The organism is Flavobacterium sp. NPDC079362, from assembly GCF_050267765.1.
GTDB lineage: Bacteria > Bacteroidota > Bacteroidia > Flavobacteriales > Flavobacteriaceae > Flavobacterium > Flavobacterium azizsancarii.
On sequence record NZ_JBNNFM010000009.1, the window covers coordinates 57,672 to 158,416 of the forward strand.

General features: G+C 35.3%; 78 protein-coding genes and 4 tRNA genes (1 of these 82 only partly in view). 25 read left to right on the top strand and 57 right to left on the bottom strand.

All coding sequences use genetic code 11. From position 1 onward, the window contains the following. The 22 genes from ACQKCJ_RS10370 to ACQKCJ_RS10475 form a co-directional block, all read right to left on the bottom strand. Positions 1–500: the 5' end (the start) of a family 2A encapsulin nanocompartment cargo protein cysteine desulfurase gene (locus tag ACQKCJ_RS10370; RefSeq protein WP_427401983.1), read on the bottom strand. The gene continues 1,435 nt to the left of window position 1, outside the view; only the first 500 of its 1,935 coding nucleotides appear in the window; its start codon is at positions 498–500; the stop codon falls past the left edge of the window. After that, the gene (locus tag ACQKCJ_RS10375; RefSeq protein ID WP_072960213.1) at positions 484–1,404 is read right to left on the bottom strand and encodes a family 2A encapsulin nanocompartment shell protein; all 921 of its coding nucleotides are present in this window, start codon (positions 1,402–1,404) and stop codon (positions 484–486) included. The genes ACQKCJ_RS10370 and ACQKCJ_RS10375 overlap by 17 nt, the downstream gene beginning before the upstream one ends. A 167-nt stretch (positions 1,405–1,571) precedes the next feature. After that, positions 1,572–2,492, bottom strand: a complete 921-nt coding sequence (gene cysK, locus ACQKCJ_RS10380) for a cysteine synthase A (RefSeq protein ID WP_427401984.1) — start codon at positions 2,490–2,492, stop codon at positions 1,572–1,574. A 532-nt stretch (positions 2,493–3,024) separates the two neighbouring features. After that, positions 3,025–3,849 carry a serine O-acetyltransferase gene (locus ACQKCJ_RS10385; RefSeq protein WP_271335690.1) on the bottom strand — a complete coding sequence of 275 codons (825 nt, stop codon included), beginning with the start codon at positions 3,847–3,849 and terminating at the stop codon, positions 3,025–3,027. 262 nt (positions 3,850–4,111) lie between these two features. Next, complete coding sequence (locus tag ACQKCJ_RS10390) at positions 4,112–5,545, bottom strand: APC family permease (RefSeq protein ID WP_427401985.1); 1,434 nt, start codon at positions 5,543–5,545, stop codon at positions 4,112–4,114. 21 nt (positions 5,546–5,566) lie between these two features. After that, positions 5,567–6,733, bottom strand: coding sequence for an LLM class flavin-dependent oxidoreductase (locus ACQKCJ_RS10395; protein ID WP_271335693.1), 1,167 nt, complete (start codon positions 6,731–6,733; stop codon positions 5,567–5,569). Next, positions 6,726–6,875, bottom strand: a complete 150-nt coding sequence (locus tag ACQKCJ_RS10400; protein WP_271335694.1) for a hypothetical protein — start codon at positions 6,873–6,875, stop codon at positions 6,726–6,728. Before ACQKCJ_RS10400 ends, ACQKCJ_RS10395 begins: the two co-directional genes overlap by 8 nt. A gap of 19 nt (positions 6,876–6,894) precedes the next feature. Continuing rightward, positions 6,895–8,595: an amidohydrolase gene (locus ACQKCJ_RS10405; RefSeq protein ID WP_271335695.1), complete on the bottom strand. Its 1,701-nt coding sequence runs from the start codon at positions 8,593–8,595 to the stop codon at positions 6,895–6,897. A gap of 215 nt (positions 8,596–8,810) precedes the next feature. Continuing rightward, positions 8,811–10,274 (bottom strand): RagB/SusD family nutrient uptake outer membrane protein, encoded by a 1,464-nt coding sequence (locus ACQKCJ_RS10410; protein WP_271335696.1) that lies wholly within the window; start codon positions 10,272–10,274, stop codon positions 8,811–8,813. A 30-nt stretch (positions 10,275–10,304) separates the two neighbouring features. Further along, positions 10,305–13,490 carry a SusC/RagA family TonB-linked outer membrane protein gene (locus ACQKCJ_RS10415; RefSeq protein ID WP_427401986.1) on the bottom strand — a complete coding sequence of 1,062 codons (3,186 nt, stop codon included), beginning with the start codon at positions 13,488–13,490 and terminating at the stop codon, positions 10,305–10,307. Between the two features lie 840 nt (positions 13,491–14,330). Beyond that, on the bottom strand, positions 14,331–15,977 hold the full coding sequence (locus ACQKCJ_RS10420; protein ID WP_271335698.1) for an arylsulfatase: 1,647 nt from the start codon (positions 15,975–15,977) through the stop codon (positions 14,331–14,333). 207 nt (positions 15,978–16,184) lie between these two features. Further along, positions 16,185–17,447 carry a YeiH family protein gene (locus ACQKCJ_RS10425; RefSeq protein WP_271335699.1) on the bottom strand — a complete coding sequence of 421 codons (1,263 nt, stop codon included), beginning with the start codon at positions 17,445–17,447 and terminating at the stop codon, positions 16,185–16,187. Between the two features lie 233 nt (positions 17,448–17,680). After that, positions 17,681–19,297, bottom strand: a complete 1,617-nt coding sequence (locus ACQKCJ_RS10430; protein WP_427401987.1) for a sulfatase-like hydrolase/transferase — start codon at positions 19,295–19,297, stop codon at positions 17,681–17,683. 185 nt (positions 19,298–19,482) lie between these two features. Then, positions 19,483–20,199 (bottom strand): thioredoxin domain-containing protein, encoded by a 717-nt coding sequence (locus ACQKCJ_RS10435; protein ID WP_271335701.1) that lies wholly within the window; start codon positions 20,197–20,199, stop codon positions 19,483–19,485. Positions 20,200–20,210: 11 nt separating this feature from the next. Continuing rightward, positions 20,211–22,163, bottom strand: a complete 1,953-nt coding sequence (locus ACQKCJ_RS10440; protein WP_427401988.1) for an alkyl/aryl-sulfatase — start codon at positions 22,161–22,163, stop codon at positions 20,211–20,213. Between the two features lie 7 nt (positions 22,164–22,170). Further along, entirely contained in the window at positions 22,171–23,232 is a 1,062-nt protein-coding gene (locus ACQKCJ_RS10445) for a sterol desaturase family protein (protein WP_427401989.1), read from the bottom strand. A 273-nt stretch (positions 23,233–23,505) separates the two neighbouring features. After that, entirely contained in the window at positions 23,506–24,102 is a 597-nt protein-coding gene (locus ACQKCJ_RS10450; RefSeq protein ID WP_427401990.1) for a DUF1214 domain-containing protein, read from the bottom strand. Positions 24,103–24,407: 305 nt separating this feature from the next. Further along, positions 24,408–24,959, bottom strand: a complete 552-nt coding sequence (locus ACQKCJ_RS10455; RefSeq protein ID WP_427401991.1) for a DUF1254 domain-containing protein — start codon at positions 24,957–24,959, stop codon at positions 24,408–24,410. Between the two features lie 69 nt (positions 24,960–25,028). Next, positions 25,029–26,954, bottom strand: coding sequence for an arylsulfatase (locus ACQKCJ_RS10460; RefSeq protein ID WP_427401992.1), 1,926 nt, complete (start codon positions 26,952–26,954; stop codon positions 25,029–25,031). Positions 26,955–27,015: 61 nt separating this feature from the next. Then, a complete protein-coding gene (locus ACQKCJ_RS10465) occupies positions 27,016–28,584 on the bottom strand; it encodes an arylsulfatase (protein WP_427401993.1) in 1,569 nt (522 codons plus the stop codon). 27 nt (positions 28,585–28,611) lie between these two features. After that, the gene (locus tag ACQKCJ_RS10470; RefSeq protein WP_427401994.1) at positions 28,612–30,084 is read right to left on the bottom strand and encodes a RagB/SusD family nutrient uptake outer membrane protein; all 1,473 of its coding nucleotides are present in this window, start codon (positions 30,082–30,084) and stop codon (positions 28,612–28,614) included. A gap of 16 nt (positions 30,085–30,100) precedes the next feature. Continuing rightward, positions 30,101–33,232 carry a SusC/RagA family TonB-linked outer membrane protein gene (locus ACQKCJ_RS10475; RefSeq protein WP_427401995.1) on the bottom strand — a complete coding sequence of 1,044 codons (3,132 nt, stop codon included), beginning with the start codon at positions 33,230–33,232 and terminating at the stop codon, positions 30,101–30,103. A 1,158-nt stretch (positions 33,233–34,390) separates the two neighbouring features. Between ACQKCJ_RS10475 and ACQKCJ_RS10480 the strand changes: the two genes are divergently transcribed. The 3 genes from ACQKCJ_RS10480 (at position 34,391) to cobA (ending at position 37,101) form a co-directional block, all read left to right on the top strand. Beyond that, on the top strand, positions 34,391–35,563 hold the full coding sequence (locus tag ACQKCJ_RS10480; RefSeq protein WP_427401996.1) for a molybdopterin molybdotransferase MoeA: 1,173 nt from the start codon (positions 34,391–34,393) through the stop codon (positions 35,561–35,563). Positions 35,564–35,750: 187 nt separating this feature from the next. Further along, the gene (locus tag ACQKCJ_RS10485) at positions 35,751–36,323 is read left to right on the top strand and encodes a molybdenum cofactor guanylyltransferase (RefSeq protein ID WP_271335712.1); all 573 of its coding nucleotides are present in this window, start codon (positions 35,751–35,753) and stop codon (positions 36,321–36,323) included. Between the two features lie 4 nt (positions 36,324–36,327). Further along, positions 36,328–37,101 (top strand): uroporphyrinogen-III C-methyltransferase, encoded by a 774-nt coding sequence (cobA, locus tag ACQKCJ_RS10490; protein ID WP_271335713.1) that lies wholly within the window; start codon positions 36,328–36,330, stop codon positions 37,099–37,101. Positions 37,102–37,226: 125 nt separating this feature from the next. On the opposite strand, the gene ACQKCJ_RS10495 is transcribed toward cobA, so the two are convergent. The 4 genes from ACQKCJ_RS10495 to ACQKCJ_RS10510 all read right to left on the bottom strand — a co-directional run bounded on the left by ACQKCJ_RS10495 (position 37,227) and on the right by ACQKCJ_RS10510 (position 40,688). Further along, positions 37,227–37,895: a hypothetical protein gene (locus ACQKCJ_RS10495; protein ID WP_427401997.1), complete on the bottom strand. Its 669-nt coding sequence runs from the start codon at positions 37,893–37,895 to the stop codon at positions 37,227–37,229. A gap of 334 nt (positions 37,896–38,229) precedes the next feature. After that, positions 38,230–38,853, bottom strand: a complete 624-nt coding sequence (locus ACQKCJ_RS10500) for a class I SAM-dependent methyltransferase (protein WP_427401998.1) — start codon at positions 38,851–38,853, stop codon at positions 38,230–38,232. A gap of 450 nt (positions 38,854–39,303) precedes the next feature. Further along, positions 39,304–39,963 (bottom strand): response regulator, encoded by a 660-nt coding sequence (locus ACQKCJ_RS10505; protein ID WP_271335716.1) that lies wholly within the window; start codon positions 39,961–39,963, stop codon positions 39,304–39,306. Positions 39,964–40,103: 140 nt separating this feature from the next. Continuing rightward, entirely contained in the window at positions 40,104–40,688 is a 585-nt protein-coding gene (locus ACQKCJ_RS10510) for a DUF4202 domain-containing protein (RefSeq protein ID WP_271335717.1), read from the bottom strand. Between the two features lie 252 nt (positions 40,689–40,940). Here ACQKCJ_RS10510 and ACQKCJ_RS10515 point away from each other — a divergent pair, with 252 nt between their 5' ends. Beyond that, positions 40,941–41,723, top strand: a complete 783-nt coding sequence (locus tag ACQKCJ_RS10515) for an META domain-containing protein (protein WP_427401999.1) — start codon at positions 40,941–40,943, stop codon at positions 41,721–41,723. 132 nt (positions 41,724–41,855) lie between these two features. On the opposite strand, the gene ACQKCJ_RS10520 is transcribed toward ACQKCJ_RS10515, so the two are convergent. Both ACQKCJ_RS10520 and ACQKCJ_RS10525 read right to left on the bottom strand, forming a co-directional pair. Then, entirely contained in the window at positions 41,856–43,133 is a 1,278-nt protein-coding gene (locus ACQKCJ_RS10520; RefSeq protein ID WP_271335719.1) for a DUF2130 domain-containing protein, read from the bottom strand. Positions 43,134–43,530: 397 nt separating this feature from the next. Beyond that, positions 43,531–44,415: a LysR family transcriptional regulator gene (locus ACQKCJ_RS10525; protein WP_271335720.1), complete on the bottom strand. Its 885-nt coding sequence runs from the start codon at positions 44,413–44,415 to the stop codon at positions 43,531–43,533. 289 nt (positions 44,416–44,704) lie between these two features. Here ACQKCJ_RS10525 and ACQKCJ_RS10530 point away from each other — a divergent pair, with 289 nt between their 5' ends. Next, on the top strand, positions 44,705–45,430 hold the full coding sequence (locus tag ACQKCJ_RS10530; protein WP_427402000.1) for a class I SAM-dependent methyltransferase: 726 nt from the start codon (positions 44,705–44,707) through the stop codon (positions 45,428–45,430). Positions 45,431–45,541: 111 nt separating this feature from the next. Here ACQKCJ_RS10530 and ACQKCJ_RS10535 read toward each other — a convergent pair whose 3' ends face one another. From ACQKCJ_RS10535 to ACQKCJ_RS10545, 3 genes are all read right to left on the bottom strand, one after another. Further along, positions 45,542–45,820, bottom strand: a complete 279-nt coding sequence (locus tag ACQKCJ_RS10535; protein ID WP_271335722.1) for a putative quinol monooxygenase — start codon at positions 45,818–45,820, stop codon at positions 45,542–45,544. 2 nt (positions 45,821–45,822) lie between these two features. Beyond that, entirely contained in the window at positions 45,823–46,428 is a 606-nt protein-coding gene (locus ACQKCJ_RS10540) for an NAD(P)H-dependent oxidoreductase (RefSeq protein WP_271335723.1), read from the bottom strand. 314 nt (positions 46,429–46,742) lie between these two features. Further along, positions 46,743–47,729, bottom strand: coding sequence for an aldo/keto reductase (locus ACQKCJ_RS10545; RefSeq protein ID WP_427402001.1), 987 nt, complete (start codon positions 47,727–47,729; stop codon positions 46,743–46,745). 118 nt (positions 47,730–47,847) lie between these two features. On the opposite strand from ACQKCJ_RS10545, the gene ACQKCJ_RS10550 reads away from it, so the two are divergent. Then, positions 47,848–48,693: an AraC family transcriptional regulator gene (locus tag ACQKCJ_RS10550; protein ID WP_427402002.1), complete on the top strand. Its 846-nt coding sequence runs from the start codon at positions 47,848–47,850 to the stop codon at positions 48,691–48,693. A gap of 208 nt (positions 48,694–48,901) precedes the next feature. Here ACQKCJ_RS10550 and ACQKCJ_RS10555 read toward each other — a convergent pair whose 3' ends face one another. Both ACQKCJ_RS10555 and ACQKCJ_RS10560 read right to left on the bottom strand, forming a co-directional pair. After that, positions 48,902–49,663, bottom strand: coding sequence for a C40 family peptidase (locus tag ACQKCJ_RS10555; RefSeq protein ID WP_271335726.1), 762 nt, complete (start codon positions 49,661–49,663; stop codon positions 48,902–48,904). Between the two features lie 70 nt (positions 49,664–49,733). After that, positions 49,734–50,912 (bottom strand): acetyl-CoA C-acyltransferase, encoded by a 1,179-nt coding sequence (locus ACQKCJ_RS10560; protein ID WP_271335727.1) that lies wholly within the window; start codon positions 50,910–50,912, stop codon positions 49,734–49,736. Between the two features lie 239 nt (positions 50,913–51,151). Here ACQKCJ_RS10560 and ACQKCJ_RS10565 point away from each other — a divergent pair. From ACQKCJ_RS10565 to ACQKCJ_RS10585, 5 genes are all read left to right on the top strand, one after another. Beyond that, positions 51,152–51,238: transfer RNA gene (locus ACQKCJ_RS10565), tRNA-Ser, on the top strand. Positions 51,239–51,331: 93 nt separating this feature from the next. After that, a tRNA-Pro gene (locus ACQKCJ_RS10570) sits at positions 51,332–51,406 on the top strand. Positions 51,407–51,438: 32 nt separating this feature from the next. Continuing rightward, a tRNA-Arg gene (locus ACQKCJ_RS10575) sits at positions 51,439–51,512 on the top strand. Positions 51,513–51,581: 69 nt separating this feature from the next. Beyond that, positions 51,582–51,655: transfer RNA gene (locus ACQKCJ_RS10580), tRNA-Arg, on the top strand. Positions 51,656–51,718: 63 nt separating this feature from the next. Beyond that, positions 51,719–51,955 carry a GIY-YIG nuclease family protein gene (locus ACQKCJ_RS10585; protein WP_271335777.1) on the top strand — a complete coding sequence of 79 codons (237 nt, stop codon included), beginning with the start codon at positions 51,719–51,721 and terminating at the stop codon, positions 51,953–51,955. Between the two features lie 105 nt (positions 51,956–52,060). Here the strand turns inward: ACQKCJ_RS10585 and ACQKCJ_RS10590 are convergent, their stop codons facing one another. From ACQKCJ_RS10590 to ACQKCJ_RS10600, 3 genes are all read right to left on the bottom strand, one after another. Next, positions 52,061–53,182 (bottom strand): FAD-dependent monooxygenase, encoded by a 1,122-nt coding sequence (locus ACQKCJ_RS10590; protein ID WP_271335728.1) that lies wholly within the window; start codon positions 53,180–53,182, stop codon positions 52,061–52,063. A gap of 79 nt (positions 53,183–53,261) precedes the next feature. Continuing rightward, positions 53,262–54,134: an AraC family transcriptional regulator gene (locus tag ACQKCJ_RS10595; RefSeq protein WP_271335729.1), complete on the bottom strand. Its 873-nt coding sequence runs from the start codon at positions 54,132–54,134 to the stop codon at positions 53,262–53,264. Positions 54,135–54,158: 24 nt separating this feature from the next. Beyond that, positions 54,159–58,109: a hybrid sensor histidine kinase/response regulator transcription factor gene (locus ACQKCJ_RS10600; protein WP_427402003.1), complete on the bottom strand. Its 3,951-nt coding sequence runs from the start codon at positions 58,107–58,109 to the stop codon at positions 54,159–54,161. A gap of 389 nt (positions 58,110–58,498) precedes the next feature. Between ACQKCJ_RS10600 and ACQKCJ_RS10605 the strand changes: the two genes are divergently transcribed. The 8 genes from ACQKCJ_RS10605 (at position 58,499) to ACQKCJ_RS10640 (ending at position 71,691) form a co-directional block, all read left to right on the top strand. Further along, positions 58,499–61,507 (top strand): SusC/RagA family TonB-linked outer membrane protein, encoded by a 3,009-nt coding sequence (locus ACQKCJ_RS10605; RefSeq protein ID WP_271335731.1) that lies wholly within the window; start codon positions 58,499–58,501, stop codon positions 61,505–61,507. Positions 61,508–61,525: 18 nt separating this feature from the next. Then, positions 61,526–63,052 (top strand): RagB/SusD family nutrient uptake outer membrane protein, encoded by a 1,527-nt coding sequence (locus ACQKCJ_RS10610; RefSeq protein WP_271335732.1) that lies wholly within the window; start codon positions 61,526–61,528, stop codon positions 63,050–63,052. A 79-nt stretch (positions 63,053–63,131) separates the two neighbouring features. After that, complete coding sequence (locus ACQKCJ_RS10615; protein ID WP_271335733.1) at positions 63,132–64,307, top strand: cellulase family glycosylhydrolase; 1,176 nt, start codon at positions 63,132–63,134, stop codon at positions 64,305–64,307. Positions 64,308–64,616: 309 nt separating this feature from the next. Next, entirely contained in the window at positions 64,617–65,654 is a 1,038-nt protein-coding gene (locus ACQKCJ_RS10620; protein WP_271335734.1) for a glycoside hydrolase family 43 protein, read from the top strand. Between the two features lie 221 nt (positions 65,655–65,875). Further along, positions 65,876–67,690: a glycoside hydrolase family 2 protein gene (locus ACQKCJ_RS10625; protein WP_271335735.1), complete on the top strand. Its 1,815-nt coding sequence runs from the start codon at positions 65,876–65,878 to the stop codon at positions 67,688–67,690. 578 nt (positions 67,691–68,268) lie between these two features. Next, positions 68,269–69,297 (top strand): glycoside hydrolase family 43 protein, encoded by a 1,029-nt coding sequence (locus ACQKCJ_RS10630; protein ID WP_271335736.1) that lies wholly within the window; start codon positions 68,269–68,271, stop codon positions 69,295–69,297. A gap of 28 nt (positions 69,298–69,325) precedes the next feature. Further along, entirely contained in the window at positions 69,326–70,501 is a 1,176-nt protein-coding gene (locus ACQKCJ_RS10635) for an aldose epimerase family protein (protein ID WP_271335737.1), read from the top strand. A 215-nt stretch (positions 70,502–70,716) separates the two neighbouring features. Next, a complete protein-coding gene (locus ACQKCJ_RS10640; RefSeq protein ID WP_271335738.1) occupies positions 70,717–71,691 on the top strand; it encodes a glycoside hydrolase family 43 protein in 975 nt (324 codons plus the stop codon). Positions 71,692–71,803: 112 nt separating this feature from the next. Here ACQKCJ_RS10640 and ACQKCJ_RS10645 read toward each other — a convergent pair whose 3' ends face one another. From ACQKCJ_RS10645 to ACQKCJ_RS10655, 3 genes are read right to left on the bottom strand one after another with little or no spacing between them, the layout of a single operon-like run. Further along, the gene (locus tag ACQKCJ_RS10645) at positions 71,804–72,229 is read right to left on the bottom strand and encodes a hypothetical protein (RefSeq protein ID WP_271335739.1); all 426 of its coding nucleotides are present in this window, start codon (positions 72,227–72,229) and stop codon (positions 71,804–71,806) included. A 19-nt stretch (positions 72,230–72,248) separates the two neighbouring features. Next, on the bottom strand, positions 72,249–72,947 hold the full coding sequence (locus ACQKCJ_RS10650) for a response regulator transcription factor (RefSeq protein WP_271335741.1): 699 nt from the start codon (positions 72,945–72,947) through the stop codon (positions 72,249–72,251). Beyond that, positions 72,944–74,269: a sensor histidine kinase gene (locus ACQKCJ_RS10655; protein ID WP_271335742.1), complete on the bottom strand. Its 1,326-nt coding sequence runs from the start codon at positions 74,267–74,269 to the stop codon at positions 72,944–72,946. The genes ACQKCJ_RS10650 and ACQKCJ_RS10655 overlap by 4 nt, the downstream gene beginning before the upstream one ends. A 285-nt stretch (positions 74,270–74,554) precedes the next feature. Here ACQKCJ_RS10655 and ACQKCJ_RS10660 point away from each other — a divergent pair, with 285 nt between their 5' ends. Continuing rightward, positions 74,555–76,951, top strand: a complete 2,397-nt coding sequence (locus tag ACQKCJ_RS10660; RefSeq protein ID WP_271335743.1) for an outer membrane beta-barrel family protein — start codon at positions 74,555–74,557, stop codon at positions 76,949–76,951. A gap of 261 nt (positions 76,952–77,212) precedes the next feature. Beyond that, entirely contained in the window at positions 77,213–78,190 is a 978-nt protein-coding gene (locus tag ACQKCJ_RS10665) for a YheT family hydrolase (protein WP_271335744.1), read from the top strand. 45 nt (positions 78,191–78,235) lie between these two features. On the opposite strand, the gene ACQKCJ_RS10670 is transcribed toward ACQKCJ_RS10665, so the two are convergent. The 8 genes from ACQKCJ_RS10670 to ACQKCJ_RS10705 form a co-directional block, all read right to left on the bottom strand. Further along, positions 78,236–78,718 (bottom strand): hypothetical protein, encoded by a 483-nt coding sequence (locus tag ACQKCJ_RS10670; protein ID WP_271335745.1) that lies wholly within the window; start codon positions 78,716–78,718, stop codon positions 78,236–78,238. A 298-nt stretch (positions 78,719–79,016) separates the two neighbouring features. Continuing rightward, the gene (locus tag ACQKCJ_RS10675; RefSeq protein WP_271335746.1) at positions 79,017–79,835 is read right to left on the bottom strand and encodes an alpha/beta fold hydrolase; all 819 of its coding nucleotides are present in this window, start codon (positions 79,833–79,835) and stop codon (positions 79,017–79,019) included. 343 nt (positions 79,836–80,178) lie between these two features. Then, positions 80,179–80,580 (bottom strand): lipocalin family protein, encoded by a 402-nt coding sequence (locus ACQKCJ_RS10680; RefSeq protein WP_427402004.1) that lies wholly within the window; start codon positions 80,578–80,580, stop codon positions 80,179–80,181. Between the two features lie 222 nt (positions 80,581–80,802). After that, positions 80,803–81,969: an iron-containing alcohol dehydrogenase gene (locus ACQKCJ_RS10685; protein ID WP_271335748.1), complete on the bottom strand. Its 1,167-nt coding sequence runs from the start codon at positions 81,967–81,969 to the stop codon at positions 80,803–80,805. Positions 81,970–82,039: 70 nt separating this feature from the next. Next, entirely contained in the window at positions 82,040–82,918 is an 879-nt protein-coding gene (locus ACQKCJ_RS10690) for an AraC family transcriptional regulator (protein WP_271335749.1), read from the bottom strand. Between the two features lie 244 nt (positions 82,919–83,162). Beyond that, on the bottom strand, positions 83,163–83,303 hold the full coding sequence (locus tag ACQKCJ_RS10695; RefSeq protein WP_271335750.1) for a hypothetical protein: 141 nt from the start codon (positions 83,301–83,303) through the stop codon (positions 83,163–83,165). A gap of 375 nt (positions 83,304–83,678) precedes the next feature. Then, positions 83,679–86,957: a CheR family methyltransferase gene (locus ACQKCJ_RS10700; protein ID WP_427402005.1), complete on the bottom strand. Its 3,279-nt coding sequence runs from the start codon at positions 86,955–86,957 to the stop codon at positions 83,679–83,681. Between the two features lie 368 nt (positions 86,958–87,325). After that, positions 87,326–87,700 carry a response regulator gene (locus tag ACQKCJ_RS10705; RefSeq protein ID WP_271335752.1) on the bottom strand — a complete coding sequence of 125 codons (375 nt, stop codon included), beginning with the start codon at positions 87,698–87,700 and terminating at the stop codon, positions 87,326–87,328. A gap of 632 nt (positions 87,701–88,332) precedes the next feature. Here ACQKCJ_RS10705 and ACQKCJ_RS10710 point away from each other — a divergent pair. Then, entirely contained in the window at positions 88,333–88,770 is a 438-nt protein-coding gene (locus tag ACQKCJ_RS10710; protein ID WP_271335753.1) for a hypothetical protein, read from the top strand. A 305-nt stretch (positions 88,771–89,075) separates the two neighbouring features. On the opposite strand, the gene ACQKCJ_RS10715 is transcribed toward ACQKCJ_RS10710, so the two are convergent. The 4 genes from ACQKCJ_RS10715 to ACQKCJ_RS10730 all read right to left on the bottom strand — a co-directional run bounded on the left by ACQKCJ_RS10715 (position 89,076) and on the right by ACQKCJ_RS10730 (position 91,218). Continuing rightward, complete coding sequence (locus ACQKCJ_RS10715) at positions 89,076–89,357, bottom strand: hypothetical protein (RefSeq protein ID WP_271335754.1); 282 nt, start codon at positions 89,355–89,357, stop codon at positions 89,076–89,078. 157 nt (positions 89,358–89,514) lie between these two features. Beyond that, a complete protein-coding gene (locus ACQKCJ_RS10720; protein ID WP_271335755.1) occupies positions 89,515–89,766 on the bottom strand; it encodes a DUF7218 family protein in 252 nt (83 codons plus the stop codon). Between the two features lie 115 nt (positions 89,767–89,881). Continuing rightward, positions 89,882–90,445 carry a hypothetical protein gene (locus tag ACQKCJ_RS10725; protein ID WP_271335756.1) on the bottom strand — a complete coding sequence of 188 codons (564 nt, stop codon included), beginning with the start codon at positions 90,443–90,445 and terminating at the stop codon, positions 89,882–89,884. A gap of 95 nt (positions 90,446–90,540) precedes the next feature. Then, positions 90,541–91,218 (bottom strand): SRPBCC family protein, encoded by a 678-nt coding sequence (locus ACQKCJ_RS10730; RefSeq protein WP_271335757.1) that lies wholly within the window; start codon positions 91,216–91,218, stop codon positions 90,541–90,543. A 703-nt stretch (positions 91,219–91,921) separates the two neighbouring features. Between ACQKCJ_RS10730 and ACQKCJ_RS10735 the strand changes: the two genes are divergently transcribed. Continuing rightward, entirely contained in the window at positions 91,922–92,929 is a 1,008-nt protein-coding gene (locus ACQKCJ_RS10735; RefSeq protein ID WP_271335758.1) for a chemotaxis protein CheB, read from the top strand. Positions 92,930–93,115: 186 nt separating this feature from the next. Here the strand turns inward: ACQKCJ_RS10735 and ACQKCJ_RS10740 are convergent, their stop codons facing one another. The 6 genes from ACQKCJ_RS10740 to ACQKCJ_RS10765 all read right to left on the bottom strand — a co-directional run bounded on the left by ACQKCJ_RS10740 (position 93,116) and on the right by ACQKCJ_RS10765 (position 98,390). Continuing rightward, complete coding sequence (locus tag ACQKCJ_RS10740) at positions 93,116–94,120, bottom strand: SDR family oxidoreductase (protein WP_427402006.1); 1,005 nt, start codon at positions 94,118–94,120, stop codon at positions 93,116–93,118. 53 nt (positions 94,121–94,173) lie between these two features. Further along, entirely contained in the window at positions 94,174–94,398 is a 225-nt protein-coding gene (locus tag ACQKCJ_RS10745) for a hypothetical protein (protein WP_271335760.1), read from the bottom strand. Between the two features lie 321 nt (positions 94,399–94,719). Further along, a complete protein-coding gene (locus ACQKCJ_RS10750; RefSeq protein ID WP_427402007.1) occupies positions 94,720–95,529 on the bottom strand; it encodes a mechanosensitive ion channel family protein in 810 nt (269 codons plus the stop codon). 180 nt (positions 95,530–95,709) lie between these two features. Continuing rightward, on the bottom strand, positions 95,710–96,099 hold the full coding sequence (locus ACQKCJ_RS10755) for a YidH family protein (RefSeq protein WP_271335763.1): 390 nt from the start codon (positions 96,097–96,099) through the stop codon (positions 95,710–95,712). A gap of 276 nt (positions 96,100–96,375) precedes the next feature. After that, positions 96,376–96,744, bottom strand: coding sequence for an STAS/SEC14 domain-containing protein (locus tag ACQKCJ_RS10760; protein ID WP_427402008.1), 369 nt, complete (start codon positions 96,742–96,744; stop codon positions 96,376–96,378). Between the two features lie 65 nt (positions 96,745–96,809). Further along, complete coding sequence (locus tag ACQKCJ_RS10765; protein ID WP_271335765.1) at positions 96,810–98,390, bottom strand: FAD-dependent oxidoreductase; 1,581 nt, start codon at positions 98,388–98,390, stop codon at positions 96,810–96,812. 214 nt (positions 98,391–98,604) lie between these two features. Between ACQKCJ_RS10765 and ACQKCJ_RS10770 the strand changes: the two genes are divergently transcribed. Both ACQKCJ_RS10770 and ACQKCJ_RS10775 read left to right on the top strand, forming a co-directional pair. Beyond that, positions 98,605–99,774, top strand: coding sequence for a zinc-dependent alcohol dehydrogenase (locus ACQKCJ_RS10770; protein ID WP_271335766.1), 1,170 nt, complete (start codon positions 98,605–98,607; stop codon positions 99,772–99,774). 197 nt (positions 99,775–99,971) lie between these two features. Continuing rightward, on the top strand, positions 99,972–100,574 hold the full coding sequence (locus tag ACQKCJ_RS10775) for a ferritin-like domain-containing protein (protein ID WP_271335767.1): 603 nt from the start codon (positions 99,972–99,974) through the stop codon (positions 100,572–100,574). Positions 100,575–100,745: the final 171 nt, after the last annotated feature.

Here is a 100,745-nt window from a genome sequence, read left to right on the forward strand (position 1 = left end):
TGAAAAGGCAGATAATCATGGTTCAAAAGCAATTTCGAAAAAGACAATTCTTCATTTGATTGCGCCGTTCCGCTATTCTTGAAATTAGCATCCTGAAAACCCGTTTGCGGATTGTTGACATTTACATTATTTCCGTGTGGAATCCCCGATGGAGAAACGCCACTTTGAGGATCAAATCCGGCTCCGGCGTTTGGATACAAAGCCGAAGCTCCTGAACCATAATTGGCAACAGTTGGCGAAACTCCAAAACCACTAAATGCAGGCGCACCAGAAGGTGGCGTTGCTACATCTTGTAATGGAAGAGTTGCATTATTACCGCGTAAGTTCCCTGAATTCAACAAAGTCTCTGCAATTTTTGTAGCACGAGGATGTTCACTACGATCAGGGCTCAACGAAATTTCCTTAGGAAACTCATTAGGCAATGACTTGAACAATTCGTTCGCTAAAAGCTGCAAATCCTCAATGTTGGGTAAACCGTCGTGGTTAGTATTTATACTCATGATACTTACCTATTTCTACATCTTCAAGAACTGCGATTGCATCGTCTACCAAAATTGCCAATGAGCAATAAAGAGATACCAAATACGAAGCAATTGCTTTTTCATTGATTCCCATAAAGCGAACCGATAATCCAGGTGATTGCTCGCCTTGTAATCCAGGTTGAATCAATCCGATAACGCCCTGACGGCTTTCGCCTGTACGCAATAAAATGATTTTAGATTTTCCGTTTACGATAGGTAATTTATCTGATGGAATAAGCGGAATGCCTCTCCATGTTAAAAATTGAGATCCAAACAAAGATGTAGTAGGAGGCGGAACACCACGACGAGTACATTCACGGCCAAAAGCAGCAATTGCTAAAGGGTGCAACAAGAAAAATCCCGGTTCTTTCCATACTTTTGTCAATAATTCGTCTAAATCGTCCGGAGTTGGTGCGCCGGTTCTGGTTTTGATAATTTGCGATTTTGCAACATTGCTTAACAAACCATAATCTTTGTTGTTGATTAATTCGCTTTCCTGACGTTCTTTGATCGTTTCAATTGCCAAACGAAGCTGCTCAGAAATTTGATTGTATGGTTTGCTGTACAAGTCAGAAACTCTTGTGTGCACATCTACAATCGTTTGTACTGCCGCTAGATTGTATTCTCTTGGATTATCGATATAATCGACAAAAGTGTTAGGTAAAACTCTTTCGTCACGTGCAGAACAATCGACTTCGATATGACTTCCGTCTTTTACTTTATTCAAACGAAAAACGCCTGATTCTACTGGTGTCCAATGCAAAAGATGCGTTAACCAGCGTGGCGAAATTGTCCCAATTTGGGGAACCGTACGTGTTGCAATTGCTAATTGTCTTGCTGCAACATCTCCTAATGCCGTCTGTTGTTGTTTTTGTTCAGCCATGGTGTAATGGTTTAAAGATTAATTTTATTTTTAATGTTTTTGTGAAATCTTCGCATAGAAAAACACATTTTTGTTCTATCAGTAAATTTATGTTAAAAACAGTAGCCTTTGATTTTATTACTGTTTAATTTACGGTATAATAACATGTAATTTGTTGTATCACAGAATTATGAAAGCGGGTCGAATAACTCGTCAACTGAAAGATATCGTTCTCCCGTATCATAATTAAAAGTCAGTACAACCGCATCTTTCGGGATTTTATTTATTTGTTTTGAAATTGCCGCCAAAGAAGCTCCCGTCGATATTCCGGCAAAAATTCCTTCTTCTTTTGATAATTTTTTAGCAAAATAAAAAGCATCTTCTTTTTCTACCGGAATAATCAAATCGACATAATCCCGATTAAAAACTTCCGGAATAAATCCTGGTCCAATTCCCTGAATAGGATGTGGGGCAGGAGAACCACCGCTTAAAACCGGTGATAAGGCAGGTTCTACAGCATAAGTTTTAAGATTAGGAAAATGTTGTTTCAAAATTTTAGAAACTCCCGTAATATGTCCGCCCGTTCCAACTCCCGTGATGAGGTAATCAATTCCATCAGGGAAATCTTGTAGAATTTCCTGTGCCGTAGTTTTCTCATGAATTTCGACATCTGCAGGATTTGTAAACTGAAAAGGCAAAAACGAATTGGGAGTTGATAATGCTAGTTCCTTAGCTTTTTCTACCGCGCCCGAAGTTCCTTTTTCTCGTGGAGTCAGAACAAATTCCGCACCATAAGCATTCATGATTTTACGCCTTTCGATACTCATTGATTCCGGCATCACCAGAATAACGTTGTATCCTTTTACCGCAGCCACCAGCGAAAGCCCTATTCCGGTATTTCCTGAAGTGGGTTCTATAATGATCGAATCAGGATTTAAAAGCCCTTTTTCCTCTGCATCTTCAATCATTGCCAATGCAATCCTGTCTTTGATACTCGCACCCGGATTCGACTTTTCAATCTTAATCCAGACCTGATGCTCTGGAAAAATCTTGTTGAGTTTTACGTGAGGCGTGTTTCCTATGGTTTCTAGTATATTTTGATATTTCATGATGTTTTGTTTTTAAACCATATAAGTGATTATAAGTTCATTTTAGTTTAAATGCGTTGCGTTTTTTATTGACAACTTTTTCAAAGATTTATGCTCAATATTATTATGTTCATTTTTGTCATCCCAATTTCTAGGATAAAACCAAATCTTTTTTTCAGGAGCTAATCCCGCTATCCGTTTCAATCTTTTGTGGCGAACCCCGCCACAAAAGGATTTCCACTTCTATCGGGGCTATGGCGGTCATTTTCATAAGAATGTTTTCGTTTAGTATTTCATTTCTTACGCTCATTTTTTGTTCATTCCGAGGAACGAGGAATCTCCGCAAGAAACTCCGCATGCAAAATTGTCAATCTTTGTCGAGCTACTAACGGAGATTCCTCGTTCCTCGGGATGACAAGATTGCGGTTAGAGATTGTGTGGCTAAACACTTTGTCAAAGTTTCGAACTTTGACAAAGTTTGCAAGACCTTTTTTATATGCTCTTATATTCCTTATATGGTTCAAATATTACTTACATGGTTCAAAAAAACATTTTAAATCGAATAAAAAATAGGCTCCGGAAACGGATTATTGTCCTTCACTTTAATCTCATTTTTATGATACACAACTGAATTTGACGGAACCGTATACGTCAGCCAGACATTTCCTCCAATGATCGAATCTCTTCCTACCACGGTTTGTCCGCCCAGAATCGTACTATTCGAATAAATAATGACATTGTTCTCAATCGTGGGATGTCTTTTTATAAAGGCTTCCTCTTTTTTTACACTCAAAGCGCCTAACGTAACACCTTGATATATTTGTACATTATCGCCAATAATAGTCGTTTCGCCTATTACAATTCCGGTGCCGTGATCGATGGCAAAATCATTGCCGATTTGAGCGCCAGGATGAATTTCGATACTGGTTTTGATGTGTGCATATTCTGAAAAAGTTCTGGCTAAAAGCTTTAAATCCTGTTCCCAGATTTGATGCGAAAACCGATAAACGGCTATGGCGAAAAAACCGGGATAAGCGTATAAAACTTCTTCTATAGATTTAGCTGCAGGATCTTTCCTGAAAATGGTATCGGCATCATTTAGTGTTTTCTTGTACAGATGAGGCAATGCTTCAAAAAATATCTTAGTTTGCTCGAAACTGTCGTCTTTTTTGGATGCATAATCAATTACGATTTCATTAAATTGCTTTTCTAGAACTTCAAATTTGTTTTTGATAATGGATAAATCTCCAAAACGCTTTGAAGTATTCGAAAATAAAACAGAGAATAAATCCTCAATAAATTGATGGATTACCTTTTTTTGAGGAAGGATCAATAAACTCTGATGGTTGTTGGCTATTTCTTGATAAAATGAATTCATAATAAATTGTTTTTTGGTTCGTACTAACATCTTTATGCGAAATCAACTAGTCTAACGAGGTATTCTAAAGCAACTTTTTGGATTCATAAATATTATTAAACCCATAGAAACATAGATTTTATGTTTCGAAAAGGAGACAAAAAGAAATACATTTCTCTCACATAGTCCAGAAGCTTCGGGATGATTTATTCTAAAGTGAAACCCCTTTTTTTAAGCAACCAATAAGCTATGTTTCTATGTGTTAAAGAATTACCCCAACCGCTTAAATGTCTTCGGTTTTGGGTTTTGAAAACTTCTCCCTGATATAAAAAACAGGTATTCCTATTCCTGCGATGATTAATCCCGGCCAGGTATAGGTGGGTTTGTAAATGATTAATAATATACAGAACGCTGATCCCATAATGATATAAATGGCAGGTAAAAATGGATATCCAAAGGCTTTATAAGGTCTTTCATGTTCCGGTTTTTTACTTCTCAAAACAAAAATTCCAGTAATAGTGATAACGTAAAACAGAACAACTACAAATGAAATCATGTCTAATAAATTCCCGTAACGACCGCTTAAACTCAAAACAACCGCCATAAAAAATTGAATCCAAAGTGCATTTGCCGGAACCGAATGTTTGTTTAAAATCGCTGTCTTTTTGAAAAATAAACCATCTTTTGCCATACTCTGATACACTCTCGCGCCTGATAGAATCATTCCGTTGGCACAACCAAAAGAAGCAATCAAAATCATTAACGCGATAATCGAAGTTCCGCTTGAGCCAAAAATCGCTTGTGCAGCGGCAATTCCAACTCGGTCTTTTTCAGGTGTTCCAATGGCTTCAACGGGTAAAACGGCAGTAAACATGATGTTTAAAGAAACGTATATAATCGTTACCACGGCAGTTCCTAAAAGCAGACTCAAACCGATATTTCGTTTTGGATTTTTTATTTCATCCGAAACAAACGTCACATTATTCCAGGCATCATAACTAATAACTGTTCCCACCAAAGCAGAAGCGATTGCGCCCCAAAAAGCAGGCGTATTCATGTATTGCAAAAACGAACCATCCGGATTTAGTTTTTGCAAATGAAACGGATTCGTCCAGTTTGCCTGCCATACTTCGGGTTTAAAAAATATAAACCCGAAGACAATAAGAACTAGTAAGCTTATCAGTTTGGTTCCGGTGAAAAACTTCTGAATTATTTTTCCGAGTTTTACGCCTTTGGTATTGATATAGGTTAAGATGAATAACAAGACAATAGAGGAGAGCTGTGCCGGCGAAATGGTAAAGGATTCTCCGATTCTAAAAGCAACCAAATCTTCACTAAATAAAGGAAAAAAGTACGCCAGAAATTTAAAGAACGATACACAAACCGCAGCAATTGTTCCCGTTTGAATTACGGTAAACAAACTCCATCCATACACAAATGCCACAAGCGGATTATAAGCTTCTTTAAGATAAACATACTGACCTCCTGATTTTGGGAACATTCCGCTTAATTCTCCGTAACTCACAGCTGCAATCAACGTCATGAATCCGCCAATTAACCAAACCAAAATTAGCCAGCCTGCTGATCCTACATTACGGGTAACATCGGCACTCACAATAAAAATTCCCGAACCAATCATTCCGCTGGCAACCAATAAAGCTGCATCGGCAAGACCGAGTTCTCTTTTATATTCTTGTTTTTTTTCTATTTCTGACATTCTGATTTTTTGTTTTTATAACTAAACCAATTCGGCATTGGTCAAAGGTGTTGTAGGTGTTTCTTTTGGAATTCTTCCTTGCAGATGCGGTAACGATGCATTTGGCAAACGTGGCAGCACCAATTTGGCAAAATAGTTCGCTTCTTCAATCAAAGGGAAACCGGAGAAAATAAAAGAGCGGAAACCCATATCCATATAGCGATTCAGTTTTTCTATAATTTGATCGGCACTTCCTACCAAACCACTTCCGCAGCCAGAGAAAACTTTACCAATATCGGTCCATAAGATATCTTCTACATAACCATCCTCATCCGAAGTTTCTCTTAATTCATCTTGTTTTAAAACTCCTAACGAACGCGAATCTTCGCCACGGCTTCTGATTTCCAAACCTCTTTTCTCATCAAACTTCGAGATTAGCTTTTTCGCGTAAGCTCTGGCTTCTTCCTGTGTTTCACGAACAATGACATGAATTCTTAACCCGAAATCTATCGTTCTTCCTTCTGCAGCAGCACGTTCGCTCATTTCTTTCAGAGTCGCATACATCGATTCTTCAGATTCCGGCCAGGTCAAAAACACGTCGCAATGTTTCGCACAAACGGCTCTGGAACCAGGGGAAGTTCCTCCAAAATACAATAATGGACCGCCGTTTTGCTGATAGGATTTTACCGGATCAGATGGCAAATCAAACTGATAAATTTGTCCTTTATGCGAGATTCTGTCTTGTGTCCAGCCTTGCTGCAAAATCTGAATCACCTCAGAACATCGTTGGTATCTTAGATTAGGATCTTCACGGGTTCCCGGTAAATCTGAGTTGATGATGTTTAAAATCAATCTTCCTTTCAAGATGTGATCTAATGAAGAAATCGCTCTTGCCAACATGGGCGGATGTACTTCTCCGGTACGGATCGCCAACAAAAATGTAATGTTATTCGTTTCCGGCGCAACACTTGCCGCAAAAGCCAGTCCGTCTTGTCCTACGGTATAGGCAGATGGATATAAGATGTTGCTAAAACCTAGTTTTTCTGCTTCTAATGTTATTTCACGACAATGTTCGTAACTGCTTCGGCGATCATTATCTAATACGCCTAAATATGCTGTATCTCCACCAATAATGTCATTGAACCAGGAAATTTCTGCTACTCTTTCCGGGGTTCTAATGGCTACTGTTTCAATTTTACCTTCAATCATTTTCTTTCTTCTTTTTTAAGCTCTTTTTCAATTTTTTATTTTTATCCTGCGCATTTTTTCCAGCTTCACTCAACCAGGAAATTTCAGTATTTTTAATTCTCATTGATACAACAGGTGCGGGATTTAGGTTGGTCTGATTCATATTTTTTGAGTTTTAGTTATTATTTTTTAAAGACTGTTTTTCCTTCTTTAATGGTTTCCAGAACAGTAATGTCTTTTATTTTAGAAGGATCTATTTTGGTTAAATCGTCTGAAAGTACCACTAGATCCGCCAGTTTTCCGGTTTCGATAGAACCTTTGCTATTTTCTTCAAAATATTCGTAAGCGCCGTTTATCGTGATGGCACGAAGTCCTTCGATAGGCGTTAATCTTTCATCCGGACCAATAACCTGACCTGAACGTGATTTTCTTTCTACAGAGGTCCACAATAAAAACAATTGGTTTAATGGTGTAACCGGATAATCTGTATGGTTCGTGGCGACAACACCTTTTTTGATGGCTGTTTTTAATGGGCTTAAAAAATTAGCTCTTTCCGGACCTAAGTTGCGAAGGTGTACATCGCCCCAAAAGAAGGCGTGATTACTAAAGAAAGCGGCAATGATGCCCAGTTTTTTATAAGTATCCAACTGATCAGGCCTTACAAACTGAGAGTGAATCGTTACCGGTCTGCGATCGTTACTATTGGTATTTAATGTTTTATTGGCATTTTCTATCGCTTTCAGGTACATATCGATCGTGGCATCTCCGTTGCAATGCACAAATGGGCGAACATTATTTTGGAAAGCCTTAATAACTAAATCATTAAACTGATCTTGGGTAATGTTGGCGAAACCGGTACATTCGTCGTGGTTACAACCCGGAACTTCTACCAAATATGATTTACTGAAAAAAGCCGTTTTACCTTGTGGAGAACCATCGGCAATCATTTTTGTTCCGGCCAGTTTTAAGTGGTTTCTTAGTACACCAAATTTAAAATCAGGATTTTGCAATACTTTTTCTAAAGTTGGATATCCCGGCAAAGCTTCAATATCAATAAACAATTCATTTCTTTCTGCGGCTTTGTGCAATAATTCAACAGATTCATAACTTGAATATCCGTCCTGAGCCGTTGTAATACCATTACTGGCATAAAATAATTGCTGCTCTTTTAAATCTTTTATCTGCTGGTCTAAAGTTGGAGCAGGTTTCGCAGGTCTTTTCAATAATCGGCTTGCATTTTCTTGTAATAATCCTGTTGGTTCGTTAGTTCCTTTTTTTCTTTCGATGGCACCACCGGGAGGATTTGCTGTATTGGCATCAATTCCTGAGAGTTTTAAAGCATACGAATTAGAAACCGACATATGCCCGTTGATGTTCGTAATCGTTACTGGATTGTTGGGAAAAGCAGCATCAAGATCTTCTTTGCTTGGATGTCTTTTTTCTTCAAGTTGATCCTGATCATATCCAAAAGCATCGATCCATTCGCCTGGAGCGACATTGTTTTTCTTTTGAAAATCCTGAATACGGCTTACCAAATCGGCAATGTTTTTAACATCTCCCATTGGCGGAGATCCCACATTTACTGTTGTAGATCTCGATAAACCCATAAAATGGCTGTGACCGTCAATAAATCCGGGAACTACCGTTTTTCCTTTTAAGTCGACAACAATCGTGTTTTTGTCTTTTAGTTTTTCGATTTTGCTATTCGTTCCCACAGCCAGAATTTTACCGTTACTTACGGCAACAGCTTGCGCTGTACTGTTTTTGGCATCAACGGTAATAATATTTCCGTTGATAAAAATTTTCTCAGCTGTATTTTTTTGCTGTGCATGGATAACCGTCGCAGCGAAGAGTATAGCCAGGCATTTTAAATTAGTTCTCATTTTGTTGTTTTTTTGTTTATATAATTATTTTTAAACACATAGAAACATACATTTACTTTATGAAAAGAGGCTTTTCACTTAGAATAAATCACATAGCTATATGAGCTATGTTAAAGAAATTTATTTCTTTTTGTTCCCTTATCTAAAATCTAGAACCTATGTTTCTATGTGTTAAATATTTTTTTTTCCACTTGCATCTAATGGGTTGTAGTATTCTATCTCGGAGCCAGTTTGTTATAAGCTAATTCATTACTTGGGATTGCCCAAACATAATTCGCCGCTGTTGGCAAGACTTCAGGTGCAGCACCAGCATTTCCTGTTTTGGCAGGAAGCGCCTGAACTCTTCTCAATAAATCCGGCGTACGAAATCCTTCGCCCACCAATTCTATTCTTCTTTCGTTTAGAATTGTATTGACCAATTCGTCTTTTGTCGCAACTCCTGTTGTAAAAACATAAGCAGCATCAGAACGATTGCGAACTGCCGATAATAGCGTTCTGGCCAAAGGCAAATTGTCGCTTTGTGCCGCAGCTTCGGTATAATTCAAAAGGACTTCTGCGTATCGAATTACAGGAACATAATCAGTAAAAGGGGCACCATTTTTCTTGAATTTGTTCAGTAATTTTTGTCCGGTGGCATTAGTGATCACCAAACCTTTTCTGGCATCTGCAGAAGTTGGAGAAGCATAAACAGGATCTGCAATAATTCCTGCGGTATTAAAATAAATAACCGGAGTTAAGTAGTTTGCGCCAAGTGCACTTTGCAAGGCTGGAGCTTCTGCCGCAGTAGTAAACGGAATTGAAAATATAGCTTCGTTACCTACATACGAACCTCCAAAAACGTTAGCAACATTAGGTTCTAAACGATGTGTCAAACTTCCTGAAACGTATTGAAAAGGAGCTGTTGCAGGAACCAGTTTACTAGCTTCGGAAATTACTTTTGCATAATCGCCTTTGCTTAAATAAACTCTGGTTTTTAAAGCTATTGCTGATGCTTTATGCGCTCTTGAAACTGTAAGGATTCCTGTTGCATAACTTTCTGGTAAATCGACCTCGGCTTCGTCAAGATCTTTTAAAATTTGACTATAAACATCTGCAACGCTGCTAAAGGCTAAGTCGTTAAGTCCGCCCGATGTATTTCCTTTTAAGCGTAACGGAAGCGCCAGTGCAGCACTATTTTGCGCATAAGGTTTTGCATAGGTTTGCACTAAACTTAGATACGAAATCGCTCTTACAAACTTAGCTTCGGCGATATAATTCTTGCGTAAATCCTCTGTTACAACAGTAGATGTTGCCAGATTATCGATCAGAATATTCGAAAAGTTAATAGTCGTGTAAGCAACGCTCCAAACTGAGTTTACAAAATCTCCTGATGAAGTTATCGTCTGATTCCAAACATTGGCTCCGGTTGAATTGTTACCATCATTCTGACTGAATTCGTTTCCTCTTTGTTCATTAAAAATAATGAAGCGGCCACCGTAAAAAGACGGATTGCTAAACTGACCGTATAGTCCGTTTACCTGACCTAAAATTTTGGCTGGTGTGCTGAAAGCCGTTTCTGTAGAAATGCTCGTTTCAGGAACAGTATCTAAAGCATTATCGCTACATCCGGCCAATAATAAAGCTAGAAATGGTGTGATAATAAAGGCTTTTTGTATGCTTTTTTTATAATTGAAAATCATGATGTTTTTATTTTTAATTAAGATGAATGCCTAGAAACCTACATTAAGTCCTAAAGTGAATACTACTGAATTGGCCGGCACGTTTTGATCTTTTCCGGAATTGATGGAGTTCCCGTTGATTGAAATCTCAGGATCTGAACCGCGGTATTTTGTCCAGGTGTATAAATTAGAGCCCTGAGCATATACTTTTGCTGTTGAAATGTATTTGTTGACCAACTCGTTTTTTACCGGAATTCTATAGCTTAAAATGATGTTTTTTACTTTCAGGTAAGATCCGTCTTCTACATAAGCAGAGTTGCTTGACGAGAAACCTCCTGAAAAACTGTCTCCGTAAATTAACTTAGGAACATCTGTAACCCGACCCGGAGTTGTCCAGCGATCTTTGATGAAAGTTCCGTTGTTGAAGAAACGCTGATCAGATAAAGTAGATCTTGTACCGTTGTACAATTTGTTTCCTCCGGAGAAAGTCAGACCAATCGACAAATCGAAATTTTTATACGATAAATTGTTGTTCAAACCTCCGTAATAAGTGGGTAACGAGGGTCCCTGAATACGACCGTCACGATAGTTGTCGATTGCCGGAGCAGTACCACCATTGAGATAGGTAAAAGCTTTTGTAAGTGCATTGTATTGTACTTCTTCGTTATTGGCGTTGACATAAACACGGTTTCCGTTTTCAGGATTTACTCCCGTTGTTGGTACGGCAAAAATAGATCCTACAGAATAACCTTCTCTGGTAATATTCTGTATTCCGAAAGTGCTTAGAACCGTTGGATAAATATCTCCGTAACCGCCTAATGAAGTTACTTTGTTTTTAATTGTTGATAAATTAAAACTTGCATTCCACTGAAAATCATTGCCATTTATAATGTTTGCATTAATCGAAAGTTCAAATCCTTTGTTGTATAAAGATCCAACGTTTGCTGCAATAGAATTGTTTGGGATTCCTTGTGATAAGGATTGAGGCGCATTCAAAATCAAATCGTTGATGTTATTTTTGTAATAATCTGCTTCAACTGTAATGCGGTTGTCAAACAATCCAAAATTGATCCCGAAGTCAAACTTTTTGCTTGTTTCCCATTTTAAATCCGGATTGCCTGATTGCCCAAAACTAAGCGTTGGAACTCCTGCATAAGTACCTGCGTTATATTGCGATAAAGCGGCATAATCGTTTAATTCGCTGTTGCCCACAATTCCGTAACTTGCTCTTACTTTAAAAGCATTTAAGACATTTTTTATAGAAGAACTTTTAAAGAAATCTTCTTCAGATACATTCCATCCTACAGAAGCCCCGCCAAAATTTCCCCATTTATTTCCAGATGCCAATGCTGATAATCCGTCTCTTCTGAAGTTAAGATTCAGCAGGTATTTTTTGTCATAATCATAAGCAATACTGCTAAAATATGAAAGCAAAACATTTTCTGTCTGAACCGAAGGACCAGGGGCAATGCTTGTAAATCCGCCTTGGTAACTCGTGAAGAAAGGATCAGTCAAACCGGTTTTTATTGCTCCCCAACCATCAATTTCGCGAACATTTTTCTCTTGTCCTAAAAGTACTTTCAAACTATGTTTTTGATCAAATACAGTCGAGTAGGTAAGGGTATTGGTCCAGTTTGATCTGGAATATTTGGTATTAGAGTTTGTTGCAGCTCCTTTAGTAGAGAAACCATCTCCACTAAACGGATTTCTAAATTCTTTGTTTTCTACTACAAAATTATTGATACCGTAAACCGTTTTGAATTTCAGGTTTTTGATGATTTCAAGTTCGGCATAAATACTTCCAATAAAAGTGTTGTTTTCAGAAGTGTTTTTATCCAGATCTAAAATCGTCTGTAAGTTATAAGCATTAAAAACTCCTAGTGAAGGACTGTTTGCTCCGTAGCCAATATTTCCGTTACTCGGATTAATGTTGTAAGATCCATCAGGATTATAAACCGAAACGTTTGACGGTAAAATATAAGTAAGTCGGCCCAAAGGTTGTAAACCAATATATTGTGTGTTCACTGCATTTCCAGCCGAAGATCCAATCGAGTTAGGCGTTGATGATCCTGAGTTTGGTCCTGAATTTAGTGAATTGTTATACGAGAAATTAGTTCCTAAAGTTAGCGAGTTGTTCAATTTATGTTCGAAATTCAATCGGATTCCTTTTCTAACAAATTCATTCGTTCTTAGAATTCCTTCCTGATTAGAATAATTGGTAGAAATAAAATAACTAGTAGAATTTGTTGCGCCGGAGAAACTTAAATTATGATTTTGCGAAACCCCTGTGTGATATGCTACATCATACCAATTGGTTCCTATTGTCGATCCGTCAGCATTTTGTCCTAATGCAAAACCAGGTGTAAGTCCCGCATTGGTTCTCGCTTCATTTTTGATGCTTACATAATCTTCGGCATTCAAAAGTTTTGGTAAATTCGTTGCTTTATTCCAGCTTACCCAAACATCATAATTAACGTTTACTTTTCCTTTTTTTCCTTTTTTGGTCGTAATCACAATCACACCATTTGCTGCACGAGAGCCGTAAACTGCTGCCGCCGAAGCATCTTTTAAAACGTCGATCGATTCAATATCATTTGGGTTAATGTCTGATAACGGGTTGTTGCCAATTGCTCCTCCGGCAGTTCCGGTAAAAACGGTAACACCATCGACAATTACTAAAGGATAAAGCGAACTTGTGATAGAGTTGATTCCTCGAATTCTAATAACAGGCGTACTGTTTAAAGATCCGCTGGGCTGAACAATGTTTAATCCTGCTGCCTGACCGCCTAACAATTGATCAAAACTTTGTGCCGGACGATTGGCAATTTGTTTCGCATCAATTTTTGAGGTTGCTCCTGTAAAGGTTTTCTTGGCCGATGTTCCGTAACCTACAACCACGATTTCGTCTAGTTTTTCAACCTGTTCCGTTAGTTTGATGACCACCGGACTTCCGTCAACTATAACTTCTTTAGAATTGTACCCTATGTAACTAATGACTAAAGTGTAAGGGAATTTTTGTCCCGTTTGAAAGTAAAATTTCCCATCAATATCAGTTTCAACGCCATGTGTAGTTCCTTTGATATTTACCGAAGCGCCAATAATAGGCTGATTCGATATTTGATCTACTATTGTTCCGTTAAGTTTCGATTGAATATTTGGTTCCGTATTTTGAGCATTTATTCCGATGGAGATGAACAAAATGCTAATCCATAAAATAAGTTTTGTATTTTTTTTCATTCTTGGTTATTGATTTTTTGTAATTAAAATGCCGGGAGATTGGATTTCTGGTGCATTCTTTATTGAGTGATAAATGTTCTTTAAGCCTTGCCATTTCTATTGCCGTAGAAATATTTAGGTTCGGTTTTGTAGTGGTATTTGTGTCATGTTTGTTCGTATTTAGTTGTTGTTTTTGGATGATTTATAGTTATGCGTGATACTTCTTCCTGATGAAAAAAAGCATCAAAATGATTGTATAATATTCAATAAGAAACCGTTGAGGTTTAAGAATTTTCGTTTTTTTAATTCTGATTCTTTGGATAAAAATCACTTATAAACGAAAAGGAGGTGAGGGAATTAACAACAGAAGCACATATAACAAAAAGTGTTATAAGTATATTTTTTGGGAAGAATGTAAAATGCTATGCTTTCGGTTGTTTTCAAAATGTAGTTCTTTTGGTTTTAAACTCTACTAATTCTATAGACAAAGTTAAATTTAATATAATAAAAACCAAATATTTTTTTTAACAAGTTGCAGGTTATTAGTGATTTAATTTAATGGTTTGGGTTTAATGTGTTGTATTATAGTGGTTTGTGTTTATTCTGTGTGAAATAAAAAAGACAGAAAAAAAAGTATAAGGTTTATTTTTATACTTATTTTTCTGTCTTTAAGTGTTTTAGGTAAATATTATTTAAAGCTCCGGAGGAGTGATATATTTATAGCAATTATATATTTCCCCGTATTAAAGCTCCGGAGGAGCGACATATATACCACCCCGCTGGGGTTCGGATTCTTCTTGTCAAATTAAATTTCTATAAATATATCGTCCCGCTGGGACTTGGTTTAGGATTAATTACAAATTACTTTTTCAAAGTTGCACCGCCAGGCATAACCTCTGTTTTCAGTTTGAACTTACTGTATTCAACCACTCCCGTTTTATCAGCCCAGTCAAAATAAGAAGCCGAAAGCTTGTTCACAATTCCTGGGTTTTGTTGTGCGACATTTGTAGTTTCGCCACGATCTGTTTCGATATTGTAAAGTTCCCATTCGTACGACGGATAGGTCGAAACCAATTTCCATTTGCCATCTCTCACGGCTCTGTTTCCGGCTCTTTCCCAAAATAATGGTGCGCCTCTATCGACCTGCGAAACATTATTAAATAAAACAGGCAACAAACTGCTTCCAACCAAAGGGTTTGTCGTCACACCATTATATTCTTTGGGATATTCAATTCCGGCCAATTCGTAAAAAGTAGGGGCAAGGTCAATAATATGTCCTGTTCCTTTGTCGATTCTGCCCGCTTTTATTTTTGATGGAAACCACGCAATAAACGGAGAACTGAATCCGCCTTCGTGCATATTATTTTTGTATTGTTGTAATGGAGTATTAGACAAATACGCCCAGTTTTGTTCCTGGTAATCAAACGATTCTGAAGTTCCAACGGGTCCGTCATTTCGAACCAAACCTCTTCCTAACGGATTATACGAATTGAAACCACCTTGTGCTCCATTATCTGAAATGAAAATAATCAGCGTATTTTTATCTTTCTTCAACGCTTTTAATTTCTCTAAAACTTTGCCCACGTTCTGATCCATATTATCGAGCATTGCGGCATAAACTTCCATTTTGGCTTTCCAGAATTGTTTCTCGTCATAGGTTAGTTTACTCCATTCCGGTACTTCCGGATCTCGTGGAGAAACGGTTTGATTCGCGGGTAAAATGCCGTTTGCTTTTAGTTTTTCGATTCTTTTTTCTCTGAGAACATCCCAGCCTTCATCAAATTTCCCTCTATATTTAGCAATGTCAATCGGTTTTGCCTGCAACGGCCAATGCGGAGCTGTAAATGCCAAATACAAAAAGAAGGGTTTGTTTTCTTTATTTTGTTCGTCTAAGAAAGTCATGGCATTATTCCCGATCTCATCTGTAAAATAATACGAATCATCTTTGGGATGCAGTTCTTCATTATTACGAATCAATTTTACAGGATAAGGCGTTTTTCCAAATGGCAAAGGTTTGGTATCAAAATAGTTTGATGCTCCTTTTAAGATCCCATAGAATTTATCAAATCCTCTTTGATTTGGCCATTGCGCCTGATCTTCAGAACCTACGTGCCATTTTCCGGATAATAAAGTGCTGTAACCGCCAGAACGGAAAACTTCTCCCAATGTCAAAGATTCTTTGTTTAGATATCCCTGATATGCCGGTAATCCCAAATTGACATCAAAAAATCCCATTCCGGCTTTGTGCTGATATTGTCCCGTTAGCAAAGAGCCGCGGGTTGGCGCACAAATTGAGTTATTGTAAAATTCGCGTAAGCGTAAACCTTCGCTGGCTAATTTATCTAAGTTGGGTGTTTTAATTTCGGAACCGTAATTTCCTAAATCAGAATAGCCCATATCATCGACCATGATTAAAATGATGTTGGGTTTTTCAGCAGTTGTTTTATTTTGTGCATTTAAAGCCACTACAGAGAGTAGAAGATTTAGGGAAAGAATTGTTTTTTTCATTATAGTTGATATTTTAATTTTTTGGAAATTGGAGGAGTTTCACTTTGTCAAAGTTTAAAACGTGAAAAACAGGAGAGACATAGCCCGAGGTTTCAACCTTGGGAATACGGATTTTGTCAATTTATTGCGCTCCAACGGTTAAAACCGTTGGCTATGTTTATAAAATGTTTTCTGTATGAAACAATATTTTTTTAAGTTTGAAGTAGTTTATTTACCAAACAACAAAAAAGCAATAATCAGCGTAATAATCACATTGAATAACTGCGCGATTAAAAAAGCATACAAAGGTTTTCGGCTATTATTACTCAGTAAATCTTTAAAGTTCGTTTCTAAACCAATACTCGTGAAAGCCAATGCAAACCAAATGCCTTGTAAGTTCTTCAAACTATCTTTTACGCCCTCTCTGGTTTCAGCAGTAAGCAGGAAAGAGAAGAGTAGGGAAGCGGCAATAAAACCGATAACAAATTTTGGAAAACGTTCCCAAATGACACCCAAAGTAGGTTTTGATTCAACAGCTTCGGCTGAATTGTTGTGTGTGTAGGTCCAATAAAAGGAGATCGCAAAAGCAGCGATTCCTAATAATACATTTTGGGAGAATTTTACGATCGTGCTAATTTTCAAAGCGGTTTCGCCTACCAAAGAACCAGAAGCGACAACAGCGCCGGATGTGTCGATACTTCCGCCTAACCAGGCTCCGGTAACTTCTTCGGGAAAATTGAAATATTTGGCAATTATAGGCATGAAAATCATCATTGGGATTGCGGTTACTAATACAATCGAAATTACATAAGACAGTTTTTTGGAATCTCCTTTGATGGCTCCGGATGTGGCAATAGCGGCAGAAACGCCACAAATAGAAACGGCACTTGAAATCATCATGGTCAATTCGTCATCGACTTTTAATTTTTTACACAACCAAAAAGCAAAATACCAAACGGATAAAACTACCACCAAAGCCTGAATTAATCCTAAAGAACCAGCTTTTAGAATGTCTGAGAAAATAACACTGGTTCCCAATAATACCAATCCTATTTTGACAAATACTTCTGTCGAAAGTGCTGACCGAAACCAATCCGGAAGTTGGAAGAAATTGCCAATTGCTAAACCAATTGCCAAACTGAAAATGACAGCTTCAAGATTCAGTCCTTTTACGGCTGTATTTCCTGCAATAATTAGCGCAATAACAGTCAGGATATAAACAACCGGGAAACCCAATAAAAAGTATTTTACCGATTTGCCAATTAAAAAAGCGCCTAAAGTTCCGATAGAAATGAGATATAAAAATTGTAATCCGATTATTTTTAGGTTTCCGAAATCAAATACATCGTGGAATAAATCTGATCCGGTAGACCATTTGAAAACAGGAACTTCGGGAAGAAAAATAAAAAGGGAAATTCCGATGATTATAAATCCGAGAATTACGACGGTCCAGTCTTCGTGAATGGTAAATGTTTTGGTTGGGGTTGACATTTTAAATTTATTGTTGGTTATCCTAACAGGTTTTTAAAACCTGTTAGGTATTATTATTTATGGTTGAGTTTTTTTAAAGTTTTCTTGAATAGCCTCCTGCTTTAGCTGGAGGTTATTATTATGAGGTTGACATTGGCTTTAGCCGAATATTTGTATTGTTTATTTTTAAAATTAAATACCTAACAGGTTTTGAAAACCTGTTAGGATAGATAAATGTTGGTTTTGTGTATAGATTACAAATCGACAAAGTATTTTTGTTTGCCAAAATCAAATTCATAATGAGTTAAATTTGGCCATAAAGGTTTTACTAAACCCTTTTCCCAATTTTTCAATGCAAGATGTAATTCTTTTACTTTTGCCGGATTTTTTTGAGCAAGATCTGTAGTTTCAGATTTGTCTGAAGCTAAGTTATAAAGCCATTCTTCATGGGTTTTTCCGCTTATGATTAATTTCCAGTCACCGCTTCTTATGGCTTTTGCATCGCCGGAACGCCAGTACAAAGTTTTGTGTGCTTCTTTATTTTCGTTGACTGTACTTACAAGATCAACACCATCATAAACTCGGTCTTTTGGTAAATCAGAATGAATAGCAGCAGCAATTGTAGCAAAAATATCCAATGTACTTACCGGAGTTTTATAGATTGTATGAGGTTTGATTTTTCCTTTCCACGAAAGTGCAAACGGAACATTTACGCCACCTTCAAAATGAGAAAACTTTCCTGCTTTCAGAGGTGCGTTTGTCGTAGCAAAAGTATAATCGGCACCACCGTTGTCGCTGGCAAAAATGATTAAGGTGTTATCTTCCAGACCTTCTTTTTTGACTTTTGCCCTGATTCTTCCCACGGCATCGTCTAAGGCGCTGATCATGGCAAAATAGACACGTTTGTTCTCGTCTTTTACATTCGGGAAACGATCGTAGTATTTTTTGCGAACCTGAAAAGGTGTATGTGGCGCATTAAACGGCACGTACAATAAGAAAGGTTTGTTTTTATTTCGATCAATAAAAGCTTCTGCTTCATCAGCAAATGTTTCGGTTAGATAGGCTTTATTGTGTATAATGTTGGTATCACGACGAATTTGTCCGATTCCAACGCGTCCATTTCCCCAAATCATTTTATCTGTAAAATCTTTGTGATGATGGTTGATAATATCCGGATTATCATCTTCAGGAGTATAAAGCGAAAACGCCTGATAAAACCCATAATGATAATCGAAACCTCTGTCTAAAGGAAAAAAGCCTTTGTTGTGTCCCAAATGCCATTTTCCGATAATTCCTGTGCTGTAACCTTCTCTTTTGGCCAAATCGGCAAACGTAATTTCAGATTGTGGCAAACCTTGTGTGGCTATCGAAGCTTCGTTTGGATAATTGATTTTATCATTCAATCTCCAATTATTGGTATTGATCAGATACTTGAAACCATAATATTCAAGATTGTTTTTTGGATACCGATCCCCAGGCTGATATTCATGTCCAAAACGTTCCTGATAACGCCCGGTTAAAATTCCTGCACGAGAAGGTGAACAAATCGAAGCCGAAACATAACCATCCTGAAAAGTAACTCCTGACGCTGCCAGAGAATCTATTTGCGGAGTTGGGGTTGATTTTCCTCCGTATAACGAAATATCATATTTTCCTAAATCATCGGCAAGAAGAATAATGATATTTGGTTTTTTAAAAGAACTATCTACAGGAATTTTTTCAGCCAGAAATTCCTTTTTTCCTTCAAGTAATTTTGGGTCTGGTTTTATTAAGGTTCCATCTGTATTGATGGGCCAGAATAAAAATATAGCCAGAATAGCAATTATAATCAGGATTGGAAAAACAATCTTTTTTGTTTTTGATAATGCCATGTTTTTTTGTTTTAGAAATAATGGACTTAGTGATAATCTTTGTCAAAGTTTTTATGCGCATTTTTGTCATCCGGAGGAACGAGGGATCTCCGCTAGTAGCTCGACATGCTGCATAAACTTTGCGTTAGTTTCTTGCGGAGATCCCTCGTTCCTCGGGATGACAAAAATGGTGATTATGATTGCGTTTATTTTACAGCCAAAGCCACATCAACATCATTTTTCAAATCGCCTAAACCTTCTTTTTTGAACACAATTTTTCCATCTTTGTATAAAATCAACGTAGGGAAAACTTTTACGGTTTTTAAATCGGCAATTACTTGCGGGCTGTCTTCCAGATCAATTTCTACGATTTTTAAATTAGAACCGTATTGTGCTTTTATGGTTTCTAAAACCGGTTTTACTTTTTTGCAGGCGCCACAATAGATTGAGCCAATATCTACTAATACATCTTTGTTTTCAGCGATAATTTTTTTGTATTCGGCTAGTGTTAATTTGCTTTTTGAGCTCGCATAAAAAGGTTTTCCGTTTCCAATCCAGTTGGCGATTCCACCTTCAAGACTATACGCTTCTTTGAAACCTTTTTTTAATAAATCATCAGCGAGCCAAACACTTCTTCCTGCACCAATCGAATAGGTAAATACAGGTTTTGATTTGTCTAAAGCGGCAATGCGTTTCTCATAATCTTTTGATTCCAGATTAAAATTCTGTGCGCCATTGATATGGTTGAGTGCAAATTCTTCAGCTCCCCTGGCGTCAATTATTTGTGGATTTTTTTGGCTTTGAATTTTTGAATAAAAGACCTCTAATGAAACTGTATTTGAACTTTTATTTTGTGAAAAACCTACGACTGTAAAAAGTAAAATTGCGGTTGCAATACTCTTTTTGAATATTTTATTTTTCATGATTTTTTAGATTAGGGTGTAACAATATTCCAATACGGATTTGCGGGTTCGAATGTGCCTGCCAATTCTCTGAATTTAAACGGATCACCTTCAAAACTCACACCGTCAGAAGTTAGAATATTTCTTGCTTCTTCAGGATTGGATAGTAAGGCTACGAACTTGGCTTTTGGAATGGTTAATGTAAATTCGGCTTTATCATTTGCTCGGGTTTGACTTTGATGTAAAACACCGTTTTTAAGATAAACGAGAATATTTTTATTGAGTTCAGGGAAAATGAAACGCAATTTTACGTCTTTTCCAGCCGCTTTATTTCCGTCAACAGTTACAGACAAATAATCGAAAATTGCTTCGGGAGTTAGTGTCGACAAAAATCCGGCAGCACGATTCACAGGGTTTTTAGGAACAATTACACCTTCGCGAAGTTCTTTGGCTCCTGATAAATATAAATCTCTCCAAATTCCGGATTCACTCTGATACGCAATTTGTTCAAAAGCATCAGCTTGTAAATTTTTGGCCGCAACATTCTCAGGATTCGCAAAGATCACATGTTTCAGTACTTCGGCAACCCAACGATATTCGCCTTTTTGGTAGCTTTCATTTGCTTTTTTCAAAGCTATTTCTTCGCCGCCAAACCATTCTACATATTTTTTAGCCGATTCTACTTGTGGCAGTTTATCATAATCAGCAGGATTTCCGTCCCACCAGCCCAGATAGAATTGGTATGTTGCTTTGGCATTGTGTTTTACTGTTCCGTAAAAATCACGATTGTACCATTCTTTGCCTAATTCGGCAGGAAGTTTTATTTCTTCGGCAATTTCATCTTTATTTAAACCTTTATTGGCCAGATGAACGGTTTGATCATGCACGTATTTGTATAAATCTCGTTGTTTTTCCAGAAAAGTAATTCCTTTATCATGTCCGTAAACCGGCCAGGTATGCGACGGAACGATGAATTCGGTTTTATCGCCAAACAAATCAATCGCTTCATCCAGATATCCTGCCCATGCTTTTGCATCTCTGGTTTTTGCACCACGAGGCGTAAGGACATTATGATACGTATGACTGGCAATTTCGGCAGAAAAGAAAACTTTTTGAGCAGGAGCAAAGACCGTTAATTCGGCTGGAGCTTCAGAATTTGGCGTAAGCTGAAAAACCAGATCTAAACCATCAATCGTGATTTTTTGTCCTGTTTTTTCGACTTCAAAATTGGGCTGTAAAAGGGAGGACGAACCTCCGCTTAAAAACGGTTTTCCTAATCCCACATCGACCTGACCAGTTGCATTTCTTTCTAAACCTAACCCAAATTGATATCCGGCTCTTCGACGCATTACATTTCCTAAAAGTACATTTTCGCTCACCGCTTCTTCGTAGAAACCTTTTGGCGTTATAAATTTTACTTTACCGGATTTGATATCTTCTGCAGAAACTAATCCTTCGATACCACCATAATGATCACCGTGACTGTGCGTGACAATTACGGCCAATATAGGTTTATTAGCAACGTGTTTTTTGACCAGTTCATAAGCAGCAGTCGACGCTTCGCCAATCGTCAAAGCATCAATAACTACATAGCCATTTTTGGTTTCTATAAACGAAATATTCGCAATATCAAGAGAACGAACCTGATAAACACCATCGGTAATTTTAAACAAGCCATTGATGTTGTTGAGTTGTGCCTGACGCCATAAAGCGGGATTTACTGTTGCCGGAGATTTGCCTTTTATAAAAGCAAAATCATTGAGGTTTACAGCAACATTTCCTGTTTTAGAAAGAATTTTACCGTCGGCAAGAGTGGCGATAAAACCTCTCTTGGCGTCGGTAAAATCGGCAGTATCATCAAAGTTTAACTTTGAATATACTGCCTCATTTGATTTTTGGGTATAAGTTGACGCCTGTTTTGGCGCTTGTGCATTTGCAGCAATGCTGAAACCGATTAACAGTGTCGTTATTTTATTTTTTTTCATGGTATTTTTAAGATTGAGCCTGCTCGTAATACACCGGACTCGGAGAAATAGTTTCTGCTTTTGCTTTTATAGGAACTGATAAAACGCCTTCTGCCAAAGCACTTCCTTCTTTTTTAGATTTGAATATTGGCCATAAAAATTGTGCGTACCATTCTTCTTGTTTGTAGGACTTCATTCCGTAAGACGTTGGGTATTTACGGGTGATCAAAGCGGTTCCGAAAATCATGTCCCAGATAAAAAACATATTCCCAAAGTTTCCTTTAAAATGCCCAACACCATCTCCGCTTGTATCGGCGTGATGTGCGTGATGCGTTGCAGGAGTCGAAATTAAGCGTTCAAGAACCCATGCAATTGGGTGTAATATTCTGTATTTATAAAAAGGTTTGTCCCATTTGATGCTTGAATGTGCGCCAAGAGTGATGAAACTTTTAATCACCAAAACAAACAATGCAGGCAATCCTAAACCTAAAAAAGTTAAGGTTGCTGTCAAGTAAATTTGAGAAAAGAAAACCGTATAGATAAAGTTTTGTCTCGATGCCATCGCCATGCCCATATACGGAGCTGAATGGTGCGTTCTATGAAATCTCCATAAAAACGGAACTTGGTGGTGCAAACGGTGGTACCAGTATTGCGTTAAATCATCAGCAATTGCGATTAGAAAAAATCCTCCCCAAAACGGAACCCATGAAAGCGAGTTGGCCAAATTTGGGATTAAATAAGGTAATGCTGTTAAGCTAAAAAATGCGATTACCGGAGGTAAAAGTAATTTTGGCGCCAAGAAACAAATGATATCGACTTTGCGTTCTTCGCCCGTCCATTCGTCATCGTATAAACCTGCGGTGAATTCTATAACTCCCAAAACCAGCATGAAAACGGTTAATCCCCAGGTACGAATGTTTTCGAAAGCGGGTTTTGTAAATTCTAAAAACGAGGGTAAAGTAAGGTGTGATTCTGTTATAACTCCGTTTGTGAGTTTAAAATAAAGGAAAATTGCCAGTACAGGCAAACTGTATATTAAAAGACTGATGCTTAAATCTCTTGTTAGTTTTTCTTTTTGAACTATTGCCATGATTTCTTATTTTAAAAAATTACTAATTAATGCTAAACCTCCCGCCAAAACAGCTAGCGGAACTAAAAAAACGATCGCTCCCACGACAATTTTTTTTCCTATAATTTCAAAGTCTACTCTTTTCATGATTTCTATTTTTTTATGTTTTATAACTATATTGAAAATCAGTACGTTTTAGATAATGTAAAAATAAATAAATTATTATTCTAATTCTATGGATTTAGTAGAGTTTTATTTATTATTTTTTTCAAAATTTGTTATAATATGTATTGATTATTGTTTTACTTTTTGAATCGTTGGAAGCGTTTCAAGCGTTAAATTGTCTCTTAGTTTTTCAGAAGGCAAATACAAACGAATGATCAAACTCGCTTTTTTAACGTCATTGATAGGCAGCCAGTTTTCTTTTTTCTCCGTTCCCGAAAGATTAATTTTATACGAAGTACTATCCGCTTCATATTTTACATCCTCAAGATTGTAGCTGTATTTGTTGATTGTGTTTTTAATTAAAAAACCGTTTTCGTCATACGCCGTGATACTCCAGTATTTAGCGTCTAGTTTTTTTCCGCTAATTACGTAATCAGCTTTCGGGTCTAATGCGTTTCCTTCGCTATCTGTACTTGTACTTAAGTAGATAACTTCTTTTTTTGTCAAAGCATAAGGACCGTAAACAGCCACTTGAGCAATGGTCAGCAAATCAGCCGAGTTGAGGTCTTTGTCTTTATCGACCGTTTGCCAATTGCCAATGATGCGTTGAGAATCGCTTTTGCCTGATTTGATGTTATAAACACCAACGGCACTCCCAAATACAATAGCCAAAATGATCAGTGCTACTGCAAGTCCTATCTTTTTAATTTTTTGATTTAAAGCCATTTTTACTTTTTTTTTAGTTGAATGTTGTGTTTTTTTAGGAGCTAATCCCGCTATCCGTTCCAATCTTTTGTTCCGAACCCCGCCACAAAAGGATTTCCACTTCTATCGGGGCTGGGACAATCTTTGCAGAGTTACATTGTGTGCTCTGTGATAAAGTTATTATGCACATTTTTGTCATTTCGACCGAAGGGAAAAATCACACTCGAAACTCCGCAAACAATGTCGACAATCTTTGACGATAAACGAGTGGGATTCCTCGTTCCTTGGAATGACAAAGACTGGGGTTACTTTGACAAAGGTTATACTTACTTCCCTAATTTCTCTACCGTAACACCATGTTGCAATTCCGCCAATGTTTTTACCGGATATGCTTGTGAAACTAAATAGCGAAACAAAATCAATCCTTTAGTTGTAGGACTGTAAATGATTTTCTCTTTCGGAATATTTTTCAATGCTTCAGCGGTACTTCCTTCAGGCGCTAAATAATATTCGAATTTAGCTTTTACTTTTTCTTCGTTTTCTACAAAAAAGTTAGTGGTGTTTTCCTGATAAGCCGAGATTGACCAATACGTCGAATCAGGAACAATCCCTGAAATTTTCAACACATTTTCTTTCAAATCATAACTGATGGTTGAATACAAAAAGTCAGGATTTGGTAATGGGATTACCCTGCTGTTGTCAGCATTGGGCTGATCTCCAAATCGGGGAGTGTTGACAATGCCCAGACTTTTTTCTGCAAACTTTTTTTGCACGTAATATGGAGTGACCCAGATCGTGAGGTAGTAAAAACTTACTGCAATTACTACAAGAATCAAGGCGAAGATGCCTTTTTTCAAAATTGGTTTTGTTGCTGACATAATTTACTTGTTTTAATATCAGTACTATTAATCATTCTTTGCAGGATGATTAATAGTACCGAGGGGTTTTTATTTATTTTTCTTGTGAACGCGTTGTTTCAAAACATCCTGCCAATCGATAAAAGGGTAGATGTTGTTTTTCTTCGCCTGATCGTCAAAAGCAGCCTGAAGTTCTTTTAATTTTTCAGGATTTTTTTTGGCTAAATCGACTCTTTCGTTAAAGTCAGTATTTAGATTGTATAATTCCCAAACATCATTGTCGTAGGTACTTGGTCCTGTATTTTTAGCCAAAGCGCCATTATCAACGATATCAATAAAATCAGGATGATGAGGTGCTGCAGCTTTCCATCCGTCTTTGTACAAAGCTCTTGATCCAAAAATATAATAGTATTGAATTTTATGTCTTGAAGGTGCTTTTGCATCAGCGTAAGAATACGCTAGTGAAGTTCCCTGAATCGAATCCTGAGCAATTCCGCGTATTTCTTTTGGGGTTGTAATACCAACAGTTTCCAGAGTGGTTGGTAAAATATCAATTACATGACCGTATTGATTACGAATTCCGGGAGTTTTTATTCCTTTTGGATAATACACAATCAACGGATTACGTGTTCCGCCTTCAGAATGTGCATCTTGTTTCAGATTTCTAAACGGTGTATTTGCCGCCAATGCCCATCCGTAAGGATAATTTCCTTCAACAGCTTCAGGAGTTCCCATAAGATCAATTTTCGCAAGATTTTCTTTTACAGCATCTTCTTTTGTACCATTTCCGAATAATTTTTTCAATAAAGGCTGATCGATAGTTCCAGATCCTGTTCCTTCTTTACTAGCTCCGTTATCTCCTAAAACAATGTAGAAAACAGTATTATCTAACTGATTTATTTCTTTCAGATGATTTACGATTCGGCTTACTTCGTAATCGGTATATTCAAGATATCCAGCGTAGATTTCCATAAAACGGGCATATAATTTCTTTTCATCCGGAGACAAAGTGTTCCATGCTTTTACGTATGAATCGCGCGTTGGCAATTTGGCATCAGCCGGAATTAAACCTAATTTCTTTTGGTTGGCAATTACTTTATCGCGGTAAACATCCCAGCCTTCATCAAATTTACCTTTGTATTTGTCGCTCCATTCTTTAGCCACCTGATGCGGAGAATGTGTTGCTCCCGGCGCATAGTACAAAAAGAAAGGTTTGTTTGGCGCTGCAGTTTTTTGGCGATCGATATAAGTAATGGCTTTATCAGTGATTAATTCACTTAAGTGTTTTCCTTTTAAATCAGCTGTAAATTGATTTTTAGATTTATCATTTCCTGCATTATTTAGTCTCGTATTTCCGTTAAGCCAAGTTTGATCTTCAACCAAATCGGGATTATACTGATCGGTTTCTGAACCTAAGAATCCGTAGAAATGGTCGAAACCTTTTCCGGTTGGCCATCTGTCAAACGGTCCGGCATCTGTAGCATCTTCGTCTGGCGTGACCCCATATTTTCCAACGGCAAAAGTGTTGTATCCATTGTCGCGTAAAATCTCAGCAATTGTTCCTGCCGAAGACGGGATTCTACCATCGTATCCGGGAAATCCAGCCGACATAGCCGTATGCGAAAATCCACCTACGTGAACGGCGTGTGCATTACGACCTGTTAATAATCCTGCACGGGTTGGTGCACAAATTGCAGTGGTGTGAAAGTTGGTATAACGTAAACCATTATTGGCTAAATTCTCAAAAGTGGGCGTATTGATCAAACCTCCAAAAGCACTTGTAGCTCCGTAACCAACATCATCCAGTAAAATCCAGACAACGTTTGGCGCACCTTCGGGAGCTTTTACAGGATCTGGCCAATATTCTTTAGAATCTGCAAGGGTTTTGCCAATTACACCTTTGTAATTGGGATCTGGTTTTGATTGCCCAAAACTTAATTGGGCGACTATTAATGCCGTAATCAAAAGCCCTTTATTAGGACTTTTGATTGCAATATTATTTTTAAACTTTTTCATTTTATATATTTTTATGTTTATTACTATTCTTTAGAAAATTTCTGTTAGGCTACACTGATGATTATTTTATTTTATTCCAATCTTCGACACCTACTTTTACGGACCATTGCTGATGTAATTCAATCAGGGTTTGGAGTAATTTTGGTTCGGATTTTGCCAGGTTTTTGGTTTCTGTCCGGTCGGTGACAAGATTGTACAATTCCCAAGGCTGATTGTTTTCGGCTATAGCTTTCCAATCACCTTTTCGTACTGCTTTACTGCCTTCATGTTCCCAAAACAAAGCTTCATGAGCATCAGATTGTTGTCCTTCAAATTCTTTTTTTAAGCTAATACCTTCTAAAGCTGTCAGACTTTTTCCTTGAAAAGAATCGGGATATTGAATACCGGCATACTCCAAAAGAGTTGGAAAAATATCGATCAAATGACTTACTCTGTTGCTTTGTGTTCCAGCCTTAATGTGTTTTGGATAATAAGCAATAAAAGGTGTCGCAATTCCGCCTTCGTGGGTGTTCTTTTTGAATAATTGAAAAGGCGTATTGCTCACATTTCCCCACGGACTTTCGTAACTGTCAATCGAAGCAACTGATCCTGGTGTTCCATTTTTTTGTGTAACATAATTCCAGTTTTTCACATCATCGGCACTTCCGCCATTATCCGAAAGGAAGAGAACAAGCGTATTATCTTCTTCACCCAAAGATTTCACTTTCGCTAGGATTTCTCCAATTCCGGCATCCATTCGGTCGACCATAGCGGCGTAAATTGCCATTCGCGTATCCCATTTGTCTTTTTCTTCGGCACTTAGTTTTTCCCAATCGGGTACTTTTTCACAACGATTTGATAAGTCCCAGTTTTTATCAATGATTCCCAGTTCTTTTAATTTCTTAAAACGACTTGCTCTCAATTGATCCCAGCCTTCTAAATATTTGCCTTTGTATTTTGCAATATCTTCGGGCAATGCCTGAATGGGCCAATGTGGAGCATTATAAGCCACATATAGAAAAAAAGGCTGTTGCTGATTGCGCTGTTTTTCTAAAGAATTAAGCGCGAAATTGGTAATTTCCTGGGTGAGATAGGTAGAAGTATCGGTGCGGATAATTTCTTTATCTCCTTTCATAAAAGTGACTTTTCTTCCGTCGTTATACAAAGGCTGTGAGTTAAAATAACTACTTCCATTGTTTTGTAAAGTAAATGAATCATCAAACCCCCGATTCAGCGCCCAGGCCGATGGTACAAGACCAACGTGCCATTTTCCAGAAACAATAGTATTGTATCCTGCCTGTTTTAGTGCTTGCCCAATTGTGATACAATGCTCGTTTAAATATCCCTGATAGGCAGGAAATCCTTTGTCCTGAACCATATCTCCAATACCTGCCTGATGCGGATACAATCCCGTGAGCAATGACGCACGGGAAGGACAGCAACGTCCGGCATTGTAAAACTGCTTGATAATAAGTCCGTTTTTAGCGAGCTTATTCAGGTTTGGAGTTTTAATTTCTGAGCCAAAAGCACCAATATCTGAGAAACCTAAATCATCTGCCAAAATGACGATGATGTTAGGTTGTTTCTTCTGTGCAAATAGCTGAAATTGTACAACAACCAATAGGGCGAGAATGAACAGTTTTTTAATCATTTTATTTATTGATAATTAGAGCTTTGATTAATATCCAGGGTTTTGTGGCAATCCTACGGGATCAAAACTTCTTTCGCTTTGCGGAATCGGATATAGGTTATTTCTTTCTGTAACAGAGTTTTTAGCCGTTACTTTTTTCACTTCGGTAACAAGGGTTCCCCAACGAACCAGGTCAAACCATCTTTGTCCTTCCTGAACAAATTCTTTTTTGCGTTCTTCCTGAATAGCAGCCCTAAAAGTCGTTTGGTTTAATCCTGACAAATCTGTGGCTGGGTTTGGTGTAGCAATTGGTTTTCCAAAAGCTCTTCGTCGTATCTGATTGATCAATTCATAAGCTTCGGGCGTTGGTATTCCCTGTTCGTTTATGGCTTCTGCCAGAGACAAAAGGATATCAGCATAGCGAATAATTGGAAAATTGATAGCGACATTTCCCGGTGTTGCCAAATTGCTAAAATCAATGTATTTTTTGAAAATTGGTTTCGGGAAAGTATATGTATTTGCTGTACCGGTAATAGGTAATGTTTTAGCATAACTTACATCTCTTCTTGTATCTCCCGGAGCATATATGTCATAAAACAAAGCTACATCTGAGACAATATCTGCCGGTTCTGTTGCTGTGTAACCAATGAATGATGTGGCTTGAAAATTATTTCCGCTTGATCCGTTTCCTGCCTGATTTGCTTCGAACTGAACAGAGAATATATGCTCTTTTCCGTTCTTTTTGGTTTTATTAAAGATATCAGCAAAACTTTCGAAAAGCGCATATCCGTAACCGCCATTGATTACTTCTCTGGCTTTTAATATAGCGTTTGGATAATCTTTTTTTGTCAGGTATACTTTGGTCAAAATCGCTTTTGCAGCTCCTGATGTTGCGCGTCCTGCATCACTTGCAGGATAAGTTGCCGGTAAAGTTTCAGCGGCATTTAAGTCTGAAATAATTTGTGTGTATACTGCGTCTACAGTTTCTCTTCTTGATTTCAAGCTTTCTAATTGTATCGAAGTTGGCTCATGCAAAACAATTGGAACTCCGCCCCAAAGACGAACTGCCTGAAAATACAACAAGGCTCTGATGAATTTTGCTTCATTGATTAATCTTGTTTTTACAGCTTCTGTACCCGCTACTTTAGGTATATTATCGATAGAAACATTAGCTCTGTTTATTCCGTTATAGATTTGTCGCCAGGCAACCTGAACACGATCATTGGTAGCATCATGAGTCAGATTACTCATCGCTCTTACCTGAGGATTCGTTGCAGAAACTCCCGCTGCTGCATAATCAGATCCCATATCTGTTAAGAAATAAAGGTTTCGACCAAATAAGCTTTGTTCTCCCGGATCAAGACTTAATGAGGCATAGGCAGCAGTTACGCTGGCAATAGCATCATCTTGTGTTTTAAAGTAATTGTCTTCGGTTACAAAAGAGGTTGGTGTTACCTCTAAATCTGTGCATGATGCAAATAAACCGGCACTTAATAGTATTGTTAGTATGATCTTTTTCATTATGTATATTTTTTACTTAGAAAGTTACGTTCAGGCCGGAAATGAATGTTTTAGAATTTGGATAAGAGCCAAAGTCAATTCCAGGATATAAGTTGTTTTGTTCGTATGAACTTACCTCCGGATCATAACCGGTATATTTTGTCCATGTAATTAAATTTTCGGCAGAGATATAGAATTTAATACTCTTTGTTCCTAATTTTTGAGAAAGGCTTTTAGGCAATGTGTACCCTAAAGTGATTAATTTTAATCTTAAAAAAGAAGCATCTTCTACATAACGTTCTGATACGATTCCCAGAGGAGAACTTGTTGCTCTTGGAATTTCATTGCTTGGATTCGTTGGAGTCCAGCGGTCATCTAGTGTAACATTAGCATTTGTTCCCAGTGTAGAAATTTCTAATTGTTGGTTTAATGCATTAAAGACCTTTCCGCCATAAGAACCCTGAAAAGAGAAATTAAGATCAAAATCGTGATAAGAAATCGTGTTGCTGAAACTTCCAACAAATTTAGGCTGTGAGCTTCCAAGATTTCCTTTGTCAGCAGCTGTAATCACGCCATCGCCATTTGTATCAACATATTTTCTGTCACCTACTTTTGTGTTGGCTAAACTGTTAATCTTAGGCTGCGTATTTACTTCTTCCTGAGTCTGGAAAATTCCGTTGGTTTTATATCCCCAGAAAGTTCCAAGAGGCAATCCTACTTTTACAGTAACGGGTTGTTGTTGCAATAAAGAACCATTTGGTACAACCGGAAAAAACTGATCTACACCGTTTCCTATAGAAACTACTTTATTTTTGTTGGCAGAGAAGACAAAATTAGAATTCCAGGAGAAATTCTCTGTTTTGATGTTTTCTGTGATCAAACCAACTTCAACACCTTTATTTTCAACACCACCAATATTTTGAAGAACTGTAGCATATCCTGAAGTTAATGGCACTGGGACATTAATAAGCAAATCATTTGTTTTTTTGTAGTAAACATCAAACACAAAGTTTATTTTTCTGTCTAATAAAGACAAATCTAAACCCACGTTGTATTGATTTGTTTTTTCCCATTTCAAATCCGGATTTGCCAGTCGGGTAGGAGCTAGTCCCGTGTATAAAGTACCTCCAAAAGAATAATTTACAGAACCCATTGCAGGAAGAGAAAGGTAGTTGCCAATCTCTTGATTTCCTGTTGTTCCGGCTGTTATTCTAAGTTTAGCTTCAGTTACACCTTTTATGTTTTTGGCAAAATCTTCATCCATAATATTCCATGAAAATCCTGCTGATGGGAAATATCCCCATAGCGATTCAGAACCAAATCTTGACGAACCATCTGCACGGGCAGAAAGCGTTAAATTATATTTTCCTCTATAAGAATAATTTATTCTGGTCAACCATGATTTTAATACACTTTCGAATGCATCGCTGTATGGTTTTACCGCAACACCATCCTGAAGTGCATTATAAGTGTTGGCATCATTTACAAAAGTATTGGCGCCGGCATTTACAACTTCACCCTGAGTGTATTGAAGTGTATATCCTCCTAAAACTGAGAACTTATGGTTTTCGCCAAAAGTGGTATTGTAGTTCAGAGTATTTTCATTTAGTACAGAACTTACCAATCTGTCTCCAACAGATGCTAACCCTTTTGTTCCAGCACCTGTTGTAGTAGTTGCCGGAGCATAATAATTTTGTTTTGTATTAATTACGTCACCACTCACGGCAACCTTTGCAACCAGTTTTTTGGTTATTTTATATTCACCAAATAAGCTGGTCAAAATTCTATTAATTTTAGTTTCATTGGTCGTACTTACCAAATCGTTTATAGGGTTTGGTATTATACCATTAACCGCTGTTGCGTAAGGATTGTTTGTTAAATTATAACTTCCGTCAGCATTTTTAATTGGTACTACTGGCGGTTGATATAAAGCAACAACTAAAGGACTTGGTGATCTTCCGGCTGTAGCTCCTCCATTGGTTCCTACACCATTTGAAACTGAATTACTGTAGTTGGCATTGACACCAAATTTAAAATTCTGGGAATAATTTCTTTCGTAGTTAACACGTAGAGAAATTCTTTTGAAATCAGAAGCAATCACAATTCCATCCTGTTGAAAGTAACCTGCCGAAACTGCGTATCTTGATTTTTCATCTCCTCCTGAAAATGATAATTGATGATTTTGAACCGGTGCAGCAGTTCTAAAAAGAGCATCTTGCCAGTCATAACTTCCGGATGTTTTAAAAGCTTCTATTTGTGCAGCCGAAAAAGACGGAGCCTGTCCAATACTTGCCTGAACGTCATTGCGTAAGCTTGCCCATTGGCTGGCATTCATTAAATGTAATTTTTTCGAAACATTCTGAAACCCAAAATAACCCTGATACGAAATATTATCCTGTCCTTTTGTACCTTTTTTGGTAGTGATGATTACAACACCATTTGCACCACGAGATCCATATATTGCAGTTGCAGACGCATCTTTTAATACTTCGATAGATTCAATATCGCCGGGATTTATAGTAGACAATACATTGATTGATGAACCGGCGTTTGAAACTCCCGCTGTACCATTATTATTGTCATTATAAATCAATATTCCGTCTACTACATAAAGTGGTTCATTACCCGCAGTAATCGAATTTCCTCCTCTAATACGTACACTTGAAGAAGCTCCGGGACGTCCTGAACTTTGCGTAACTACCACTCCGGCAATTGCGCCCCGTAATAAATTATCTGCAGATGAGGTAACCTGAGCTAAATTTGCTTTAGGTACTGAAGCTACAGATCCTGTAATGTCTTTACGTTTTTGAGCACCGTAACCCACAACTACTAACTCATCTAATTCCTGACGTTCTTCTTTTAGATGAATTGTAACAGGATTTTTGTTTACAACTATTTCCGCTTTTTTGTATCCAATGTAAGAGACAATCAATGTATAAGGAAATTTTTGACCGGTCTGAAAATAAAATTTTCCTTCTGCATCCGTCTGAACACCGTGAGTTGTTCCTTTTATATTTATTGAAGCTCCTATAATAGGTTGATTTGTAATATCATCGACTACAGTTCCGTCAAGCTTAGATTGAATAAGTGGGGTTGTATTTTGGGCATTAATTCCGGCTGATAACAACAGGATAAAAAGCAATGAGTATATTTTTAATTTTTTTTTCATTTCTTTGTATTGGTTTAAGTAATTAACAAGGCACCTTGAAAGTTGAATTTTCAACTCTCTAATGGGATTCTTGATTTAGTGATAAATGTTCTTTAAGCCTTGCCATTTCTGTTGCCGCAGAAATGGCTTTTTTTATTTACAGCAACAATTTTGTATCTTTTTCATTTTAGTTTTTATTAGTTATTAGTCGTTTTTCTTTTTATTATATAAGTATAGTTTCAAGAATCCTTTCGACACAAATTATGTGTTAAACAGACTTTTGTAATTTCAGTAAATAATCTTGAGGTGTTTTTTTATAAGTTCGTTTTTAAATCGATTCGATAGGAGAGAGGAATCGAATGCAAACGAAAAAATTGCCAGGAATTAGCAACAGAAGCACATATAACAAAATGTGTTATAAGTATTTTTTTTAGAAAAAATGTGATACAATATGCTTTCGGTTGTTTTCAAAATATAATTCTTTAGGTTTTTAAATATTTTTATACTCTACTAATCCTATAGACAAAGTTAATTTTATTGTAATAATATCCAAAAAATAGTTTAGTTTTTTTTAAAAATAGTTAATTTTACTTTTTTTTAAGTGTAATTATTTTTATTTAAATTATTGAAAATCAATTATTTGTAATGTTTTTATTTTGTGTTGTATATGTTAAATAAGTCTTTTGAAAAGGATTCAAAATGTAGTATTTTACACTTAATTTTCTAATTTTTAAATCCTTAGCTATTCTAAAAACAGAACAAAAACGTCGAGCATATGCCATTTAGTCATCTGAAACGAGTTTTTTTAACAAAATATTGATTTTCAAAAAAACATAAAAATGGAATAAAATTAAATGCTCATCAATCACAAAATTTTTTATAATTGAGGAAAGACAATTTTATAATTTGTTTTTTAAATTAATTGGTAACTAGTTATTTACTATTATTGTTTTTTTTACTTTTATCACGTTAATGGTTTTATTATCAGTTGTATATATGTAATATTGAAAAATATGAACTGAGGATAAGAGAACTTCAGTACGTTATTCTGGAAGTATATGAGTAATTAAGCTTAAATTTATATTCTTTAAAAAATTTTAGATTATTAATGAATTCAATTAAGTAAAAATACTAGTATTTGTAATACGTATTTTTTGCTTGTATATAAAATAGCAAACCATGATTCAAGTCGAAGAAGCCTTATCAATTATTGCAGAGAATAGCACTAGAATACTGGTCCAGAAAATCCAGATGCATAAAGCGCTGGGATATATTTTGGCTGAAACGGTTTATTCTCCAATTGCAATGCCACCCTTTCGGCAATCATCGATGGATGGGTATGCTTTTATTCATAGCGAAAAACATCAATATGATATTGTAGGTACTATACAGGCTGGTGATCATTCAAAAATAAAGCTTAAAGAAAACGAAGCAGTGCGAATTTTCACAGGCGCTTTTGTACCTAATAATGCTGATACTGTAGTGACGCAGGAACATGTAATGGCTAATGAAAATTCTATTTTGATTACCATAATGCCGGAGCAACATACAAATGTTCGCAATAAAGGAGAACAAATTGGTGAAGAAGAAGTTGTTCTTAAAGTAAATACGCTGATTACTCCTGCAGCAATTGGTTTTTTAGCCTGTTTAGGTATTACTGAAATTTCAGTTTATAAAAAACCTACGGTTGCCATTTTGGTAACTGGAAATGAATTGGTAGAAGCCGGTAAGAAATTGCCAAAAGGAAAAATTTACGAAAGCAATTCGGTAATGTTGCAAGCTGCGCTTCAAACGATTGGAATCAAAAAAGAGAAAGTTTATAAAGTAAAGGATGATCTAAAAGCGGCAAAAAAAGCCCTGAAAGAAATTCTGAATAAATATGATATTGTTTTAGTCTCAGGAGGAATTTCTGTTGGAGATTATGATTTTGTCAAAGAAGCTTTATTGGAAAATGGCGTTCAGGAACTTTTTTATAAAATCAATCAAAAACCTGGAAAACCAATGTTTTTTGGGTCTAAAAATGAAACCTTAGTTTTTGCTTTGCCTGGAAATCCTGCTTCATCGCTAACTAATTTTTATATTTATGTTTATCCGGCGATCAAAAACAGAATGGGTTTTTCAGACATTCATTTAAAGAAAATAGTTCGAAAATTACAAGATGACATTCTAAATACAACAGGAAAAACATTGTTTTTAAAAGCCTTATATGATGAAACTCAGGTTAGGGTTTTAGAAGGCCAGAGTTCAGCAATGCTAAATACTTTTGCTATTGCCAACAGTTTATTAATTGTTCCGCATGATGTAGAATCGATCAAAAAAGGAGAGTTGGTGACTTTATTGCCGATAGGGTAGATTTTAGAGAATAGAGTAAAGAGAATAGAATAAAGAGAATAGAGGATAGAGGATAGAATAAAGAAGAAAAAGTGTAGAATGCGGTATGTAAATTTAAACATATAGCATAAACCTGAAACAAAAAAAACTGAAACAAAGAAAACCTGAAACAAAAAAATAAACCTGAAACTTGAAACAAAAATTAGTCATGGAAACATTAGCTGTATTTATTCTTTGTGGAGGAAAAAGTTCTCAAATGCAATCGGAGAAAGGATTAGTTCTGTTTCAGAATAAACCATTTATTGAACATATTATCAAGGCGATTTTACCAATATCAGAAAACATTAAGCTGATAACAAACAATAAAGAATACGATTATCTGACGTATCAAAAAATACCGGATATAATTTTAGACAAAGGTCCGTTAGGTGGTATTTACACAGCTTTGTCAAATTCAGAAACAGAATTTAATTTGATTCTAAGTTGTGATATTCCCTTAATCTCGACCGAATTATTATCTGAATTAATTGCAAAACATAATCAGGAAGCTCAAATCACTGTTTTTGCATCTGAAAGCAGAATGCATCCGTTAATTGGAATTTATTCTAAAAAAGTAATACCTGTTATCAAAAGTGCAATTGATAATGACGATTTAAAAATGACGAATTTAATAGCGAACGTTCCGCATCAAGTCATCACAATCGAAGAAAGTGAAAACTTTCATTTGACTAATATTAATTCGGCAGACGAATTGAACGATCTGAATATCAATTTAAGTTAATGTTATGCGAAATTTAAAGACACCAAAATTAACGATTGTAGGTGCAGGACCGGGTGATGCCGAATTGATTACACTAAAGGCGATAAAGACTTTAGAGAATGCTGATGTAGTATTATACGATGCTCTTGTTAATGAAGAATTATTGCAATATGCGGTAAAAGCAGAAATTGTTTTTGTGGGTAAACGTCTGGGATGTCACGCTTATACGCAGGATCAGATTAATGAATTGATTGTTTCGATGGCTAATCGTTACGGTCATGTTGTACGTTTAAAAGGTGGAGATCCTTTTATTTTTGGAAGAGGAAGTGAAGAGATTGAATATGTAGAAAAATTTGGAGTAGAAACAGAAATCGTTCCGGGAATTTCCTCTGCTTTAGGTGTACCGACTTCCGTTGGGATAAGCCTGACAGAGCGTTTGGTATCAGATAGTTTTTGGGTCATTACAGGAACAACTTCAAATCATGAATTATCTAAAGATATTAATTTAGCTTCAAAGTCTAATGCAACGGTTGTGATTTTAATGGGAATGCACAAATTAGATGAGATTATTTCCATCTATCAGAAGAACCGAACAGATGATTTACCAATTGCGATTATTCAAAACGGAACTAAAAATACAGAACAAAAAGTGACAGGGAGAATAAGTACGATTAGTAAATTGGTATCAGAAAATAAAATTTCATCTCCCGCAATTATTGTAATTGGCGAAGTTGTGAAAAACACTTCAGGATTGAATTCTTATGTTAAAGAGCATCTTGATGATGAATCATCCCGATAGCGATGAGGGCACGAGGTCCAAAATCCAAATTCAAAATTTATCGCAATAATTATTTTTGCTTAGTGCAATAGATAATGCCCACCAAAAAAAAGGTTCAACTTTATAAGTCAAACCTTCTTTCTAAATTATTTCTTCTTTTTTGCTTTTGCCTTTTTCTGAGACTTAGCTTTCTTTTTTGCTATTTTTTTCGCTTTTGCTTTATCCTTAGCTTTTTTTGCTTTTTCTTTTTTCTTCGCAGTAGCTTTTTGTTTCGCTTTTTTAGCTTTCTCTTTCTTTTTGTCTTTTTTAGCTTTTTCTTTTTTCTTGGCTAATTTCTTTTTCTCTTTTTCCTTGTCTTTGTCTTTCACTTTTTTCTTCTTTTTATCTGTTGATTTATCTTTTTTATCTTTTCCTGTTATTTCGGTTGCTTTATCAGTTTTGTTTTCTGATGGCTGTTCTTTCTTTTTTTCTTTGATTGTAACTTTTGGAGTTGTTATTTCTTCTGTTTTCTCAATGGCAGCCGGAGTAATTTTTCTTGCAGGAGCCTTTTGAACTGTCGATTTAGGCGTAGTTGTTGTTGCACTTTTTACAGCAGGTCTTACGGGAGTTTTTGTTACCGTTGGTTTTGCCACTACTGGTTTTACCGTTGGTGTTGCCGGTTTTGCAGCTGCTGTCTTAGCAGGAGTTGCTTTACGAACCGGTGCTTTTGCAGGTGCTGGATTTACAGGTTTTATGTTTTCTGCAACAGGCTTGCTGTTTTCAGATGTTGGTGAATCAATTTTCTCAGGAGTGGTTTCTGTGGGTTTGTTTTCCATATTAATGCGCTTTTAGATGTAGATATTATTACAAATGTGACTAAATTGTTAATTTACAGTTAAGTAAATATAATCATTAAATAAACTCGCCAATGTTAAGTTTTTCAATAAATTTATAAATTAACGTATTGAATGTTAGTTATTTGAAGTGTATTGGAAATATAAAAGATAAAATCTCTTAACAATTTCACTAAACAAAATTGTAAAATAATGCAGGGAAGTTTGTTTGAAAACTGAAAAGCGTATGGGAAGTAAAAAAGTCAAATGAATTGAATGCAAGGAGAAAATTCATTTTTGTAGAGACACGCAAGAGCGCGTCTCTACATCGGTATAATTATTTTTTTAATGCAACAAATCGAATTACAGAGCCTTTTCCGTTATGGAATAATCCTTCATTCAATTCAATCTCTTTCTCTTCTAACACGATGATTTCATAATTAGGAAAATCAGCTTTTATTTCTTCGATAGAAAATAAAGATTCAATATCTTTTGGTCCACCCACTTTATCATTAATCGCAAGATATTCTAAGTGTTTTTTACTAAAAGCTTCAAAAATAACTACTCCGCCTTTGCGTAAATATTGGTCAAGTGTTTTATGAATAGAAGATTTAATTTCTGCGGGAAAGTGTGCATAAATCAGGGCGATAGCATCAAATTGGTTGGGTTGATAATTCAGCGTTTCTAATACTCCAACCTGAAAATCAATTTCAACCTTGTTAGCTTCAGCCAGTTTTATTGCCTTGTTTTTTCCTTCGGCACTAATGTCAAAAGCAGCAACCTTCCAGCCCAATTGTGCTGCAAAAACAGCATTGCGGCCTTCGCCTTCAGCAGGGAAAAGAATGCTTCCGGGTTTTAATTTTCCCAGTTGTTCTTTTAAATAATTGTTGGGTTCCGTACCGTAAGCAAATTCTTCGCTGCTGTAGCGGTCATCCCATCTATCTTTCCAGGAGTTGTTCATGGTTTTATTTGTATTTTGAATAGTACAATAGCCTTAAATATTTTAAAAAGGCTAAAAAAAGGAATTCTTTTCTAAATCAAATATACCCAAATTAAAAAATAAAAAATATTACCATAAAACAAAAAAAACATCCTTTTCAAAAGAAAAAAAAGGTGAATTATAATATTTAGATTTAAAAAATATCTATTTCTTCTATCTAAAAATTCCTGGATTTACAGAAATCATTAGCCAGGTCCAATTGTTGGTATGACCGGCATATCCGGGAGCTTTTAAAACTTCTCAAGTTTTTAGTGGTCTTTTTTTGTTAATTTAAAATCATGAAATATGTTCAAACACATTAATGAAACTATAAACCATAGTAGGACTTATTCAATAAATAAAATCTGAACGTTTTATAATGGTTAAAAACGAAAATGAACTTAAAATATAATTAGGTACAAATACGTAATTTTATACTAAGGAATATTCAGAAGCTTTATTCGAAAGTTCCATTAGATTCTTCACTTTTAGTTTTTTCATCAGATTAAAGCGATGCACTTCAGCAGTTCGTTTGCTAATATTTAGTGCTTCGGCTATTTCTTTGTTTCCTTTTCCTGATAATAAGAGAGTCAGGATCTCTTTTTCTCTTCTGGTAATCATCATTTGTACACCAGAATTTTGTTTGGGTTCCAGAGCTCCGGAAGAACCTGTTAACTGACGAATAAGAATAGAAGAAACATCACCACTAAAATACTTTCCACCTGCTGCAACTGTATGTAAAGCCTTTAGGAATTCCTCCTTACTTGAACCTTTTAGTAAATATCCGTCTGCTCCGGCTTTTAGTGATTTTAGTACATACTCCTCAGTATCGTACATAGAAAGCATTATAATTTTTATCTTATTGTTTTGAGCCCTAAGTTTTTCGATGACCTCAATTCCATTTAAGTTCGGCATCTTAATATCCAGAATAAGTAAATCCGGAACGGTTTCGTTTATTACTTTAATAGCATCGATACCATCAATAGCTTCACCTACAACCTTTATATTTATTTCATTTTCCAGTAATGATTTTACACCATCTCTCACAAATACGTGATCATCTGCAAGGACTATTTTAATAACATTATTCATGAATTACTTATTTTTAATTCTCACTATTTACGTATAATTACCTATAGATAATACGCTAATGTACTTATTTTATATATTTGAAATAAAATTAATTGTAAAATAAGTAAGTGAAATATTATTTTTCAGTAAATAAATTAAGTTTATAAACCTAAAGACGCTTTTATCAAATTTAAGTTTTCTTCAGAATAATTAATCTTTAATGCTTCCTGATGTCCTTTGTCAGACATTTTATCCCAGGTTTTTTTAATGATGTTTTTTAGTTTTTCTTCGTCGTGTTTGTGCACAAAAGGATCCAGGTAATATCCTAAAAAAACTAAGCAAATAACATCTTCAAGTAATTGTGTTTCTACATCTTTTTTAAGTAATTTCTTTTCGATCAAAAAAGAGACACGATCTGTAAATTCAGAAGCATATCCGGCTTTTTCTAAAATTGCTGCGGTAGTTTTAGCATGAAATTTTTTAAGTTCTTCCCTCCATTTCAAGTAACCAACACGATCCATTGGGTACGATTCCCGGGCCACTTTCCATCTGCAAATATGCTGCGCTTTAGAAGCAATCTGCACTTCTTCAGAAGCTTCAGGTTCAAATTGCATTAGTCTTTGATACATCCTGTTCGAATATAATAATTCCTTTGGATATTCAATATTCTGGTCGATTTCGATGTTTGGATCTTGTGCGTTTTCGGTATCGATCCACTCGCTTGCTTTTTGAAAAGGTGTCTTCATTTTTTGGTAAGATAATAGATTTCAAATATACATAATTAATCTCTAAAGCTTATGTATACTTTAGTAGCACAGGTTTTATTCATTCAATATTCAAAATAAAATATTCATTCTAAAGTATGAAAAAATAGTACCATGGATAATTTCTATAGAATTCAGAGTATTTATTTTTAAGTATGTTTTGATCTTAAAATTTTAATAAAGTGTGTTATTTTTCTTAAATTTGATAGTATTCAATTTCTAAAAACATATCTCATGAAAAAACTTCTTTTACTAATGTTATTATCTTCTTTGATAATAAGCTGTAAAATAGCGATAAATAAAAATCCAGATACAAAAGAAACTACTTCAGAATACGGAACTCAGGAAGATCAAATGAAGTATTATTTTACTGCAACCGGCAACGAGCCTTTTTGGGCATTAAAAATGGGGACAGAAAATATTGAGTTTACATCATTAATCTCGGGGAAAGAGAAACTTATTTTTCCTGCAACTGAAGCCATACGAGCAATGGATGCTAATGTAAAAATGTACAAAGTCAGTAACGAAACATCAAGTGCGACAATTTCGATTCAGCAATTAGAATGTCAAAATTCAATGTCAGGAGCAATTTCGCCTTATAAAGTGTCGATTGAAATTAAGAATAATTCGGAACTTGAATTAAAAAAACTGGACGGATGTGGTAATTATAATACAGATTATCGTCTTCATGATATCTGGGTTTTAGAAGAGCTAAACGGATTCAAAGTCTTTTTAACAGATTTTCAAAAAGAACTTCCAAGAATCGAAATTAATGCTGCAGAAAATAAATTTATGGGTTACGGAGGTTGTAATGCAATTAGTGGCAGTATTTTTTATGAAAAAGACGTACTCCGATTTTCCAAAGTTATTTCGACTATGATGGCTTGTGCACCCGGAAATAAAGAAGATCAATTTATAAAAGCACTTCAAAATACCACCACATATTCTTTTGGTGATAATCGATTAACGCTTTCTAATCCTTCAGGTAAACTTTTGGTTTTTAGAAAAGTAGATTAGTTTTTTTTGATTTTCATCGCTAGTTCCGTGGAGTAACAAACTATACGATGAAATCAAAATAATATAGAAATCCGTGTAATTCTGCGTTTTCGCTTTAGCGAATCCGTAAAATCCGTGTGCCATTTCGTATTACTATTCCAGTTCTTTAGGATCTTCATTCTCTTCTTCAATAAAATCAAGTTCCAGAGCTCTCACCGTTTGAACAGCATTTCCGGCAATACCACGAATAGATCCGTACATTCCTAACGTATTATGAACGACTTTTTCGATTTGTTTTTCACGTTGCTTCCAAATACGCTGCATCGCTCTTTTTTCAGAATCAAGATCGCCTTGCATTTGCGTAAAACCTTCTACAATTCCTTCAATTTGCAAACGGAATTCGTTACTTGTTAGAAAATCATATAACATCGACATTTTGTCGCCTTTGTTTTCCTGCGCCTGAACAGCCTGACTTACTTGTATCAGAGATTGACGCAAAACCGCGCTTAAACCTTTAAATTCTTCATAAGTACAAATCCAGATTCCGTCGCGCATTCCCATTCTGTCCAGTCCTGCCGGCATAACCTCAGTTACTAAAACACCAATATTGGCTCTTTTAGTTCTAATGTCATTTTTGAATTTCTCAATCCACGCAGGCTGAAAAGCTTTTGTACGCTTGCTTTCGTAATAAATTGAACCACAATTTTGTAATTCCCTGGTATTTACAATCTGAAGACAATCAGCACCGTTTGCACCTTTTTTGATTTCGTCGATAGTATCAAGCGGAAAATTATTTGCCAACCATTCTTCGATTGCTAATTCCATTACTTCGCCTTGCAATTGCATAGATCCTTGTTCCTGCTTGCGTTTCATTTCTTCAATCAGCTTTTTTTGATCGTCAGATTGTTTTTGGTATTCTTTTATTTTTAGTTCATTTTTTTCTTCTTCCTGTTTGCGGATTTTGTCCCTTTCTAAAACCAAAGTAGCATTGAGTTGTTTTTCAGCTTCAGCCTGAATAGCATCTTTCATCTCCAGTTTCTCCCGTTGAAGTTTAGCAATTTCTCCTTGCATTTTACTTAGATCGCGAAGTTTCTCAGATTTTTCAGAAAGTTCTTTTTCCATCGAAAGCAAACGATCCTTATTTTCTTCGTCTAGTTTTGTTTTTAGTTTTTCGGTAATTTCTTTTTCGGCAACTTTTTTCTCACGTTCTAAACGTTCTGCAAAAAGTTCGTTTTCGTGTTTCTTTTTGGCTTCAAATTCAGTTTTGGCCTTTTCAAATTGCTCGTTCTTAAGTTCAAGTTCTTTTGTCTGAGCATTCGTTTTTTGTTGAAATTCTTTGCGGATACTATCTTCTAACTGATGTTTTAAAATATCATTTACATCGATAGTTGTTCCACAATTTGGACACTGAATTGAAGATTGCTCCGCCATTTTTATTGATTTTATTGAGTAGAATTATAATCTGCTAAGGTATTTAAAAATTGAGGTTTTTTTGTCACGAATTCCCTGAATTTTAGTTAATATTGTATAGTTGCTTAAGCGCTAAGAATTAATTTTAAGCCACAGATTATAAGGGGCATAATGATTTTTGCTCATTTTATGTCATTTTGACGAAGGAGAAATCACACTCGAAATTCGACAAAGATTGACACTTTTAGCAACGGAATAACTACTGTGATTTCTCCTTCGTCGAAATGACAAACTTACTTAAACCTAAAGAAACTTTGCGACTCTGGACCTTTGCGAGATTACTTTATAGTTTACAATTTAAAGATTTCTTTTAAGTAATTTTTACGGATTTCCTTCGTTTTAAAAATTTGAGGCAAACTTATTTCTTAGAAAGATGCAATAGAAAATCAACGGCCACTTTTGTAATTTCAGAATCATCTTCTTTCGATGTAATCAATGAAACATCCGTAAACAAATTGACCTTTTTTAATTCGATAAAACCTATTTCCAAATCTTGATTATTCTTCGCAATATTTGATGGAACAATCGAAATCCCGAGACCATTTTTGACCAATTGTACAATCGAATTGATGTTGTTTGATTCATGAACTACCTTTGGCGTAAAACCATAAAAAGCACAAAGTTCAAGTAAAACTTCATGGTAATGCGGTGCGTAATTTTTATTAAAAAAAACAAAAGTTTCGTCTTTTAAATTCGGAATTTCTTTCTCTGAATTAATTTGAATTAAACTTTTATTATAGACAACCGAAAAACCATCACGAAACCATAATTGCGATTTTATTATGGGTGATTTTATTGGAGACCGAATAATTCCTAAATCTATTTTTCCTTGTTCTAATGCCGATATTTGTTTGGTTGTTGAAATCTCAAATAGTTTGAAATTCACATACGGAAATTCGGCTTTCAGATGTTGTATCAATTCTGAAATTACGCTTGAATAAATTGAACTGATATAGGCGATTCTAAAATCTCCGGAAACATTTTTAGCAATTTTTTGTGTTTTGATTGTAATGCGTTCGAGATTCTGAAAAAGTTCTCGTACTTCTTTTTCAAAATATTTCCCGGCTTCGGTCAATTCAACTTTTTTATTATTTCGATTGAATAAGCGCGCCTGAATTTCTTCTTCCAATTCGATAATTTGTCGGCTCAAAGGAGGTTGAGAAATAAAAAGTTTCTCAGCAGCTTTGGTAAAGTTTAATTCTTCGGCTACAGCCAAAAAATATTTTAAGTGACGTAATTCCATAAATACCTATTAAGTATTAATAATTGACAAAATAAGTATTTTTGAAGTATATATGAAAGATATACTTTTACTAAAAAAATATTAGGTCTACGGGTTTTACGGATTGGACTGGTTTGTGCGGATTTTTTGTATGTTACGTAAAAGTTCGTTCGCCACGAATTTCACGAATTTTCGCGAATTACTTATTTTTAAGTTTGTGAAAATTAGTGGCAAAAAAAGGTAGAAACTATGAAAAAAAAATCCATAAAAATCAGTTTAAACCCGCGTCATCCGTGTGCTAAAAAAACTCATGCTAAATAATTATATGATGAAAAAATCAACTATTGATGAAATCAGAGAACGTTTTGATAATGATGTCGAACGATTTTCGAATTTAGAAACGGGACAAGTCGCTACAATTGACGCTACGATCTCATTAGAATTAATTACGGAAGCTTCTAAAAGAATTGTTCCTCATGCCAAAACTGTTTTGGATATTGGATGTGGAGCGGGAAATTATACTTTGAAAATGTTATCGAAAGTTAGTAATTTGAATTGCACATTGGTCGATTTGAGTTTGCCAATGTTAGACAAGGCTTTTGAAAGAGTTTCAAAAGAAACTGACGGAAGGGTAGAGGTAAAGCATGGTGATATTCGTGAGGTAGATTTACAGGAAAATCATTTTGATATTATTTTGGCGGGAGCAGTTTTGCATCATTTGCGTGATGATCAGGATTGGGAAAGTACTTTTACTAAAATATTCAAATTGTTGAAACCCGGTGGATGTTTTATGATTTCGGACTTGATTACACAAGATACTGAATTGTTAAACGAATATACCTGGCAGCGTTATGGAGAGTATTTAGAAGGAATTGGAGGTGCAGAATACCGTCAGAAAGTATTGGATTATGTAGAGAAAGAAGACACACCAAGATCAATGAATTACCAATTGGATTTGATGAAAAAGGTAGGGTTTTCAAGTGTAGAGATTTTACACAAGAATATGTGTTTTGGCGCTTTTGGCGGCATAAAATAGTATTACAAAGTTTGCCACGAATTCCACGAATTCCCACCAATTTTTATTTTTTGGATTATCCAATTGAATATTTTAATTAGTGAAAATTGGTGGAATTTGTGGTAAAAAAAATTATAGTATTTGTACTGTTTTGTAAACCTGAATAGGAGCAGAAACAAAACTTTCGCTTTTTGCGATGAAATCAAGTAAATAAGGTTGATTGTTATGTATGTCAAGACCTGGCTGATCTTTCCACTCCTCCCAGATAATAAAAACATGATCAGCATGATGAAGGTCGTAACGAACGCATGCGGCTTCTTTTCTGGTCTCAGTAACGAGGTGATTTAACATGCTTTGTAGTTGTTCCTTATTTTCTGGTTTACTTTTAAAGAGGGCTGTAATTGAAATCATGATTATAAAGTTTTAAAGGTTTGTTCTAAATGTTTGGTATAGTTTTTCTTAAAGATATCAATATTTTCTGCAGTAGCACCTTTTTCGACATCGTGAAAATGGAATCCGTCCAGTTTTTCCATACCTGTAAATTTATTCATTTTATGAAAACCAAACATAGCGCCATCATCTACAGATGTTTCTTCGAAGAATTCTCCCGGAAGTGTAAATGCTGTTGCAGGCGCATTCCAACTTGTGGTTAACATGTATTTGCGTCCGTGTAATTGGCCGCCGGTTCCGTAATTAATGTCTGGATTTGTTCTGCTTCTACCGTCGCTTCTGTAAATTCCTTTGTTGTGTCCGGCTGTAAAAACGTCGTCGATGTATTTTTTGAATTGGTTTGGTAACTGAAACCACCAAACCGGTGTGTGATACACGATAACATCTGCCCAAACGAATTTTTCTACTTCTTCGTCTAAGTCGAAATCTTGTTTGATGTCGGTGGTTTTAATTTCGAATTGCTTGCTGTTGGTTAAGTATTCGATTGTCCAGTTGGTAACGGTTTCGTTGAATTTTCCGCCTGAGTGCGCAAAATTTTGACTTCCGTTGATGATAAATATTTTCTTCATATCGTAAATGTTCTTTTATATTTTGTTTTGTGTGAGGGATAGAAGTGAAAATCCTTTTTTATAAATTTTTTCTATTTATAAAAAAGATTGTAACGAATAGCCCGATTAGCCGCGGCGAACACACCCTAATTATTTTTATTGTTGAGTGTAATTTTTTAAACACATAGAAACATAGGTTTTTTTGTTTGCTTTTAAAAGGATTCAAAAAAGAAACTAGTTTCTAACACATACCTATGTTTGTTTAAACAAGTGAAACGCCTTTCTATATTTCTATTGGCTATGTTTCTATGTGTTTAAATATTTTGTGACTAGTATTATTTTAGTTTTGAAATTGCCTGATTGATGAAATCTAATTCTGAAATCGATAAATCAAAATCCATTGTTTTTGCGTTTGAAATGGCTTGTTCTGCGTTTCTTGCTCCGGCTAAAACAATTGTGATTCCTTTTTGTAAAGTTGTCCAGCGTAAAACCAATTGTGAGATTGAAATGTGTTTTGCATTCGCCAATGAACTCAATTCTTCGACTAGAGTTTTTACTTTTTGAAGATCAAACTGACCAAAATATCCGTTTCTGTGATCGTTGTCTTTTAGTTTACTGTCTGTGAAATATTTTCCGGTCAATAAACCTCTTTCCATTGGGCTGTAAGCTATGATTCCGATGTTTTCTGTGGTTGTGTATGGTACTAAATCTGATTCGATACCGCGATTTAGCATGCTATACGGAACTTGGTTGGATGCCAATCGAATTGTTTTTTGTGCTTCCTGAAGTTGCGAAAGGCTATAATTACTTACTCCGGCTGCCCTGATTTTTCCTTGTTGGATTAAGGTTTCAAGTGTTTCCATAGTTTCATGGATTGGAGTTGTAGCGTCTGGCCAGTGAATTTGTAATAAATCGATATAATCAGTTTGAAGACGTCTTAAGCTATTTTCGACTTCTTTTATTATACTGCTTTTTGATGCGTATTTGTAAACCGGGATTTGTTTTCCGTTGTCATCGGCATCAAAAAAGAATTCTCCTTTTCCGTTGTTGCTTCCGTCCCAAACCAAACCAAATTTGGTTAACAATTGTACTTTTGATCTGTCTTTTGTTTTTAAGGCTTCACCAATCATTTCTTCGCTTAAACCAAATCCGTAAAAAGGAGCAGTGTCGATTGTGGTTACGCCATGATCGATTGAAGCGCGGATAGAATCGATTGAATCTTTCTTTTCGTTTCCGCCCCACATGTTCCCGCCAATAGCAAATGCTCCGTATGTAATAGTTGATAATTCAAGTTCTGTATTGCCTAATTTTCTATATTTCATAATATTATATTTTAATGCTTAAAAATTGTTTAGCAAAATTATACCATTTTTAAGACTATTAATTTGTATATATTTGTCTTTTTTATGTAAATTTGTAGCCGAATTAATAAAGACTATCATGAAAAAAGAAAATTTATACGAGCCGTTTACCGTTTCCTTTGATACTCTGGATGAATATCCTGATGTTGGGGATCGTCATAATTTCTTTGAATTGGTATATATTCTGGGAGGAACAGGAAGGCAATGTATCAACAAGAATGTTTTTGAATATGATGCGGGACATATGTTTTTATTGACGCCTGAGGATTGTCATAACTTTACGATAGAGAAGGAAACGAAGTTTTTCTTTTTGAGATTTAATGATATCTATTTGAAAAATTCGAGTCTGCAGAATGAGAATATTCAGCGTTTAGAATATATTCTACAAAATGCAAATCATCAGCCGGGATGTATTTTAAAAAATGAGGCAGATAAATGTTTGGTAAAAGTGATGGTTGAGGCTATTATTAGAGAACATGAGAATAAGGATGTTTATAATAAAGAATTGATTCAGCAATTGGTGAATACTTTGATTATTGTAGTAGCGCGAAATATTGCGAAGTACTTGCCGGAACAGGTTAATATTGGCTGTGAAGCCAAAGCAATGGATATTTTGCAATACATCCAGAACAATATCTATTACCCTGAGAGAATAAAAGCAGAATCGCTCAGTGAATATTTTGGTATTTCGAATACATATTTAGGGCGTTATTTCAAGAAACACGCTAATGAAACGATGCAGCAATATATCAGTAATTATAAAACAAAACTGATTGAACATCGTTTGCAATTTAGCGATAAGCGAATCAACGAAATTGCGTATGAATTTGGTTTTACGGATGAAAGCCACTTTAATAAATTCTTTAAGAAACAGAGAGGGAATAGTCCTTCGGAGTTTAGGAAAGTGATACGTGTTAGTGCATGATAATGGCACACGGATGACGCGGATTCGCAAGCGAAAACACGGATTATCGCGGATTTTTTATAATAGATTAAAGAATAAGTACTTAAAGACGAATTACATTAATTTGCACGAATTTTTTTGCCACCGATTTTTGCGACGCAAGTTCGTTATCATCTCGGGTACAAATTAAAAGAATTTTTTAATCTGTGTTAATTTGTGAAATTCGTGTTTAAATTATTTTTTTTATTACTCTAAGTGTATGTGTGTGTTTATTCAATTCAGCATTGTAAATTCCTAAATGGTCCAGACGGTCGATACGTACTTTTCCACTTGCGTGAATGATGTAATTATTGTCCATTATAATACCAACGTGTGTGATGTTTCCTTCGTCATTATCAAAAAAGGCTAAATCTCCTGCTTCACTTTCTTCGATAAAGCTTAACGCTTCACCTTCAAGAGCTTGCTGTGAGGCGTCGCGATGTATTTTGTATCCGTTTAGTTTGTAGACCATTTGCGTAAAACCGGAACAATCGATTCCAAAAGGTGTTTTGCCGCCCCAAAGGTAGGGTGCGTTTAAATACATAAAAGCGGTATTTATTAAAGCGCTTTTTGGTTTTGTGCCACTAGTTTTTGTGCCTTCGAAATCAAAGTTAGAAGTATTTATTTCGTTATTATTCAAAAAGGATAATGATGCACCAAGCGGAATCGGTAATAATAAATTTTCCGGCGCACTGATATAATCAATTAGATCAGCATTAAGAATAATCGCTTCTTTGCTTAACTGATTGAAATTTGCTTCAGAAATAATTTGGTACTGTTTAGAATCTACCCAACCTTCGTAGTCATCATATTGCATTCTTATTCGGGCCCATTGATTTTGGCGTTCTAAAATCTCGAGATGTTCGCCAAACAAAAGTTGTGTAACGATTTCACTTCTGTCACTTGGCTCAGATCGAACGGGTACTATAGCTAGATTGCAAATTCCGAACATTTAGGGTAATTTATTAGTTGAAATTCAGGAGTTATTTGCACTTGAAAATAACTCCTGAATTTAATATTATTTAAGCTCTTTCTATAACAATTGCAGATGCGCCACCGCCACCATTGCAAATTGCAGCAGCTCCGGTTTTTGCATTGTTTTGTTCTAAAACATTTAGCAAAGTTACAATGATTCTTGCTCCGGAACATCCCAGAGGATGACCTAATGAAACAGCTCCACCATTCACGTTTACTTTATCATTATCAAGACCAAGAATTTTTGAATTAGCCAATCCAACAACTGCAAATGCTTCGTTGAATTCAAAATAGTCGACATCGCCAATTGCTATTCCTGCTTTGTCTAAAGCTTTTGGTAAAGCTTTTGCCGGGCTTGTTGTAAACCATTTTGGTTCCTGAGCAGCATCAGCATAACTTTTTATGTAGGCGAGGGGTTTTAATCCTAATGAGATTGCTTTTTCTTCAGACATTAAAACTAAAGCTGCAGCTCCATCATTGATTGTTGAGGCATTAGCAGCAGTAACAGTTCCGTCTTTTGTGAAAACGGCAGCTAATGAAGGTATTTTATCCAGTTTTACGTTAGTGTATTCTTCGTCTTTAGAAACTATGATTGGTTCACCACGTCTTTGAGGTACTTCTACAGGAACAATTTCGTTATCAAATTTTCCTGCATCCCATGCTTTTGCACTTCTTTCATAAGACTGAATTGCAAAATTATCCTGCTCTTCACGGCTGATTTTGTATTCAGATGCACATAAATCAGCGCAAACTCCCATTGCGTTGTTATCGTAAGCATCTGTCAAACCATCTTTTTGCATTCCGTCAAGCATAGTTGCAGGGCCAAATTTAGTTCCGTTACGCATTTGTACGTAGTGTGGAATCAAACTCATGTTTTCCATTCCTCCGGCAACTACTATTTCAGCATCGCCACAAGCGATAGCCTGAGCAGCAAACATAACAGCTTTCATTCCTGAAGCACAAACTTTGTTTACAGTTGTAGCAGCAACTTCATTAGACAGGCCGGCGAAAAGTGCAGCCTGACGTGCTGGCGCTTGTCCAACTCCGGCTTGTACTACATTCCCCATGAATACTTCATCAACTAATTTTGGGTCAAGGTTAATTTTTTGAAGTGCGCCTTTAATAGCGGCAGCACCTAATTTTGGTGCGGGTACGGTAGATAAACCTCCCATGAAACTTCCGATAGGTGTTCTAACGGCAGAAACGATAACAACTCTTTTGTTCATTTTCTGTTAATATTAGTTAATCAAGCAAATTTACTCTTTATTTGAATAAATTCAAATTTTGATCCAATTCGATTGGATTTTAAATTTAATATAAATTTTTTGTTAATTCTATTTGTTTGATTGTGAAGTGTTTTAAAAAAAAGATGAAAAAAAGATGAAAAAAAGCACCGAAATAGTTGTGAGATATCTAATGTTGTCATACCTTTGCCACCGCAAAACAGGACATGTTTCCTTGAGCTGGAGAGTTGCCTGAGTGGCCGAAAGGACTTGTTTGCTAAACAAGCGTATGGGTAACTGTACCAAGGGTTCGAATCCCTTACTCTCCGCTTAATTTTTGTCTCGGGTTTAGAGTAGTCCGGTTATCGTGTCCCGATTTAGATTGGGAATAACACAGATACAAATCTATTGACTAAAAAGTTCGGGGTGTAGCGTAGCCCGGTTATCGCGCCTGCTTTGGGAGCAGGAGGCCGCAGGTTCGAATCCTGCCACCCCGACGAAAACTTTGCCATAAAGTTTTAAAACAAATGGACGCATAGCTCAGCTGGATAGAGCACCTGCCTTCTAAGCAGGCGGTCGAAGGTTCGAATCCTTCTGCGTTCACATAAAAAGCCATTCAATTGAGTGGCTTTTTTGTTTTAATGACCGTGGTATAGTTTTAGTAAAATAATTGGATGCATAGCTCAGCTGGATAGAGCACCTGCCTTCTAAGCAGGCGGTCGAAGGTTCGAATCCTTCTGCGTTCACGAAAAACCACTCAAATCGAGTGGTTTTTTTGTTTTGTATCATTTGCTAAGAAAACGAAATTGATGAATTACTTCTATGTCTTATATTCAAATTCACTTAATCAATATTATATTGGTCATACATCTGAGAGTTTAGAGGAACGATTACGTAAACATTTATCAAATCATTCTGGATTTACTGGCAGAGCGAAGGATCCGATCGTTGCTTATTTTGAAGAATTTGTGACCAAATCATTGGCTTATAAAAGAGAATTAGAAGTGAAAAAATGGAAAAGTAAATTAAAGTTGAAAAACTTATAAATAATCTGTCGCCATAATTCAGCTGGATTGAGCATCCCGATTCAATTGGGACTGTCTAAATTCTTTTTAATTTACGAAATACAATTTGTCTATATATTAAGATAACTAAAGCTGTTTTGCTTCAGCATTTCTGGTACGAATAGCTTCTTCGGTTCTGGGAATAAGAATTTCTAACCCAAAGTTTACAGCATTTGCCTGAACCTCTTCGATAAACGGTCGAAAACTTATATTATATTCTTTAAAAGCTTCTTCAAAATTTCCGTCATGTTTTTCAAAAGCATCTGCCAAAGACGCCGCACCATTTATTGCCAGCGATCCGCCCATTCCGGCTGCTGGAGATGCACAATAAGCAGCATCGCCTACAAGAGCAATTCGGCCTTTTGTCCAGGATGGCATTTTTATCTGGCAAAATTTATCAAAATAAAAAGTTTTAGAATTCTGTACTTCTTGTAATAATTCCGATGTTCTCCAGCTTTCTCCAGCGAATTTTTCGAGGATAATATTTCGTTGTTCGTCCTCATTTCGATAATCATAAGGAATTTCTTTTTCGGAACGAAAGCAAAGAATAATGTCTGTTTTATTGTTGTAAGTATTCAGCATAACAGCTTTGTTGGGCACATTATACAATTGAGCACTATCTTCTTTTATTAAAAGTTTATCTACGATAGTAATCGAAAAATATTGCTGTAAAAAGTGCACATAGTCAGTTTCAGGACCAAACCACAGTCTTCGTACGGCGGAATGAATTCCGTCACAACCAAATACGAAGTCAAATTTTTTCTGAGGATTATTTTTAAAAGTAACCTTGACCTCTTCATTTGTTTCGTTTAATGCTGTAATACTGTCATTGAAAACAAATTCGACATCATTTTTTATCGTGTTGTATAGAATTTTAAGCAGTATATCACGTTCAATTTCAGATTCATCGTCGTCAATTTGTTCGTCGTCATCATGCGCCATGAAACCTTCGGTGATATTATCAGCGTTTTTAAATTCTATAATTCTCGGATTCAGCCTGTTTGATTTTATCTGCTCAAAAATGCCCATACGTTTTGCAATATCAACAGTATTGCCCAATATATCAACAGGAGTTCCGCCCATTTTCAGGTCATCTGCAACTTCGACAATAGTTACTTTGCAGCCAAATTTATTCATCCAGTAAGCGGTAGAAAGTCCGGCAAAACTTGCGCCTGAAACAAGTACTTTTTTATTTTTTAATGTTTCCATTTTGTATACGATTTATATTCAATGCAAAGGAACATCCTAAATCAGTGTCGCAAAATAGCCAATCAAAGTAAGTATTGGACTAATCGAGGTTTTTGTTTCTAAAAGTTAAAGCAGACATGCCTGTAACCTTCGTAAACAGTCGTGAAAAATAAGCATAATCATCGTATCCTAAAACCGAAGCAATTTCTTTTACCGATTTATCAGAGTGATAAAGCAACCGTTTTGCTTCTAAAATTACCCGTTCCTGTATGTGATGTGAAACCGAAAATCCAGTTGCATTTTTGATACATTCGTTTAAATAAGGAGTCGAAATATTCAGTTTTGGACTATAATCGGCAGGACGTTTTAGAGTGGTATAATTCTTTTCTAATAATTCCCGGAACGTTTTCGTTACAACGTCAAATCTTGAAATTTTATCTGTTGACGGAACATTTTTCAAATACTGCGAAATCACTAATGCAACGAGCGAATTACAACTGTCTTTTATTATAGAATGATATAATTTATCGCTTTTAAGTGCAGATAATTGTATACCAAGTAATACTGCTTCTGCGATAACAGAGAATATTTCTTTCTCTAAAACTAACGGTTTTACGGGAGTAATTTCTTCCAGCAATTTCAAATATTCAGGATTCAGGTTTTCATTATCAATAGCCCAACAGCTCACGATTACATTTTCTGTGGTTATGGTATGATGCACCTGATTGGGGTGAATGTAAATCACAGAAAAGGGTTCTATTGTATACTTTTGAAAATCAATTTCGATAGCAACAGTTCCTTCTTCAAGCAGAAAAAAAGAATGGCGATCGTGTCGATGTGCCTGATTTTCTTCCTTAAATTCAGCTTTTTCTTCAATGCTCAAATCGTTAAAATTAAACCTTTCGATAGCAATACCGGTATGCACATCTTCTGTCATACGATTTACCGGAATAGTTTTATTTTTCTTAGACATTGGCTGTTGATTGAGATTGCAAAGTTATTTATTCATGGCAATATATTCAGATGGTGTCATAGAAAAATGCTTTTGAAAATTTCTTCCAAAACTCGTCTGAGATTTATAACCCACTTTTTCTGCGATTTCATACATTTTAAAATTCTCGTTCAAAAGTAGTTCTGCAGCTCTTTTTAACCGAACTAAATTGATCAGTTCATTCGGGCTTAGATTCGAAATATCCTTGATTTTTCGATACAAAGTCGAACGGCTCATATTCATGATTTCTGCGAGTGATTCTACACTTAAATCGGGATCTGTAATGTTTTTTAGAATTTCGTCATCCAGTTTTTTAAGGAACTTTTCATCGGTTTTATTGTGTGCGATACTTTTAATGTGCGAAAGTGGCGAACTCGCATAATAATTCATAATCTGTTTTCTATTTTCGATCAGATTATTAGCCTGAACTTTTAAATAATCCATTGAGAAAGGTTTTGCGATATACGCATCTGCGCCAGCACCAAGACCATCAATTTGAGATTTTAGCGAGTTTTTGGCCGTAAGCAAAATAACCGGAATATGACTCGTCTCCAGATTGGATTTGATTTCTTTACACAGCGTAATTCCGTCCATAACAGGCATCGAAACATCACTTATCACCAATTGAATGTTTTCGTTGTGAATTATTTTCAGCGCATTTTCGCCATTATCAGCTTTTAAAACAGTGTAAACCGAAGACAATTCTGTAGCAATAAAATTCAGTAAATCTTCATTGTCTTCTACAATCAAAAGCTGTGGTTTCTCGTGTTTGTTTTCGATTGCAATAGTTTCGGATTCAGTTTCGATTTCTTCTTTTTCAGGTTCATTATAAAACATAAATTCTTCTTCCTGGCGCAGCGGAACCACAAGTTCAAAAATATTAACTTCTGAATCTGGAATTACCTGTAAGTTTCCGTGATGCAATTGCGTTAGCGAATGCGCCAGCGAAAGCCCAATTCCCGTTCCTGAAGTCGTATCCATATTATCCACTCTGAAAAATGGTTCGAAAATTTTATCTTTTAAATGAAACGGAATTATATTCCCGTCATTTTTCACAATCAAAGTCAGTTTTTTTTCGTCCCTGAAAAGTGTAATCGAGGCTTTGTCTTTGGCATATTTAATGGCATTGCTCATCAAATTGCTCAGGATTTTTTTGAAAGCCTCTTTATCTACAAAAGCAAAAATATCTTTATCGCCCAGTTCCAGTTCAAATTTAATGCCTCTTTCTTCAATCAATTGGCTGAATCTTAAATGAAAATTCCTCACCATCGATGAAATATTTGCTTCGACAAAAGTAAGTTTCAAACCTCCAATTTCAGATTTTCTAAAATCTAATAATTCGTTTACTAATTTTAATAATCGTGAGGTATTTTTTTTCATTATAGAAAGATTCTGAGGTACTTCCGGCAATTGGTGTTCCATCACTAAAAGTTTTTCCAGAGGTCCTTTTATCAACGTCAATGGCGTTCTGATTTCGTGCGCTACATTGGTAAAAAAATCAATTTTGGCCTGATAGATTTCTTTCTCTTTTTCGTCGTTAAGATGTTTTATTTTGCGATTGTTCTTAATCTGGGTTAAATTTTGCGAATACCGAATTATATAATAAAACGAACCGCAAATTAAGAGAAAATAAAAAAAGTAAGCATAAGAACTTGCCCAAAACGGAGGAAGGATTCTTATTGTTAATTCGACTTCTTTACTCCAAACGCCAAAACTATTCAATGATTTTACTTTAAAAACATAATCGCCAGGTGCCAGTTCTGTAAAGAAAACTTTGTGGTTGCGTTCCAGATAAACCCAGTCATTATTAACGTTTTCGAGTTTATACCAATATTCTGTAAGTTCAGGAGCCGTGTAATTTAAGGAAGCAAATTCAAGATTAAACGACGATTGGTTGCTGTTAAGTTCCAGTTCATCAATATGAGAAATCGATTGTTTTATAGGAGAATCATCTCCGTTCGCATCAATATCTTTATTATTGATCTGCAAATTGGTAATAAAAATCGAAGGCGTGTATTTGTTTTTGGTAAAATTCTTTGGGTTGAAACTAATCATTCCGTTAAGGTTTCCAAAATACATATCGCCGTTATCATCTTTAAAAGCCGATGCATAATTAAACTGATCGCTCAATAAACCATTTGCCGTGGTATAAATTTTAATGCTTTTATGGTCCGGGCTAAATTTTACCAAACCTTTAGAAGTCGTCAGCCATAAATTTTTGGCATCATCTTCTAAAATTGAATATACGACATTGCTTGGGAATCCGTTTTTTGTGGTGAATTTTTTAAAAGTCCTTGTTTTTTTATCCAATAAATCCAGTCCGTTTTCGGTGGCAAACCATAAGTTTTTTGCGCTGTCTTCAAAAATATAGTTGATGGAATTATTACTAATGCCATTCGGATTTTTGTAATCATAAATAAAAACCTCTTTCTTTTTAGTTTTCGGATTATAATAAAACAAACCGTCGCGATAACTTCCTGCCCACAAATTGCCGTCGCTGTCTTCTTTATAATTCGTGTAATGTGTCGTTTCAGGAAAGTTTTTTAAGGTTTCAAAAGTATCATTTTGATCGTTATATTTATAAAGTCCCATTGTTGTAATCACGATCAATTCGTCTTTTTTGGTTTCATAAAATGAAAAAATAAAATTACTTCTCAATCCTGACGACGGATTATTAGCACTATAATGTTTGATAACGGCGCCTGAATTTCGATCTAAAACATCTAATCCGTGCTCAAAAGTTCCCACCCAAATTTTGTCTTTTCTGGGCATCAAAGCATGTATATTGTAGTATGAAACGTTGCTTTTGCTTCCGTTGGGCAAATACGAAGTAAATTGTTGGGTTTTAGGATTAAATCGGTTTAAGCCAGCATCTTCAGTTCCAATCCAGAGATCGCCTTTATCATCTTTATGGATTTCCCTGACGGCGCTTCCGCTAATAGAATTTTGCCCTTTCTGCGGGAAGTATTTCTTGAATTGTGTGTATTGTTTTTGATGGTAATTGATACCGCCAAAATAAGTTCCAATCCAAATCCCGTTTTCCTTATCAATAGTGATAGAATAAGCCGCATTGTCTGAAATCGCATACGGATCATTGTAATTTTTTTTCAGATTTACATTCACTTTTGTTTTTAGATTATAAACATAAACTCCTGATTCGCTGGCAATCCAGAGTTCGTCATTGTCTTTCTTTTTAAATTGACGGACATAAACCGGATTCTTGGTCGAAAATTGCAGACCTGAAGTCGTTTTTCCGGGAATATTATAAACCAAAACTCCATCTTCTTGTGTACCAATCGCAATATTGTTTTTGTCTAAAGCATAAATAACCGTAATCCTAAAATTGGCAGAACCTGCGGGAGGCGTAATCGGAATGTTTTCAAACGAAAGATTTTCTTCAGAATAGCGGTAGATTTTATTTAGGGAAGATGCCCAGATTTCTCCATTTGCATCGCGTGAAATCGAAGTCACAATAAAGTACTTATTGGGGTTGAAAGTCTTGGTTTCTTTTTTTACCATAGAATATTTGTAGAGAATATTTCCTGAGATAAACCAAATATTTCCATTCTTGTCGTGGTTGATATCGTTGATCCTGTCATTAATTGCTTCGTTTAAAACTGTAAACTGGTCTGTCTTTTTATTGTATTGGTACAAACCTTTGTCTGTACCCACCCAAATTACACCTTTATATTCATGCAGGGATTGTATATAATTGCTTCCTAAACTATGAATTGGGTTGCCATTACTTCGATAGGTTTTAAATCGGTAACCATCAAATCGGTTCAAACCGTCTTTAGTTCCAAACCACATAAAACCATCTTCGTCCTGTAAAGAAGTCAAAACGGTGTTGTTTGAAAGTCCTTCTTCGACCTGAAAATGTTTGAAATAATATTCTTGCGCCTGAATAAGATTTATTGAAAAAATCGAAAAAAATACAATAAGAAAGAATTTACGCATAGTTGTGTTTTTTATGATAAAACCAGAACTTATTCAAATCGTGTCAATATTCGACATAATGTTGCAAGTCGTTGTTTTTCTGGTCTGTTTTGTACAATTTGACTCATTTGAGAGAGATATTGACACAAATGAATCATTTTATTTTGAATTAAAATCATCTACTTTGACTTTTTAAATAAATGATATTGATAGTTTTTAACCTTAAAAAATAAGACATCAGTAAAATTAACTTTAAAAAATAACGTCATTAATACTTTTGAATTAAAATGCACACATTATTAACAGATGCCAATTTACAATGGTACGCCGCTCGGATAAAAGATGGCTAAAACTTTACAAATTAAGTACAAAACCAACCAAAAAAGAAAACTATCTAAAATGAAAAATCAATGAAAACAAAGTTCACTCAAATTTTAAAGCAGAGATATTACCTCTTGTTTTTCTTTAGTTTATTAGTGCAACAAACGTATGCGCAACAGCAAATAACCATAAGCGGAAAAGTATCTTCAGTAACAGGAGAACCAATTCCGTTTGCAAATGTTGTCATCAAGAATACCAAAAACGGAGCAGTTACTGATTTCGACGGAAGGTATAAAATTGAAGCAGCTTCAAATCAAACACTGATTTTTAGTTCGCAGGGATATAAAACAATTGAAATTGCGATTAACAATAGAACGACAGTAGACGCTTCTCTGGAAGAAGATGCAATGAAACTGGACGAAATTGTGGTTGTAGGGTATGGATCTCAACAGAAAAAAGACCTTACAGGAGCAGTTTCCCTAGTAAAAGCCGAAGAAATTCAAAAACGTCAGATTACAACTGTAGCAGACGGACTACAGGGTTTAGTTACTGGAGTAAAAGTGCGTGGCGGTGGTCGTCCGGGACAGGAAGCGAATATCGAAATTCGTGGTTTAAAAAATCTTCAAAGTACTAACCCATTATATGTAATTGATGGATTGGTTACATCTGCAAACAGAGATTTTAACCCAAATGATATTGAGACTATTCAGGTTTTAAAAGATGCATCTGCAGCAGCAATTTATGGTTCGAGAGCTGCAAATGGTGTAATTATTATTACAACCAAAAAAGGTAAAAAAGGTCCGCTTAAAGTGGAAGCTTCAGCAAAAAGCAGTTTTACTACAATGCCAAAATATAGTTTGATGGGAACAGAAGAGTTCGCTAAATTCAATAATCAGGCGTATGATAATGCCGGAGCGCCAAGACAAAACTTAAATATGGCAGTCGATACAGACTGGCAGGATGTGGTTTTCCAGAACGGAATGATCAATGACTATAATGTAAGTGTTTCCGGAGGAGGAGATAACTCGTCATTTTTTATGTCGGGAAATTATTTTGGAAATAAAGGAACTGTAGTAGGAACTGATTTTGACAGAATCTCATTCAGGGTAAATTCAAGCGGTTCAAAAGGTATTTTTAGTATTGGAGAAAACATTGCTATTAGTAATTCAAAAACTGATGAAATGTCAGGAAACCCAATTATTGATGTATATAGATTAACACCAACAATTCCTGTTTACGACGCTTCTAATCCTGGTGGTTACGGTTACGGAAAACAAGGTGTCGCAGATACTTTTGGTACAAACCCTTTGGCTCTTGCTGATTTTGCCAATACTATCAATGAGAATTTTAGAATAAGAGGAAATATCTGGTCTGAACTTAAATTCACGCCATGGTTGAAATACCGTTTCAATTTTGGATATGAAACCAGCTTTGATAGCTATAATTTCATGAGAAAATTAGGAAACTGGACTTTAAATCAACCGGTAGAAAAATCATTCATCAACCAAAATAAAGGAAGATCAGAAACCTTGCTTTATGAAAATACACTGACTTTCAAAAAAGCATTTGGTAAACATGATTTCACTGTTTTGGTGGGACAAACATTCCAAAAAGACAATTACAACCAAATTTACGGAACAAAGAGAAATCTTTTGATAAACTCAGGTACAGGATCATATTATGATGTTCTGGATTTAGGAGATTCGCCGGAAGTTGGAGGTTTTAGAAACGAAGCTGCTTTGACATCTTATTTAGGAAGATTAGAATACAATTATGATAATCGTTATTTGCTTAATGCAGTTATCAGACGAGACGGATCTTCAAGATTTAGTGACGATAATAAATGGGGGAATTTCCCATCTGTTTCTGCAGGATGGAGAATCAATAACGAATCTTTCTTTAAATCAGAATTTATTAAAGATTTAAAACTAAGAGCGAGTTACGGAGAATTGGGTTCAGGAAATATAGGAAACTACGAATATAAAAGTTTCATTAATACTTTTGGAACTGTAGTTTTGGGTAACGGACAAGGTTTGTATCCTGCTGCAACTCAGGTAAGATTATCAAACGCACAATTGCGTTGGGAAAAATTAAAACAATCAAATTTCGGTTTAGATCTTGGTGTCTTGAACAACGATTTGCGCTTTACAGCAGATTATTTTGTGGCACGTACCGAAGATGTATTGTTTGGTTTCCCAATTTTATTAACTACCGGAAATGACGGAGGAAATCCAATTTCTAATGCTGCAACTGTAGAAAATAAAGGTCTTGAACTGGAATTGGCTTACAGCAAAAAAATCAATGATTTCTCTTTTAATGCTTCGATCAATTTTACTAAAGTAAATAATAAACTGGTTTCATTAGGTAACGGGCAAAACCAAAATATTCAGGATAATACGATTACTCGTGCCGGAAACGCGGTAGGAATGTGGTACGTTTTGCAAACAGACGGATTGTTTCAAAACCAAGCTGAAATTGCCAATTACAAAAATGCGGATGGAAAAGTAATTATGCCAAATGCGCAGCCTGGAGATATTCGTTTTAAAGATGTTAACGGCGACGGACAAATTACAAACGAAGACAAAGATATTGTTGGAAGTCCTTGGCCAGAATTTGAAATGGGTTTAAATGCAGGAGCTGAATACAAAGGTTTTGATTTTTCTATGAACTGGATTGCGTCACACGGGGCAACGGTTTATAACGGATTTAGGAGTGTTGTGGATCGTTTTGATGACAATAGCAATTACAGAACAGGAATTCAGCCCTGGACTCCGGAAAATCCAAATACTGATTTTCCAAGAATTGTAAAAGGAACAACTTTGAACTCAAGGGGAGATACAGACAGATTCTTAGAAAACGGTGATTTTATCCGTTTGAAATACATCGGATTGGGTTATAACATTCCGGATAGCGTCTTGAAAAGTGCCGGAATTACAAGAGCAAGATTAACAATATCTGCACAAAATGTTATTACAATTACAAAATACAAAGGTTTAGATCCTGAGTTTAGTAACTCTAATATTTTTCAGAGAGGTGTTGATAACGGGGCTTTCCCAAACTTACAAACGTATTCATTTGGTGTTGAATTTAGCTTCTAATTTTAAAAAAATCGCGTAATGAAAAAAATAATAGTATTAATAGCAATTTTTTCAGGTCTGTTTTTCACATCATCATGTGAAAACGAATTAGATCTGGACAATCCAAATGCTGTAACCGTAGATCAGTATTGGAAGACCGAAACTGATGCACAGGCAGGAGTAAACTCCATTTATGCCATGTTTTATAAAGATGGATTATGGGCAAGATGGATGTATTTTCGCTTAGACCTGACTTCTGATGAAGGATTTAGCAATAGCCCGTGGACAGAATTAGCTGACTGGACAAGATTTAATTACATTAATTATAATTTCTGGGAAGGGCAGGTAGTAACCTGGAGAGATACTTATAAAGCCGTTTTTAGATGCAATCAGGTATTGGCAAATGTGCCGAACATTACGTTTCAGAATGAAGACGATAAAAAGAGAATTATAGCACAGGCAAAATTCTTTAGAGCATTACATTATTATTATGCTGCAATACTTTGGGAAAATATTCCGCTTGTTTTAACACCGTCTACACCAGCAGATTTACCGGAACAAAAAAATGTAACCGAAGTTTGGGCACAAGTAGAAAAAGATCTAAATGAGGCTTTTGAAGATTTACCTACATCATGGTCAGCAGAACAAACAGGAAGACCTGATAAAGGTGCAGCAAAAGCATTTTTAGCAAAAGTATACATGCAACAGCACAAATGGAGTGAAGCAAAAGGCGCTTTAGATTATTTAATAAGCGGGGCAGGCGCAAAATACAGTTTAACTTCAAATTTTAGAGACAACTTCACGGATCTAAAAGAAAACAACAGTGAATCTGTATTTGAAATTCAGTTTGGAGATCAAAAAAGCGGAGGAACAGATGAGGGTCAAAGTGCTGCAGTTTCAAGCAACCGTGCTCAGTTTTTTGCACCAAGAGGAATTGGATGGTCTGACGGACAAGCTCGTTTCTGGTTGATAAATGCCTTTAAACAAGAAAAAAATAAGGACGGAAATCTTGATACCAGATTGAGATATACATTATACTATCCTCAATTACTAGCCGATTTTGGAGACAAAGTATACGGTAAAAACTGGGAATGGGGCAATGACGAAGCATGGTTCAGAAAAGGAAGCCGTGATTATTACCGAAATAACGAAGATTATTACAGTCAGGTAAATTACAGATTGGTTCGTTACGCCGATATTTTATTGCGCTATGCCGAAGTTTTGAACGAACTGGGAAATACGCAAGATGCTTATCAATATGTAGACTTAGTGAGAGCCCGTGTAAACATGAACGCTTTAGCGGTGGCTCATCCTGAAATAGGAAACGATCACGATAAATTTTTAGAAAGATTAAAAACAGAACGAGTTTTAGAATTGGCCGGAGAAAGTGTTCGCTGGGAAGATTTAAAACGTTGGGGAGATTTAAACACTCAGGCTTCTGTCGATAAAATTGCACTTCGTGATCCTGATTTCAAAAACTTTGTAGTAGGAAAAAATCAAAGATTACCAATTCCGCAAGTTGAGGTTGAAAATAATCCGAAATTAAAACAACACGACGAATATTAATAGCTTAAAGGGAATCAGATCAAACAAATCTGATTCCCTTATAAAAAGAACGATCGTTCATAAAACAACAAAATTTATAATGAAAAAAGTAAAATTGTGTCTGACATTTATGTTGGCAGGACTTGTATTGCTTAGTTGCAACAATAAAAAGAATACTACCGAAGAAAATAAAAATGAAACAACTGCGGTTGAAAAAAGAGAAATCTGGACAAAAGATCAGGCCAATAAATGGTATGCGGAACAACCTTGGTTAGTAGGCGCAAATTATTATCCTAGCACAGCTATAAATCAGTTAGAGATGTGGCAGGAAGATACATTTGATCCCATAAGAATCGACCAGGAACTGGGTTGGGCAGAAGCTATCGGCATGAATGTTATGCGCGTTTATCTTCATGATTTATTGCACAAGCAAGATGCGGAAGGTCTTTATAAACGCATGGACAAGTTTCTGGAAATAGCAGATAAACATCATATTAAAACATTATTTGTTTTATTTGATTCCTGTTGGGATCCTTTTCCAGCTTTAGGAAAACAACGTGCGCCAAAACCATTTATACACAATTCAGGCTGGGTACAAAGTCCGGGGCAAAAAGTTTTGCAGGATGCTGCACAATATCCTCGTTTAGAGAAATATGTAAAAGAAACTGTTGGTAAGTTCAAAGATGATAAACGTGTTTTAGGTTGGGATGTATGGAACGAACCGGATAATATGACGGGACCATCTTACGAAAAAATCGAAATAAAAAACAAAGTCGATTTGATTCTACCACTTTTAAAAAATGTTTTTGTCTGGGCAAGAGAAAGCAATTCTTCTCAGCCATTAACTTCCGGAGTTTGGGTTGGTGATTGGAGCGATGAAACAAAGATGAAACCAATACACAAAATGCAGATCGAACAATCTGATATTGTTTCTTTTCACAATTATAATACACCTGCGGATTTCGAAAAAGTAATCAAACAATTACAGCGTTACGGAAAACCTTTATTGTGTACAGAATATATGGCAAGACCAAACGGAAGCACTTTTGAGGGATTTTTACCAATCGCAAAAAAGTATAATGTTGGCATGATCAACTGGGGTTTTGTTGACGGAAAAACACAAACTAAATATGCTTGGGACAGCTGGACGAAAAAATACGATTCAGAGCCAAAACTTTGGTTTCACGAAGTACTTAAAAACGATGGAACACCTTATATAAAAGCAGAAACAGATTTGATTAAGAAAATGACTGCTGAGGCGAATAAGAAGAATTAGAAAATTAGATAATGTGTCAATTTGATAATTTTTTTGCCACAGATTGCGCAGATTAGAATGATTAATTCTAATCTGTGATGAAAAACTAAACACAAAGAAACATAGATTTATTGTTTCTTTTTAAGAGTACAAAAAAGCTCGCTTTCACAAATAGCGATGTGTATTTTAATAAGTGAAACGCCTTTTTCAGTCAAAGAAAAGCGATGTCTCTATGTGTTAAAGAAAACATTTTTATCCCGATACTATCGAAGTGGCAAAAAATAATTAGTGGAATTCGTGGCAAAAAAAACATTTTAATCTTTTAAAAACATGAAAAAAAACACAATAAAACAGCTCTTTTTTCTGGTAGTAATTCTAGTAGGATTTTCAGCGAAAGCGCAACAGCCAGATCCGCCTGGTCAAGTAAAGGGAAATGAAAAACCTAAAAACGAAGCGTATCTTTTTGCGCATATGACACACAACGATTATGGTAGATTGTATTATTCTGTGAGTCTTGATGGTTTGCATTGGGAAAACTTAAACAGCGGAAAAAGAGTTTTTGAAGATTATAAAGGACATCCCGATATCTGTAAAGGTCCGGACGGAAAATATTACATCGCAGGAAATACAGGCGACGATGCAAAAACCATCAACATTTGGGTTTCGGATGATTTAATTACGTGGAAAAAACACTCTGATTATACGCCTGATTTAAAAAGTACACCTGATTATTCGAATGCTTTACAGCGAATTGGCGCACCAAAATTATATTATGACAAAGACTCAGAAAAGTTTATCATGACCTGGCACACGCCACATCTTGACGGAACAAAAGAAGATCCGGAACGTTATTGGGCAAGTCAGCGAACGTTGTATGTTTTATCTAAAGATTTAAAAATTTTTGAAGGAACACCAAAACGTCTATTTGATTGGGATATGGGAACCATTGATGTTTTCATTCGTAAAGTTGGCGATTCCTACTACGCCGTAATCAAAGATGAAACCTATCCAACTCTATATTGGACAACCGGAAAAACCGTCCGTATTGCGAAATCAAAATCACTATTAGGACCTTATTCTTTGCCCCAGCAATCTATCAGTCCCAACTTTAGAGAAGCACCAATGTTGATTCCTTCACCAGATGATAAAATATGGTACATGTATTACGAACAATATCCCGGAGTTTCCTACGGATTATCTATCGCAGATAATCTCAACGGACCTTGGTTTCAAGCCTCAGGTTACACCTTTTTTTCCGATTGGGATAAATACAGTTTCCCCGAAAAAGTACGTCATGGTTGTATGATTACAATTTCAAAAAAAGAATACGACGGCTTGGTGAAGAAATTTGGTTTGACAAAAAAGTAAAAAATAAACCATATAAACAATATAAGATGAGCTTAAATTAATATGAACTTTTATTGCTTATATGGTTTAAAAAATGAGTTCTAAACTCAGGAAAAATATGGTTAGTGAAGTTAGTTTAAGTAATTACCAGACTTGTGTGAATATAAGTCTGGTAATTCAATTTTGATTTAAATGAAATATCACGGCATTATTTAATGAAAGATGCCAAATAAATAGACAGCATGAAAAGAAAAAGTATCGTTTTTTTAGCCTTGTTTTCGATGTTTGCAGCAAATGCGCAATGGAAACCTCAGGGCGATAAAATCAAAACCAAATGGGCAGCACAGGTTGATCCTGCTAAAACATTACCAGAATATCCCCGTCCGATTATGGAGCGCAGCCAATGGAAAAATTTGAATGGTTTATGGAATTACGCCATTCAGGAATTTGGAAAAAACGCGCCATCAAAATATGACGGACAAATTCTGGTTCCGTTTGCGGTAGAATCTAGTTTGTCTGGCGTGATGAAAGAAGTAGGGGCAAAAAATGAACTTTGGTATGAAACCAATTTTTCGATTGAATCCAACTGGAATAATAAAAATATCCTTTTACATTTTGGCGCTGTAGACTGGAAAACGGAAGTTTTTATAAACGATATCAAAGTAGGTTCACATACAGGTGGTTATACACCGTTTTCATTTGATATTACACCATTTATCCAAAAAGGAAAAACTCAAAAACTGGTTGTAAAAGTTTGGGACCCGTCAAATGATGGGCCGCAGCCAAGAGGTAAACAGGTTAAAAATCCCGAAGGAATCTGGTATACGCCTGTTACCGGAATCTGGCAGACGGTTTGGATAGAACCCGTAAATACAAAAAATATTACGGCACTAAAAACAACTCCAAATATTGATCAAAATACGATAAGCATTAAAGCTGATGTCGCGGGAGCAACAACCGGAGACGTAGTCGAAATATCAGTTTTTGACGCAGGAAAAGAAATTGCCAAAGAAAAAGCTGTTGTTGGCGAAAGCAATGATATTGTTTTGAATAATGTGAAATTATGGTCGCCTGAAAATCCATTTTTATATCAGACAAAAATCCGTTTAATCAGCAATAATAAAGTGGTTGACGAAGTGAAAAGTTATTTTGCGATGCGAAAAATTGCATCAAAAAGAGATGAAAACGGAATCATGAGAATGCAGTTGAATAACAAAGATTATTTTCAGTTTGGTCCTTTAGATCAAGGGTGGTGGCCAGATGGTTTGTATACGGCACCCACAGATGAAGCTTTGAAATATGATATTATTAAAACAAAAGATTTGGGTTTTAATATGATTCGTAAACACGTAAAAGTCGAACCGGAACGCTGGTACTCACACTGCGATCAATTGGGAATTTTAGTTTGGCAGGATATGCCAAGCGGAGATGAACAACCGCTATGGCAAAACAAAAAATATTTTGAAGGAACTGAATTACTGCGTACTCCAAAATCTGAAGAAATCTATAGAAAAGAATGGCGGGAAATTATGGATCATTTGTATTCGTATCCAAGTATTGTTGTTTGGGTTCCGTTTAACGAAGCGTGGGGACAATTTAAAACTGTAGAAATTACAGAATGGACAAAACAACATGATCCGAGTAGATTAACGAATTCATCAAGCGGTGGAAATCATTTTCAAACGGGAGATATTCTCGATTTACACAATTATCCGGGACCTGAAATGTATTTGTATGATGCCAGAAGAGTTACTGTTTTAGGTGAGTACGGCGGAATTGGCTTGCCACTTGAAGGTCATTTATGGAGAGCAAATGACAATTGGGGTTACGTAAAATTTAAAAATGAAAGTGAAGTAACAGCCGAGTATATCAAATATGCCCAAATCCTAAAAAATTATGTAAAAAGCGGATTCTCAGCAGCAGTTTACACGCAAACAACGGATGTTGAGGGCGAAGTAAACGGCTTCATGACTTACGACAGAAAAGTAGATAAAATGGATTTTAAAGCTGTGAATAAAATGAACACAGAAGTTATTGATGCTTTAAACCATAAATAGTTTTTTTAAGCACATAGAAACATAGTTTTTTGTATCGAAAAGAGAAGATAAAAAGAAACAAGTTTCTAAACATAGTAATAATGCATAGCCCGAAGTTTCAATTTTGGGAGTCAAAGAGAAAAGTCAGTTACGTATTTCTATCTGTACGAGGTTTAATTTTTATTCTAAAAAAGCAATATAAATGACTTTTACCGCAAAGAGCGCAAAGGTTTTATGCAAAGTTCGCAAGATGACAATGATTGTGTTTACGGATTGAGAAGAATGGATTAAAATTCATCCCTACAATATAATTTGAGCGAAGGCTCTTTTAGGAGGAACGAGTTATATTGTAGCAACGGATTTAAATCCGTTGAAAAGAACAAAAAGATTTGGTTTTATTATAGAAATTAGGATGACAAACTATGCCGAAATATTGTTATGAAAATCATTGTCTTAGCCCCGATAGAAGTGGAAATCCTTTTGTGGAGGGGTTCGCCACAAAAGATTGTAACGGATAGCGGGATTAGCTTCTAATAAAAGGAAGCAATTTGACCCAATTTTTGATACTAAAAACAGATACCCAACAATAAAAAAATAAAATGAAAAAATGCTTATTACTCTTTTTGCTAGCGATTGTTTCTACTGGATATTCACAGCAAAAAACATTCACAAATCCCATTCTACCAGCGGGTGCTGATCCTTACAGCACGTATTACAACGGATATTATTATTACACGAATACGTTACAAAACCGATTGGTGCTTTGGAAAACAAAAGATCTATCTGATCTGAAAAATGCCCAAAGCAAAGTCATTTGGCAAGCACCAAAAGGAACCGATTATTCTGCGGATATCTGGGCGCCTGAGTTTCATGTCATTAACGGGAAATGGTATTGTTATTTTGCAGCAGACAATGGCGATAACAACACGCATAGAATGTATGTATTGGAAAATAAATCATCAGATCCGTTTAAAGGAGATTTTGAATTTAAAGGAAAAATCGCTGCTAAAACGGACAAATGGGCGATTGATGGAAATGTTTTTGAGCATAAAAAACAATTGTACATGATCTGGGCAGGATGGGAAGGCGAAACTAACGGACAACAGAATATTTACATAGCCAAAATGAAAAATCCGCTTGAGATTGAAGGAGATCGCGTTATGATTTCCGCACCAACAAACGATTGGGAAACGCACGGAGCTTTGCATGATGATATAAATCCGGCGCAGGTAAATGTGAATGAAGGCCCTCAGTTTTTATCTCGAAATGGTAAAGTTTTTATCGTGTTTTCGGCTAGTGGCTGTTGGACAGATTTTTATGCTTTGGGATTGTTAACTTTTACAGGAAGTGATAATTTGTTAGACGCATTGGCATGGAAAAAATCTCCTGAACCAATTTTCAAACAGTCGGATAAAAATAGGGTTTATGCGCCGGGACATAATTCGTTCTTTAAGTCTCCTGACGGAAAAGAAGATTGGATTTTATACCACGCCAATTCAAATCCGGGAGAAGGATGCGGGAATAAAAGAGCACCAAGAATGCAGAAAATCAATTGGGATGCAAATGGATTTCCGGTTTTGGGAGAACCTGTAAGCGAAGGAACCAAATTAGCGTTGCCATCAAAATAGAAATTAGAAAACATCTTAAAAGTATAAAATGAAAAATATTCAGATTGCTGGGGTTATCATGCTGGCACTTTTTCAATTTAATTGTAAAGACAGTAAAAAAGAAAATTCACCATTAAAAGAAACAATTGGCACAAGAACAGATTCTACAAAAATAGTTTTAGAAGAGAAGAATTTTGATACTACAATAGACAATAAAAAAGTCAATTTGTATTGGATTGAAAATAAAGGAATCAAAGCGGCTTTTACCAATTACGGAGGAAGATTAGTTGGCCTTTGGGTTGCAGATAAAAACGGAAAACCAAGAGATGTTGTGGTTGGAATGAATAGTGCAAAAGGTTTTAAAAATGCTACAGAACCTTATTTTGGCGCTACAATTGGAAGAGTGGGTAACCGAATTGCAAAAGGAAAATTTACCTTGGAAGGAAAACAATATCAGGTTCCGCTTAATAATGGAGAAAATGCTTTGCACGGCGGGATAAAAGGTTTTCAGGATGTGGTTTGGGATGTTGCTAAAACTAATGAAAACACTTTGGTTTTTAGTTATGTTTCGCCAGACGGAGAGCAAGGTTTTCCCGGGAATTTAACGGTAAGAGTTACATACACTATTACAGATGATCATTCTATAAAAATGGAATATGAAGCGACAACCGATAAAACGACAATTGTCAATTTAACAAACCATGCCTTTTTTAATTTGAATGGGGAAGGAAGCGGTAGTATCATAAATCATGAATTACAGATTTATGCCAATGAATTTACACCGGTTGATGAAGGTTTGATTCCGAATGGAGAATTAAAATCGGTAAAAAATACGTCATTTGATTTTACTTCAAAACATACTATTGGAGAACGAATTGAAACGAAAGACGAGCAGTTGAAATTTGGAAAAGGATACGATCACAACTATGTTTTAAACGGAACTAAGAAAAACGGATTGAACCATGCGGCAACAATTTCAGGAGATAAATCGGGAATAATAATGGATGTTTATACTCAAGAACCTGGATTACAGTTCTATAGCGGAAATTTTATGCAATCAAAAAACACGTTTAAATCTGGTTCGAAAGATGATTTTAGAACGGCTTTTGCATTGGAAACACAACATTTCCCGGATGCACCAAATCAGCCAAAATTTGCACCAATTGTTTTGAAAGCAGGGCAGAAGTATCATACGGTTTCTTATTATCAGTTTTCGGTGAAGTGAGAGAAAGACGGAATGAGATAATGAAATAATGGGAGAATAAGAGAATAAAGAACATAAAGTAAATCGCCCAAGTTTGTCATTTCGATCGAAGAGAGAAATCACATTAGTAAGTCGACAAAGATTGGCGATATACTATACGGAACTTCTTGTGTGATTTTCCTCTGTCGAAATGAAAAACGGTTGATAATTAAACCTAAAAATAAATCAAATCAAAAATGAAAAAAATAGCAACTCTAATAACTTCACTCTGCGTGTTTGTTGCATGTTCGCAGGAAAAACAAGCAAGCAAACCAAAAGAGGAAAAATCCAGTACAATTTTACTGGCAGATCCTACTATTTTTTATAACAACGGGACCTATTATTTATACGGAACGACATCAGGAACTATCCCAAATGGCGAAGGTTTTCAGGTTTACACTTCTTCGGATTTAAAAGATTGGAAAGGACCCGCTGGAGCGCAAAATGGTCTGGCTTTGAAAAAGGGAGATTCTTATGGAGATAAAGGTTTTTGGGCACCGCAGATTCTTTCGTATAAAAACAAATTTTACATGATTTATACGGCGAATGAAAACATTGCAACAGCGGTTAGTGATAGTCCGCTTGGACCATTTAAAAATGAGACCAAAGAACCGATTATTAAAACCGGAAATCAGATTGATCCGTTTGTGTTTATTGATGATGACGGGAAAAAATACTTATATCACGTGAGATTGACCAATGGAAACCGAATTTTTGTTGCCGAGATAAACGACGATCTTCAAAGTATTAAACCAGAAACGTTGACTGAATGTATTTCGGGAACATTGCCTTGGGAAAATACCGAAAAAACCAATTGGCCAGTTACAGAAGGACCAACGGTGTTAAAACACAATGGTTTGTATTACCTGATTTATTCAGCAAATGATTTTAGAAACATTGATTATGCTGTTGGTTACGCCACGAGTAAAAGTCCTTTAGGTCCTTGGGAAAAATCAAAAGACAGTCCGATCATCAGTCGAAAAAACACGAATCAAAACGGGATTGGTCATGGAGATGTTTTTTGGGATCAAAATCAAAAAATGCATTATGTCTTGCATACGCATTTTAATGAGAGTGCTGTTTCTCCCAGAAAAGCAGCTATAATTGATATCGAATTTGTTGGTAATGAATTAAAAGCAGTCAATACTAGTTTTAACTTTTTGAAAAATTAGAAAATAGCTTTTGTTAAGAGAAACAAATCAATGAAGTGATTGGTCAGATCAGGAAAATATTGCTTTGAAAAAAGATGTCCTTTTTTATGCTAACAATCCAGAAAACCAAAGTTTAGTCTTCTGAAAGTGTTTCAGAAATTTTTTCTCCCAAAGCTTTTAGTTTCTCAAAGGTTGCATTAGAAACCAATTCTTTGTCAATGTTTACCTTTAATTTTTCTTCTTTTAATATAAAAGAGTAAGCCGTTTCGCCATTGTGATCTTTTTTCCAAATTTTGGTGTCGGCATCAGTTGAGAATAAACTATTGTCTAAGTTTTCAGATAATAGTTTTTCCAACTTTTTAGTTCTCCAGGAATCAAAGTTCGCAAGTAATGAATAATAATTGTCTGAATTAGAAATTGATATCGAAGTTTTGGTCGATTTTGTATTTTTAGAAGGAGTTTTTGCAACTGCTGTTGTGTTTCCGGATTTAGAAACTGTGGTTTGTCCGTGAGCTAAAGCTCCACAAATTAGCATTATTAAAAATAAGATGATTTTCATAAGTAAAAGTTTTAAATTTTTATTCGTTTTTGCTATTAAACTCAAATCCTAAACCTCTTACACTTGTGATGGAGATGTTTGGATCGTTGCTAAAATATTTCCTGAGACGGCTGATAAAAACGTCCATGCTTCGTCCTGAGAAAAAGTCGTCATTGCCCCATATTTCCTTTAAAATATCTTCACGTTTGACCAGCTTGTTTTTATTGGCATATAAAAACCGAATCAGGTGCGCATCTTTTTCAGTAATTCGGTGTGTGATTTGTTCATGGGAAAGCGTATAATTATTACCATCAAAAATATAAGTACCAATAGAGAATACCAGAGTTTCCTTAGCATTTCCGGTAACCGGCTTTTGACTGCGCTTCAGGATGTTTTGAATCCGCAAAATCAATTCTTCGACTTCAAAAGGTTTCACTACATAATCATCAGCGCCAAGTTTCAGTCCTTTGATCTTATCTTCTTTGAGACTTTTTGCTGTTAAGAATATAAAAGGAGTTTCAGGATAATTTTCAATAATATTTTCAGCCAGGGTAAAGCCATCCATATGGGGCATCATAACATCCAAAACACAGATATCCGGTTTTGTGTCCGAAAAAATTTTCAAAGCTTCCTTACCATCCTTTGCCCAGGTTACCATGAAGCCCGAAAATTCAAGATATTGCTTTAGTATAGAAGCATAGTCAAAATCGTCTTCTGCTAATAAAATATGCTGTTTCATATTGGAATTGTAATTATAAATATAGATCCTTTTTCTTCTTCGCTTTCCACAACGATATTACCGTTATACGTTTCTACCAATTGCTTGATATAGAATAACCCAAGCCCAAGGCCTTTGCTGTTGTGAATATTTCCTTTTTCGACTCTATAAAATTTATCGAAAATTGAGGTCTGCTCCTGAACCGGGATTCCTTTTCCATTGTCTTTTACAGAGAGAATAAAGTTTTTATCTGTTATTTTTAAGTCAGTTTCAATTTTGTCAGCTCCATATTTTACGGCGTTGTCTAACAAATTTATCAGAATTGTATTCAGGTGAAAACGATCCATCGAAATACTAAAAGCTTCTTTTTGGCACGAGAACGCAATTGCTACATCTGGTTTCGAAAGCTTAAAGTCGTCAATCATGTCCTTAATTTCTTCATTGGTAACCTGAATAGTGTTTTTATTGGCAATGGGCTTGACAGAAGCTTCGGTTACTTGACGAAACAATTTTTGCAGTCTTTCATTTTGTCTTGCAATCATGGCGAGTGTATTTTTATAATGTTCCGGGCTCATTTGTTCGTCCTTTCGCTGCAATGTTTTTATGGCAATATCCATTGTAGCGAGTGGCGTTTGAAATTCATGTGTAATATTATTGACAAAGTCCGTTTTGATATCGGCAATTCGCTTTTGCGAAATCAGGTTTTTTAGGGACATATAGTATAAGAAAACAACAAAAGCCATTAATACTATTGAAAAAAGTAATAAGCCGGCCATTTTAGAAATAATGGTTTGCTGCAATTCATCAAAACCATAATAACGTTGGCTTTTTATAACCATTGAAAGTTCTGTATCATTATCTTTAACCTCCCAGCGTCCGATAGAAGAAAGAATTAGGTTTTTTTTTAGGGTGTCGTTGGCTAAGACTAATATTTTTCCTTTAAATAAAGTATCTGTTTTTTTATTATTTATAAGTATTATCGAATTGAGATAAATAGAATAATTAATATTATAGTCTTCGGGTTCCGCCATTTTTTTCATGTAGGTATTCATAGCCCTGGAAAGCGAATCTTTATTGGCACTCAGATATTTAATGAAATTTTGTTTTGTTACATCTCCTTTTAGATACTGTTTTGCATATTTTTTCGAATGTCCTGCCCAGTTATCATTCAGTTTCTCCCATTCGTCAGTATCTTCCAGGCGTGCAATTTGTTTCTTTATGGCACTATTTATTTCTCTTTCGTTTAATTGATAAGTGTTGTAGATAAAATAGCCTTGTATGGTTGCCAAGGCCATTACTGTAAAAATACAGGCACCAATCAAGAGCATTATTTTTCTTTTCATCTGTTCTTAAAGTTTTAATCCGTGAAGCGAATCAGTTTGTTTTGTTGAGACAAAGCTATCGCATTTTGGGTATTTTCAGTTCAAATATACTAGCCTTAACCCTTCGTTAACCAAATTTATAAACAATAACTCAAACAAAACTGCGCCAGGATTGAAATGTCTTTTATCAAGGGCAATTTGAGTTTACAATCAGCTTTTTATCTTTTGGTGTTTAACCCTTCGTTAACCCTGTGTTAACCATTTTCGGAAAATGATTTACAGAGCTTTGCATCAAATAAATCATCAATGAAAAAATTAATCATGTTACTGTTGTGGGGTTCTTTTGCTGGATATTCGCAAGAGATTTCCCTGTCTGGAAAGGTAGTTGACGGCTCTCATCAAGCCGTACCTTTTGCAGATATGCTGCTTTTGCAGGCAAATGATTCTGTAAGTTATAAGACTGCGCAGACGAATGAATCAGGTGAGTTTCGTTTTAACGGCTTGGCAAAAGGCGATTACCTGCTTAAATTGAAAACAATTGGTTTTGAAGAGTATCTCAAAAAGATAACAATTCAAAAAGATACGATTTTGGATATAATTTCTTTAAGCGAAATAACAAATAATCTGGAGAGTGTGACTATTACTTCAAAAAAACCTATTGTAAAGAGGTTGATTGACAGGCTTGAGTTTGGGGTCGAAAATTCATCACTTTCATCAAACAATGCCTGGGAGATCCTAAGCAAAACACCTGGCGTAATGACGGGAACTTCGGGAGCGATAAGCATTCGGGGCAGTCAGAGCATTCTTGTTACTATCAATGACAAGAAGGTTTATCTTAGTGGAGAAGAGTTAAAACAGTTTTTAGAAAACACGAGTGGCGAAGAAGTAAAATCTATAGAGGTTATCACGAACCCGCCTGCTAAATACGAAGCGCAGGGAAGTGCGGTTTTGAATATCAAGCTAAAAAAGAATGTTTCGCAAGGCTATAAAGGCTCTGTTAATACTGCTTATGTGCAATCAATGTATCCAAAAGGTATTGTATCTACAAATCAGTTTTATAAAGGAGAAAAATTATCTCTGGCAGGGAGATACGGTTTTGGCTCAGGCATATATGTCAATGAAGGAACTGATGTCGTGCATTATTTAAAAGAAGATGGCTCAATCGATTCGCGCTGGGAAAGCATTATGAGACGCAAGTCAAAATCACTGGCTCAAAATTCATATCGTCTTCAGGCTTCGTATGAAATTGATTCGCTGAATACGATCGCTGCAGGTGCAACTGGATTTATAGCGCTGCAGCAAGAGGGAGATTTTACTGTACCAACGTTTATTTATGGAGGCAATGGTGCTCTTGATTCGCTTTACGTAACGAGAAATAATCGTACTAATCCGCTCAAAAATAAATCCTATAATATGTCCTTTGACCATCTTTTTAGTGAAAAAGAAAAAGTGTCTGTAGCGGCAGATTATACTCAATATTGGCGTCAGGAACGTCAGGATATTACATCGGCATTTTCGCTTCCTGAACAAAATCCGTATCGCACTACACGCTTTATTAGTGATAATGTGCAGGATATTCAGCTTTTTACGGCTCAGACGGATTACTCGAATGAAATTAACGGAACTCTGGAAGCAGGACTGAAATTTGGAAATGTAAAGGCCCAAAGCGGTCTTGATTACAAGGACGAAATTGCTGGCAATCTCGTAAACAATCCAAATAAAACCAGTGTTTTTCTTTATGACGAATCGATACTGGCAGGTTATGCGAGTTACAATAAGGAATTTGGCAAGTGGAGTCTCAAGGCTGGTTTGCGTGGCGAATATACTTCGCTGGAAGGAAATTCGGTTACTACTTCAGAAATAAACCAACAGCGTTATTTCAAGCTTTTTCCAACATTTTATGGGCTTTACAAACCAAAAGAGGGACATGAAATTGGTATTTCTTATGGCAAGCGAATTACGAGACCGCAATACAGCAGATTAAACCCTTTTCGTTCGTATTATAATTCGTATTCTTATTTTATGGGAGATCCAAAATTACTTCCTACAATTACGCACAATTTGAATTTGCTTTATACGCTTAAAAATAAATATAATTTTGATCTTTTTTATCGCCTTGAGAAGAATCCTTCTATGGAAATTTCTTATCAGGATTATGAAACTAATATGTTGGTGTACCATTTTACAAATATTAAAAAAGATTTTGCCTTTGGACTTGAGTTTAATACTAATCTTACGCTGTATAGTTTTTGGGAATCTGGAATTCAGGCAGGATTAAGTTATGTTGAAGATCGTTTTCAGGGCAGGGACGGCAATTTCTATAAAAACGGAAAGCCAACTTATAACACGAGTATCAGCAACCGTTTCGTACTTACTAAAAAGAAAGATCTAAATGCAGAATTAAATTTTCAATACAATTCTTCTTCAGTGCAGGGTACTTTTGTTTACAGTCAGACTTCAAGTCTTTCTGCCGCTATTCGCAAGAAAATATGGAAAGAAAACGGGGAAGTATATCTTATTATTTCGGATATCTACAGGGGGCAAAAAGAAAAAGTCGTTACAGATTATGCTGATCAGTACAATTATTTCAAGTCGTATGCAGACACCCAGAGTTTTAGATTAGGTTTGCGTTATAATTTTGGAAATCAGAAATTAGAAAACAAAAAGAAAGAAGTCCAGACTGAAGAGCAGCAAAGGTTATAATGCGAAAGCAGCAACAGCAAAATTTGTTTTAAGCAGGAAAGAAAGAGGTATTTATTGAAATTTATAAAAGTCCGGAATATATATGAATATCAAAACTTCTTTCATTTTCTTGTCGCGTATCAGTATAGAGTCTCTTAAGTTTTGGGAATATTTTTTATATGAAATTAATAATAATAAAAATGAAATAAAAAAAGACAGTTTTTAATTACATGTTTGATTGATTCCTTAGCTTTGTAGTATGCACCATAAAAACTTTTTATCATGCCTATAATTGAACAATCAGAATATAATTTACCTTCTATTATTCATCGCAACAGGCACATTTCGACTATTTATGCTGCTTTGTTTAAAAAGTTTGACGCTCCGGGATATACAAGGGAAAAGCATGAGTTAAGTGATGGAGATTTTATCAATATCGATTTTATTATAAGTGACCCTAAAAAGGCAGTTATTTTATGTCATGGATTAGAAGGGGATTCCCGCAGGACGTACAATAATAGTTGTGCGGCTTATTTTCAGGAAAAAGATTTTTCGGTTTTCGCATGGAACAATCGTACCTGCGGAGGAGAGATGAACCGTCTTCCCAGACTTTATCATCACGGCGCAGTTGATGACCTTGATCAGGTGGTGCAGTTTGTTTTACAAAAAGGATTCGATGAGGTTTATTTAATTGGGTATTCGATGGGTGGGGTTCAGCTTTTGAATTATTTTGGCTGGACAAAAATCGATGAGCGGGTCAAAGCTGGTGTTTGCATTTCTGTACCAACTCATATCGCAACAAGTGCTGCGGTACTCAAACAAGGATTTAACAGGGTTTATTTAAAGAATTTTACAATTGATATTAAAAAAAAGCTGAAATATAAAGCGGCACAGTTTCCTGATTTTATAAACCGCGATCAGATTGATAAAATTACTTCTTTTGATGAAGTCGATCAATATTTTACAGCACCGTTACATGGTTTTGCAAGCCGTGATGATTATTATGAGCGCGTCTCTCCTGAATTTTCTCTTAAAGACATTACTACTCCGGTTTTGATTATTAATTCTCTTGATGATCCTTTTTTAAGCGAGAGATGTTATCCCAGAGCTATATCGCAGGACAGTGCATTTGTATATCTGGAAACTCCAAAATACGGAGGACACTGCGCTTTTCCATTGCGCAATTCTACGCATTCTTATGTAGAGAAAAGAGCTTTTGAATTTTTTACCAACAATCCTGGAGCTATTTTTAAGGCTTAAAACGAGGATACAAGTTATGGCTTTGAGCAATTATGAACTCAGGGATTATTCCTTTTTATTGTCAAGCTGTACCCTGAATTTTCCAAAAAATGGATTGTCAGCCATTTGCGTATGTCCAATTACTAAAACATAATTTCCTTTTTGTTTGAGAGAGATTTTCATATCCATTCCAAAAGGTCCGTCTGAGGTTTGATCTGGAAAAATAATTTGGTTGAAACGAATATTTCCTTTGCCTGTAGAGGGAACAATTGTTGCATTCAATTTTTCTGAATTTTCATTTTTGAATTTGACATATATTCTGGAATGAATTGAATCTAAGGAACCTTCGGCTACATACAAACCTTTATCATCTCTAAAATTCATTAGGATAGTATCGCCTATTTGTTTATTCTCTTCGTTTGGTTTGTTTATCTCTTTATTTTTATTTGCCGTAATTGTATCTGTAGAGTAAACAATACCGTTCTTATTTTCTTTTTGTTGGCATGAAAAAAAGAAAATTGATAGTAAAAGCATTAACGAATTTTTCATAGCAGAATTTTTAATAGCGTACATCAAATTTAATTTTTCCCTGAAATTTTCTGTTATATAATAGTAATTGGATTTTGCAGAATCCCGATCTAAATTTGATAGAATTTTATAGAGAGAAAATTTCGTTATCGGCACAGATGTCGTAAATTTTAATATAAATAAGCTGCTTTCTTGCCTGTAACGGCAATATCGATTGTTGCAATTTGTATTAAAAAGTAATCCTTGAAATAGATGCTAGTTCAGTTCTGAAGCCGCTTCTTTTTCAAGGATTTATTGCTGTTAAAATATTTGATATTCCTTAAGATTTAATAAACTCTAAGATATCTTTATTAATTGTTTCTGCTTCTGTAGTTGGCATTCCGTGAGGAAATCCCGGATATGAAATCAGTTTTCCGTTTTTTAATAGTTTAGCTGCTTTTGGAGCCTGATTAAAAGGGACAATCTGATCATCTTCTCCGTGCAAAACGAGAACAGGAATTTCTAAACTTTTAAGATCTTCTGTAAAATCTGATTCAGAGAAAGCTTTTATACCTTCATAATGTGCAAGTACAGAACCCATCATTCCCTGACGCCACCAGTTATGCTTAATTCCTTCCTGAACTGTTTTTCCTTCGCGGTTCCATCCGTAGAAAGCTATAGGGAAATCGTAAAAATATTGCGCTCTGTTAAATCCTGTACCTTCTCTTATTTCATCAAAGACAGACAATGGCACACCTTCAGGATTTGCTTCATTTTTTATCATTATTGGTGTTACAGCACTAATTATTATAGCTTTTGCAACACGTTCTTTTCCATATTTTGCAGCATATCGTATCACTTCGCCACCACCGGTTGAATGCCCAATATGAATCGCATTTTTTAGATCAAGAGCAGCAGTCAATTCAGCAATATCAGCAGCATAAGTTTCCATGTTATTTCCTTCAGAGCTTTGACCAGAACGACCATGTCCACGTCTGTCGTGTGCAATAACCCTGTATCCTTGTTTCAGGAAAAACATCATTTGTGCATCCCAGTCATCACTTGATAAAGGCCATCCGTGATGAAAAACAATAGGTTGTCCTGTTCCCCAATCTTTATAATAAATTTCTGTTCCGTCTTTTACTGTAATTGTGCTCATTTTTTTTGGTTTTAAGATTAATAAATTTAGGAGATATCCTAATTTGGTATTGTAACTAAAATTTAAGTTTTTATCTGTATTTATTTTGGCTTAGATTTCTTGTACAAATTTATATAGGAAAGGAAGACCTATCGATTAATCTAGATTAAGTAATGAGTTTTAGGTACTGATTCTTTTTTTATAATTAAAAATAAGTGACCCAAAAGGATTTCAATAAATTAGGTATTGGAAAAAAAATAATAATTGTAATTTCTTGATAATAAAGGGGTATAATTGATTTTTTGACTAAAAAAGGGAACTGTAAAATAATAAACCAGTCTAATTATTAGGCAATTTATTAAAATTACTTTGCCCTTTCGTACTCAAATGTTTTATCTGAATTTTCAGGAATTAGTACCAGTTTTACTGTTGTCAATTCCTTGATCTTACTTTTCAAATTCTCGTTGGTAAATGCAATCGACAAGTTAGTTCCCGTTCTTATAAAAGTTCCTTCCTGGGTGCTGAGATTACAATTTACATTTCCGGTTTCATCACTTTTTACCGCTATTACCGCAGTACCGTCAAAAGACATATTTTCGTTTAACCGGCATTCGCTTAAAGATTGTCTTACGCTACCAATATACTCTGCTTTTAATTGCCATGTTCCCTGAATATTACCAGATGTGTCGTCTGGAATATTGTCGTTCTCTGAAGAACATGAAACTAAAATGGTTACAAGCATTGATAGTAGAAAGATCTTTTTCATAGTTTTGAATTTATATTCAAATATAAAATAAATCTGGTAATTATATTATCATAAAACTTCTAATAATCAGCCTTATTCAATTTTAAGTTATAGAAAATCCTATAATTAAAATGTTTATATAGAATAACATACGAAATTTTATTTTCCGGAAGTTTATTTTATTCCTCGCCAGTTCTAAGCCAGACAATAAAATAAATGTCTGGCTAAAAATGGCTTTACAAATTAAATTGTTACTGCGTTTTCTGTATAAAAAATACCTTCATAACATGCATTATAAATATCTTTTAAATCTTCTAAAGTAGAAACACGCGGATTAAATCCTGTACATGGATCGATTAGTGCATTGTTTGCAATATAATCAAGGTTTTTATCCCAGTCTTCTTTAGAAATTCCAAATTCTTTTAGAGATGAAATGTTGTTTACTCTACTTCTAAGACCTTCGATCGCTTGCGCAAGATCTTCGGCAGTTGCTACACCAATTACTTTTGCTAATGCAGGATATTTATTCGTTGCCAAAGCATTATAACGAATAACATTAGGTAAGAAAATAGCATTTGCACAACCGTGCGGAATACCGTATAAAGCACCTACCTGATGTGACAATGAATGAACAATACCTAACCATGCATTATTAAAAGCTAATCCTCCCATAAATGAAGCATCATGCATATTTTGTCTCGCTGTAATATTTGAAGGGTTTTTTACCGCTTCTTCCAGATTATCAAATACAATTTCTAATCCGCCTTTAGCCAGAACGTCAGCAAAATTATCATCAATGTTAGAAACAAAAGCTTCTACACAATGAGTTAATGCGTCTAATCCTGTATTTGATGTAACATGAGCAGGCATTGATGCGCAAATTTCTCCATCGATAATGGCAACATCCGGCGTTAATTCATACGATACAATTGGATATTTAACCCCTTTTTCGCGATCTGTAATTACTGCTAAACCAGTTGTTTCCGTTCCTGTTCCGCTTGTAGACGGAATGGCTATAAACTTAGCTTTATTTCGTAATACAGGTACATTGAAAGGTTTGATTAATGAATCGAATTCAGTATCAGGATGTTCGTAAAAAATCCACATTGTTTTTGCTGCGTCAATAGCAGAACAACCTCCTATACCTACAATCCAGTCCGGCTGAAACTCGCTCATGGCTGCTGCGCCTTTAAAACTTGTAGCAGATGAAGGATCTTCCTCTACACCATCGAATACAAAAGTTTCGATTCCCGCTTCGTTTAAAAAAGCTACTGCTCTGTCAAGAGTTCCGCTTTTTTTCATAGAACTTCCTCCAGTTACAACAAAAGCCTTTTTTCCTTTGATGTTTTTCAATTCCTCAAGACTTCCGGGACCATGGAAAACCTCGCTTGCAACAAATAATTTGCTCATCTTTTAAATAGTATTAATTATTGTGGCAAAGATAAAAGAGCGTGCAGGGGAGGATGTTATACAAACAGGACTATGCGGTATAAATTTGCGCCAATTCCTGCTGTAGTTCAGTAGGCGTTTCTTTGAGTTTTGCCTTTACAAATTTGTTTAGTGCCGACGGGGAACTAAACCCCAGGTCGAATGCAATCTCTTTGTGGGACAGATCTGAAAAAAGCAATTGTCTTTTTATTTCGGTAAGGATTCGGTTATGAATCGCATTAATTGCCGTTTCACCGCAGTGCTTTTTTGTTATTTCATTGAGTTTTTTTGGCGTAATTGTGAGCGTCGAAGCATAATATTGCACAGTACGCTCACTTTTATAGTGCTGATTTAGCAGTTTTTTGAAACCGATATAAATATGCTGATTTGTTTTTTGATGCAAAACAGGATGCTGGCCGTGAATAGATTCGATTAAACCCAGCAGAAATACTTTTATATAAAATCGCGCCTGTTCTTTTTTGACCAACGTTGGGTTGTTATATATAGTCTGAATGTTTTTTATAAGAGAAAGTGCCTGTTCAAATTCAGCAGTAGGGAGTACCGTACAATTAAGGTTATCAGAAAGATTTACATTATACGGACTTAGTTCATTTTTTAATATATCAGAGCAAAACAGGACTTCTTCAAATAAAATGATTTTGCCTTTTAGATCATCACTTTTGGCTAAGATAAAATGAATTTGTTCCGGAAAGATTATAGAAATTTTACCTGCTTTGAGATAATGTATTTTTTCTTCGATCTGAATATCAATAGTACCGGTTTCAACAATTATAATGCAGAAATGATCTTTTTTATGAGGTTGAAAATAGTCTTCGATATATTCTGTATTCAGATCAAAAGCGCGAAAGGATAGATTTTTGTCTTCGGCTTTTTGAATGTTTTTGCTGATCTGTAATCTTTTTAAATTCATTAGTATTTTTTTTGCGTCAAAAACATTATTCCGGCATTTGGTCCAACTGAAATTTTTGCACTTTAGTAAAGGTTCTCAGTTATGAATTTGCAAATTTACTTAAAATAAAAAAGATTTTTTTCCCTTTAGTATCGATAAACTTATTTTTTTGAATTCTAGCTATTGGTATAAACGAAGAAAATTACGATCGGGAAGACCGTAATTTTCATTTGTTTTTTAGTATCATAAAATGATGTAAAAAGTTTTAATTTTTTTTAGTCGATGTCGATTTTTTATCGTCAGTTGACTTGTTGCTACCTTTTGAAGCAGTTGATTTTGTATCAGTTTTTTTGTCTGACATTTTTGCACCTGTAGTGCCGCTGTTTTTTTGATTTGAAGTGTTCATAATAAATAGTTTAAATTAATAGATTAATACAATCTTTATTCAAAAACAAATTGAATTGTTGTAAAGATCATATCCAAAATTAGTTTGAAAGCAACGTATTTATTTATAGAATTTTAAATCTCAATTATATAATTATCAGTGAATTACATTCTTGTTTTTGGTTTTTGAAACGCTCAGAACGGTAATTTAACATCGCAGGCAATTTTTTGGGTACAACATTGTAAATTATGAATGAGAATTATGCAAAATGTGAGTATCATTTTATAATTTTTTGTTCTCTGTATAAACATTGAGAGAATAGAAAAACATTACAAAAAAACTGTCTCCAAATAGCGGTGAAACTTTTTGGAGACAGTTATTTATGTTTTTTTTATTTTATAGCGGTAAATAAATATTGAATGTGGTCCCGTGATTGACTTTGCTTTTTGCAGCAATAAATCCGTTATGATTTGCGACAATTTTTTTAGCCAATGTAAGCCCAAGACCACTGCCATGATATTGATCGTTGTTGTGTAATCTATAAAAAGGCTCAAATATTTTTGATGCAAATTCCTGGTTAAATCCAATCCCGTTATCAGTCACGCTAATTTTTACGTAATTACTTTCTTTGTTACCGCCAATTGAAAGGATTTCGTCAGTTGAAGGCTGCTCTGTTTCAATTTTTATTTCAGGCGTGACGTCGCTTTTTGTGTATTTAATAGCGTTAAGAATTAAATTGGTAAAAAGCTGTTGTATTTGATACGGAATCACATTTAACTGTGGAAATGAAGAAACTGTTATTATGGTGTTTGTTTCTAAAATAGTGTCTTTTATATCTGCAATAATCTTCTTTAAAAGAACGTTCAGATCTGTTTTTTTATATTCTTTTTCTATAAAATTTATTCGCGAGTACGCAATCAGGTCAGCAATTAACTGGCTCATGTTGGTCACGGCAAATAACATTCGCTCCAGATTATGTTTACTTGATTCAGATAAATGCTCTTCGTTGTCAATAATCCTTTTACAAAACATATGAATTTTGCGAAGCGGTTCTTGTAAATCATGACTTGCTGCAACACTAAAGGCTTCTAGCTGATCGTTATAATTTTGCAGTTCTTCATTTTTGATTGTCAACAATTCATTAGCACTAATTACATCTGTAATATCTTCGAGTGCCAGTAAGATCATGCCGGCAGGTTTTGCATTTAGTATACGGCGCGCACTTACCATCATGATTTTTTTGCCAATGCCTTTACAGGTAGTATCAACCTTGAAATCTTCGATCTGGGTTTTTTCGCCAAGCATGTTATAAATCAGATCTTTAAATTCCGGAATATCCCATTGGCAATCTCCAATCTCAAATAAGGAATAACCTTCTGTTTCTTTTTCGGTAGTTTGAAAATATTTATAAAAAGCAGGATTGGCATTTTTTACAAAAAAGTCCTGATCAATAATAATCAATGGTTCGCGAATGGTTTTAAAAATCGACTCAGAATAATTTCGCATAGAAGTCAATTGTTCCTGACGGTCCATTAATTCGTCGTTTACGCACATTAACTCTTCATTATTAGACTGCAGTTCTTCTGTTGAGGTTTCTAATTCCTCGTTCATCGCCTGCATTTCTTCACTGCTGCTCAATAACTCTTCATTTGTAGTCTGAAGTTCCTCAAATGCAGTTTGTTGTTCTTCGGTGACCCGTTTGATGTCTTCACGAAGTTGGTTAAGTTCATTTTCGAGTTCTTTGATACGCTGCTGATCAGAACTTTTTCGGCTTTTTTTAGTGTCTTCGTCTAATTCAGGAAGCATTTTTTTATGAAAAAGAACCATGATATGTTCGTCATCATTAGGGATAGCAAGTACTTCGAATGAAGCAAGATAAGGTTGATCCTTGACCACTATATTTTCTTTGATGACATTTTTTTGTTCCTTTTTTATTTTCAAAATAGCATTACGCAATTCAAAGCTGATGCCTTCGCGTGCCATTTTCAAAATATTAAAGTTTGGTTTTCCGGGCGATGGTAATAAAAAGAAACTTGTATCACCATGAAAATGAACAATTTCCAGATGTTCATTTATAATGACGCTTGCCGGAGTATATTTTAGGAATAAAATATCTGAAGCAATTTTTCTAAAATCCGTTTCCGGTTGAATCTTTTTAGGAAATATTTCTGTTTTGCCTCTCGAATTTATGTTTGCCGGTTTAAACGCCTCAGGAACATAACGTCCAGGTGCAAATTTGCGGATATAGATTTTTTCGTTTTTGCCAAGAGGTTCAAACAAATTTTGTGCATTGGCTGTAGTTTCCGATTTTCCCAGAAACAAAATTCCTTTTTCTTTTAATGAATAATGAAATGAACTTAAAACTTTGTTCTGTAAAAACGGATCAAAATAGATGAGCACATTTCGGCATGAAACCAAATCAATTCTGGCAAACGGAGGATCTTTGATAAAGTTGTGAACTGCAAAAATGCACATATCACGAATTACTTTATTGATCTGATAATGACCATCACGTTTTGTAAAATAATTTTGAAGCCTTGACGGCGAAACATGTTGTAAATCCTGAGCTGAATAAAGTGCTGTTCTGGCTTTTGTAATGCATTTTTCAGAAATATCCGAAGCAAAAATTTGAACCTTTATATCTTTATTGTTTTTTTCTGCAAGATATTCATGAATGCAAATAGCAATCGAATATGCTTCTTCGCCAGTGGCACATCCTGCAACCCAAACACGTAAATTATTGTTGAGAGTATTTTGAATCAGGGTTGGGAACACAATATTTGGCAGCGATTCAAAAAACTTAGTATCTCTAAAAAAGTACGTTACAGGAATTAAAAAATCATTGAACAAGAGATCCTGTTCAGCTTTATCATTTCTTAAATAATGGTAATATTCTTCGAGACCTTCTTTACGAACGATCACCATTCTGCGGGCAATACGCCGTCTTATAGTAGGTTGTTTGTAATGATTGAAATTATTTCCTGTTTTTAAAAAAACAATATTTATAATTTTATTCAGGATTTCTTCTTCATTTTGAGGAATATGTTCCTCTTCACTATAACCATGATTAAGGGTATAACTTTTCTGAATTTGAAGCAATTGTTCCGGAATAAGTTCAGGTGCAAGAACATAATCAGCCACATCAGCGTCGATAGCGCTTTGAGGCATTCCCTTAAAAGCTGCCGTTTCAGGATCCTGAGAGATTGTTACACCGCCAAGTTCCTTTATTTTTTTAAGTCCGTAAGTACCATCAAAAGCAGTTCCGGAAAGAATTACACCAATTGCAAAACTCTTATGAACTTGTGCCAACGACTCAAAGAAAATGTCGATGCTGTTATTTTTTCTCTCATCACGAGTTCTGTTATGCAGTTTTAGAACGCCATCTTCAGCAATAAGATTGTTATTTTCCGGAATAATATAAATATGGTTTGGTGCCAGATTTATATCATTAATAATCTCATGAACCGGAATATCTGTGCTTTGAGAAAGTATCTCAGGAAGGTTGCTGGGATAGTCAGGAGACAAGTGCTGTACAAGCACATATGCCATCCCTGAATTATTGGGTATGGCTTTCAGTACTTTTTTGAAAGCATCCAATCCTCCGGCAGAGGCACCAATGCCAACTACGGGAAAATCCTGTATTGTTTTGTGAGGAGTTTTAGCAGGAACTTTCATGGCAAACTATAATTTAGACCAAATGTATTAAGTCTTTTTAATATTAAAAAATTGTATATTGAATAAATGGAAATGTTGTAATAATAAATTCATAAAAATATAAGATTATGGTCTAGATTCAGGTAAAATTTAGTTTTATAATTATTTTTTGAAATTTTAATTGATTAAAAATCAATATTATGAAAAAATCATTGAGTGCTATTTATAATAAGTAAGCATATTAATTATATGCCAATATATAAAAAACCTCAAAAATGAAACAAAAAAATCCTAACCAATACAATACGATTACTACCAGTATACGTCTCGACGTAAATTGAGTATTAATTGTATTGTTATTAGAAAAATGTATTTATGCAACTGAGATTCTAGGTAAACGTTGTCAGGATTTTTTTAAGTACATTAAAATCGCTTGGTTTAATAAAGTAGTCCATTATGCCAAGATCTTTCATTTTGTTTTTTACTTCAGGAGGTATCGATGTTGAAAATATAATTACAGGTATATTTTTAATCACTTCTTTCTTTTTGATTTCATACAATACTTCTAATCCGTTCATGATTGGCATATTAATATCAAGAACAATCAGATCAGGAAGTATTTCATTATCAACAAGCTTTTGTATCGCCTGAACAGGATTATGGATCGCTGTATATGCAGCTACAGAAACTTCTTCAAGAGCTTCTAAGAAAAAATTGCAATCATCATAATCATCGTCGATTTGTAAAATGTTTTTATATTTCATGTTTGGGGGAATTGTATTTATAATTGTTGCAATAAGTGAGAGATAATGCGACCTGATAACCGCAAAAGTCATCAAAAAAAACAAATCAGACAGGAGGGATGAATAGCAAGATTTTTTGCATATTTTTTTATTTTTAAAGTTAAAAAAAAAGCTTGTAATACAAACAAGCCTTTTGTCAGATAAATTGTAAAAGAAAAATCATTGTTTTATAACCAGAACCGAATTGGCTTTTGTTATTTCTGCTTCTTTTTGATCACGCGTATAATCTTTATTATCACAATGCGGGACACAATTAATATTGAATACTGTAATTGAAAAAACGGTTAAAAAAAGTTTGATAATCTTCATTTTGTGGCTCTTTAAGTCTGTAACTAATTTAATTGCTTTTTGTAAATTTAGAATCATGAACAGGTACAAATTTATATAATTTTCATTTTTTTGTTGCATAATTACCACATTTTATTTAATGAAAGTATATGTTAATTGTTTGATAATGTTTCGCTTGCATGTAAATGCCGCCCTGGATTCTTAATTGAAATTTTATAATCTTACCCGAAAATAGTAGAAGTTTTTTAATCTAATTTTTTATTAATTTGAAACAAATCAATTTATTAAATTTAAAAATAACTACTATGAAAATACCAAGAGAAGTAATCAATGGGTTTTATATTTTTTTAGGAATCGCTATTTTCTTTTTATTAATGGAAGTTTTAGGTCTTTCTCACTTGTTTTATCTACGTTTATTAAATGTGCTCTTCATTTTTTACGGAGTAAACAGAACTCTAAAAATGAACCTTGCCGAAGGTAAAAACAGTTTTGTTCCCAATGCAATCTCGGCAATGGTCACGTCATTTTCCGGAGTTGTATTTAGTGTCGTGGCCTTACTTATTTATAGTTATGCAAAAGGTGGCGATGCTTATGTAAAATCATTATCAGAAGCTTTTATGTTTGGCGGCGATCCATCTGTAGCCACTTATGTTCTGTGCCTTTTATTTGAAGGAACTGCTTCATGCATTATTGTAACTTTGTTATTGATGTTGTACTGGAATAATAAATACAAAGCCGATTAATTTAGATTATGGTGTAATAATTCATTGCTTATTTCTCTGTGAGGTTGTCGATGATTTTTATTTGTAGGATAAAACACAAAAACCGCTGAATTTATATCCGGCGGTTTTTTTTAGGTTAAAAAAGAAAGAAACACAATCATCGCTGATTTAAGGGATCTTGTTCTTTTATATTAGGGTCAATGTCCTCATCGTCTTCAATAATAGGATCAGTATAATTTCGATCATTTTCTTTCCCAAAATTATCATTCTGAAGATCATAAGTATCTTTTTGATCGAAGTCACGATCTGAATCTTCGTTATCAGAATTATTGCTCTGATGTATTTTTATTTTCTAAATCGTCATCAAGATCCTGAGCAATTTCTGCATTTTTTTGAAAGTAAGGATCTTCATTATCGTCCTCTTCCAGGTCAGAAGATTTTTTATCATCCTGATCACTATACTCGTGATTTACATTGTTTGCGCTATCGTCCTGATGTTGATTTATTGCAGGATCTTTATTTTCCATAGTTTCAGAATTTATCATCTGACTTTCTGATTGAGATTGACGTTGGCTTTGTCCAAATCTCTCGTTATCTGCTATTCCCATAATAAGTAGTTTTAAAATTAATTTTTTTAGCTTAGCTGATGTTTTAAACCAGCATTTGCATTCTTAAAGAGAATTTAGAATAATTACTAAACCAAAACAGAAGCTCAAAGAAACTTAATCTTTAATCGGTTGTTTTTTGAGCTGCTGTTTAAAATTTTTAATTATTGCGTAAGGCGTGTATTAATTCTTTCTTAGACATTGTAGATCGTCCTTTTATATCCGCTTTTTTTGCTTCAGAATAAATTTCCTCTCTTGTTCTGTCTGCATAATCATCTCTTGAGCCTCCTCTTTTTTCGGCTCCCTTACTGTTAGATATTCGCGCTGATTTTTCTTTGCTGTAACCTTTATCGCGCAATGCTTCGTATTGGTCCTTGTCTTTTATTTGTGGACCCGGGTCTTTTCCTGGCATAATAATTTAATTTAAAGTTTGTACTGTTTATTGATAGATTCTAATAAATTAGAAAGTATTATTTTGCTATCCGGAACACCAAAATCCTATGGTATTCATTAAGTCTTTATCCTGCTTAAAACCTTTTAGGTTTAAAAGGATCGGGTTCATTAATATTCGGATTTTGTTTGTCTAAATTTTTGTCTGAATATCTAAGTTTATCTTCCTTGTCAAAATCTGTATTCTCGAAATCAGTTTGATCTTTTCGATCTAAATCGTCATTATTAAAAGCATCTCTTAGATTATCTTCCCTGATATCGTCATCTTCGACATCATTGTCGTACGAATCATAATCGTTGTTCAGAGGATCTGAATCTTTATTTGAATTGTTGTGGTTTAAATTGGCATTCTTTAAACCATTATCCTGATCCGGTTCATCTTCGTTTGCATTATATTCGTCCAATGTTCTTCTGCTGGGATCGTTATCAGAATCATTCTCTAGACTATTGTTTCTATTTTCCTGATCCGGAGTGGTTTCATTTTGAGCAGATGAACTTTTGTATTCTTCTCCGGTTTTCGTCTCACTCTGATCGCGATTAAGGGGATCTGTATTTTCAGTAGTATCCTGAGTAGCGCGCTGTCCTTCTGAATAAAAATTGCGATCTTCCCGATCGAAATTTTCGCTGTTTTTGTTGTTCATAATTTAAATTTTTATAATTATCAATTATTTTTTGTGTGTATGTTTTTGTTGATTATTACTTATCATATTTTAAGTCAAAATAATGCCAACAACTATTATTTTTCTAATTCTAAATAAGATTTGAAACTTGTAATATCATCTTTAACAATTTTTTCGAAATAAGGATTAAGAAGCTGCGCCGCTTTTTCGCCAATAACACCAAAAGGAGCGTGGTAAGAAATCGTTACATCAATTTCTGTATGTTTTCCTTTAGGTTTAAAAACAATTTTCCCAACATTTTTTATAGAAGCATCAGGAAGTGACTGCCAGCTCAAAAAAGTATTTTTTTCATCTTTTACAATTTCTGCTTCCCAGGTCAATCTTCCAATTCCCGCCGGACCTTTTGCTGTCCATTCAGATTTTGATTGGTTAATTGTTTTTACAGATTCAAGATGACTCATAAATTTTGGCATATTTTCAAGGTCACGCCAGAATTCATATACTTCGTTTACAGGTTTTTTGATCACGCTGTTGATCCTGATGTTGACATTAGCAGCTTTGCTTTGCTGCAAATTGTCGACAGGATCATAAACCGGACAATAACCGCTAACGCCTCGCAGAAGCATTGAACCTCCCAAAGTACTTTTTGATAAACTTTTTTTGTTGCGTGACAAACCATCATATAAAAGATAGGCACCGCTTGCAACCATAATTATTCGCTCAATCGCAGATACATTTTTTTTAAGATGTAAAGGATTCAGTGCACTCGACGAATGTGAAGTTTTTGTTTCCATTTTTTATTCTTTTTTGATTTATAAATTCATTTAATAGTAATTCGAAAATTATAATAAGTGCTTGTAAATCAATTATAAAATAGGAACCTCAGATTTATATTATTTTCATAAAATCTTACTTGATTATTTTTTTAAAGGTTTTAGCAACGCTGATGTTTAATTAGTTGACTGTGAATTTTGTAAAAACGAACATTCTATTTTGTAAGATTCATGTTATGGTTCTTTATAAATTCGAATAGTGTAATTTTTTAGAACAATTGTGAGGGAAAAATCCTTTGAAGAAATCTCTTTACAATAAAGGAATTATAGACTTGTTGCAATAAAATTGAATTTGAAAGCGCAGAAACATTACTATTAAAATTATATGGTTATGGATTGAATAGTATTTCACTTTTAAGAATTTAAATGAATCTGTTTTTCTCATTAATTCCAGTTGCCAATTAATAAAATGTAGTCCCTACGGGACAAAACAGGTATGAATAAATTGATTTCTACCAATATGTAATCTCTGCGAGATATTTTTTTTGTTACTCTGTTAGGAGTTAAATATTGGCAGTAATATTGTTAGTAATATTGGTGATAGAATAATAAAAATTACGAGAAAAAATATCCCGTAGATTGAATTTATTTAGAGCCAAATATTTATTGAATCATTAAATCAGCAACTTGAATTAATTATGTACTAATACTTAATATTAAAAAAATGGATCAAATACGAAATCTCATTGTTATTGGAGCATCAGCGGGAGGTATTAAGGCAATTTCTAAAATAGTCAATGGATTTCCGGAAACAATTGATGCAGCTGTTCTGGTGGTTCTTCATGTATCGAGAAAGTCAAGTCCGGAAAATATTGTTCAGATATTTCAAAGAAATACAAATTTGAAATGTGTAGTTGCAAAAGATGAAACGGAAATTGAAAAAGGAACTATATACATTGCTCCGCCAGAACATCATTTGATGGTAAATGGTGCTACTGTACATTTGAATCAGGGTCCGGAAGAAAATAGACATCGCCCATCTGTTGATGTGTTATTTCGTTCTGCAGCAGTACATTTTGGACATAAAGCAATAGGTGTGATTGAAAGTGGTATGTTATATGACGGAACTTCAGGAATGCAGGCTATTAAAAGTTGCGGAGGACTTTGTATTGTACAAGATCCGGAGCAGGCTGAATATGCTGATATGCCAAGAAATGTACTAAATAAAATAAGGGTTAATTATATGGCTGAACTGGAAGAAATACCTGTTATTATTCAAAATATTTTAAATAAACCCCTTCCTCCAAAAATTGCTATTCCACATGAATTGAAAATTGAAGTAAATATAACCGAAAAACTAATGAGCGATATTAATCAGTTAAAAAGGATTGCGGATCATAGTGATTTTTCATGTCCGGATTGCGGCGGTGGATTATGGAAAATAAAAGAAGATCCCACTCACAGATACAGATGTCATATTGGGCATGTTTATTCTGAGAAAATGCTGCACGAACTTCAGGACTTAAAAATCGAAGAATCGATTTGGGTATCCATCAGAATGTTAGAAGAAAAAAGAAATATGCTTCGTTTATTATCTGAGCGCAGAAACCGCAGGGATCATGACGAGACCGTTTCATCATTTAATAAAAGAATTAATGACATCGATGAACACATAAAAAGATTAAAGTCTTTTGTAATCAATATATCATCAAATACTTTATCAGGAGATTAGAAATTTATAGGTGAAAAGTGGTAAGTTTTGATGAAATTTTTCAATATCCTGAATCCCATTACAGCATCTTACAAAATCTAAAAAGCCTTCAAAATCGTCGATACTGAAGGCTTTTTAGTCAGTGGTATAATTAATAATGTACATATAAAATTGTGTTAGTAAGAACAAAAAATAAGCAGTTTTTGTTTATGGATTACCTTCTCCGCCACTTGATCCATAAATCTGGCCTGTTGCATAACTGGCGTCATTAGCAGCAAGCTGCACATATATAGAAGCAAGTTCAGCCGGTTGTCCGGGTCTTCCCATTGGTGTTTGAGAACCAAATTCTTTTAGTTTTTCCATCGTAGCACCTCCACTTACTTGCAATGCCGTCCAGATTGGTCCCGGAGCAACACCATTTACCCTGATGCCTTTTGGAGCAAGTTGTTTCGCAAGTGATTTAATATAATTTGTTGTGGCTGCTTTTGTCTGAGCGTAGTCATATAAATCCTCAGTAGGAGCATAGGCTTGTACAGAACTTGTGCCAATAATTGATGCGCCCGGTTTGAGATGCGGAAGCGCCGCTTTGATAATCCAGAAAGGAGCATAAATATTGGTTTTCATAGTCCAGTCGAATTCCTCAGTCGAAATATCCAATATAGAAGCATGTGTTTGTTGTCGTGCAGCATTGTTGACCACAATGTCAAGACCGCCCAGCGCTTTTACAGCTTGTTCAACAAGGGATTTGCAGAATTGCTCGTTACGTAAATCTCCGGGAATTGCAACAGCTTTGCGTCCTTCGGCTTTTATTAGTTCAATTACCTCTTTGGCATCTTCTTCTTCGGTGGGGTAATAATTTATGGCAACGTCCGCGCCTTCTCTTGCATAAGCAATCGCTGCGGCGCGTCCCATTCCGGAATCACCACCAGTTATTAATGCTTTACGGCCTTTTAAGCGACCGGAACCTTTATAGCTTTTCTCGCCATGATCCGGGCGTGGATCCATTTTACTGACAAGTCCCGGCCATGGCTGGGATTGTTCTTTAAAAGGTGGTCGGGGATATTTTGTAGTAGGATCTTCAGGTATATTCATCATCGGAATTTCATTTAATGTAAATGCATTGGCCATAATCGGGTTAAATGCTGCTGTGGCAAATACTGCTCCCATACCGGTAAGTGCAGAGCGACGGGATATTTTATTTTTGGTTTCCATAATATTATATTTTCCGTTCTTTAAAAAATGTTCTCAGGATTTGTTTTCCTTATCTAAATCTGAAAAACTCTTCCTGATTCTCCCTGATCTTTTCTTTCAAACGTATTAGAAAATTCACTGTTTAGGTATTTAGGTTCTTCGCCCCAACATAAAAGCTGCTCTTTTGTCGATTGGTAAACCTGCTCAATATGATTGCGCTCAAATGTTTCCATGTACATTGGAGAATCCTCTGATAAAAATACTTGTTGTGTGTACTGTGTTGAATTAGCTGTTTTCATAGTAGTGAAATATTTAAATTTGATTTTGCAGCAACGATGATTTTATGTTTCTGCTTTTTTTAATTGTGTTTATAGGGTATATTTAATCAAAAAGAGTTCTGATTTTTTTCTTGTAATCAAACAGATTTATGAGAACTCTTATGCTTAAACTCAAAACCAAATTTAAAAAGAGACGTATTGATATATTTATATAATTTTAGATTTTAGTTATTTAATCTTCAGTAGTTTGGGTGTGGTAATCGTAAGAAATCGTGTATTATGCGGACATAAAAAAGCTAGTTCTGTAAACAAGCTTCTCTATTTTTATAATTCGAATTAATACTATTTTATAGTAAAGTCATTCTCTTTTAATGCTTCGGCAACCTTTATCACAACTTCTGATCTGTGTTTGCCATCTGTCACAGTGCGATCAGTTTTTACCCAATAGCGAATGTTGATTTGTATCGTATTTCCTGTAATGCCCGATACAACTGCAGAATTAGAATAGCCTTTGTCAACTACGGCAATATCTGTTTTCATGACGTTAGCAATAATTTCAATCGCTTTTCTGTAATCTGATCCGTATTCAAGACCAATGGTAAAATCCTGCAATAAATATCCTTCGCTGTTAAAATTAACCAGAGTGTTTTTGATCAAAAGAGCATTTGGGATATAAATATTTTTACTGTCACTTTTTACCTGTATATCACGAAGGTTCAATGCTACAACTTTTCCTTTTACGCCGTTGCTTTCTATAATATCACCAACAGAAAATGGTCTTTTGAAAGCCAATAGAATTCCGGCAAGAAAGTTTTCGCCAATATCTTTAAGAGCAAATCCTATTACAAATGCTGATATTCCTGCACCGGCCAAGACACTTTGTGCTACACCGTTAAGAGCAATAACGCGAAACATAAACAAGAGTCCAATGATAATAAGAACAGCCTTGATTAAATTGGCGATAAAAGTAGCCAATAACGGATCATGCATTCTTGTCTTTAATTTGCGATCGGCAAATACTTTTACACGTGCTGCAATAAACCATGAGATTAAAACAACCAGAATGGCCAATAAAATTTTTGGAGTAATATCTACCAGACCGTAATAATATCCTTCGATATGCTTGAGAATGTCATGAAAAAAATTATCCATACTAATACATAGTTTGCTTTGTACTAAAATTAAATTTTCATTTTTATAATTGACTTATATAATTCTTACTGTTTATTATAAAATTTTATCTCCTTGTTTTTAGTCTTGTTAAGTTTGACAATTGGAATTTTTGCAAACCAGCAATTATAGACAAATCAATTGATTTTTATACTCAAAAAGTTAGCCGGCAGGATAAGCGGAAATAATCAAATAGGCAATAATTATCATACTCATTACAAAAATCACTACCGTAATTACCGTTAACATCATGGTAGAATACAAGTATTTTCCCTGTTCCAGAAGTTTAGAAGATTGTCTGTATCTAAAATACGACAGCAATATGGTAATGGCTCCGGTGATTACCAAAGCAATCCCTATTAAAATAGTAGATCCGTTTTTAGGAAGGTCAGGTTCCTTAAAAAATGTAGAAGGAATCTGATTCACAAACAAAGAAAATTTTACGATAACGAATCCAAAGACCATAATACCAATTCCGGTTCTGATCCAGGACAAAAATGTTCTTTCATTTGCCATTTGGTCATTTGCCAAATTTTTATTTTCGTTGTCCATATTTTTAAAAATTATATTATAAGAACCATTTAGGGCAATTCACAAAAAATTAATTAAACACATAGTTCCCAAGACCAATGACAATAAGTAAAGAAAATAGCTATAATGCTTTTGCAGAATAAATCTCACGAAAGTCGCAAAGAATATGTATCTGAACTTGAGCGCTTTGCGACTTTGCCGATTTTTTTAGTAATAATTGTATATAAAAACTTAATTTATGACTTAGGGACAATTGTTAAAATATAATTGCACCTAAGAGGTTATAAGATTCTAATCTCAACCTGTGCCACCCTGAACCCAATGAAGTGCCTGATCGTAAAATTCTTTTTTGAACCCGCGAAAATTACCGGGCACTACATAACCAAATGCATTGGTAAAAGAAATAGCTTTTTCTGAGTTGGTGACGATGGCGGCTCTGTTCCACTTCCCGAAATTTTTAAGACCTATAAAAGCGTCTTCGAGCCACGCTGTTGCCGTAAAATTTTCGAGATCAGTATCAATTAAAAATAGAAAGTTGATTTCGTCAATTTGTTCTACCAGATTTTTTACCGCAGGTGCGATTATCGTTTTGTAATCGTTTGCCGTGACCTCGCCAAGAGCCCTGAAAGCCACTACATTTTTGGGTGCATTAAGTACTTGTATCATCCGTATATTTATTATTATTATTATTATAATTATTATTATTATTTGAGTTTTGGTAAATGAATTTTTTATTTGATATGAATCTGACTCAGATTTGTTTTTGCAGGACCGTTTGTTACCACGCCATCGCAAGAGAAACGTGAACCGTGGCAAGGGCAGTCAAAAGATTTTTCGTCGTTATTCCAATTAACAATACAGCCCAAATGCGGACAAACTGCCGAAAATGCTCTTAAGCTATTGTCATAATCGCGATACACCGCAATTTTTTTGAGTCCTGAGGATAAAATTCCCCCTTCGCCATGATTAAGATCTGCTACATTTTTTAAGTCAGATGCCGCAATCCAATCCAGATATTGTGCGGCTGTATTTCCGGCTTCTTTGGCAAAATCTACAGCAGTTTTCAAAGTAATTCTGGACGGATTGTAGAGATCTTCCCATTTGTTTTTAATTCCCAAAATACTATCACTTATAATCAAGGCGCCAATCGTAGCATGCGTCATTCCGTTGCCTGAATCTCCCGTGATGATATAAATATGATCATCACCGGGATTCTTGCCCATAAATCCTAACGAATCTACAGGTTCCATAACCTGACCGGACCATTTGTACGTGATCTCTTCAAGCGCGGGAAAATAATTTTTTGTCCATGCTTCGAGTCTTGCGTATCGTTCTGATTCTGAAATGCCTTCTTCGTCTGCCTGACCAGTTTTATGATCTTCACCGCCCGAAATCAATAAATCGTATTGATCATCAAAACTTTCTAAGCGCACATAATGATAAGGTTGAGAAACCCATTTAGAATCTGCATCGCCAGTATCCCACCAAAGCGAATAAGGTAGTTTTCCTTTTGGGATTTTCCCGGCAATAACATAAGTTCTGTAAGCAAATTGTTTGGTATGCATTGTGAGCGTATCATTGACCGGAGTATTTGTAGCCACCACAATATCCTTGGCCGAAAAAGTATAACCATTAACTATGGCACCGTTTTTAGTTATTTTATCAGCTCGTGCTTCGGTAAATATTTGTCCTCCAAGCGCAACAATTGCCTGTGCAAGTCCTTGTAAATAATGCAGAATATGAAATTGTGCCTGATTATAAAAAGCCAGACAATTTATTCCTTCACCACCTATTATAGCAGGAATATGATCTAAAATACCCGTATTTAAACCTGCATTTTGCGTAGCTTCAAATTCTTTTTGCAAATTTTTCTCTTTGTCACTTGGGTGAAGAAATAGATAGCCATTTACCCTCATAAAGTTGCAGTCAATATTGAGATCCTTTACATTTTTTTCGATTTCATCAATTGCTGCAGTATGACTTTCGGCAGCCAGTTTTGCGGCTTCTTTTCCAAAAGTATCTTCGAGAAAATAATAACGGTCGTCTAATGCAGCAGTCAAGTGAGCTGTTGTACGCCCAGTTTCGCCACTTCCTATAAAACCGTCCTCAACCAGAGTTACCTTTTTGCCCGCTTTTACTAATTTGTATGCCGTAGAAAGTCCGGCAATTCCGCCGCCAATAATTAATACCTCTGTTTCAATATCTCTATTGGGTTTATCAAAAGCAATTATCGCAGTAGAATCTATCCAAAAAGATACATTGTCTCCGGATGTTATATTGCCGGAGTCGAATTTGTCGTGTAATGGTGCCATATTGTTTGTGTTTAGTTTAACAGGCACAGAATTACTATCTAAAAGCCTGAATCTCTCAAAATTATAAAATGATGTGTGCTAGAGGTTTATAAAATATTGTAGGACTTTTATATGATTACCAGTTGTTTTATATGTAAGGATTTTTGAATAAAGTATAAGGTTAAGAGGTTTAATATGAGTTACTTACAAGCCTATTAATTTTAAAAAGCTTAGTATGAAAGCAGCAGTTATACACGGACCGGGTTCCGTAAAATACGATACGGTCGATGACCCGAAATTACAGGCCAATGACGATATTATTCTTAAAGTAACTTCTACAGCAATCTGCGGATCAGATTTGCACATTTATTCAGGTGGTTTGCCACAGCCGAGGCCTATGGTTCTGGGACACGAATTTATGGGAATAGTCGAAGAAACGGGATCAGCAGTTACACATCTTAAAAGAGGCGATCGCGTTGTTGTACCATTTCCTATTGCCTGCGGAAATTGTTTTTTTTGTAACCACGATGTTCCCGGAAATTGTGAGCACAGTAATCCGGAACATTACGGACCGGAAGGAGGAATCCTGACTGAAAAAGGCGGAGCACTTTTTGGCTACACAGATCTTTACGGCGGTTATGATGGCGGACAAGCACAATATGTTCGGGTTCCTTATGCCAATTACGGACCAAGAGTTGTTCCAGACAGTCTGACAGATGAACAATTATTATTTCTAACGGATATTTTTCCAACCGGATATACAGGAGTAGATTGGGGAGAAGTAAAAGGAGGAGAAACCGTTGCCATATTTGGTTCTGGACCTGTGGGACTTATGGCTGCAAAAAGTGCCTGGCTTCGCGGAGCTGCTCAGGTCATTGTTGTCGATACACTTCAATACCGACTGGATAAGGCAAAAGCCACAACAGGATGTACTACTATTTTATGGGAAGATGGCGCCAAAGATGTTGTCGAGCAAATTCGTGCACTCACACAAGGACGTGGTGCAGATGTTTGCATTGATGCCGTAGGGTTTGAGCCGGAACGTAATCTTGGCGACAGAATCAAAGCGACGATTAATTTCGAAAAAGGATCTATTAAAGTATTAGAAGCTTGTATGAGCGCTGTAAGAAGAAGCGGTATTGTTTCGGTATTAGGCGTTTATCCTGTGAATTATGATAATTTTCCGCTTGGGCAATTTTTCGATAAAGGAATAATCCTTAAAGGCGGTCAGGCTCCGGCACACAAACATATCGACAAACTTTTAGAATATGTCGTTCAGGGAAAAGTACAACTGGATGATATTATCACACACAGACTTCCGTTGTCTGAGATTTCGCATGCTTATGATATCTTCAAAAAACGTGAAGACGGCTGTGTAAAAGTGGTACTCGATCCATGGCAATAATCACTTTATAAATTCAAACAAACAAAAGATTTTAGTATTGAATTTATAGCATCTGCATTATACTATAATCTCACAATTTATTATAAAATAAGGACAACGTATTGAAAATGCGAATCCTGTAAAAATGAAAAATAAATTTGTAAACGATAGAAAATCAGCTTCTTTAAATTTGAATTATAACTTAAAAATTTAAAATTATGAAAACTGCAACAAAAAGTACAACCAGTACAAAGAATACAACCAGTAAAAGTAAAACAGCAACTTCTGGTACAAAAGTTAAAGCGAAGTCAAGCGCTGCCGAAGGATTAAGAGAACTCTTTGTAGATTCGCTTAAAGATATCTATTGGGCAGAAAAAGCGTTAACCAAAGCGCTGCCAAAAATGGCAAAAAATGCAACTTCAGAAAATCTAATTACTACCATCAACGATCATTTGGCCGTGACTCAGGAACAAATAACAAGACTGGAACAAGTTTTTGAAATTATAGGAGAAAAAGCAGCAGCAAAAAAATGCGATGCGATGGAAGGACTTATCAAAGAAGGCGAAAGCATTATGGAAGAAACACAACCTGGTCCTGTTCGTGATGCTGGAATTATCGCCGCTTCTCAAAAAATCGAACATTATGAAATCGCTACTTACGGAACTTTAGCCGCATTTGCGGAAACATTAGGAGAGCAGGAAGCTGTAGAATTATTGAAAGCAACACTCGAAGAAGAAAAAGAAGCAGACACTTTACTAACAGATGCCGCGTACAATACCATAAATTTTGATGCCGCTGATGATGAAGTTGAAGAAAAATAATTTCTGATAACCTGTGTCAAATAATTGATACAGGTTTTTTTATTTAATTGTTTTTATATCAATTTCAAAAAATAAAAAAGTAGCTGTCTCAAAACTGAGTCAGCTACTTTTTTTTAATTTGTATTTTTATTAAGAATTTTGTAAATTTAATCAGTGTTAAGTAACTGATTA

Bases quoted from the DNA above. Each gene is read 5' to 3' on its own strand.
- ACQKCJ_RS10375 (WP_072960213.1), bottom strand. From the start codon at position 1,404: ATGGCTGAACAAAAACAACAACAGACGGCATTAGGAGATGTTGCAGCA.
- cysK (WP_427401984.1), bottom strand. From the start codon at position 2,492: ATGAAATATCAAAATATACTAGAAACCATAGGAAACACGCCTCACGTA.
- ACQKCJ_RS10385 (WP_271335690.1), bottom strand. From the start codon at position 3,849: ATGAATTCATTTTATCAAGAAATAGCCAACAACCATCAGAGTTTATTG.
- ACQKCJ_RS10390 (WP_427401985.1), bottom strand. From the start codon at position 5,545: ATGTCAGAAATAGAAAAAAAACAAGAATATAAAAGAGAACTCGGTCTT.
- ACQKCJ_RS10395 (WP_271335693.1), bottom strand. From the start codon at position 6,733: ATGATTGAAGGTAAAATTGAAACAGTAGCCATTAGAACCCCGGAAAGA.
- ACQKCJ_RS10400 (WP_271335694.1), bottom strand. From the start codon at position 6,875: ATGAATCAGACCAACCTAAATCCCGCACCTGTTGTATCAATGAGAATT.
- ACQKCJ_RS10405 (WP_271335695.1), bottom strand. From the start codon at position 8,595: ATGAGAACTAATTTAAAATGCCTGGCTATACTCTTCGCTGCGACGGTT.
- ACQKCJ_RS10410 (WP_271335696.1), bottom strand. From the start codon at position 10,274: ATGATTTTCAATTATAAAAAAAGCATACAAAAAGCCTTTATTATCACA.
- ACQKCJ_RS10415 (WP_427401986.1), bottom strand. From the start codon at position 13,490: ATGAAAAAAAATACAAAACTTATTTTATGGATTAGCATTTTGTTCATC.
- ACQKCJ_RS10420 (WP_271335698.1), bottom strand. From the start codon at position 15,977: ATGAAAAAAACAATTCTTTCCCTAAATCTTCTACTCTCTGTAGTGGCT.
- ACQKCJ_RS10425 (WP_271335699.1), bottom strand. From the start codon at position 17,447: ATGTCAACCCCAACCAAAACATTTACCATTCACGAAGACTGGACCGTC.
- ACQKCJ_RS10430 (WP_427401987.1), bottom strand. From the start codon at position 19,297: ATGGCATTATCAAAAACAAAAAAGATTGTTTTTCCAATCCTGATTATA.
- ACQKCJ_RS10435 (WP_271335701.1), bottom strand. From the start codon at position 20,199: ATGAAAAATAAAATATTCAAAAAGAGTATTGCAACCGCAATTTTACTT.
- ACQKCJ_RS10440 (WP_427401988.1), bottom strand. From the start codon at position 22,163: ATGAAAAAAAATAAAATAACGACACTGTTAATCGGTTTCAGCATTGCT.
- ACQKCJ_RS10445 (WP_427401989.1), bottom strand. From the start codon at position 23,232: ATGGCAATAGTTCAAAAAGAAAAACTAACAAGAGATTTAAGCATCAGT.
- ACQKCJ_RS10450 (WP_427401990.1), bottom strand. From the start codon at position 24,102: ATGGCTTTAAATCAAAAAATTAAAAAGATAGGACTTGCAGTAGCACTG.
- ACQKCJ_RS10455 (WP_427401991.1), bottom strand. From the start codon at position 24,959: ATGTCAGCAACAAAACCAATTTTGAAAAAAGGCATCTTCGCCTTGATT.
- ACQKCJ_RS10460 (WP_427401992.1), bottom strand. From the start codon at position 26,954: ATGAAAAAGTTTAAAAATAATATTGCAATCAAAAGTCCTAATAAAGGG.
- ACQKCJ_RS10465 (WP_427401993.1), bottom strand. From the start codon at position 28,584: ATGATTAAAAAACTGTTCATTCTCGCCCTATTGGTTGTTGTACAATTT.
- ACQKCJ_RS10470 (WP_427401994.1), bottom strand. From the start codon at position 30,084: ATGAAAAAGATCATACTAACAATACTATTAAGTGCCGGTTTATTTGCA.
- ACQKCJ_RS10475 (WP_427401995.1), bottom strand. From the start codon at position 33,232: ATGAAAAAAAAATTAAAAATATACTCATTGCTTTTTATCCTGTTGTTA.
- ACQKCJ_RS10480 (WP_427401996.1), top strand. From the start codon at position 34,391: ATGATTCAAGTCGAAGAAGCCTTATCAATTATTGCAGAGAATAGCACT.
- ACQKCJ_RS10485 (WP_271335712.1), top strand. From the start codon at position 35,751: ATGGAAACATTAGCTGTATTTATTCTTTGTGGAGGAAAAAGTTCTCAA.
- cobA (WP_271335713.1), top strand. From the start codon at position 36,328: ATGCGAAATTTAAAGACACCAAAATTAACGATTGTAGGTGCAGGACCG.
- ACQKCJ_RS10495 (WP_427401997.1), bottom strand. From the start codon at position 37,895: ATGGAAAACAAACCCACAGAAACCACTCCTGAGAAAATTGATTCACCA.
- ACQKCJ_RS10500 (WP_427401998.1), bottom strand. From the start codon at position 38,853: ATGAACAACTCCTGGAAAGATAGATGGGATGACCGCTACAGCAGCGAA.
- ACQKCJ_RS10505 (WP_271335716.1), bottom strand. From the start codon at position 39,963: ATGAATAATGTTATTAAAATAGTCCTTGCAGATGATCACGTATTTGTG.
- ACQKCJ_RS10510 (WP_271335717.1), bottom strand. From the start codon at position 40,688: ATGAAGACACCTTTTCAAAAAGCAAGCGAGTGGATCGATACCGAAAAC.
- ACQKCJ_RS10515 (WP_427401999.1), top strand. From the start codon at position 40,941: ATGAAAAAACTTCTTTTACTAATGTTATTATCTTCTTTGATAATAAGC.
- ACQKCJ_RS10520 (WP_271335719.1), bottom strand. From the start codon at position 43,133: ATGGCGGAGCAATCTTCAATTCAGTGTCCAAATTGTGGAACAACTATC.
- ACQKCJ_RS10525 (WP_271335720.1), bottom strand. From the start codon at position 44,415: ATGGAATTACGTCACTTAAAATATTTTTTGGCTGTAGCCGAAGAATTA.
- ACQKCJ_RS10530 (WP_427402000.1), top strand. From the start codon at position 44,705: ATGCTAAATAATTATATGATGAAAAAATCAACTATTGATGAAATCAGA.
- ACQKCJ_RS10535 (WP_271335722.1), bottom strand. From the start codon at position 45,820: ATGATTTCAATTACAGCCCTCTTTAAAAGTAAACCAGAAAATAAGGAA.
- ACQKCJ_RS10540 (WP_271335723.1), bottom strand. From the start codon at position 46,428: ATGAAGAAAATATTTATCATCAACGGAAGTCAAAATTTTGCGCACTCA.
- ACQKCJ_RS10545 (WP_427402001.1), bottom strand. From the start codon at position 47,729: ATGAAATATAGAAAATTAGGCAATACAGAACTTGAATTATCAACTATT.
- ACQKCJ_RS10550 (WP_427402002.1), top strand. From the start codon at position 47,848: ATGAAAAAAGAAAATTTATACGAGCCGTTTACCGTTTCCTTTGATACT.
- ACQKCJ_RS10555 (WP_271335726.1), bottom strand. From the start codon at position 49,663: ATGTTCGGAATTTGCAATCTAGCTATAGTACCCGTTCGATCTGAGCCA.
- ACQKCJ_RS10560 (WP_271335727.1), bottom strand. From the start codon at position 50,912: ATGAACAAAAGAGTTGTTATCGTTTCTGCCGTTAGAACACCTATCGGA.
- ACQKCJ_RS10585 (WP_271335777.1), top strand. From the start codon at position 51,719: ATGAATTACTTCTATGTCTTATATTCAAATTCACTTAATCAATATTAT.
- ACQKCJ_RS10590 (WP_271335728.1), bottom strand. From the start codon at position 53,182: ATGGAAACATTAAAAAATAAAAAAGTACTTGTTTCAGGCGCAAGTTTT.
- ACQKCJ_RS10595 (WP_271335729.1), bottom strand. From the start codon at position 54,134: ATGTCTAAGAAAAATAAAACTATTCCGGTAAATCGTATGACAGAAGAT.
- ACQKCJ_RS10600 (WP_427402003.1), bottom strand. From the start codon at position 58,109: ATGCGTAAATTCTTTCTTATTGTATTTTTTTCGATTTTTTCAATAAAT.
- ACQKCJ_RS10605 (WP_271335731.1), top strand. From the start codon at position 58,499: ATGAAAACAAAGTTCACTCAAATTTTAAAGCAGAGATATTACCTCTTG.
- ACQKCJ_RS10610 (WP_271335732.1), top strand. From the start codon at position 61,526: ATGAAAAAAATAATAGTATTAATAGCAATTTTTTCAGGTCTGTTTTTC.
- ACQKCJ_RS10615 (WP_271335733.1), top strand. From the start codon at position 63,132: ATGAAAAAAGTAAAATTGTGTCTGACATTTATGTTGGCAGGACTTGTA.
- ACQKCJ_RS10620 (WP_271335734.1), top strand. From the start codon at position 64,617: ATGAAAAAAAACACAATAAAACAGCTCTTTTTTCTGGTAGTAATTCTA.
- ACQKCJ_RS10625 (WP_271335735.1), top strand. From the start codon at position 65,876: ATGAAAAGAAAAAGTATCGTTTTTTTAGCCTTGTTTTCGATGTTTGCA.
- ACQKCJ_RS10630 (WP_271335736.1), top strand. From the start codon at position 68,269: ATGAAAAAATGCTTATTACTCTTTTTGCTAGCGATTGTTTCTACTGGA.
- ACQKCJ_RS10635 (WP_271335737.1), top strand. From the start codon at position 69,326: ATGAAAAATATTCAGATTGCTGGGGTTATCATGCTGGCACTTTTTCAA.
- ACQKCJ_RS10640 (WP_271335738.1), top strand. From the start codon at position 70,717: ATGAAAAAAATAGCAACTCTAATAACTTCACTCTGCGTGTTTGTTGCA.
- ACQKCJ_RS10645 (WP_271335739.1), bottom strand. From the start codon at position 72,229: ATGAAAATCATCTTATTTTTAATAATGCTAATTTGTGGAGCTTTAGCT.
- ACQKCJ_RS10650 (WP_271335741.1), bottom strand. From the start codon at position 72,947: ATGAAACAGCATATTTTATTAGCAGAAGACGATTTTGACTATGCTTCT.
- ACQKCJ_RS10655 (WP_271335742.1), bottom strand. From the start codon at position 74,269: ATGAAAAGAAAAATAATGCTCTTGATTGGTGCCTGTATTTTTACAGTA.
- ACQKCJ_RS10660 (WP_271335743.1), top strand. From the start codon at position 74,555: ATGAAAAAATTAATCATGTTACTGTTGTGGGGTTCTTTTGCTGGATAT.
- ACQKCJ_RS10665 (WP_271335744.1), top strand. From the start codon at position 77,213: ATGCCTATAATTGAACAATCAGAATATAATTTACCTTCTATTATTCAT.
- ACQKCJ_RS10670 (WP_271335745.1), bottom strand. From the start codon at position 78,718: ATGAAAAATTCGTTAATGCTTTTACTATCAATTTTCTTTTTTTCATGC.
- ACQKCJ_RS10675 (WP_271335746.1), bottom strand. From the start codon at position 79,835: ATGAGCACAATTACAGTAAAAGACGGAACAGAAATTTATTATAAAGAT.
- ACQKCJ_RS10680 (WP_427402004.1), bottom strand. From the start codon at position 80,580: ATGAAAAAGATCTTTCTACTATCAATGCTTGTAACCATTTTAGTTTCA.
- ACQKCJ_RS10685 (WP_271335748.1), bottom strand. From the start codon at position 81,969: ATGAGCAAATTATTTGTTGCAAGCGAGGTTTTCCATGGTCCCGGAAGT.
- ACQKCJ_RS10690 (WP_271335749.1), bottom strand. From the start codon at position 82,918: ATGAATTTAAAAAGATTACAGATCAGCAAAAACATTCAAAAAGCCGAA.
- ACQKCJ_RS10695 (WP_271335750.1), bottom strand. From the start codon at position 83,303: ATGAACACTTCAAATCAAAAAAACAGCGGCACTACAGGTGCAAAAATG.
- ACQKCJ_RS10700 (WP_427402005.1), bottom strand. From the start codon at position 86,957: ATGAAAGTTCCTGCTAAAACTCCTCACAAAACAATACAGGATTTTCCC.
- ACQKCJ_RS10705 (WP_271335752.1), bottom strand. From the start codon at position 87,700: ATGAAATATAAAAACATTTTACAAATCGACGATGATTATGATGATTGC.
- ACQKCJ_RS10710 (WP_271335753.1), top strand. From the start codon at position 88,333: ATGAAAATACCAAGAGAAGTAATCAATGGGTTTTATATTTTTTTAGGA.
- ACQKCJ_RS10715 (WP_271335754.1), bottom strand. From the start codon at position 89,357: ATGGGAATAGCAGATAACGAGAGATTTGGACAAAGCCAACGTCAATCT.
- ACQKCJ_RS10720 (WP_271335755.1), bottom strand. From the start codon at position 89,766: ATGCCAGGAAAAGACCCGGGTCCACAAATAAAAGACAAGGACCAATAC.
- ACQKCJ_RS10725 (WP_271335756.1), bottom strand. From the start codon at position 90,445: ATGAACAACAAAAACAGCGAAAATTTCGATCGGGAAGATCGCAATTTT.
- ACQKCJ_RS10730 (WP_271335757.1), bottom strand. From the start codon at position 91,218: ATGGAAACAAAAACTTCACATTCGTCGAGTGCACTGAATCCTTTACAT.
- ACQKCJ_RS10735 (WP_271335758.1), top strand. From the start codon at position 91,922: ATGGATCAAATACGAAATCTCATTGTTATTGGAGCATCAGCGGGAGGT.
- ACQKCJ_RS10740 (WP_427402006.1), bottom strand. From the start codon at position 94,120: ATGGAAACCAAAAATAAAATATCCCGTCGCTCTGCACTTACCGGTATG.
- ACQKCJ_RS10745 (WP_271335760.1), bottom strand. From the start codon at position 94,398: ATGAAAACAGCTAATTCAACACAGTACACACAACAAGTATTTTTATCA.
- ACQKCJ_RS10750 (WP_427402007.1), bottom strand. From the start codon at position 95,529: ATGGATAATTTTTTTCATGACATTCTCAAGCATATCGAAGGATATTAT.
- ACQKCJ_RS10755 (WP_271335763.1), bottom strand. From the start codon at position 96,099: ATGGACAACGAAAATAAAAATTTGGCAAATGACCAAATGGCAAATGAA.
- ACQKCJ_RS10760 (WP_427402008.1), bottom strand. From the start codon at position 96,744: ATGATACAAGTACTTAATGCACCCAAAAATGTAGTGGCTTTCAGGGCT.
- ACQKCJ_RS10765 (WP_271335765.1), bottom strand. From the start codon at position 98,390: ATGGCACCATTACACGACAAATTCGACTCCGGCAATATAACATCCGGA.
- ACQKCJ_RS10770 (WP_271335766.1), top strand. From the start codon at position 98,605: ATGAAAGCAGCAGTTATACACGGACCGGGTTCCGTAAAATACGATACG.
- ACQKCJ_RS10775 (WP_271335767.1), top strand. From the start codon at position 99,972: ATGAAAACTGCAACAAAAAGTACAACCAGTACAAAGAATACAACCAGT.